108 protein-coding genes and 4 pseudogenes (1 of these 112 cut by a window edge) are annotated in these 112579 nt (G+C 71.0%); 46 read left to right on the forward strand and 66 right to left on the reverse strand.

What is annotated here, in order from left to right; translation table 11 throughout:
* Window positions 1-132: pseudogene (locus IG08_RS56830) on the forward strand (electron transfer flavoprotein subunit alpha/FixB family protein); the annotation flags it as partial.
* A 21-nt stretch (window positions 133-153) separates the two neighbouring features.
* Here IG08_RS56830 and IG08_RS0107570 read toward each other — a convergent pair.
* Entirely contained in the window at window positions 154-1320 is a 1167-nt protein-coding gene (locus IG08_RS0107570; RefSeq protein ID WP_030597887.1) for an acyl-CoA dehydrogenase family protein, read from the reverse strand.
* A gap of 76 nt (window positions 1321-1396) precedes the next feature.
* Between IG08_RS0107570 and IG08_RS0107575 the strand changes: the two genes are divergently transcribed.
* Both IG08_RS0107575 and IG08_RS0107580 read left to right on the forward strand, forming a co-directional pair.
* Window positions 1397-2887: a class I adenylate-forming enzyme family protein gene (locus IG08_RS0107575; RefSeq protein WP_030597888.1), complete on the forward strand. Its 1491-nt coding sequence runs from the start codon at window positions 1397-1399 to the stop codon at window positions 2885-2887.
* Window positions 2888-2892: 5 nt separating this feature from the next.
* Complete coding sequence (locus IG08_RS0107580) at window positions 2893-3657, forward strand: SDR family NAD(P)-dependent oxidoreductase (protein WP_030597891.1); 765 nt, start codon at window positions 2893-2895, stop codon at window positions 3655-3657.
* Between the two features lie 46 nt (window positions 3658-3703).
* On the opposite strand, the gene IG08_RS0107585 is transcribed toward IG08_RS0107580, so the two are convergent.
* From IG08_RS0107585 to IG08_RS0107605, 5 genes are all read right to left on the reverse strand, one after another.
* A complete protein-coding gene (locus tag IG08_RS0107585) occupies window positions 3704-4963 on the reverse strand; it encodes a metal-dependent hydrolase family protein (RefSeq protein WP_030597893.1) in 1260 nt (419 codons plus the stop codon).
* Between the two features lie 19 nt (window positions 4964-4982).
* Window positions 4983-5312 (reverse strand): hypothetical protein, encoded by a 330-nt coding sequence (locus IG08_RS0107590; RefSeq protein WP_030597895.1) that lies wholly within the window; start codon window positions 5310-5312, stop codon window positions 4983-4985.
* A gap of 19 nt (window positions 5313-5331) precedes the next feature.
* On the reverse strand, window positions 5332-6618 hold the full coding sequence (locus IG08_RS0107595; RefSeq protein WP_030597897.1) for an aromatic ring-hydroxylating oxygenase subunit alpha: 1287 nt from the start codon (window positions 6616-6618) through the stop codon (window positions 5332-5334).
* A 105-nt stretch (window positions 6619-6723) separates the two neighbouring features.
* Entirely contained in the window at window positions 6724-7584 is an 861-nt protein-coding gene (locus IG08_RS0107600; protein ID WP_030597898.1) for an NAD(P)-dependent oxidoreductase, read from the reverse strand.
* Window positions 7581-7967, reverse strand: coding sequence for a carboxymuconolactone decarboxylase family protein (locus IG08_RS0107605; RefSeq protein WP_030597900.1), 387 nt, complete (start codon window positions 7965-7967; stop codon window positions 7581-7583). Before IG08_RS0107605 ends, IG08_RS0107600 begins: the two co-directional genes overlap by 4 nt.
* A 140-nt stretch (window positions 7968-8107) precedes the next feature.
* Between IG08_RS0107605 and IG08_RS0107610 the strand changes: the two genes are divergently transcribed.
* The 3 genes from IG08_RS0107610 to IG08_RS0107620 are packed head-to-tail and all read left to right on the forward strand — an operon-like array spanning window position 8108 to window position 9893.
* Entirely contained in the window at window positions 8108-9388 is a 1281-nt protein-coding gene (locus tag IG08_RS0107610; RefSeq protein ID WP_043453543.1) for a cytochrome P450, read from the forward strand.
* Window positions 9385-9573 carry a ferredoxin gene (locus IG08_RS0107615; RefSeq protein WP_030597903.1) on the forward strand — a complete coding sequence of 63 codons (189 nt, stop codon included), beginning with the start codon at window positions 9385-9387 and terminating at the stop codon, window positions 9571-9573. The genes IG08_RS0107610 and IG08_RS0107615 overlap by 4 nt, the downstream gene beginning before the upstream one ends.
* Window positions 9574-9581: 8 nt before the next feature.
* Window positions 9582-9893, forward strand: a complete 312-nt coding sequence (locus tag IG08_RS0107620; protein ID WP_030597905.1) for a DUF1330 domain-containing protein — start codon at window positions 9582-9584, stop codon at window positions 9891-9893.
* Between the two features lie 49 nt (window positions 9894-9942).
* Here the strand turns inward: IG08_RS0107620 and IG08_RS0107625 are convergent, their stop codons facing one another.
* Genes IG08_RS0107625 through IG08_RS0107635 form a run of 3 tightly spaced genes read right to left on the reverse strand, consistent with a single transcriptional unit; the run spans window position 9943 to window position 11905 of the window.
* Window positions 9943-10770, reverse strand: coding sequence for an SDR family oxidoreductase (locus IG08_RS0107625; protein ID WP_030597908.1), 828 nt, complete (start codon window positions 10768-10770; stop codon window positions 9943-9945).
* On the reverse strand, window positions 10767-11222 hold the full coding sequence (locus IG08_RS0107630; RefSeq protein ID WP_030597911.1) for a VOC family protein: 456 nt from the start codon (window positions 11220-11222) through the stop codon (window positions 10767-10769). Before IG08_RS0107630 ends, IG08_RS0107625 begins: the two co-directional genes overlap by 4 nt.
* On the reverse strand, window positions 11219-11905 hold the full coding sequence (locus IG08_RS0107635; protein ID WP_052424523.1) for a TetR/AcrR family transcriptional regulator: 687 nt from the start codon (window positions 11903-11905) through the stop codon (window positions 11219-11221). The genes IG08_RS0107630 and IG08_RS0107635 overlap by 4 nt, the downstream gene beginning before the upstream one ends.
* Window positions 11906-11942: 37 nt before the next feature.
* Here IG08_RS0107635 and IG08_RS0107640 point away from each other — a divergent pair, with 37 nt between their 5' ends.
* Window positions 11943-13244: an acyl-CoA dehydrogenase family protein gene (locus tag IG08_RS0107640; protein WP_030597916.1), complete on the forward strand. Its 1302-nt coding sequence runs from the start codon at window positions 11943-11945 to the stop codon at window positions 13242-13244.
* Window positions 13241-14260 carry a phosphotransferase family protein gene (locus IG08_RS0107645; RefSeq protein WP_030597918.1) on the forward strand — a complete coding sequence of 340 codons (1020 nt, stop codon included), beginning with the start codon at window positions 13241-13243 and terminating at the stop codon, window positions 14258-14260. The genes IG08_RS0107640 and IG08_RS0107645 overlap by 4 nt, the downstream gene beginning before the upstream one ends.
* Window positions 14261-14374: 114 nt before the next feature.
* On the opposite strand, the gene IG08_RS0107650 is transcribed toward IG08_RS0107645, so the two are convergent.
* Genes IG08_RS0107650 through IG08_RS0107705 form a run of 12 tightly spaced genes read right to left on the reverse strand, consistent with a single transcriptional unit; the run spans window position 14375 to window position 26511 of the window.
* Entirely contained in the window at window positions 14375-15523 is a 1149-nt protein-coding gene (locus IG08_RS0107650) for an acyl-CoA dehydrogenase family protein (protein ID WP_030597920.1), read from the reverse strand.
* Between the two features lie 10 nt (window positions 15524-15533).
* Window positions 15534-16667: a thiolase family protein gene (locus tag IG08_RS0107655; RefSeq protein ID WP_030597921.1), complete on the reverse strand. Its 1134-nt coding sequence runs from the start codon at window positions 16665-16667 to the stop codon at window positions 15534-15536.
* Entirely contained in the window at window positions 16652-17464 is an 813-nt protein-coding gene (locus IG08_RS0107660) for an enoyl-CoA hydratase/isomerase family protein (RefSeq protein ID WP_030597924.1), read from the reverse strand. Before IG08_RS0107660 ends, IG08_RS0107655 begins: the two co-directional genes overlap by 16 nt.
* Complete coding sequence (locus IG08_RS58850; protein WP_030597934.1) at window positions 17461-18642, reverse strand: CaiB/BaiF CoA transferase family protein; 1182 nt, start codon at window positions 18640-18642, stop codon at window positions 17461-17463. Before IG08_RS58850 ends, IG08_RS0107660 begins: the two co-directional genes overlap by 4 nt.
* Window positions 18642-19403 carry an SDR family NAD(P)-dependent oxidoreductase gene (locus tag IG08_RS0107670; protein ID WP_030597936.1) on the reverse strand — a complete coding sequence of 254 codons (762 nt, stop codon included), beginning with the start codon at window positions 19401-19403 and terminating at the stop codon, window positions 18642-18644. The genes IG08_RS58850 and IG08_RS0107670 overlap by 1 nt, the downstream gene beginning before the upstream one ends.
* A 14-nt stretch (window positions 19404-19417) precedes the next feature.
* Window positions 19418-19735 carry a hypothetical protein gene (locus IG08_RS0107675; RefSeq protein WP_030597938.1) on the reverse strand — a complete coding sequence of 106 codons (318 nt, stop codon included), beginning with the start codon at window positions 19733-19735 and terminating at the stop codon, window positions 19418-19420.
* Window positions 19701-20111 (reverse strand): hypothetical protein, encoded by a 411-nt coding sequence (locus IG08_RS0107680; RefSeq protein ID WP_052424524.1) that lies wholly within the window; start codon window positions 20109-20111, stop codon window positions 19701-19703. Before IG08_RS0107680 ends, IG08_RS0107675 begins: the two co-directional genes overlap by 35 nt.
* A complete protein-coding gene (locus IG08_RS0107685; protein WP_030597944.1) occupies window positions 20108-20815 on the reverse strand; it encodes an ABC transporter ATP-binding protein in 708 nt (235 codons plus the stop codon). Before IG08_RS0107685 ends, IG08_RS0107680 begins: the two co-directional genes overlap by 4 nt.
* Window positions 20812-21522: an ABC transporter ATP-binding protein gene (locus IG08_RS0107690; protein WP_043453548.1), complete on the reverse strand. Its 711-nt coding sequence runs from the start codon at window positions 21520-21522 to the stop codon at window positions 20812-20814. The genes IG08_RS0107685 and IG08_RS0107690 overlap by 4 nt, the downstream gene beginning before the upstream one ends.
* Window positions 21503-23614 (reverse strand): branched-chain amino acid ABC transporter permease, encoded by a 2112-nt coding sequence (locus tag IG08_RS0107695; protein ID WP_030597950.1) that lies wholly within the window; start codon window positions 23612-23614, stop codon window positions 21503-21505. The genes IG08_RS0107690 and IG08_RS0107695 overlap by 20 nt, the downstream gene beginning before the upstream one ends.
* A gap of 9 nt (window positions 23615-23623) precedes the next feature.
* Window positions 23624-25009 (reverse strand): ABC transporter substrate-binding protein, encoded by a 1386-nt coding sequence (locus tag IG08_RS0107700; protein ID WP_052424525.1) that lies wholly within the window; start codon window positions 25007-25009, stop codon window positions 23624-23626.
* 47 nt (window positions 25010-25056) lie between these two features.
* The gene (locus tag IG08_RS0107705; RefSeq protein ID WP_199820822.1) at window positions 25057-26511 is read right to left on the reverse strand and encodes an aldehyde dehydrogenase family protein; all 1455 of its coding nucleotides are present in this window, start codon (window positions 26509-26511) and stop codon (window positions 25057-25059) included.
* 135 nt (window positions 26512-26646) lie between these two features.
* On the opposite strand from IG08_RS0107705, the gene IG08_RS0107710 reads away from it, so the two are divergent.
* The 5 genes from IG08_RS0107710 (at window position 26647) to IG08_RS0107730 (ending at window position 30060) form a co-directional block, all read left to right on the forward strand.
* Window positions 26647-27102 carry a pyridoxamine 5'-phosphate oxidase family protein gene (locus tag IG08_RS0107710; RefSeq protein WP_030597959.1) on the forward strand — a complete coding sequence of 152 codons (456 nt, stop codon included), beginning with the start codon at window positions 26647-26649 and terminating at the stop codon, window positions 27100-27102.
* A 102-nt stretch (window positions 27103-27204) separates the two neighbouring features.
* Window positions 27205-27750: a carboxymuconolactone decarboxylase family protein gene (locus IG08_RS0107715; RefSeq protein WP_030597962.1), complete on the forward strand. Its 546-nt coding sequence runs from the start codon at window positions 27205-27207 to the stop codon at window positions 27748-27750.
* Window positions 27747-28163, forward strand: coding sequence for a nuclear transport factor 2 family protein (locus tag IG08_RS0107720; protein ID WP_030597964.1), 417 nt, complete (start codon window positions 27747-27749; stop codon window positions 28161-28163). The genes IG08_RS0107715 and IG08_RS0107720 overlap by 4 nt, the downstream gene beginning before the upstream one ends.
* Complete coding sequence (locus tag IG08_RS0107725; RefSeq protein WP_030597967.1) at window positions 28160-29269, forward strand: acyl-CoA dehydrogenase family protein; 1110 nt, start codon at window positions 28160-28162, stop codon at window positions 29267-29269. The genes IG08_RS0107720 and IG08_RS0107725 overlap by 4 nt, the downstream gene beginning before the upstream one ends.
* 2 nt (window positions 29270-29271) lie before the next feature.
* Window positions 29272-30060 carry an acyl-CoA dehydrogenase family protein gene (locus tag IG08_RS0107730; RefSeq protein ID WP_030597969.1) on the forward strand — a complete coding sequence of 263 codons (789 nt, stop codon included), beginning with the start codon at window positions 29272-29274 and terminating at the stop codon, window positions 30058-30060.
* 14 nt (window positions 30061-30074) lie between these two features.
* Here the strand turns inward: IG08_RS0107730 and IG08_RS0107735 are convergent, their stop codons facing one another.
* Entirely contained in the window at window positions 30075-30782 is a 708-nt protein-coding gene (locus IG08_RS0107735; RefSeq protein WP_030597971.1) for an SDR family oxidoreductase, read from the reverse strand.
* 101 nt (window positions 30783-30883) lie between these two features.
* Between IG08_RS0107735 and IG08_RS0107740 the strand changes: the two genes are divergently transcribed.
* Entirely contained in the window at window positions 30884-31723 is an 840-nt protein-coding gene (locus IG08_RS0107740) for a helix-turn-helix transcriptional regulator (protein WP_030597973.1), read from the forward strand.
* A gap of 3 nt (window positions 31724-31726) precedes the next feature.
* Here the strand turns inward: IG08_RS0107740 and IG08_RS0107745 are convergent, their stop codons facing one another.
* Genes IG08_RS0107745 through IG08_RS0107755 form a run of 3 tightly spaced genes read right to left on the reverse strand, consistent with a single transcriptional unit; the run spans window position 31727 to window position 34689 of the window.
* Window positions 31727-32509 (reverse strand): enoyl-CoA hydratase, encoded by a 783-nt coding sequence (locus IG08_RS0107745; protein ID WP_030597975.1) that lies wholly within the window; start codon window positions 32507-32509, stop codon window positions 31727-31729.
* 10 nt (window positions 32510-32519) lie between these two features.
* The gene (locus IG08_RS0107750; protein ID WP_030597977.1) at window positions 32520-33695 is read right to left on the reverse strand and encodes an acyl-CoA dehydrogenase family protein; all 1176 of its coding nucleotides are present in this window, start codon (window positions 33693-33695) and stop codon (window positions 32520-32522) included.
* Window positions 33679-34689, reverse strand: a complete 1011-nt coding sequence (locus IG08_RS0107755; RefSeq protein ID WP_030597980.1) for an acyl-CoA dehydrogenase family protein — start codon at window positions 34687-34689, stop codon at window positions 33679-33681. The genes IG08_RS0107750 and IG08_RS0107755 overlap by 17 nt, the downstream gene beginning before the upstream one ends.
* A 127-nt stretch (window positions 34690-34816) precedes the next feature.
* Between IG08_RS0107755 and IG08_RS0107760 the strand changes: the two genes are divergently transcribed.
* The 3 genes from IG08_RS0107760 (at window position 34817) to IG08_RS0107770 (ending at window position 37414) form a co-directional block, all read left to right on the forward strand.
* The gene (locus IG08_RS0107760; RefSeq protein ID WP_052424526.1) at window positions 34817-35488 is read left to right on the forward strand and encodes a TetR/AcrR family transcriptional regulator; all 672 of its coding nucleotides are present in this window, start codon (window positions 34817-34819) and stop codon (window positions 35486-35488) included.
* A gap of 70 nt (window positions 35489-35558) precedes the next feature.
* The gene (locus IG08_RS0107765) at window positions 35559-36386 is read left to right on the forward strand and encodes an acyl-CoA thioesterase (protein ID WP_030597984.1); all 828 of its coding nucleotides are present in this window, start codon (window positions 35559-35561) and stop codon (window positions 36384-36386) included.
* Window positions 36383-37414, forward strand: coding sequence for an NAD(P)H-dependent amine dehydrogenase family protein (locus IG08_RS0107770; protein ID WP_030597987.1), 1032 nt, complete (start codon window positions 36383-36385; stop codon window positions 37412-37414). Before IG08_RS0107765 ends, IG08_RS0107770 begins: the two co-directional genes overlap by 4 nt.
* Here the strand turns inward: IG08_RS0107770 and IG08_RS0107775 are convergent.
* Complete coding sequence (locus IG08_RS0107775; RefSeq protein WP_030597989.1) at window positions 37407-38567, reverse strand: thiolase family protein; 1161 nt, start codon at window positions 38565-38567, stop codon at window positions 37407-37409. The two genes, IG08_RS0107770 and IG08_RS0107775, sit on opposite strands and share 8 nt — an antisense overlap.
* A gap of 98 nt (window positions 38568-38665) precedes the next feature.
* On the opposite strand from IG08_RS0107775, the gene IG08_RS0107780 reads away from it, so the two are divergent.
* Window positions 38666-39433 carry an SDR family NAD(P)-dependent oxidoreductase gene (locus tag IG08_RS0107780; protein WP_030597991.1) on the forward strand — a complete coding sequence of 256 codons (768 nt, stop codon included), beginning with the start codon at window positions 38666-38668 and terminating at the stop codon, window positions 39431-39433.
* Between the two features lie 74 nt (window positions 39434-39507).
* Here IG08_RS0107780 and IG08_RS0107785 read toward each other — a convergent pair whose 3' ends face one another.
* From IG08_RS0107785 to IG08_RS0107800, 4 genes are read right to left on the reverse strand one after another with little or no spacing between them, the layout of a single operon-like run.
* Complete coding sequence (locus IG08_RS0107785; RefSeq protein ID WP_199820823.1) at window positions 39508-40284, reverse strand: enoyl-CoA hydratase/isomerase family protein; 777 nt, start codon at window positions 40282-40284, stop codon at window positions 39508-39510.
* A 1-nt stretch (window position 40285) separates the two neighbouring features.
* Window positions 40286-41377 carry an acyl-CoA dehydrogenase family protein gene (locus tag IG08_RS0107790; protein ID WP_030597995.1) on the reverse strand — a complete coding sequence of 364 codons (1092 nt, stop codon included), beginning with the start codon at window positions 41375-41377 and terminating at the stop codon, window positions 40286-40288.
* Complete coding sequence (locus tag IG08_RS0107795) at window positions 41364-42269, reverse strand: acyl-CoA dehydrogenase family protein (RefSeq protein WP_030597996.1); 906 nt, start codon at window positions 42267-42269, stop codon at window positions 41364-41366. The genes IG08_RS0107790 and IG08_RS0107795 overlap by 14 nt, the downstream gene beginning before the upstream one ends.
* Window positions 42247-43680, reverse strand: a complete 1434-nt coding sequence (locus tag IG08_RS0107800) for a class I adenylate-forming enzyme family protein (protein ID WP_030598000.1) — start codon at window positions 43678-43680, stop codon at window positions 42247-42249. Before IG08_RS0107800 ends, IG08_RS0107795 begins: the two co-directional genes overlap by 23 nt.
* Window positions 43681-43760: 80 nt before the next feature.
* Between IG08_RS0107800 and IG08_RS0107805 the strand changes: the two genes are divergently transcribed.
* Window positions 43761-44810 (forward strand): ferredoxin--NADP reductase, encoded by a 1050-nt coding sequence (locus IG08_RS0107805; RefSeq protein WP_030598003.1) that lies wholly within the window; start codon window positions 43761-43763, stop codon window positions 44808-44810.
* On the opposite strand, the gene IG08_RS0107810 is transcribed toward IG08_RS0107805, so the two are convergent.
* From IG08_RS0107810 to IG08_RS0107825, 4 genes are read right to left on the reverse strand one after another with little or no spacing between them, the layout of a single operon-like run.
* Entirely contained in the window at window positions 44801-45841 is a 1041-nt protein-coding gene (locus tag IG08_RS0107810) for a CaiB/BaiF CoA transferase family protein (RefSeq protein WP_030598006.1), read from the reverse strand. The genes IG08_RS0107805 and IG08_RS0107810 overlap by 10 nt on opposite strands.
* On the reverse strand, window positions 45838-46794 hold the full coding sequence (locus IG08_RS0107815) for a TIGR03564 family F420-dependent LLM class oxidoreductase (RefSeq protein WP_030598008.1): 957 nt from the start codon (window positions 46792-46794) through the stop codon (window positions 45838-45840). Before IG08_RS0107815 ends, IG08_RS0107810 begins: the two co-directional genes overlap by 4 nt.
* Before the next feature lie 14 nt (window positions 46795-46808).
* Window positions 46809-47198: a cobalamin B12-binding domain-containing protein gene (locus IG08_RS0107820; protein WP_030598011.1), complete on the reverse strand. Its 390-nt coding sequence runs from the start codon at window positions 47196-47198 to the stop codon at window positions 46809-46811.
* A complete protein-coding gene (locus IG08_RS0107825; protein WP_030598014.1) occupies window positions 47198-48778 on the reverse strand; it encodes a methylmalonyl-CoA mutase family protein in 1581 nt (526 codons plus the stop codon). Before IG08_RS0107825 ends, IG08_RS0107820 begins: the two co-directional genes overlap by 1 nt.
* Before the next feature lie 56 nt (window positions 48779-48834).
* Between IG08_RS0107825 and IG08_RS0107830 the strand changes: the two genes are divergently transcribed.
* The gene (locus IG08_RS0107830; RefSeq protein WP_030598017.1) at window positions 48835-49827 is read left to right on the forward strand and encodes an enoyl-CoA hydratase/isomerase family protein; all 993 of its coding nucleotides are present in this window, start codon (window positions 48835-48837) and stop codon (window positions 49825-49827) included.
* Window positions 49817-51205 carry an amidohydrolase family protein gene (locus tag IG08_RS0107835; RefSeq protein ID WP_030598019.1) on the forward strand — a complete coding sequence of 463 codons (1389 nt, stop codon included), beginning with the start codon at window positions 49817-49819 and terminating at the stop codon, window positions 51203-51205. Before IG08_RS0107830 ends, IG08_RS0107835 begins: the two co-directional genes overlap by 11 nt.
* A gap of 2 nt (window positions 51206-51207) precedes the next feature.
* Here IG08_RS0107835 and IG08_RS0107840 read toward each other — a convergent pair whose 3' ends face one another.
* The 8 genes from IG08_RS0107840 to IG08_RS0107875 all read right to left on the reverse strand — a co-directional run bounded on the left by IG08_RS0107840 (window position 51208) and on the right by IG08_RS0107875 (window position 60676).
* The gene (locus tag IG08_RS0107840) at window positions 51208-52515 is read right to left on the reverse strand and encodes a CoA transferase (RefSeq protein WP_052424527.1); all 1308 of its coding nucleotides are present in this window, start codon (window positions 52513-52515) and stop codon (window positions 51208-51210) included.
* The gene (gene mftE, locus IG08_RS0107845; protein WP_052424528.1) at window positions 52512-53204 is read right to left on the reverse strand and encodes a mycofactocin biosynthesis peptidyl-dipeptidase MftE; all 693 of its coding nucleotides are present in this window, start codon (window positions 53202-53204) and stop codon (window positions 52512-52514) included. The genes IG08_RS0107840 and mftE overlap by 4 nt, the downstream gene beginning before the upstream one ends.
* Window positions 53205-53214: 10 nt before the next feature.
* Complete coding sequence (locus tag IG08_RS0107850) at window positions 53215-55287, reverse strand: beta-galactosidase (protein ID WP_030598025.1); 2073 nt, start codon at window positions 55285-55287, stop codon at window positions 53215-53217.
* Window positions 55288-55359: 72 nt separating this feature from the next.
* A complete protein-coding gene (locus IG08_RS0107855; RefSeq protein ID WP_030598026.1) occupies window positions 55360-56178 on the reverse strand; it encodes a carbohydrate ABC transporter permease in 819 nt (272 codons plus the stop codon).
* Window positions 56175-57116, reverse strand: coding sequence for a carbohydrate ABC transporter permease (locus IG08_RS0107860; protein ID WP_030598027.1), 942 nt, complete (start codon window positions 57114-57116; stop codon window positions 56175-56177). The genes IG08_RS0107855 and IG08_RS0107860 overlap by 4 nt, the downstream gene beginning before the upstream one ends.
* Before the next feature lie 10 nt (window positions 57117-57126).
* Complete coding sequence (locus IG08_RS0107865) at window positions 57127-58464, reverse strand: ABC transporter substrate-binding protein (RefSeq protein ID WP_030598028.1); 1338 nt, start codon at window positions 58462-58464, stop codon at window positions 57127-57129.
* An 85-nt stretch (window positions 58465-58549) separates the two neighbouring features.
* Entirely contained in the window at window positions 58550-59635 is a 1086-nt protein-coding gene (locus IG08_RS0107870; RefSeq protein WP_234342825.1) for a LacI family DNA-binding transcriptional regulator, read from the reverse strand.
* A 189-nt stretch (window positions 59636-59824) separates the two neighbouring features.
* On the reverse strand, window positions 59825-60676 hold the full coding sequence (locus IG08_RS0107875) for a hypothetical protein (RefSeq protein ID WP_030598031.1): 852 nt from the start codon (window positions 60674-60676) through the stop codon (window positions 59825-59827).
* A 182-nt stretch (window positions 60677-60858) separates the two neighbouring features.
* Between IG08_RS0107875 and IG08_RS53985 the strand changes: the two genes are divergently transcribed.
* Window positions 60859-61878 (forward strand): protein kinase domain-containing protein, encoded by a 1020-nt coding sequence (locus IG08_RS53985; RefSeq protein ID WP_078655485.1) that lies wholly within the window; start codon window positions 60859-60861, stop codon window positions 61876-61878.
* Between the two features lie 163 nt (window positions 61879-62041).
* Window positions 62042-62764, forward strand: a complete 723-nt coding sequence (locus tag IG08_RS0107885; RefSeq protein ID WP_052424530.1) for a LuxR C-terminal-related transcriptional regulator — start codon at window positions 62042-62044, stop codon at window positions 62762-62764.
* A gap of 632 nt (window positions 62765-63396) precedes the next feature.
* Here IG08_RS0107885 and tatA read toward each other — a convergent pair.
* Entirely contained in the window at window positions 63397-63561 is a 165-nt protein-coding gene (gene tatA / locus IG08_RS0107895) for a Sec-independent protein translocase subunit TatA (RefSeq protein ID WP_030598037.1), read from the reverse strand.
* Between the two features lie 81 nt (window positions 63562-63642).
* Here tatA and IG08_RS0107900 point away from each other — a divergent pair, with 81 nt between their 5' ends.
* Window positions 63643-65154, forward strand: coding sequence for an LCP family protein (locus IG08_RS0107900; protein ID WP_030598038.1), 1512 nt, complete (start codon window positions 63643-63645; stop codon window positions 65152-65154).
* Here IG08_RS0107900 and mgtA read toward each other — a convergent pair.
* Entirely contained in the window at window positions 65151-67739 is a 2589-nt protein-coding gene (gene mgtA, locus IG08_RS0107905) for a magnesium-translocating P-type ATPase (protein ID WP_052424531.1), read from the reverse strand. The genes IG08_RS0107900 and mgtA overlap by 4 nt on opposite strands.
* The gene (locus IG08_RS0107910) at window positions 67732-68094 is read right to left on the reverse strand and encodes an ArsR/SmtB family transcription factor (protein WP_030598042.1); all 363 of its coding nucleotides are present in this window, start codon (window positions 68092-68094) and stop codon (window positions 67732-67734) included. Before IG08_RS0107910 ends, mgtA begins: the two co-directional genes overlap by 8 nt.
* Before the next feature lie 120 nt (window positions 68095-68214).
* Between IG08_RS0107910 and IG08_RS0107915 the strand changes: the two genes are divergently transcribed.
* Window positions 68215-68481 (forward strand): GlsB/YeaQ/YmgE family stress response membrane protein, encoded by a 267-nt coding sequence (locus tag IG08_RS0107915; RefSeq protein WP_030598046.1) that lies wholly within the window; start codon window positions 68215-68217, stop codon window positions 68479-68481.
* Between the two features lie 31 nt (window positions 68482-68512).
* Here IG08_RS0107915 and IG08_RS0107920 read toward each other — a convergent pair whose 3' ends face one another.
* Complete coding sequence (locus IG08_RS0107920; RefSeq protein WP_052424532.1) at window positions 68513-70249, reverse strand: SpoIIE family protein phosphatase; 1737 nt, start codon at window positions 70247-70249, stop codon at window positions 68513-68515.
* 152 nt (window positions 70250-70401) lie between these two features.
* Here IG08_RS0107920 and IG08_RS0107925 point away from each other — a divergent pair, with 152 nt between their 5' ends.
* A complete protein-coding gene (locus tag IG08_RS0107925) occupies window positions 70402-72369 on the forward strand; it encodes a zinc ribbon domain-containing protein (RefSeq protein WP_030598053.1) in 1968 nt (655 codons plus the stop codon).
* A 152-nt stretch (window positions 72370-72521) separates the two neighbouring features.
* On the opposite strand, the gene IG08_RS0107930 is transcribed toward IG08_RS0107925, so the two are convergent.
* The 3 genes from IG08_RS0107930 to IG08_RS0107940 are packed head-to-tail and all read right to left on the reverse strand — an operon-like array spanning window position 72522 to window position 75603.
* Window positions 72522-73502: a TAXI family TRAP transporter solute-binding subunit gene (locus tag IG08_RS0107930; protein ID WP_030598055.1), complete on the reverse strand. Its 981-nt coding sequence runs from the start codon at window positions 73500-73502 to the stop codon at window positions 72522-72524.
* Window positions 73499-74905, reverse strand: coding sequence for a sensor histidine kinase (locus IG08_RS0107935; protein ID WP_030598057.1), 1407 nt, complete (start codon window positions 74903-74905; stop codon window positions 73499-73501). Before IG08_RS0107935 ends, IG08_RS0107930 begins: the two co-directional genes overlap by 4 nt.
* 11 nt (window positions 74906-74916) lie before the next feature.
* Window positions 74917-75603, reverse strand: coding sequence for a response regulator transcription factor (locus IG08_RS0107940; protein ID WP_030598059.1), 687 nt, complete (start codon window positions 75601-75603; stop codon window positions 74917-74919).
* Window positions 75604-75772: 169 nt separating this feature from the next.
* On the opposite strand from IG08_RS0107940, the gene IG08_RS0107945 reads away from it, so the two are divergent.
* The 3 genes from IG08_RS0107945 to IG08_RS0107955 all read left to right on the forward strand — a co-directional run bounded on the left by IG08_RS0107945 (window position 75773) and on the right by IG08_RS0107955 (window position 79141).
* Window positions 75773-76798, forward strand: a complete 1026-nt coding sequence (locus IG08_RS0107945) for an amidohydrolase family protein (RefSeq protein WP_030598061.1) — start codon at window positions 75773-75775, stop codon at window positions 76796-76798.
* A 5-nt stretch (window positions 76799-76803) separates the two neighbouring features.
* Window positions 76804-77718, forward strand: coding sequence for an amidohydrolase family protein (locus tag IG08_RS0107950; protein WP_030598063.1), 915 nt, complete (start codon window positions 76804-76806; stop codon window positions 77716-77718).
* 64 nt (window positions 77719-77782) lie between these two features.
* On the forward strand, window positions 77783-79141 hold the full coding sequence (locus tag IG08_RS0107955; protein WP_030598064.1) for an MFS transporter: 1359 nt from the start codon (window positions 77783-77785) through the stop codon (window positions 79139-79141).
* A gap of 25 nt (window positions 79142-79166) precedes the next feature.
* On the opposite strand, the gene IG08_RS0107960 is transcribed toward IG08_RS0107955, so the two are convergent.
* The gene (locus tag IG08_RS0107960; protein WP_030598066.1) at window positions 79167-80294 is read right to left on the reverse strand and encodes an acyl-CoA dehydrogenase family protein; all 1128 of its coding nucleotides are present in this window, start codon (window positions 80292-80294) and stop codon (window positions 79167-79169) included.
* A gap of 177 nt (window positions 80295-80471) precedes the next feature.
* Between IG08_RS0107960 and IG08_RS0107965 the strand changes: the two genes are divergently transcribed.
* Window positions 80472-81701 carry a PP2C family protein-serine/threonine phosphatase gene (locus IG08_RS0107965; RefSeq protein WP_030598068.1) on the forward strand — a complete coding sequence of 410 codons (1230 nt, stop codon included), beginning with the start codon at window positions 80472-80474 and terminating at the stop codon, window positions 81699-81701.
* Between the two features lie 392 nt (window positions 81702-82093).
* Here the strand turns inward: IG08_RS0107965 and IG08_RS0107975 are convergent, their stop codons facing one another.
* The 9 genes from IG08_RS0107975 to IG08_RS0108015 form a co-directional block, all read right to left on the reverse strand.
* Window positions 82094-83455, reverse strand: coding sequence for a glycine cleavage protein T (locus IG08_RS0107975; protein WP_030598072.1), 1362 nt, complete (start codon window positions 83453-83455; stop codon window positions 82094-82096).
* Between the two features lie 704 nt (window positions 83456-84159).
* A complete protein-coding gene (locus tag IG08_RS0107980; RefSeq protein WP_030598074.1) occupies window positions 84160-85086 on the reverse strand; it encodes a LacI family DNA-binding transcriptional regulator in 927 nt (308 codons plus the stop codon).
* 102 nt (window positions 85087-85188) lie between these two features.
* Complete coding sequence (locus IG08_RS0107985; RefSeq protein ID WP_052424543.1) at window positions 85189-86211, reverse strand: chorismate-binding protein; 1023 nt, start codon at window positions 86209-86211, stop codon at window positions 85189-85191.
* 63 nt (window positions 86212-86274) lie between these two features.
* The gene (locus IG08_RS0107990; protein WP_030598078.1) at window positions 86275-87138 is read right to left on the reverse strand and encodes a bifunctional 5,10-methylenetetrahydrofolate dehydrogenase/5,10-methenyltetrahydrofolate cyclohydrolase; all 864 of its coding nucleotides are present in this window, start codon (window positions 87136-87138) and stop codon (window positions 86275-86277) included.
* Window positions 87139-87193: 55 nt separating this feature from the next.
* Window positions 87194-88099 (reverse strand): formyltetrahydrofolate deformylase, encoded by a 906-nt coding sequence (gene purU / locus IG08_RS0107995; RefSeq protein ID WP_030598080.1) that lies wholly within the window; start codon window positions 88097-88099, stop codon window positions 87194-87196.
* Window positions 88096-88968 (reverse strand): methylenetetrahydrofolate reductase, encoded by an 873-nt coding sequence (locus tag IG08_RS0108000; RefSeq protein ID WP_030598083.1) that lies wholly within the window; start codon window positions 88966-88968, stop codon window positions 88096-88098. Before IG08_RS0108000 ends, purU begins: the two co-directional genes overlap by 4 nt.
* Before the next feature lie 29 nt (window positions 88969-88997).
* Window positions 88998-90341 carry an aminomethyltransferase family protein gene (locus IG08_RS0108005; protein ID WP_030598085.1) on the reverse strand — a complete coding sequence of 448 codons (1344 nt, stop codon included), beginning with the start codon at window positions 90339-90341 and terminating at the stop codon, window positions 88998-89000.
* A 100-nt stretch (window positions 90342-90441) separates the two neighbouring features.
* Window positions 90442-91299 carry a dihydropteroate synthase gene (gene folP, locus IG08_RS0108010; protein ID WP_043453566.1) on the reverse strand — a complete coding sequence of 286 codons (858 nt, stop codon included), beginning with the start codon at window positions 91297-91299 and terminating at the stop codon, window positions 90442-90444.
* 242 nt (window positions 91300-91541) lie between these two features.
* A complete protein-coding gene (locus IG08_RS0108015) occupies window positions 91542-92888 on the reverse strand; it encodes an aminomethyltransferase family protein (protein ID WP_030598090.1) in 1347 nt (448 codons plus the stop codon).
* Window positions 92889-93126: 238 nt separating this feature from the next.
* Between IG08_RS0108015 and IG08_RS55700 the strand changes: the two genes are divergently transcribed.
* From IG08_RS55700 to IG08_RS0108030, 3 genes are all read left to right on the forward strand, one after another.
* Window positions 93127-93735, forward strand: coding sequence for a TetR/AcrR family transcriptional regulator (locus IG08_RS55700; RefSeq protein ID WP_234342830.1), 609 nt, complete (start codon window positions 93127-93129; stop codon window positions 93733-93735).
* 150 nt (window positions 93736-93885) lie between these two features.
* Window positions 93886-94797 (forward strand): LysR family transcriptional regulator, encoded by a 912-nt coding sequence (locus IG08_RS0108025; protein ID WP_030598096.1) that lies wholly within the window; start codon window positions 93886-93888, stop codon window positions 94795-94797.
* A 110-nt stretch (window positions 94798-94907) separates the two neighbouring features.
* Window positions 94908-96071 carry an MBL fold metallo-hydrolase gene (locus tag IG08_RS0108030; RefSeq protein WP_106980893.1) on the forward strand — a complete coding sequence of 388 codons (1164 nt, stop codon included), beginning with the start codon at window positions 94908-94910 and terminating at the stop codon, window positions 96069-96071.
* Window positions 96072-96093: 22 nt separating this feature from the next.
* Here the strand turns inward: IG08_RS0108030 and IG08_RS62965 are convergent.
* From IG08_RS62965 to IG08_RS0108040, 4 genes and pseudogenes are all read right to left on the reverse strand, one after another.
* Window positions 96094-96237: pseudogene (locus IG08_RS62965) on the reverse strand (zinc-binding dehydrogenase); the annotation flags it as partial.
* A gap of 56 nt (window positions 96238-96293) precedes the next feature.
* Window positions 96294-96416: pseudogene (locus IG08_RS56840) on the reverse strand (helix-turn-helix domain-containing protein); the annotation flags it as partial.
* A gap of 178 nt (window positions 96417-96594) precedes the next feature.
* Window positions 96595-96786 (reverse strand): annotated as a pseudogene (locus IG08_RS62775) (DUF2637 domain-containing protein); the annotation flags it as partial.
* A gap of 248 nt (window positions 96787-97034) precedes the next feature.
* Window positions 97035-98414: a glycoside hydrolase family 43 protein gene (locus tag IG08_RS0108040; RefSeq protein WP_030598101.1), complete on the reverse strand. Its 1380-nt coding sequence runs from the start codon at window positions 98412-98414 to the stop codon at window positions 97035-97037.
* 239 nt (window positions 98415-98653) lie between these two features.
* Between IG08_RS0108040 and IG08_RS0108045 the strand changes: the two genes are divergently transcribed.
* From IG08_RS0108045 to IG08_RS0108060, 4 genes are all read left to right on the forward strand, one after another.
* Window positions 98654-100078 (forward strand): amidase, encoded by a 1425-nt coding sequence (locus IG08_RS0108045; RefSeq protein ID WP_030598104.1) that lies wholly within the window; start codon window positions 98654-98656, stop codon window positions 100076-100078.
* A 79-nt stretch (window positions 100079-100157) separates the two neighbouring features.
* The gene (locus IG08_RS0108050) at window positions 100158-100376 is read left to right on the forward strand and encodes a hypothetical protein (RefSeq protein WP_030044637.1); all 219 of its coding nucleotides are present in this window, start codon (window positions 100158-100160) and stop codon (window positions 100374-100376) included.
* 134 nt (window positions 100377-100510) lie between these two features.
* Window positions 100511-101995, forward strand: a complete 1485-nt coding sequence (locus IG08_RS0108055) for a flotillin family protein (RefSeq protein WP_030598107.1) — start codon at window positions 100511-100513, stop codon at window positions 101993-101995.
* A gap of 56 nt (window positions 101996-102051) precedes the next feature.
* Window positions 102052-102498, forward strand: a complete 447-nt coding sequence (locus IG08_RS0108060) for a type II toxin-antitoxin system PemK/MazF family toxin (RefSeq protein ID WP_030598110.1) — start codon at window positions 102052-102054, stop codon at window positions 102496-102498.
* On the opposite strand, the gene IG08_RS0108065 is transcribed toward IG08_RS0108060, so the two are convergent.
* Window positions 102483-103334, reverse strand: coding sequence for a TIGR02452 family protein (locus tag IG08_RS0108065; protein ID WP_030598113.1), 852 nt, complete (start codon window positions 103332-103334; stop codon window positions 102483-102485). The two genes, IG08_RS0108060 and IG08_RS0108065, sit on opposite strands and share 16 nt — an antisense overlap.
* 290 nt (window positions 103335-103624) lie before the next feature.
* Here IG08_RS0108065 and egtA point away from each other — a divergent pair, with 290 nt between their 5' ends.
* The 5 genes from egtA to IG08_RS0108090 all read left to right on the forward strand — a co-directional run bounded on the left by egtA (window position 103625) and on the right by IG08_RS0108090 (window position 108293).
* Window positions 103625-104929: an ergothioneine biosynthesis glutamate--cysteine ligase EgtA gene (gene egtA / locus IG08_RS0108070; protein WP_030598116.1), complete on the forward strand. Its 1305-nt coding sequence runs from the start codon at window positions 103625-103627 to the stop codon at window positions 104927-104929.
* The gene (gene egtB / locus IG08_RS0108075) at window positions 104926-106245 is read left to right on the forward strand and encodes an ergothioneine biosynthesis protein EgtB (protein ID WP_030598119.1); all 1320 of its coding nucleotides are present in this window, start codon (window positions 104926-104928) and stop codon (window positions 106243-106245) included. The genes egtA and egtB overlap by 4 nt, the downstream gene beginning before the upstream one ends.
* The gene (gene egtC, locus IG08_RS0108080; RefSeq protein ID WP_030598122.1) at window positions 106245-107036 is read left to right on the forward strand and encodes an ergothioneine biosynthesis protein EgtC; all 792 of its coding nucleotides are present in this window, start codon (window positions 106245-106247) and stop codon (window positions 107034-107036) included. The genes egtB and egtC overlap by 1 nt, the downstream gene beginning before the upstream one ends.
* A complete protein-coding gene (egtD, locus tag IG08_RS0108085; protein WP_030598126.1) occupies window positions 107033-107995 on the forward strand; it encodes an L-histidine N(alpha)-methyltransferase in 963 nt (320 codons plus the stop codon). The genes egtC and egtD overlap by 4 nt, the downstream gene beginning before the upstream one ends.
* A gap of 82 nt (window positions 107996-108077) precedes the next feature.
* Entirely contained in the window at window positions 108078-108293 is a 216-nt protein-coding gene (locus IG08_RS0108090) for a dodecin (protein WP_030598129.1), read from the forward strand.
* A gap of 15 nt (window positions 108294-108308) precedes the next feature.
* Here IG08_RS0108090 and IG08_RS0108095 read toward each other — a convergent pair whose 3' ends face one another.
* Together IG08_RS0108095 and IG08_RS0108100 are read right to left on the reverse strand one after the other, a co-directional pair.
* Window positions 108309-108800 (reverse strand): phosphatase domain-containing protein, encoded by a 492-nt coding sequence (locus IG08_RS0108095; RefSeq protein WP_030598132.1) that lies wholly within the window; start codon window positions 108798-108800, stop codon window positions 108309-108311.
* A gap of 22 nt (window positions 108801-108822) precedes the next feature.
* Complete coding sequence (locus IG08_RS0108100) at window positions 108823-109656, reverse strand: alpha/beta fold hydrolase (protein ID WP_030598133.1); 834 nt, start codon at window positions 109654-109656, stop codon at window positions 108823-108825.
* Between the two features lie 182 nt (window positions 109657-109838).
* On the opposite strand from IG08_RS0108100, the gene IG08_RS0108105 reads away from it, so the two are divergent.
* From IG08_RS0108105 to IG08_RS0108120, 4 genes are all read left to right on the forward strand, one after another.
* A complete protein-coding gene (locus IG08_RS0108105; RefSeq protein ID WP_030598136.1) occupies window positions 109839-111041 on the forward strand; it encodes a right-handed parallel beta-helix repeat-containing protein in 1203 nt (400 codons plus the stop codon).
* Window positions 111042-111096: 55 nt separating this feature from the next.
* Complete coding sequence (locus IG08_RS0108110) at window positions 111097-111534, forward strand: (2Fe-2S) ferredoxin domain-containing protein (protein ID WP_030598139.1); 438 nt, start codon at window positions 111097-111099, stop codon at window positions 111532-111534.
* A 77-nt stretch (window positions 111535-111611) separates the two neighbouring features.
* A complete protein-coding gene (gene rpmF, locus IG08_RS0108115; protein WP_030598140.1) occupies window positions 111612-111782 on the forward strand; it encodes a 50S ribosomal protein L32 in 171 nt (56 codons plus the stop codon).
* Window positions 111783-111787: 5 nt separating this feature from the next.
* On the forward strand, window positions 111788-112579 hold the 5' portion of the coding sequence (locus tag IG08_RS0108120; RefSeq protein ID WP_030598143.1) for a GTP-binding protein. 387 nt of this gene lie beyond the right edge of the window; 792 of the gene's 1179 nt are visible here — the first part of the coding sequence; it begins with the start codon at window positions 111788-111790; its stop codon lies beyond the right edge, outside the window.

Below are 112579 nucleotides of genomic sequence, written 5' to 3' on the forward strand. Positions count from 1 at the left end.
ACCTCCAAGACCATCGTCGCCATCAACAAGGACGCCGAGGCCCCGATCTTCGACCTCGTCGACTACGGCGTCGTCGGCGACCTCTTCGACGTCGTCCCCGCCCTCACCGAGGACATCAACACCCGCAAGTGACCTTCTCCGGGGCTGTCCGGGTCAGTACGACCTGGGCAGCCCCAGCACATGCTGGGACACGTAGTTGAGGACCATCTCCTGGCTGATCGGGGCGAGTCGCAGCAGCCGTGACTCCCGGAAGTACCGCTCGACGTGGTACTCGCGGGCGTAGCCCATGCCACCGAGTGTCTGCACGGCCCGGTCCGCGGCCTGGAAGCCGGCGTCGGCGCACAGGAACTTGGCCATGTTGGCCTCGCGTCCGCAGTCCAGGCCTCGGTCGTAGCGCCAGGCCGCGTTGCGGGCCATGAGGCGGGCCGCGTCGAGCCGGGTGAGGGCCTCGGCCAGGGGGAAGGCGATTCCCTGGTTCTGGCCGATCGGGCGGCCGAAGACGACTCGGTCGCGGGCGTAGCGGGTCGCCGCGTCGAGGGCGGCCCGGCCGAGGCCCAGGGCTTCGTGGGCGAGGAGGATGCGTTCGGGGTTCAGTCCGTCGAGGAGATAGCGGAAGCCCTCGCCCTCCTCGCCGATCCGTGAACTCGCCGGAACCCGCAGCCCGTCGATGAAGATCTCGTTGGACGCGACGGCGTTGCGGCCCATCTTGGGGATGGGCCGGATGTCCATGGCGGTGCGGTCCACGTCGACCAGGAAGACCGAGATCCCCTTGGTCGGCTTGTCGACCTGATCGCGCGGGGTCGTACGCGCCAGGAGAACCATCTTCTGCGAGTCACCGGCCTTGGTGATCCAGATCTTGCGGCCGTTGATCACGTAGTGGTCGCCGTCGCGGCGGGCGAAGGTGGAGATGCTGGTGGTGTCGGTGCCGGCGTCGGGTTCGGTGACCCCGAAACAGACGTGCAGATCGCCGGAGGCGGCGTGCGGCAGGACCTCGCGGCGCAGTTGCTCGCTGCCGTGCCGGGCCAGGACGTTGAGGCCGAAGATGGTCAGGTGCATAGTGCTGCAGCCGTTCATCCCGGCGCCTGAGGCGGCGACCTCTTCGAGCAGGAGCGAGGCCTCCAGCACGCCGAGTCCCCCGCCGCCGTACTCCTCCGGTACGGCGATGCCCAGCCAGCCGGCCTTGGCGAAGGCGTCGTAGAAGCTCCAGGGGAACTCGGCGCGTTCGTCCTGGTCGGCCCAGTACTCGGGGCCGAAGGAGGCGGCCAGCTCGCGGACGCCCGTGCGGATGTCCTCCTGCTGCTCGGTGAGTTCGAAATCCACGACGCCGCCTCTCTGGAGAATGAGGTTTTCAAGTAAGTAGAATATCGTTCGCACCCGCCGAGAAAGGAAGACCTCCTTGAACATCGCGACGCTGCTCGACATGGCCGTGGCCGGTGATCCCGACCGGGTGGCGTTCGGTCCCCGCGACTCCGGGACAACCTGCGCGCATCTGCGCCGGACGGCCGCAGGCGTGGCCGCGGTCGTCCATGCCGCCGGTGCCCGGGAGTTGGTGTTCGCCGGGGTCAACGGCCCGGCCTTCCCCATGATGTTGTTCGGCGCGGCGCTGGCCGGTGTGCCGCTCGTGCCGGTCAACTACCGGTTGTCCGCCGAGGCGTTGACCGCGCTGCTGGGCCACACCGAGAAGCCTCTGGTGGTCGCCGACGAGGCGTTCGCGGACGTCTTCGCCTCCGCCGGGCTCGACGTCCGCTCCCCCGAGACGCTGCTCAAGGAAGCCTTGTCCATGGAGCCGGCGACCGGTCTGGAGGGCCCGCCGGACGACCCGGCGGTGCTGCTGTTCACCAGCGGGACCACGGCGGCACCAAAGGCGGCCGTCCTGCGCCACCGTCACCTCACCAGCTACATCCTGCAGACCGTCGAGTTCGCCTCCGCCGGGCCGGAGGACGCGGTCCTCACCAGCGTGCCGCCGTATCACGTGGCGGGCGTCGGCTCGGTGCTCAGCAACCTCTACGCCGGGCGCCGCATGGTTCACCTGGGCGCCTTCGACCCCGAGGCCTGGCTGCGGCTGGTCCGTTCCGAGAAGGTCACTTCCGCGATGGTCGTGCCGACCATGCTGGCCCGGATCGTGGAGCACCTGGACGGCCGCCCGGCCGACGTGCCGACGCTGCGCACGCTGGCGTACGGCGGCGCCCGCATGCCGCACACGGTCCTGGAAGTGGCCCTGCGCGCACTCCCCGACACCGGCTTCACCAATGCCTACGGCCTCACCGAGACCAGCTCCACGATCGCCCTGCTCGGCCCGGAGGACCACCGCGCCGCCCTCGCCTCCCCCGACCCCGCGGTACGCGCCCGGCTGCGCTCGGCCGGCCGTATGGTCCCGGGCGTGGAGGCGGAGATCCGGGACGGGACGGGTAGGGCCCAACCTCCCGGCACCACCGGCGAGTTGTGGGTGCGCGGCCCACAGGTGTCCGGGGAGTACAAGGGGGCCGCCGCACTGCTCGACGCAGACGGCTGGTTCCACACGCGCGATCTCGCCCGCTTCGACGACGAGGGCCATCTCTTCGTCGAGGGCCGTGCCGACGACACCATCATCCGGGGCGGGGAGAACATCGCTCCCGCCGAGGTCGAGGACGTCCTGCTGTGGCATGCCGCCGTACGCGAGGTGGCCGTCGTCGGCGTGCCGGACGAGGAGTGGGGCGAGCGCATCGCCGCCTTCGTCGTCGTCCACGACGGGGCGAGCGTCGACGCCGAGGGTCTGCGCACCTGGGTGCGCGCCCGGCTGCGCGGCTCCAAGACGCCCGACCTGGTCGTCTTCCGCGAGGAACTGCCGTACACACCCACGGGAAAGCTGCTGCGCCGCGAGCTGTCGACGACCCTGCGGAAAGGCTGACGTACATGACTTCCTTCACCGAACTCCACGACCTGACGGGCAAGGTGGCGGTGGTCACCGGCGGCTCGCGCGGCATCGGTCGGGCCATCGTGCAGACGCTGGCGGAGGCGGGCGCCGACGTCGTCATCGCCTCGCGCAAGATCGAGGCGTGCCGGGCGGTGGCCGAGGAGGTGCGCGCCTCGACCGGGCGCCGGGCCGTGGGGGTCGCCTGCCACGTCGGCCGCTGGGGCGACTGCGAACGGCTCGTCGCCGAGACGCTGGAGGAGTTCGGCCGGCTCGACGTCCTGGTCAACAACGCGGGTATATCGCCGACTTACGACAGTCTCGACGCCGTGAGTGAGGAGCTGTACGACAAGACGCTCGCCGTGAATCTGAAAGGACCGTTCCGCCTGGCGGTCCTCGCCGCGAAGCACATGGCCGACCACGGCGGCGGCTCCGTCATCAACATCGGTACGGCCGGGTCGCTCCTGGCGAGCGTCCACGAACTGCCGTACGCCTGCGCGAAGGCCGGGCTCAACGCCCTCACCGTCGGCCTCGCGGAGGCATACGCCCCGGAGGTGCGCGTGAACGCGATTCTCCCCGGGCCGGTCCTCACCGACGCCCATCAGGCGTGGGCGGCCGCGGACTTCGACGCCTCGTTCGTACCGCTCGGCCGCATCGGCCGGCCCGACGACGTGGCACCGCTGGCCCTGCACTTCGCCAGTGCGGCGTCGAGTTTCACCACCGGGGCGATCGTCCGGGTGGACGGCGGGATCACCCGCAAGGTGTGAGCGCACACAGCGCGGGAGGCAGGCCGCCTCCCGCGCTTCCGGACCGTCAGCGGCCGGCGTCCTCGTGCCGGTACACCTGCCCGCCCTTCATCACGAACCGCACGTCCTCCGTCACCCCGATGTCCGTCAGCGGATCGCCCGGCACCGCGATGACGTCGGCGAGCAGGCCGGGTTCCAGGCGGCCGCGGTCGTCCACGTCGATGAGTTCGGCGGCGACCGTGGTGGCGGCACGGATGGCGGCCAGCGGGGTCATGCCGCGGTCGACGAGGGCGAGCAGCTCCCGCGCGTTGCGGCCGTGCGGGATGGCCGGCGCGTCCGTGCCGCAGGCGATGCGCACCCCGCGCTCGACGGCCCGGCGGATCGTCGCCTTGGCGCGCGGGAACACGTCGGCTGCCTTGGCCTGCAGTTCGGGCGCCGCCTTGGACACGTCCATGCCGTCCGCGATGTACGTGGTCGCCACCAGGAACGTGCCGCGCTCGATCATTATGTCGAGCGTGTCGTCGCCGGCGAGGAAGCCGTGCTCGATGCAGTCGATGCCCGCGGCCAGCGCGGCCCGGACCGCCGTGTCGCCCATGCAGTGGGCGGCCACCTTCAGCCCCGCCCGGTGCGCCTCGTCGACGATCGCCCGCAGCTCCTCGTCGGAGTACTGCTGGGCGCCGGCCGGGCCGGTGTGCGACATGACGCCGTTCGACGCGCAGACCTTGATGACCCGCGCCCCGTGCTTGATCTGGTAGCGGACGGCCTTGCGCACCTCGTCGACCCCGTTGGCGATGCCCTCCTCGACGGTGAGGGGCATGATGTGCGGCGCGAACGCCTGGAACATCGTGGGGTCCAGGTGTCCGCCGGTGGGGGTGATGGCGTGCCCGGCGGGGACGACCCGCGGCCCCTCGATCCAGCCGAGGTCGATGGCCTTCTGCAGGGCCACGTCGAGGAGCAGCCCGCCGGTCTGCACGAACAGACCGAGGTTGCGTACGGTCGTGAAGCCCGCGCGCAGCGTGCGGCGGGCGTTGGCGACGGCACGCAGGGTGCGGACGGCCGGGTCGTCCTGCACCGGGTTGAGGGGACTGCGGTGGTCCGGCCCGCCGAGCAGCAGGTTGACCTCCATGTCCATCAGCCCGGGCAGCAGGGTGACGTCGCCGAGGTCGATCACGACGGCGTCGGGCGGGACGGAGACGGGTGCGACCGCGGCGATGTGCTCGCCCTCGATCAGCAGGTCCCCGGGTTCGACCAGCTCCCCCTTGGCCACGTCGAGCATGCGGGCGCTGAGGAGGTGGACGGGCGGTTGCGGAGTACGCGGACGCGGCATCGGGCGGCTCCCACGGAGGTCATACGGCGGGTTCGAATACGGCGTCGATGCTCGCGGCGCCGGTGTCGGGGACCCTGGGCTGACGCCAGGCCTCCACCGGGAAGGCGACGGTCACCAGGGCGCAGAACAGCCACAGCAGGTGCTTGTCCTCTTCGGAGATGCCCTCCATGGAGACGTGCTCCAGGTATGCCGTGCCGGACTTGAGCAGCGGGAACGCCACGGCGTAGAAGGCGTCCAACTCGTCCATGGTGGAGGCGATCCGCTTGGCGTAGCGGGCCGTCTCGGTCGGCACCGCCCAGTCGGCGAACGGCTCCAGCGCGGCGAACTCGGGGGGGAAAACGGTACTCATGCTCGGGGTCCTCCTCGGATCAGGACGCGGCCGGGGCGCCGGACGTGCGCTGCTGGTGCTCGCTCACGTACTGGCGGGCGGTGTTGTGCAGGTGCCGTAGGAGAACTTCCTGGTCGTTGAGCGGGAACTCCGTCACCGCGCGCGACTCGAGCATGCTCTGCGTCGCTTCCAGGGTGTTGCCGTCCTGGAGGCCGTACTCCTTGAAGGAGACGACGGCCAGTTCCTGCTGCAGTCGCTGGAAGGCGTTCTCCGGCGGGACGAAGTAGCAGGTCGCCTCGAAGATGTGGGTGTTGTACGAGGTCGGCCAGTAGTGGTAGGTGAGCACCCAGTTCGGCCGCCAGATCAGCAGCATGAAGTTGGGGAAGAAGACGAAGGAGTCCATGCCCCAGCGCTTGTCCCGGGTCGGGTTGACGGCCGGCGGCAGGTTCTCGGTCTCGATGCCGATGTCCGGTGCCTCCCAGGGGCCGAACAGGCCGCTGCGCAGGGCGCCTTCGATGGGCTTGACCATGCTGCGGTCGTGCGGCGGGGCGATGCCTCCCCAGGAGGACACCATGCTGTGCGGTCCGTCGATGTCGTAGTGCAGAGCCTCGTAGCCGTACTTCTGGATCTTGCGGGCCTCGTCGGAGACGTACTGGCCGGCGTGCAGGATCGGCGCGTGGTAGAACTCGGCGAACGCGTCGATGAACAGCTTCCAGTTGGCGCCGATCTCGGCCCGGTACTTGTGGGCCTGGGTCATCTTGTGGAACGGGTAGCCCTCGATTCCCTGGGCGAACTCGCCCAGGAACTCCCGCAGGGGCGTGGTGTTCTCGGGGTCGAGGTTCACGAAGATGAACCCCTCCCAGACGTCCGTGTGGACCTGGTTGAGCCCGTACTTCGACTTGTCGAGGTCGAAGAACTCCTGCTCCTGCTGGACGAAGGCGAGTTTGCCCTCCAGGTCGTACCGCCAGGCGTGGTACTTGCAGGTGAACTGGCGGCAGACCCCGCTGGTCTCCTCGCGCGGGAAGTCGTTCCACACGAGCTTGTTGCCGCGGTGCCGGCACACGTTGTGGAAGGCACGCACCTCGTCGTCCGTGCCCCGCGCCACGATGAGCGACGTGCCCGCCGCGTCCAGCTCCTTGGTGAAGAAGCTGCCGCGCTTGGGGAGTTGCTCGACGCGGCCGACGTTCAGCCAGGTCCGCTTGAAGATGGCGTCCCGCTCCAGCTCGTAGTGCTCGGGCGAGATCGAGTCCTCGTACGAGACCGGCTCCGTGTCGATCTTGAGGTGCTCGGTCCAGCTGCCCTCTTCGGGCTTCTTGAAGTGCGCCATGGGCTCTGGTCCTCCAGTCGGCTGTACGGAGAGAGATGAGGAACTCGAGGAGTGATAATCCCAGTCTCTCCGTATGAGAATGCTATTCTCGCCCCCGATCGGCCGTCAAGAACCCGCCGTGAACGGGAAGATCCGGGTGAAGTCCGCACCGGGTTCGGCCGCGGCGAAGTCCTCCCAGACGGCCGCGGCCACCTGCCCGACCGACACCGGCCCGCCCTGGTCCACGATCGCGTCCAGGTAGAGCCGTACGTCCTTCGCCATCAGGGAGTTGGTGAAGCCTGCGGCGTAACGGCCGGTCAGTACGTGGCGCGGGAACTTGTCGTCCGTCGCGGCACTGCGGCCACTGGATCCGTTCAGTACGTCGAGCATCGTGGCCATGTCGAGGCCGACCGAGAGCCCGAAGGCGACGGCCTCGCTGGTGGCGGCGAGTGCCGTGGCGGCGAGGAAGTTGTTGGCGAGCTTGAGCGCCTGCGCCATGCCGGGGCGCTCCCCCACCCGGCGCCGGCGGTCGCTCAGGCCGGCCAGCACACCCTCCACCCGGGAGCAGGCCTCGTCCGTGCCCGCGTACATCACGGTGAGGGTGCGGGCGCGGGCTCCGGCCACCCCGCCCGAGACGGGGGCGTCGACATGGCCGATCCCCTCCTCGGCCAGCAGATCGGCAATCGACCGGGCGGCGGGTACGCCGACCGTCGAGGTGTCGACGACGTACCGGACCCGGCTCTCATCGGCGGCGAGCAGCTCGCGGGCCACCTTCTCGGAGACGGTGCCGTCGGGGAGGCTGAGCACCACCACCTCGGCGCGCCGGGCGACTTCGGCCACGGAGGGGACGTACACCGAGCCCTCGGGGGACCTCGCGGGGCCCAGGGCGTCGTGGCTGACGAGCGGGTGGCCGGCGTGGACGAGGTTCGCGGCCAGGACGGCGCCCATGTTGCCGAGTCCCACGAAGCCGACGGTCTGCTCACTCATTCCCCCGCCTCCCGGTCCGCCCGTACGGCCTTGACCGCCCGCCGGGCGGCGCTCCCGGCCGGGGCACCGCAGTAGCCGGCGATCTGGAAGAGCAGCTCGTCGACCTCCGCGTCGGTGACACCGGTCTGCGCCGTGCTGCCCGCATGGATGCGGAACTCCTCCATGCGGCCGAGCGCGGCGGTCATCGCCAGCACCAGGAGGCTCCGGTCGCGACGGCTGAGGGCGCCGTCCCTCGCCCAGACGCCCCACGCGGTCGTGGTGAGGTAGTCCTGGAACTCGACGGCGACGGGATCGAGATCGGCGGTCGCGCCGTCGACGTAGGCGTCACCGAGCACCGCCCGGCGCATACCGCGCGCGGCGCGCAGCTCCTCGGTCTCTTTCAAGGGCTCTCCCCGGGTAGGGCATGACTGAGACAGAGAGCGAGAATCACGCTCTCACAAATGCACATCCAAGATTCCACCAATCGGAGAATTGTGCTACCGTCCCACGTCGTCAGGCACTGCCGGAGGGAGCTCAGCAGACCGTGGACGACTTCGAGGCAATCGACTTCTTCCGGGACGAGCAGGTGGTCGCGGACCCCTACCCGTACCTGGACGCCCTGCGCGGACAGTGCCCCGTGCATCGCGAGAGGCACCACGACGTGATGATGGTGACCGGGTACGACGAGGCGGTGCAGGTCTACAACGACACCGACACCTTCTCCTCCTGCATCTCGGTGACCGGCCCCTTCCCCGGCTTCCCGGTCCCGCTGGAGGGCGACGACGTCAGCGAGCTCATCGAGGAGCACCGCGACGGGCTCCCGATGAGCGACCAGCTCCCCACCCTCGACCCGCCGAAGCACACCGATCACCGCGCGCTGCTGATGCGGCTGATCACCCCGAAGCGCCTCAAGGAGAACGAGGCGTCGATGTGGCACCTCGCCGACGGGCTCCTGGACACCTATCTCGCCCCCGGCGAGGGCGAGTTCATCAACGGTTTCGCCGGGCCCTTCACCCTGCTCGTCATCGCCGACCTGCTCGGCGTGCCCGAGGAGGACCGCCAGGAGTTCATGGACAGGCTCCAGCGGCGACCGCAGACGGAGGCCGGCGTCGGGAGCACCGGCGACGACACGCTGCACCACTCACCACTGGAATTCCTCTACGGCCGTTTCGCGACGTACATCGAGGAGCGCCGGCAAGCACCCCGCGAGGACGTGCTCACCGGCCTGGCCACCGCGACCTTCCCGGACGGCTCGACGCCCGAGGTCGCCGATGTCGTCCGGGTCGCCGCCAACCTCTTCGCGGCGGGCCAGGAGACCACCGTCCGGCTGCTCGGCGCCGCGCTCCGGCTCATCGCCGAACAGCCGGAACTCCAGAGGCTGTTGCGCGCCGAGCGCCACCGCATCCCGCACTTCATCGAGGAGACGCTGCGGACGGAGAGCCCGGTCAAGGGCGACTTCCGGCTGTCGAAGGTGCCGACCACGGTGGGCGGGGTCGACGTTCCCGCCGGCACCACGCTGATGGTGCTGAACAGTGCCGCCAACCGCGATCCGCGCCAGTTCGAGGACCCGGCGGCGTTCGACGTCGGCCGGGCGAACGTCCGCCGCCATCTCTCGTTCGGCCGCGGCGTCCACAGCTGCCCGGGGGCACCGCTCGCCCGCGCCGAGGCCCGGGTGACCCTGGAGCGGCTCCTCGACCGTACGACGGACATCCGGATCGCGGAGTCCGTGCACGGCCCCGCGGACGCCCGTCGCTACCAGTACGTCCCGACCTTCATCCTGCGCGGCCTCACCCATCTCAACCTGGAGTGGGGCGAGGCCCGGTGAAGGTCACCGTCGACGACGACAGCTGCCGGGGCCACGGGGTCTGCTGCACCCTGTGCCCCGAGGTGTTCGACCTGAGCGACGACGGCTACGCCGTGGTCGAAACCCCCGACGTCCCGGCCGAGTTCGAGGATGCCGTCCGTTCCGCCGCCGGCATGTGCCCCGAACACGCGATCACAGTGAGCTGAGGAGCACCATGCCGAAGGCGTACGTCATCTTCACCGAGGCCATCAAGGACCCGGCAGGCATGGCCGCTTACGGCAAGGCCGCCGGGCCCACGTTGGCCGAGGGCGACGCCCGGGTCCTGGCGGCCGATCCCCGGCCCGAGGTCCTGGAGGGCGAGTGGCACGGCAACCAGACCGTCGTCCTGGAGTTCGCGTCGATGGAGGCGGCCCGGGCCTGGTACGAGTCGGCCGCGTACGCGAAGGCGAAGCCCCTGCGGCAGGCGGCGGCCGACACCAACGCCGTGATCGTGTCCGGGTTCGTCATGCCGTCGGCGGGTGAGTGAGCTCCGTCCAGCTGTCCTGCAGGCGTTCGCCACCGCGCACCGACGGCGCTCATGAACGTGCCGCCAGTGCCGCGCACACCCCGCCGTCGACCAGGATGTCGACGCCGGTGAGGAACGAGGCCTCGTCCGAGAGCAGGAAGGCGACGACGGCGGCGAGTTCGTCGGGGCGGCCCTCACGGCCGAGCGCCGACTGCTCCACGAGTACCTTCATCGACGGGTGCTTCTCCGCCTCCTGCCTGCCTTGAGGCGTCGCGACGATGCCGGGCGACACGGAGCAGACCCGGGCCCCGAGCCGCCCCAGCCGCACCGCCTCCCGCTGTACGAAGCGGTGGACGCCGCGTTTGGCCCAGGTGTAGGCCGTGCCCGGGTCCTCGAGGTCCGGGCCGACGGCGTCCCGGAGGCGGTCGAGGAACCGCGCGTCGAGCGGGTCGGCCAGGACCGACTCCGCGGCGGGGTTCGGCCCCTTGTCGCCGAACTGTGCCGCCATCGAGGCGAAGCACACCAGCGTCGTGCCCTCGGTGGCCAGCGGCCGGAGTGCCTCGGCCAGCAGCGCCGTACCGACGAGGTCGACCAGGAGGATGCGGCGCCAGTCGGCCATGGTCGGCGAGATGCCGGCGGCGTGGGCGACGGCTCTCAGCGTGCCGAGCTCGCGGGCGCGGGCGGCGAGCCGGGGCAGCCCGTCCCGGTCGGTGATGTCGAGGACGAAGGGCTCAACCACCGCACCGTGCCCATGGGCTGACAGATCGTCAGCAGCTGCCCGGACGGTCGCCTCGTCCCGGTCGACCAGCAGCAGCCGGTCCACCGTGGCGGTCAGGCGTCGCGCGCACTCCAGTCCCATGCCCCGGCCGGCACCGGTGGCGATCCCCACGGTTGTCATCCGTTCCTCCTGCCGGTCGCCCAGAACCGCTCCAGCGCCGGCTGCAGCGTGCGGGTCACGAGTTCGATGCGCGGGCCGGTGGCGCCGCGGTGGAACGCCCAGTACGGGGTGCCGTCGGGGCGTGTGCCGACGGCCTCGACCGTGTGGCCGCGCCGCGCGAGTTCGACGGAGTCGGCCGCCACGTCGTCCGACCAGTACCCGAGGTGATGGACGCCCGAGTCGGCGGGCTGCCAGAGGGTCCCGGGGATGCTCTGGACGAGTTCCACCCGGGGTGTGGACATCGAATACACCGACTTGAGGTCGAGCACGGTGTCACCGCCGGGCAGGCGCACCGTGGCGGGCACTTCGATCTCCTCGCACCACTGGTGTCCGAACACCTCCGAGAGTTCGGCCGCGGCCGCGGCCATGTCGTCGACGACGATCCCGACGTGGAACTGATCGCTGGGTTTCACTCGCAGGCTCCCTGGTGTGTGACCGTGCGCAGGCAGAACCGGGTGATGTGGTCGACGTCGGCGCCGGTGGGCCGCCTCCGTTGCCACAGGTGGTCCGCAAGCCTGCCCACGGTCGCGTGGGCGGCGAGGGACGCGTCCAAGTCGGGGTTCTCACTGCCGAGTTCGGCATACGGCGCACGCAGCGGCACGGCCAGCAGCCCGGCGGCCGACGGCGGGCCCGCGAGGAACCCCTCCCCCACGCTCTGCGCGTTCCACATGACGGCCAGCGTCGCCGCCGCCGTCTCCTCGTCCATCGCCTGGGAGAGCACGCCCTCGACCCAGCGGCGTACCTTCCCCTCCGGCGTGGGCTCCTTGGCCATCTGGTGGGTGATGTAGCCGCACAGGCGCTCGGCGCCGTCCTCCATGATCGCGGCGACCAGCGCGTCCTTCGAGCGGAAGTGCCGGTAGAAGGCCTCGTTCGACAGTCCGGCCGCCGTCACGATCTCGGCGACACGCGGCCGCGAGGCGGTGCCGCAGCGCCGCATGACCTCCAGCGCCGCGTCGAGCAGCGCGCGCACCTCGGACGCGTAGTGGGCGCCGCGCCTGGCCAGCGCTCGCCGTGCGATGCGGTCGGCCACGTCACCGGTGTCACCGGGGCCTTCCGCAACGCCGTTCCGCGTCGGGGGAATTGTGTTCTCTTTCATGAGAACGCTATTCTGGCACTCGCCGGAAGGAGACACAATGTCGTGGGACTTCGAAACAGACCCGGACTACCAGGCGCAGCTGGACTGGGCGGCCCAGTTCGTGCGGGAGGAGGTCGAACCGCTCGATCTCCTGTGGGACGGGCTGCAGTTCACCCCGCCCGACGAGAACCTCCGCCGCGTCCTCGACCCGCTGAAGAAGGAGGTGCGGGCCCACGGACTCTGGGCGACACACCTCGGCCCCGACCTGGGCGGCGAGGGCCACGGGCAGGTCAAGCTCTGCCTGCTCAACGAGATCCTGGGCCGCTCCTCCTGGGCCCCGATCGTCTTCGGCTGCCAGGCCCCGGACACGGGCAACGCCGAGATCCTCGCCCACTACGGCACGCCGGGGCAGAAGGACCGCTATCTGCGTCCGCTCCTCGACGGCGAGATCTTCTCCTGCTACTCGATGACCGAGCCTCAGGCGGGCTCCGACCCGAAGGAGTTCACCACGCGGGCGGTGCGGGACGGGAACGAGTGGGTCGTCAGCGGCTGGAAGTACTTCTCCTCCAACGCGAAGACCGCTGCCTTCTTCATCGTCATGGCCGTGACGGACCCGGACGGCGACCCGTACAAGAGCATGTCGATGTTCCTGGTCCCGGCCGACACCCCGGGGATCGTCATCGAGCGGAATGTCGCTCTCGCCGGTGAACCGGAGGAGCGTGGCTCGCACGCGCTCGTGCACTACGACGACGTACGGGTGCCGGCGGACGCACTGCTCGGCGGTGAGGGCCAGGCCTTCGTGATCGCCCAGACGCGGCTCGGCGGCGGGCGGATCCACCACGCGATGCGGACGATCGGGCTGGCGGGCAAGGCCTTCGACATGATGTGCGAGCGGGCGCTGAGCCGGCAGACGCAGGGCACTGCCCTCGCCGACAAGCAGTTCGTGCAGGGGCACATAGCCGACTCGTACGCGCAGCTCACGCAGTTCCGGCTCGCCGTGCTGCACACGGCATGGAAGATCGACAAGTACAACGACTACCGCAAGGTCCGCAAGGACATCGCCATGGTCAAGACCCAGCTTCCCACCGTGCTGCACGACGTCGCGCACCGCGCGATCCAGGTCCACGGCGCGCTCGGGGTGAGCGGTGACATGCCCTTGTTCCGGATGCTGCTGGGCGCCAGCGTCCTCGGTATCGCCGACGGTCCGACCGAGGTGCACAAGGTCACGGTCGCCCGGCAGGTACTGCGCGACCACAAGCCGAGCGCCGACCTGTGGCCGAGCGCGTATCTGCCGAAACGGGTCGCGGCGGCCCGCGCGAAGTACGCCGAGTTCCTTCAGGACGAGGCGGGCGGCCGATGATCGACGTCGAGCGGCTGGCCGGCTGGCTGGACGAGTCCGGGCTCCCCGGCAAGGGCGAGCCGATCGAGCATCACTACGTCTCCGGTGGTGCGCAGAACGAGATCTACGAGATCCGCCGCGGCGAACTCCACTGCGCGCTGCGCATCCCGCCGGCCACCGCCCCGGCCGCCCGGGACGAGGGCATCCTGCGGGAGTGGCGGATCACCGAGGCGCTCAACGGCACGGACGTACCGCACACCGAGGCCGTCGCCGTCTGCACGGACTCCACCGTCCTGGGCCGTACGTTCTATCTGATGGAGTTCGTCGACGGCTGGTCACCCATGGGCGTACGCGGCTGGGCGGCGCCGTTCGACACGGATCTCGCTGCGCGAGCTGGGTTGGGACACCAGCTCGCCGAGGGGATCGCGCTGCTGTCCAAGGTGGACTGGCGGGCGAAGGGACTGCAGGACCTGGGCCGCCCCGACGGCTTCCACGAACGCCAGGTCGACCGCTGGACCCGCTACTTGGACCGGATCAAGGGCCGCGAACTGCCCGGCTTCGACGTCGCCGCCGCGTGGCTGCGCGCACACAAGCCACTCGACTACGTCCCCGGCCTGATGCACGGCGACTACCAGTTCGCCAACGTGATGTTCCGGCACGGCGCACCGGCCCGGCTCGCCGCGATCGTCGACTGGGAGATGGGCACGGTCGGCGACCCCAAGCTCGACCTCGCCTGGATGCTCCGCGGCTGGCCCGAGGACACCAGCACACCCGAGGCGGCGACCGCCCTGTACGTCGACTTGACGGGCATGCCGTCCCGCACCGAGCTCATCCAGCACTACGCCTCGGTCTCGGGCCGCCAGGTCGACGACATGGACTACTACGACGTCCTCGCCCAGTGGAAGCTGGCCGTCGTCCTCGAACAGGGCTACCAACGCGCCGGGGACAACGAGAAGTTGCAGGCCTTCGGCCCGATGGTGCTGGACCTCATGAGGAGCGCGGCAGAGTTGGCCGAGACGACCAGGTACGGGTCGTAGACCGCCCGCCCGGAGGAACCACTCCGGATCGCGTTGCGGTAGGGGGTGCGGAGGAATGCCTCCGCACCCCCTACCGCAACGTCGGCAGACCAGCCTCGGCTCGGCTCTGCCGCCTCACAGCCCCAGCGACTTGGCGATGATGACCTTCATGACCTCGCTCGTGCCGGCGTAGATGCGGGTGATGCGCGCGTCGGTGTAGAGCCGGGCGATGGGGTACTCCGCCATGTAGCCGTAGCCGCCGAAGAGTTGGAGGCAGCGGTCGACGGCGCGGGCCTGCATCTCGGTGCAGAAGAGTTTCACCTTGGCGGCGTCGGCGCCGGACAGTTCGCCGTCGACCAGGTCGAGCACCGCGCGGTCGAGCATCGTCTGCGCGGCCTCGATCTCGGCGGCGACCGCGGCGAGTTCGAACTTGGTGTTCTGGAAGGACGCCACCGTCTTCCCGAAGACCTCGCGCTCCTTGACGTACGCGATGGTCGCCTCCAGGGCGGCCCGCGCCTGGGCGACCGAGCCGACCGCGACGGTCATCCGTTCCTGCGGCAGGTTGTGGCCGAGGTAGCGGAAGGCGGCGCCCTCCTCCCCCAGCCGGTTCGCCACGGGCACGCGTACGTCGTCGAAGGCCAGCTCGACCGTGTCCTGGACCTTGATGCCCATCTTCTCGAGGACGCGTCCGCGGGTGAACCCGGGCATGCCGTCCTCGACGACCAGCAGGGTCAGGCCCGCACGCCGGTTCTCGGGGTCGGTCGAGGTGCGGGCGACCACGATCACCAGGTCGGCGAGCAGGCCGCCGGTGATGAACGTCTTGGCCCCGTTGAGGACGTACGCGTCACCGTCGCGTACGGCTGTCGACCGGATGCCCGCCAGGTCGGACCCCGTACCCGGCTCGGTCATGGCGATCGCGGTCAGCAGCTTCCCGGAGGCCAGACCGGGGAACCAGCGCTGCCGCTGCGCCTCGTCGGCGTAGGCGAGGAAGTAGGGCAGGACGACGTCGAGTTGGGTGCGCACGGTGCCGAGGGTGACGAGGGCGCGGGCGGCCTCCTCCTGGAGGACGACGTTGTAGCGGTAGTCGTCGAGGCCTGCTCCGCCGTACTCCTCGGGCACGGCCATGCCCAACAGGCCGAGGGAGCCGAGCTGTTCGAAGACCGAGCGTGGCAGGCGGCCGGCCTTCTCCCAGGAGGGGTAGTTCGGCACGACCTCCTTGGCCACGAACTCCCTTACCAGTTTGCGGAATTCCTCATGGTCGGCGTGGAAGACCTCTCGGCGCACGATGCCTCCGTCAGGAGAGAAGTTCGACGAGCGTGGCGTTGGCCGTGCCGCCGCCCTCGCACATGGTCTGCAGGCCGTAGCGGATCCCGTGGTCGCGCATGTGGTGGATCATGCGGGTCATCAGGACCGCCCCGGACGCCCCGAGCGGATGGCCGAGCGCGATGGCACCGCCGAGGGGGTTGAGCAGCACCGGGTCGGCGCCCGTTTCCGCCAGCCAGGCGAGCGGCACCGGCGCGAAGGCCTCGTTCACCTCGAACACGCCTACCTCGCCGAGGCCCACCCCGGCCTTGCGCAGCACCCTCGACGTCGCCGGGATCGGGCCGGTGAGCATGAGCACCGGATCGACGCCGACGACCGCGCCCGCGCGGTACCGGACGATCGGAGTCAGCCCCAACTCCCTTGCCCGCTCGGGAGTCGTCACCAGCAGCGCCGCCGCGCCGTCGGAGATCTGGGAGGCGTTGCCCGCGTGGATCACTCCGTCGTCGAGGAAGGCGGGTTTCAGAGAGGCGAGCTTCTCGACGGTGCTTCCCCGCCGTACTCCCTCGTCGGCCGTCACGGCGCCCACCGGCACGATCTGTGTGTCGAAGGCGCCCGCGTCCTGGGCTGCGGCGGCACGCTCATGCGAGAGCACGGCGAACTCGTCCAGCAGGGTGCGCGTGAAGCCCCACTTCTGCGCGATCTTCTCGGCGGACACCCCCTGGTTGAAGGAGAATCCCTCGTAACGGGCGAGGACTTGGGGTCCGTACGGCATTCCGGTCGCCCGCGCCGAGCCGAGCGGCACCCGGCTCATGACCTCGACGCCGCCCGCCACGACGACGTCCTGCTGGCCGGACATGACGGCCTGCGCGGCGAAGTCGAGGGCCTGCTGGCTCGACCCGCAGGCCCGGTTGACCGTCGTGCCGGGGATGGTCTCGGGCCAGCCGGCGGCGAGGACCGCGTACCGGCCGATGTTGCTGGACTGGTCGCCGACCTGGGAGACGCAGCCCCAGACGACGTCGTCCACGACGGCAGGGTCGACGCCGGTGCGCCGGGCGAGCTCGGTCAGGACCACGGCGGAGAGGTCGGCGGCGTGCATGCCGGACAGGCCGCCGTTCCGCTTGCCGACGGGGGTGCGGACCGCCTCGACGATCACTGCTTCGCGCATGTCGTGTCCTCCGGAGGGGGCTGTCGGTACCAGCGGCCGGTGAAGTGCGGCTCGCGCTTCTCGGCGAAGGCCGCGTAGGCCTCCGGTACGTCCGCTGTCGCGAAGTTGACCGCCTGGGCGCGGGCCTCTGCGGCGAGCGCTTCACGGAGAGTGCCGCTCTCGTGGAGAAGTGCCTTGGTCTGCGCGAGGGCGACGGGCGGGCCGGATGCCAGCCGCTCTCCCAACTCCGCGACGAAGCCGTCGATCTGCTCGGCGGGCACCACCCAGGTCACGAGGTTCAGGGTCCGCGCCTCCTCGGCGTCGATCATTTCGGCCAGCAGCGCGAGCCGTTTCGCTTGTTGCAGGCCGACGAGTCTCGGCAGCAGCCAGGAGCCGCCACAGTCGGGGGACAGCCCGCGGCGCGTGAAGATCTGCGAGAACCGGGATTCCGGTGTGGCCACGACCAGATCGCAGCCGAGGGCCAGGTTCCAGCCCGCGCCGACGGCCACGCCGGTCACCTTGGCCACGGTGGGAAGGGGGAGTTCGTGCAGCAGGACCGCTACCTCGTTCAGGTCGCGCACCTTGTCCAGGGGGTGTCGGGTGTCGGCGGTGCCGGCCTTGAGGTCCGCGCCGGAGGAGAATGCTCCTCCCGCGCCGGTGAGGACAAGTGACCGCACGGTGGGGTCCTCGGCGGCTCCGACAAGGGCTCCCCGCAGTGCCTTCCACAGTTCCGGGTCGATCGCGTTCTTGCGGTGCGGGCGGTTGAGGGTCAGGGTCCGGACGCCGCCGGTGTCGCTCGACAGCAGCACGTCGGTCACCCGTGCCTCCCGGTCAGCTCGGCGATCTCCTCGTCGGTGAGGCCCAGTTCGGCGAGCACCCGGTCCGTGTGCTCGCCGAGCGCCGGCACGGCGCCCATCGGTGGGTCGTAGCCGGAGATGACGGGCGGTGGCAGCAGTGCCGGTACCGGTCCGGCAGGCGTGTCGATGCTGCGCCAGCGGTCGCGGGCCGCCAGGTGGGGGTGGGCGAGCACGTCGCTGGGGGTGTTGTAGCGGGAGTTGCCGATGCCCGCGTCGTCCGCGCGCCCCTGGACGTACGCCAGCTCGTGCCGAGCGCACCACGCGGCGATCTCCTCGTCCAGCAGGTCGCGGTGCACGACCCGGCCGGGGTTGGTGCGGAAGCGTTCGTCGTCCGCCAGGTCGGGCCGTCCGAGCAACTCGCGTGCCAGGCGCTGCCATTCGCCGTCGTGGGTGGTGCCGAGGACGACGGTCTGGTCGTCGGCCGTGCGGTAGGCGCCGTACGGTGCCACGGCCGGGGAGCCCATGCCGCGCGGCTGTTGGTCCACGCCCGAGTGCCGGGTGTAGGTGAGCGTGTATCCCATCAGCTCGGTCATGGTGTCGAAGAGGCTCAGGGCGATGGCGCGCCGCTCCCCCGCGTACAGCAGCGCCACGATCGACAGCGCGGCGTACAGCCCGGTGCTCGCGTCCGCCATGGGCGGGCCGGGTTTGGCCGGGGCCCCGGGCGTTCCGGTGATCGCGCAGGCTCCTGACTCGGCCTGGACGAGAAGGTCGTAGGCCCGTTTGTGGGAGAGCGGTCCTCCCGGGCCATAACCGTCGATCTCGACCGCGATCAGGTCGGGGTGGCGGGTCGCGAGGTCCTCGGGGGCGATGCCGAGTTTGGCGGTGGTGCCGGGGGTGAGGTTGGAGACGAGGACGTCGGCGCGGTCGAGCAGGCGGTGCAGGGCCCGCATCCCGGCCTCGGACTTGAGGTCGAGCGTCACCGACTCCTTGCCCCGGTTGACCCAGACGAAGTGGGCGGCCAGGCCGTTCACCACGTCGTCGATGTGCCGGGCGGAGTCGCCGCCGTCCGGGTTCTCCACCTTGATGACCCGGGCTCCGAGATCGCTCAGGGCCCGGGTGCACATCGGGGCGGAGACGGCCTGTTCCAGAGCGACGACGGTGACGCCGGCCAAGGGACCCCTGTGGTGCGAAGGAGGCATCAGATCACCAGGCCGCCGTCCACCGGCAGCACCTGCCCGGTGACGAAGGAGGCCGCGTCCGAGGCGAGGAACACGAAGGCACCGGCGACCTCTTCGGGCTCCGCCCAGCGGCCCAGCGGGATGCGGGCGAGCATCGTGGCCGCGAACTTCTCGTTCGTGCGGATGGTCTTCGTCATCGGGGTGGCCGCCAGGGGTGCCAGCGCGTTGACCTTGATCTGCTGACGGGCCAGCTCTCTCGCCAGTGACTTGGTCATGCCGATGATCGCGGCCTTGGCGGCGGAGTAGTTGACCTGGCCGAGGGTGCCGGTGAGGCCTGCCGACGAGGTGACGTTGATGATGCGTCCGGTGCCGTCGGTGGGCAGGAAGGGGAGCGCGGCCTGGGAGCAGGTGAACGTGCCCAGGACGTGGATGTCGAGGAGTCGGCGGAAGGCCTCCTCCGCCAGGTCCGGGAACATGGCCGGTGCGGTGATGCCCGCGTTGTTCACCAGGACGTGCAGCGTCCCGTCGGCCAGTGCGGCCGCTTTCGTCACGGCGGCGTCCGCGGCCGCCCGGTCCCGTACGTCCAGCTCCGCACTGTCCGCCGTACCGCCCGCGGCCGTGATCTTCCCGGCGACGACCGCGGCGGCCGCCCCGTCGACGTCGGTGACGAGGACGGCCGCACCGGCCCGGGCGAGGGCGTCGGCGACCGCCGCGCCGATGCCGCCCGCGGCTCCGGTGACCAGCGCCGAGCGGCCGGTCAGGTCGAACAGCCCGTTGGTCATGTCGTCCTTCGTGGTCAGTCGGAGGCCGGCAGCGGCTTGGCGGCCTTGAGGGTCATGGGGATGCCGTCGCAGGCGAGTTCGCCGGCTCCGGCGCTGGTGCAGAGGAGCTCGAACGTGCCGTCGGCGTCGACGTAGCGCTTGCCGAGGAGGGTCACCGGAGCGGCGCTCGTCGTGGGCGCGGGCGGGGCTCCTGTGGCGGGGACCATCGGGTTGCCACCGCAGGTGAGAACGGGGTTTCCGTCGGCGCGGGCCCGGACGACGACCACGCGGGTGGCGCACGCCGTGCTGGCGAGCTGGTCACCGGGGCGCAGGGTCGGTGCTGGTGAGGTCACGGGCGAGGTCCCTTTCACTCAGACGGTCGGCGAGCACGGCCAGGTCGTAGGACTGGCGGGCCATCCAGAACCGCAGGAAGCCGGTGAGCGAGTAGCGCAGGAACAGGGCCGCGCCCACGACGCTCCCGGCGATCCCGCCGAGGCCGAGGGCGAGGCCGTCGCGCTGGTCGAGGGGGTTCTGGGTGTTGTGGGAGACGAAGTAGGCCGACACGGCGAGGACCAGGCCGAGCACCATCAACGTGGCGCCGAGACGCAGCCAGAGGGCCGCCCGGGCGGCGGCCGGGTCGGGGATCTTCAGCTCGGCCAGTTCACGGACGAAGCGGTCGGCCCGCGACTCACCGGATGCCAGGTCCGGGCGGGGTTCGGTGGATGTCATGCGGAACTCCCCAGGTAGAGGGCGGACAGTTCGTCGCGCAGCCCGCCGTCGGGGCTGCCCTGCAGTTCGACCCGGCCGCGCACGAGGACGGCCGCGTGGTCGGCGATGCCGAGGACGGCGGCCGCGAACTGCTCGACGATCAGCACCGCCACCCCCTGCCGGGCGATCTCGGCGACCTGTTCGTAGAGCTTGGTCACGATCAGGGGGGCCAGGCCCATGGACAGTTCGTCGAGGAGCAGGACGGCGGGGTCCGTGGCCAGGCCTCGGGCGAGGGCGAGCATCTGCTGCTCGCCTCCGGAGAGGGTGCCTGCCGTCTGCGAGGCGCGGCTCGCCAGGACGGGGAAGCGGGTGTAGGCGATCTCCTCGATCTCCGCGCGGGTGCGGCCCGTGAAGGTCATCATCTGCAGGTTGTCGCGGACGGACAGGTTCGGGAACACCCCGCGTCCCTCGGGGATCAGGCAGACGCCCGCGCGGGCGAGATCGCGGGCGTCCACGCCGGTCACGTCCCGTCCGCCCAGCAGGAGTTGGCCCGACTGGGCGGGGTGGATTCCGGCGGCGAGTCGCAGGGTGGTCGTCTTGCCGGCGCCGTTCGGGCCGAGCAGTGCCACGACCTGGCCTGCGGCGACGCTCAGGTCCACGCCGTGCAGGACGGTGATCCCGTCGTGGGCGGCCCGTACGTCGCGCAGTTCGAGAAGTGCGTTCACGCGTCCCCCAGGTAGGCGGCCAGAACCGTCTCGTCGGCGCGGATCACCGCGGGCGGGCCGACGGCGATGACCTTGCCGAGGTCGAGCACGTACACCTCGTCGCACACCGCCATGACCAGGCCCATGTCGTGTTCGACGAGGACGACGGCCGTCCCGTCGTCGGCGAGCGAGCGCAGCAGGGCGGCGAACCGTTCGGTCTCCTCGCCGTCCTGGCCCGCCGCGGGTTCGTCGAGGAGCAGCAGCCCGGGCCGTACGGCGAGGGCGCGGCCGACCTCGACCAGGCGGGCCACTCCGGTGGGCAGGGTGTCGGCGCTCGCGTCGGCGATGCCGGTGAGGCCGAGCTGTTCGAGGATGCCGTCGACGGTCGGGGAGGCCCGCCGCCGCTCGGGCCCGAGTTCCGCGGCGACGAGCAGGTTGTCGCGGACGCTCAACCGGCCGAAGAGTTCCAGGCGTTGGAAGGTCCGGGCCAGCCCGTGCCGGGAGCGGCGCGCGGGGCCGAACCGTGTGACGTCCCGGCCGTCGAGGAGCACCCGTCCGGCCGAGGGCCTCCGCAGCCCGGACACGACGTCGAACAGGGTGCTCTTTCCGGCCCCGTTGGGCCCGATCAGGCCGGTGACCCGGCCGCGTTCGGCGTTCAGTCCGACGCCGTCGAGCGCGCGGTTGCCGCCGAAGGCGACCGTCACGCCGCTAACTTCCAGCAGTGCCACGGGCCAGCACCTCCCCGTCCTGCGGACGCCAGGGACGGCGTACGCCCCACCACTCGACGGGTACGTCCGGCTCAGCTTGAGGGGCCTGCCGCGCGGACGCGTACCCCCGCAGTGCGTACGCCAGGACCAGTGAACCGAGCAGCAGCGTCCAGCCGTTGATCACGTCGGTCAGGCGCAGGACCCACCCCAGCGTCAGCGCCCCGAGCAGGGCGGGCAGGGCGATCCGGTCGCGGCCGAGGGGCTCCCACTCGCGGCGGAACCTGGAGATGATGCCCTCGGGGCTGTGGCCCAGGCCCATGCCGGCCAGAGCGGGCAGCAGGCTGATGATGTTCTGTGTCCAGGACGCGAGGCCGATCAGGATGTTCGGGCCGACGAAGGCCGTCCCGGCGAACAGCCCGTTGCCGACCGCGCCGAGGCCGCCGATCACCGCGACCAGGAAGATCGGGAGTCCGGCGATGAGGTTGAACTGCTCGGCGGTGATGGACCGTTGCTGCATCCCCCACAGCGCGCCGCCGAGCCCGGCGATCCCGGCCGACAGCGCGAACACCAGCACCTTGGCCACCAGGAGGTTGCCGCCTAGTGTCGCGTACGCCGCCTCGCTGTCCCTGAGTGCGATCAGCCGCCGCCCGAATCCGCTGCGTCGCAACCAGGCGACGCCGAGCGAGGCCAGGCCCAGGAAGACGGCGGCCAGCACCGTCAACTCGGCCGCGGAGTCCAGTCGTAGGCCGAAGAGGTTCGGTGCGGCCATCTCCACCGAACCCTGGTCGAACAGCGCGATGCGCACGCCGAGCACCTCGAACGACGGGAGGGTGAAGATCCACCGGTCGAGGACGACCGCGAACGCCGCCGTCCCGAGCGCCAGATACACGCCCGAGAAGCGCAGAGCGGGGACCGCGATCAGTGCCCCGGCGGCGGCCGATACGGCGATCGCGGCGGCCAGTGCCCACAGCCCGCCGTGCGAGCCCAGGTGTCCCCAGACGACCGCGCCGATCCCGGCCATGCTCAGCTGGCACAGCGAGATCTGGCCGGCGTACCCGGCGAGCGGGATGTACGACAGGGCGACGATGCCGAGCGGGAAGATCGTCCCGTAGGTGACGAGGTCGGCCTCGCCGAGGACCGTGGCCAGCACCACCGCGAACGCGACGGTCGACGCGGCGAACACGAGGGTGCCACGGAGGGGCGGTGCCGGGACCTGGACCAGCCGGCGGTCGCGGCCGCGCAGCCGGGGGTGGCGGAAGAGCAGCAGGGCCAGGAAGAGCAGGAGGGCGGGGGCGGCGAGGCGCAGGCCGGGGAGGTAGTCGTTCTGGGGGAGGTAGCCGGTGAGGTAGCTCTCCAGGCAGCCGACGACGACCGCGCCGAGGAAGGTGAGCGGCAGGCTGCGCAGCCTGCCGAAGACGGCGGCGGTGTAGGCGCTGACGATCAGGAGGGAGAGCTGGGAGGCGTCCAGGGCGACGGTCGGGGCGATGAGGATGCCGCCGACGGCGGCGAGTTGGGTGCCGAGGATCCAGGCGACCCGGCCGGCCCGGAGCGGGTCGGCGCCGGTGAGGCGGGCGAGGGAGCGGTCGTCGACGGTGGCCCGCATCTCGGTGCCGGTGCGGGTCCGGTTCAGCAGGAACCACAGGCCCGCGGCGACCGCCACGGCGACGGTCATGGTGAGGGCCTGGTGCCAGGTGACGGTGGCCGGGCCGATGTGGAAGGGCTCCCGGTCGGCGAAGAACACCCGGAGCGGACGGGGGACGTTGGGGTCCCAGATCCAGCGGGCGCCGGCGATGGCGCCGCTGAGCAGCGCCACCGTCATCACCAGCCGTTCGGCCTCGCCGAGATGCTGCACGGGCCGCATCAGGACCCGTTCGACAGCGAGGCCGAAGCCCGGGGCGAGGACCAGGAGCACCACCGCCAGGGCCACCGGGACGGGCCAGCCCCAGCCGACGGTGAACTGCCAGTAGCAGAACGCCGCCAGCATGCCCGCCGCCCCGTGCGCGAAGTTGAACACGCCCGTGGTGACGTAGGTGAGCACCAACCCGCTGCCGATCACCGCGTAGATGGCTGCGGTGCTCAGGCCGACGATCCCGAAGGTGAGGAACTGCTCCATCAGATCACGTCACTTCACGTCGCTCATGCTCTTGCCGACGTCGGCAAGGGTGAGCGGCTTCCCGTAGTTCCCCTTGAACTTGTAGGCGGGCGCATCGCAGCGGTAGGCGCCCTGGTTCGGCGCGAAGTCGGCCGGTTCCCAGCCCTTGGACGTGACCTTCTCGATGTTGAAGCAGCTCGGCGGGGCGTCCGTCTTGGTGAGGTCGACCGGGGCCAGCAGGCCGCCGCCCGTCCACGCGCTCTCCTTGCGGGCGGCCTCGTAGACGCAGGTGCGGGTGAGGTCGTCGCCACAGCTCGCCGCCGACTTGGCGAACAGCAGCCAGGCCGCGAAGCCGCGCACCGCGGGCAAGGTGACCTGCGCCTTCGGGGCGTACTTCTTGAAGAGGTCGACGAGTTGCTGGGTCGCGGGGTTGTCGGCGGCCTTCTCCAGCGGGTACACCCCGCCGAGGTCGGCCAGGTTGTTCTGGAAGTCGAGGGACTTGCCCGCGAGCTGGATGAAGGCGGGGCCGTAGGCGTTGCTGTTGGCGTCGATCCAGTCGAGCTTGTAGCCGATGTCGGTCAGGACCTGCTCGAGCTTGGACAGGCTGACGTAGTCCCCGTTGAAGATGAGGCCCTTGACGCCCTTGCTCTTGATGGACTGGGCGTACGGCGTCCAGTCGGAGACGCCCTGCGCCGGGTAGAGGTCCTTGTAGATGATCTTCGCGCCGGCGGCCTGGAGGCCTTCCTGTGCCTGGGCGTTGATGACCTTGGTGACGGGGGCGTCGCCGCCGATGGTGCCGATGGCGCTCGCGGACTTCGGATAGGCCGTCTTCAGCAGCCAGTCGTAGTAGCCCGCGTACCCGTTGTAGGACGAGCCGCCCGTCGCCTCGACCTGGAGGTCGGAGCCGTTGTTCTGGATCTGGCTCACCTGGCCGGGGAAGTCCGGCAGCAGGCAGTCGAGCCGGTCCTTGACGCCGAGTGCGTCGAGCGCCGCGCCGCCGCCGACGAGCGCGAAGTCCTCCTTGCAGGCTTCGAGCATCCGCTGGCGCACTTCCATCAGCTTGGAGTCGCGGGTGGTGGCGGCGAGTTCGCGGCCGTTGATGCCGCCGGCCGCGTTGCACCAGGAGGTGAACACCTTTGCCGCGTCCACGAATTCGGACTTCTTGGTGAAGCCGACGTCGGAGAAGACCCCGAGCTCGATCGAGTCGGCGGTGACGCCCTGGGCGGACGCGGTCTTGGCGTCGCCGGGGCCGCACACCTTCTTCAGATCGCCGAAGTCGGCCGTGGCGGCCTGTTGTGCGGCCTTGGTGGGTGCCCCGTCGTCGCCGGACTCGCCGGCACTGTCGTGGCCGCCGCATCCGGCGACGGCGAGCAGTGCGGCCGCCAGCAGGGCGGCGGGGATTGCCTTGACTCTCACGGGGGTGCCTCCTCGGTGCTGTCCCCTGACGGCCGCGCGGATGCCCGTCACTTCTCCGCCACGCCGAAGGTCTTGAGCTCGAGGAACTCCTCCAGCCCTGCCACGCCCATCTCCCGGCCGATGCCGGACTGCTTGAAGCCGCCGAACGGCGCGTCGGGGCCGAAGAACATGCCCCCGTTGATGCTGAAGGTGCCGCTGCGGATCCGCCGGGCCACCGCGATCGCCCGCTCGTCGTCGGCGCCGAGCACCGCGCCGGACAGGCCGTAGACCGAGTCGTTGGCGATGCGTACGGCGTCGTCCTCGTCGTCGTACGGGATGACGGCCAGGACCGGTCCGAAGACCTCTTCCTGGGCGATCTCGGAGCCCGGGTCGACATCGCACAGCAGGGTCGGTTCGTAGAAGAAGCCCTCGCGGTCGGCGGGGCGGCCGCCGGTCACCAGCCGGGCGCCTGCGGCGACGGCCCGTTCGACCAGGCCGTGCACCTTGGCGCGCTGGCGTTCGCTGATGAGGGGGCCCATGTGGGTGGCCGGGTCGGCGGGATCGCCGTAGGAGACCCGGCCGAGCATGGCGGTGACGAGGCCGACGATCTCGTCGTGCCGCTCGCGCGGGACCAGGAGCCGTGAGGTGATCCCGCAGCCCTGCCCGGCGTGGGTGCAGACGGTGAAGGCGGCGAACATCGCGGCCTGGGCGAGGTCGGCGTCGTCCAGCACGACCATCGCGGACTTGCCGCCGAGCTCCAGGAACACCCGCTTCAGCGTGCCGGAGGCGGCGGCCATGATCGCCCTGCCGACCGGGGTCGAGCCGGTGAAAGTCACCATGTCGACGTCGGGGTGGGTGGTGAGCAGTTGGCCGGTCTCCGGGCCCGACGAGGTGAGCACGCCCACGACACCCGCGGGGATGTCGGTGTGCTCGGCGATGATCCGGCCGAGGGCGAGCGTCGTCCACGGGGTGTCGGCGGCTCCCTTGAGGACCACCGTGCAGCCGGCGGCCAGTGAGGGGGCGAGCTTGGCGAGGGCCAGCTGGTTGGGGAAGTTGTACGGCAGGATCGCGGCGACGACGCCGGCCGCCTCCTTCTCCACCCAGCGCCGGTGCCGTCGGCCCCGGCTCTCCAGGACGGGGAGCTCCTCGCGGAACTCGTAGCGCTCCAGCAGGTCGGCGTACCACTTGACCAGTTCGATCGGCTCGTCGAGCTGAGAGCCGTGGGTCAGCGAGCGGGGCGCGCCGACCTCGGCGATAGTGAGCTCCCGCAGCTCCTCGCGGTGCTCCAGCAGCGCGTCGTACAACTGGCGCAGGCAGCGCAGCCGCAGGTCGCGGTCGCGCATCCAGTCCGTCGCGTCGAAGGCCCGGCGGGCGGCGGCGACGGCGGCCTCGACATGCTCGGCCTGCGCGTCGGACGCCGTGCCCAGCACCTTCCCGGTGGACGGATCGAGGGTCTCGAAGCTGCGCCCGGCGGGCACGAGTTCTCCGTCGATCAACAGCCGGTCCTCATGGAAAAGACTCACGGCTCCCCATCTCTTGTGGGTTCACAGGGTCCTGCTTGCCACGGTCCTGCCTGCGGTGGAAAGTAGCTTCTCGTGAAATGAGAAGCAACCTGTCGTGCAGGAGAATTAGGCATTCACACAACAGTGGGAGGAATCATGCCCGGTCAACGCAGGGGTACCGCGATCGCCATGTCCGAGGAGGAGCGGGACACCTTCCTTCGCACCCAGCCGGTCTGCCGGGTCGCCACCGTCGGCCGCGGCGGCCATCCGCACAACGGCGCGCTCTGGTTCGTCTGGGACGGGACCGCGCTGTGGCTCAACTCGCTGACGCGCAGCCAGCGCTGGACCGACGTCACACGTGACCCACGGGTCAGCGTGCTCGTCGACGACGGCGGTCTCGACTTCCTGCGGCTGCGGGGCGTGGAGCTGCTGGGAAGCGCCCAAGTGGTGGGCGAGGTGCCCCGCAAGGGCGAGTCGGTCGACGAACTCGCCCCACCCGAGCGCCTCTTCGCGGAGAAGTACGGCGCCTTCCGCTACGACGGCCGGCACGCATGGCTCCGTCTCCGGCCGGAGAAGATCGTGAGCTGGGACTTCAGCAAGCTGCGTACCTGATGGTTGACGCCCGCGACACGCACATGGAAACCTTCAGCTCGGATGCAGAGAATGGCATTCTCGTCATCTCGTCTTCTCGCCTTCGCCGCAAGGGAGTCCCACATGCCCCCGCGCCTGTCTCCGCTGCCGGACGACCAATGGGACGAGCGGACCCGCGAGGCACTGTCCTCCCTGCTCCCCCGCAGGCTGCGCAACGAGCGCGGCGCCGGCCCCGCGATGGCCACGCTCGCCCGTCACCCCGAACTCGCCGAGATCTTCCTCCCCTTCAGCACATACGTGCTGTTCCACTCGACCCTCCCACCCCGGCTGCGCGAACTGGCGACGCTGCGGGTGGCCCGTCGCCGGGACTGCGCGTACGAGTGGACCAGCCACCTGGTGCTCGCACGACAAGCCGGTCTGACGGAGGCCGAGATCGAGGCGGCGGGCCGGGGCAAGGCGGCCGACCCGCTGGACAGCCTCGTCCTCGCCGCGGTCGACGAGCTGGAGGACGACTCCACCGTGTCGGACCGCACCTGGGACGCGCTCGGCGAGCACCTCGACGAACGGCAGCGGATGGACCTGGTGTTCACGGTCGGGACGTACGCCCTGCTGGCGATGGCCTTCAACACGTTCGGCGTGCTGCCCGACCAGGAAGAGGAACGGTCATGACCACGGACGACCTCGTGGAGATCCAGCAACTCCTCGCGCGTTACGCGGTGACCATCACCCGGGGCGACATCGACGGCCTGCTCGCGGTCTTCACCCCCGACGGCACCTACAGCGCATTCGGCGACACCTATCCCCTCGCGGAGTTCCCCGCACTGGTCGCAGCCGCTCCCAAGGGGCTGTTCCTGACCGGAACACCGGTCGTCGAGCCCTCCGACGAGAACTCCGCCACCGGCACCCAGCCCCTGTGCTTCGTCGACCACGCCACGCACGACCTGCGGATCGGCTACTATAACGACACCTATGTGCGCACGGCGGACGGCTGGCGACTACGGACCCGGGCCATGACGTTCATCCGCCGCAGCGGGACGCACGACTCGGGACGCCCGCACGCGTTCGACCGCCCCACGGTATGAACGCCTTCACGACCGTCGCGGAGTTCCGCTCCGCGCTCCGGACCTGGCTCGACGATCACGACCTCTCCCCCGGCCCCGACCACTCGCTCGACGCCCAGGTCGCACAACTCGGGCGGGTGCGCCGGGAGCTCTACGACGCCGGGTGGATGCGCTACGGCTGGCCCGCCGAGGTGGGGGGACTCGCCGGGCCGGCCGTGTTCCGGGCGGTGCTCGGCGAGGAGGTCGCCACGCGGGGCCTCGCCGAGCCCGGCATCTACTCGATGGTCGAGGTCCTCACCCCGACGATGATCTCGTACGCCCGTCCCGAACTGGCCGCCGAAATGGTCCCGTTGCTGCTCGGCGGCCGGGAGCAGTGGTGCCAGGGCTTCTCCGAACCCGGTTCCGGCAGCGACCTCGCGTCCCTCACCACCCGGGCGGTCCCGCACGGCGACACCTGGGAGATCAGCGGCCAGAAGGTCTGGACGAGCCTCGCCCAGTACGCGACACGCTGCGTCCTGCTCACCCGTACCGCGCCCGGCCATGACGGGATCACCGCGTTCTTCGTCGACATGGACACCCCGGGGATCACCGTCCGGCCGCTGCGCACGATGCACGGCGTCGACGAGTTCGCCGAGGTCTTCTTCGACGACGTCGTCGTCCCCGCCGACCGGATGCTGGGCCGCCCCGGGGACGGCTGGCGCCTGGCGATGGACCTGCTCCCGCACGAGCGCTCCACCTGCTTCTGGCACCGGATCGCCCACCTCTACACGCGGCTCGACCGGCTCCTCGACGAGACGGACGAGAGGAACGAGACGGACGACGCGGCCCTCGGCGCCGCCTACCTCGCCCTGCACACCGTCCGCTGCCGCTCCCACGCGACCCAGCGGCGGCTGGCGGAAGGGGCCCGGCTCGGCCCGGAGACCTCGGTGGACAAGGTGCTCCTGGCCACCGCCGAACAGCAACTCTTCGACACCGTACGGGACTTGCTGCCCGGGGTGCTGGAGCTGACCGACACCCCGTGGCGGTCGGAGTACCTGTACGCGAAGGCGGCCACCATCTACGGCGGCACCGCCGAGATCCAGCGCAACATCATCGCGCGCCGGCTGCTCGACCTGGGGAGGGAGTGAGCGTGGACCCGGCCGAGGTGGAGCTGCTCGCCGAGACGCTCCGCAAGACGATGACGGCGGCCTCGGGCCCGGCGCTGGACGCGGCGCTGGCCGAGCTGGGCTGGCCGGAGCTGTTGGCCGAGTATCCCGAGGTGGCGATCCCGACCGTGTTCCGGCTGCTGGGGGAGACCGGGGCCCACGCCCCGCTGCTCAACGACGTGGTGCTGCACGCGGCCGGGCGGCCCCAAGGCGGGGCGCCGGAGTTGCCGTATGCGGGCGGCAGGTGGGTCGTGTGGGAACGCGGCGCCGACGGTGGTCCGGGCGGGGTGCTGGACGACGAGCTGCCCCTGCGGACCGTCCCGACCGGGAACCCTGTGCCGCTCGCTGCCGGTCGCCGCGCGCTCGGCTGGTGGCTGGCCGGGACCGGGCGGGCCATGCTGTCGCTGGCCCGGACGCATGTCCTGGACCGGGTCCAGTTCGGGCGTCCGCTCGCCTCCTTCCAGGCGGTGCGGCACCGGCTGGCCGAGACCCTGGTGGCCCTCGATGGGGCCGAGGCCGCTCTCGTGGCCGCCGACGATCCCTTCGGCTCGCTGCTGGCCAAGGCGGCGGCCGGGCAGGCGGCCCTGACGGCGGCCCGGCACTGCCAGCAGGTGCTCGGCGGGGTCGGGTTCACCGCCGAGCATTCGCTGAACCGGCATGTCCGGCGGGCCCTGGTTCTGGATGGACTGCTGGGCAGTTCAAGGGAGTTGACGCGCGAGGCCGGGGCGCGGCTGCGGGCGGAGGGTTCCGCGCCCCGGCTCGTGCAGCTCTGACCTCACCGAGGACCTCACCAGGGCAGCGGCCCCTCTGCGTCGAAGTAGCCGCCGGTCGGCCCGTCGGCGCCCACCTGCGCCATGCGCACGATGATCTCGACGCCCTCCTCGACGGTCTGCGTGCCCGTGCGCCCGTTCAGGTCGGTCGCGGTGAAGCCGGGCTCGACGGCGTTGATCCGCATGTCCGGGAACGCTTTCGCGTACTGCACGGTGATCGCGTTGACCGCGGTCTTCGACGCCGGGTAGGCGACGCCCGGGTAGAAGTGCCCGGGATGGTCCGGGTCGGAGAGATGGGTCAGCGAGCCCAGGCCGCTGCTGACGTTGACCACGACCGGCGCGGCCGAGCGCCGCAGCAGCGGCAGGAAGGCGTGGGTCACACGGACCACGCCGAAGACGTTCGTGTCGAACACCGTCCGGATCTGGTCGGCGGTGAGGTCCGCGGCGCCGGGCACGCTGTTGCCCTCGCCCCTTGTCTCGATTCCGGCGTTGTTGACCAGGACGTCCAGACCGCCGTCGGCCTCGACGGTCTTCGCCGCGGCCTCGACGGAGGTGTCGTCGGTGACGTCGAGCTGGACGAACCGTGCGCCGACCTGCTCGGCGGCGCGTCGGCCGCGCTCGGCGTCCCGGGCGCCGACGTAAACGGTGTGACCTGCTGCGACGAGCCGACGGGCGGTCTCGAAACCGAGACCCTTGTTCGCTCCGGTGATCAGTGTCGTTGTCATGCCTCCACGCTCCTGCGCGGCCGGTCGGACAGCCAGGAGACCCTTCTTCCTGGGACTCCCAGTACCAGGCACATCTCCGGCCGACGGGGTTCACTGGGGGCATGACGGCGACAGAACTCGGGCAGGCGCTGCGGCGCTGGCGCGACCGGGTGCCCCCGCAGACGGCAGGACTGCCTGCCGGCGGGCACCGGCGCGCGGCCGGTCTGCGCCGCGAGGAGCTGGCCCTGCTGGCCGGGATCTCCGTCGACTACGTCACCCGCCTCGAACAGGGCCGGGCGGCCAACCCGTCCGGGCAGGTCGTCGAGGCGCTGGCCCGGGCACTGCGGCTGTCGGGGGACGAGCGGGCGCACCTGTTCCGCCTAGCGGGGCTGGCGCCGCCCGGTCCCGAGACCGTGCCCGGCTACCTCACACCCAGTGTCCAGCGCATGCTCGACCGGTTGGTGGACACTCCCGTCGGGGTCACCGACGCGGCCATGACGCTGCTCGTGGCCAACCCGATGTACGCGGCGCTGATGGGCGACCCGTCCGGCCGGCGCGGCTTCGAACGCAACGGCGTGTGGCGCAATTTCATGGGCGCACCCACCCGGGTCCGGCACACACCGCAGGAGACGCGCGCCTTCGAGGCCGGCATGGTCTCCGAACTGCGCACGACCGCCGCCCGGTACCCCGCCGACCGGCAACTGCGGCGCCTGATCGCGGAGTTGCGGGCGGGCAGCGCGCGGTTCGCCGAGCTGTGGGATGCGGGCGTCGTCGGCCGCCTGGAGGCCTCGCGCAAGACGATCGAGCATCCGCAGGTGGGCCTGCTGACCCTGGACTGCGACCTGCTCCGGGTGGAGGGCAACGACCTGCACATCCTGGTCTACTCGGTCGAGCCGGGCACCGAGGCGGCCGAGAAGCTGGAGCTGATCTCCGTGCTCGGCACCCAGGCCCTGGTGGAGTAGCGGCTAGCGGAGCTTCTCCTTCATCTCGTCGAGCTTGGCCAGGATCGGGTAGCCGCTGACGCTCAGCGCGTTGCCGTGCCCGGTCTGGTGGATGTCGAACACCGACTGGATCGCGGCGTAGAAGCCCTGCACGTCCCGGGTCTGGTTGACGGCCCGTTTGGCCTGGCGGAGCCCGAACCCCGGCATCTTCGCGATCTGTTCGGCGAGTTCGCGCGTCTCGGCGTCCAACTGGTCACGGGACACGACCCGGTTGACCATCCCGACCCGCTCGGCCTCCTCCGCGGTGAGCGGACGGCCGGTGAACAGGATCTCCTTGGCCTTGCGCGGGCCCAACTCCCAGGTGTGGCCGTGGTATTCGACACCGCCGATACCCATCTGGACAACCGGGTCGGAGAACAGCGCGTCCTCGGCGGCCACGATCAGGTCGCACGGCCAGCACAGCATCAACCCGCCCGCGATACAGCGCCCTTGGACGGCGGCGATCGACGGCTTCGGTACGTTGCGCCAGCGCAGGGTGTACTCCAGATAGCGTCGGCTCTCGGCGCTGTAGATCCACTCCAGGGTGATCTCGTTCGGCGCCGGCCAGCGGTCCTTGAGATCGTGCCCGGCGGAGAAGTGCTTCCCTTCGGCCCGCAGCACGATCACCTTCACCTCCTCGTCCTCGGCGGCCCGTGTCCAGGCGGCGTCGAGTTCGTCGAGAAGGGCCATGTTCTGGGCGTTGGCGACCTCGGGGCGGTTCAGGGTGAGCGTGGCGATGCGGTCCTTCACCTCGTACAGGATGTGCACGAACGTCTCCTCAGCGTCGGGGCAGACCGAGCACGCGCTCGGCGATGATCGTGCGCTGGATCTCGGACGTACCGCCGGCGATGGTGCCGCCGAAACTGCGCGCGAAGCGGTTGAACCAGCTGGCGGAGTCGTCGTCGAAACTCATGTGGTGGTACGGCGCCGTCGCCGCCGGATGGACGAGGCCGTCCGGCCCGGACGCCTCCAGAGCCCGCTCCAGCGCACGTTGCGCGGCCTCCGAACCGAACACCTTCAGCACGGACAGTGCGGGTACGTCCTGCTCGCCCCGGGCGGCGCGGGCCAGCGCGGCCGAGCCGAGCAGCCGTAGCGCCTGCAGGTCCATGACGAGGGTGGCGTACCAGTCCTTGTCGAGGGCGGTGGCAGGCGTGAAGTCCCGCATCACGGCGTCCAGCCGCTCGGCCTCGCCCAGCCACATCAGGGTGCGCTCGTGCCCGAGCGAGCCGTTCGCCACCCGCCAGCCCTCGTTGAGCGGGCCGACGAGGTTCCCGGCGGGGACACGGACGTTCTCGAAGAAGACCTCGTTGAAGTCCTTGTCCTCGGGGCCGGTGTACGACGCGAAGGGGCGCCGGGTCACCCCGGGGCCGTCGGTGGGGATCAACAGCACACTGATCCCCCGGTGTTTGGGGGCGTCGGGGTCGGTGCGGACGAAGGTGAGCAGGACATCGGCGTCGTGGGCACCGGAGGTCCACACCTTCTGGCCGTTGACGAGGAAGTGATCGCCCTTGGGTTCGGCGCGGGTGCGCAGGGAGGCGAGGTCGGACCCGGCGCCGGGTTCGCTCATGCCGAGAGCCGCGGTGATCTCGGCGCGCAGGATCGGCACGGCCCAGCGGAGCTTCTGCTCCTCGGTGCCGAAGGAGAGGAGGGAGGCGGCGATGATGCCGACGCCCTGCGGGTTGTAACTGCGGCAGATGCGGCGCCGGGACAGTTCCTCCACGTGGACGTACTGCTGGAGGACGGTGGCGTTCCGGCCGCCGTACTCGGGCGGGTTGCCCGGCAGCAGCCAGCCCGCGTCGAACTGGCTGCGCTGCCAGCGCCTGGCCCACCCGGGAACGTGTCCGGTCGAGCGGGAGCGCTCGGCGGCTTCCGCCTCCTCGGGGAGATTGGCCTCCAGGAACGCCGCGAACTCGGCGCGGAAGGCCTCGACGTCGGCGTCAAACGTGAGTCGCACGGCTCTCCTCGGCTGTCAGATCCGCTATCAGCGCACGGTGCTCGGCGGCGCCCCCCAGCATCAGCTCGCCCGCCTTGGCCCGCTTGATCGCGAACTGCAGGTCGTTCTCCCAGGTGTGGCCCATCGCCCCGAACAGCTGCACGGCGTTGCGGAACACCAGGGCCTGGCACTCACCCGCCGCAGCCTTGGCCATGGCGGCGGCCAGTCGGCGCCGCGGGTCGTCGGCGGCGATGGTGAGCGCCGCGTAGTAGGCGAGGGCGCGTGCGCGTTCCACCGCCACGTGCATGTCGGCCGCCTTGTGCTGCACGGCCTGGAACGAGCCGATGGGGGCGCCGAACTGATGCCGCGTCCGGACGTGGTCGAGGACCAGGTCGAGCGCGCGGCGACAGGCGCCGACCATCGTCAGGGCGAGGCCCATGAGGGCGATGTCGCGGGCGCGTTCCGGGTCGGCGGCGCTGCGGTCCCGGTCGGTGACCCGTACCTGGTCGAAGCTCACCTCCGCGACATGCAGGACGGGGTCGAAGACAGGGGTGCGTACGACGGTCACGTCGGCGGCGGACACGACGAACACGCCCTCCTCCGTCACGACGGCCAGCCGGTCGGCCCGGTCGCCGTCCAGGACGTGGGGGGCGGTGCCCTCCAACACCCAGCCGCCGTCGGCCTGTTGGGCGGTTATGCCGGAGAAGACGGCCGTACCGGACCCTCCGGGTTCGCCGAGCCCCTCCGCGAGGGGAGCGAACTGGGTCAGCGTCGCCAGATAGGGCGTCGGATCGGTGGCCCGGCCCAGCTCCTCCAGCACGATCGACAGCTCGACAGCGTCCGCGGGGTCGGTCAGCTCGGTCCAGCCCAGGTCGCCGTAGACCCGCCACAGCGGAGCCGGGTCGGTGCCGGCGTCGACGACGGCCCGCACCAGAGTCGGCGGGCACTCCTTGGCCACGGCCTTCTGCACGGTGTCCTGCCACAGGCGCTGCTCCGCGTCGAACTCAAACAGCATCGCGGCTCCTCAGGTCCCACTGAGAATATGATTCTCTCTATTGGAAATCATCAGTCTCCTCCATGTCCTCCGAGGTGTCCAGGCTGGTGGCGTGAGCTTGCCGCTAGACTGCAGTAATGTTCTCCCCATGGCACAGAAGGCGGACCAGCCCGTGAGCGCCCCGAGCGAGGAACCGGCCTGGAAGCAGCGCGCGGTGGAGCGTTCGACCCAGGCGGCGAAACGTCGGGCCGAGCAACGGGTCGAGCGGTTCCTCGACGCGGCGCAGACGATCATGGCGGAGAAGGGCACCACGGATTTCACCGTCCAGGAGGTCGTCGACCGCTCCCGCCAGTCGCTGCGCAGCTTCTACCAGCACTTCGACGGCAAGCACGAGCTGCTGTTGGCGCTGTTCGAGGACGCCATGAGCAAGTCCGCCGACGAGTTGCGCGCCGCCGCGGCCGAGAAGTCCAACCCGCTGGACCGGCTCCGGGTCGTCGTCGAGGAGCTGTTCGAGAGCTCGCGGCCCGACCTGACGGGCAGTCAGCGCCCGCTCTTCACGGACTTCGCCCTGCGCCTGCTGGTCTCGCACCCGGCCGAGATGAGGGTGGCGAACGCACCGCTCCTCGCCCTGTTCACGGACCTGATGCAGGAGCTCGAGGACGCCAATCTGCTGCGCTCGGGCTTCAAGGCGCGGCGCGCGGCCGCGCTGACCATGCAGACCGTCATGTTCAACGCGCAGTCCAGCGGCCAGGAGGGCGCGCACCCGCTCACCGCGGACGAGATCTGGGACTTCTGCGCGAACGGGTTCACGCTGAGTTAGCCCCGGCGGGCTTCACGAGAAGCTGAGAACTCCATTCTCACTGGCGGCGAATTCCCTTACGCTCATGGGCATGCCGCTTGCCTCAAGTGACCTCTGGGACGATCTGCTCGCCTGCCTCGACCTGCGCACGCACCCTTCGGGAGCGCCCTTCGTCTACGAAGGGCGCAACCAACGACTGGGCTATCACCGGCTGTTCGGTGGGCAGCTGCTCGCCCAGTTCGCCACCGCGGCGCACCTCTCCTGCCCGGACAAGACCGTGAAGTCCCTGCACACAGTCTTCGCGCGTGCGGGCCGGACCGAGGAACCCGTCCGCTACGAGGTGGAGCGCCACCACGACGGGGGCTCGTTCGCCGCGCTGACGATCGTGGCCCGGCAGGCCAAGGGTGTGGTCGCCACCGCCTCGGTCTCGTTGCACGCCCCGGAGGACGGCCCGGCGCACCAGGCGGTCACCTCCGTCCCCGCGCTGCCGGGCCCCGAGCACCGCACGGACCTGCATCCGCTCCCCTGGGAGACCCGGACCGTCACCGACCTGGACTCCCCCGGTTCCGAGCCCCCCGAGTTCGATCTGTGGATGCGCACCCCGACGTCCACGGCAGAGCTCGCCCCGGCTCTCACGGCGTACGCCACCGACCTCACCCTCATCGGCACCGCCCTGCGCCCGCTCACCGGTCTCACCCAGCACGACTCCGGGAAGGCGTTCACGTCCGCCGTCACCACCCACACGGTGTGGTTCCACCGGCCGTTCGACGCCGGCGGCTGGCTGCTGCTGCGCCAGCACAGCCCGATCCTCGCCCACGGCCGTTGCTTCGGCCGGGGAGACGTGTTCACCGAAGACGGCTCACTGGTCGCGTCCTACGGCCAGGAGGCGCTGCTGCGCTTCACGCAGGAGACGGCATGACGGCGTACCGGGTCGTCCAGTGGGCCACCGGCACCATCGGCGTCCGCTCGCTGCGCGCCGTCGTCGAACACCCCGGGCTGACCCTGGCCGGCGTGTACGTCCACACGCCGGGCAAGGCCGGACGGGACGCGGGGGAGCTGTGCGGGCTCGGCCCGACCGGGGTGACGGCCACTCAGGACATCGAGGAGATCGTCGGGTCGGGCGCGGACTGCGTGCTGTACATGCCCCTGGTGTGCGATCTGGACGAGGTGTGCCGGCTGCTGGAGTCGGGCGCGAACATCGTGACCACGCGGGGTGAGTTCCATCATCCGCCGAGCATGGATCCCGACGTGCGGAAGCGGGTCGAGGCCGCGTGCGAGCGCGGCTGCACGTCGATCCACAGCACCGGCAGCAGCCCCGGCTTCATCACGGAGGCGGTGCCCCTCGTCCTGACGTCGATCGCACGGCGGCTGGATTCGCTGACCATCGACGAGTTCGCCAACCTCTCCAGGCGCCCTTCGCCGGAGCTGCTGTTCGACGTGATGGGCTTCGGTGCGGCGCCCGCCGAGTTCGGCGAGGAGCGGCTCACGCATGCGCGGACCAGCTTCGGTCCGTCGCTGCGGCTGGTCGCCGACGCCCTGTCACTGCCGCTCGACTCCCTGGAGGCGGACGGTGAGGTGGCGACCGCCCGGCACCGGATCCGTATCGCCGCGGGCGAGTTGGCACCGGGGACGGTCGCGGCGCAGCGCCTCACGGTCACCGGAAGGCACGCGGGCCGTCCCCTGCTCCGCTTCCGCGCCACCTGGTACTGCACCACCGACCTCGACCCGGCCTGGGATCTGCACGACACCGGCTGGCACATCTCGGTCGAGAGCGATGCCCCGCTCGAGGTCGGCATCCGGTTCCCGGTGCCGCTGGACCGGATGGCGGCGGTGTCGCCGTCGTACACGGCGAACCGTGCCGTCAACGCGGTGCCGTTCGTGTGTGCTGCGGCGCCCGGGATCCGTACGACCCCGGACCTGCCGCAGATCACGGCGACGCTCAGCTGAGGGGCGCGGGCACCTCGACCACCATCGCCGACCCCATCCCGCCGCCCGCGCACATCGAGGCGACGCCGATGCCGCCACCACGCCGGCGCAGTTCGTGAACCAGGGTGACCAGCATGCGGGCGCCGGTGGCGGCGACGGGGTGGCCGAGGGAGCAGCCGCTGCCGTTGACGTTGACCCCGTCCGGGTCGAGGCCGAGGAGGCGTACCGCTGCGACGGCCACGGAGGCGAACGCCTCGTTGATCTCGAACAGGTCGACGTCTGCGGTGCCGAGACCGGCGCGGGCGAGGGCCTTGGGAACCGCCTTCACCGGGGACAGACCGGTCTCGGCGGGGTCGACGCCGACGTTCGCCCAGGACCGCACGACGGCCAGGACGGGCAGGCCCTCGGCGGCGGCCGTGCTCTCGCTCGCCACCACCAGGGCGGCCGCTCCGTCGTTGCCGCCACAGGCGTTGCCCGCGGTGATGGTGAACCCCTCGATCTCCGGGTGCAGCGGTTTGAGCGCGGCCAGCTTCTCCAACGACGTGTCCCGGCGCGGGTGTTCGTCGACGGAGAACAGCCCGTGAGGGGTCTCGACCGGGACGACCTCGGCATCGAAGCGGCCCTCGTCGATGGCGCGGACGGCGTTGCGGTGCGAGCGCAGCGCCCAGGCGTCCATCTCCTCCCGGCTGACGCCCGCCCGCTGGGCGACGTTCCAGCCAATGGTGATCGACATGTCCGTGTTGGGGGCGTCCGGGCGGTCGGGGTGGGTGGGCGGCATCCAGGGCTCGACCCACTCTCCGTCGATGCGGAAGCGCGATTTCGGTGCCGTGGAGGCCGAGTTGACGCCCCCGGCGATGACGAGGTCGTCCATCCCGGCCCGGATCGTCGCGGCCGCGCCCGCGACGGCGGTCAGTCCGGCGGCGCAGTGCCGGTTGACGGCCTGTCCGGGGATCGAGGTGAGCCCGGCGGTCAGCGCCGCGTGCCGGGCCAGGACACCGCCGCCGTAGAGGCCCTCGCCGAGGATCACGTCGTCGATCCTCTCCGGGTCGAGGCCCCGGGCCACGGCGCCGACGACGTGTTCGGCCAGATCGAAGGCCGTGGTGTCACGCAAGGTCCCCTTGCCGGCGGTGCCGACGGGGGTGCGCAGGGCGGACACGATGACTGCCTCGGGCATGGATGTCTCCAACCAACTCGGCGGGCCGGACGGGCTCACAGCACCTTGCGAGAATGCTACTCTCGCAAAATAAGAACATGACTCGCAAGGGGGCTGTCATGCAGATAGCGGGGTCGTCCGCGATCGTGGTCGGTGGGGCCGGAGGCCTGGGTGAGGCGACGGTTCGCCGACTCCACGCGGCGGGTGCGGCCGTGGTCGTCGCCGACCTCGCCGACGACAAGGGAAAGGCCCTGGAGGAGGAGCTGGGCGTCCGGTACGTAAGGACGGACGCCACCGACGAGGACGAGGTGCGCGCGGCCGTCGCCGCCGCCGAGACCCTCGGTCCGCTGCGGATCTCGGTGGACGCGCACGGCGGTCCGGCGAGCGGGGGGCGGCTGATCGGCCGGGACGGTGAGCCGCTGGACCTCGCCGGGTTCCGGCAGACGATCGACATCTATCTGACCGGCGTCTTCAACGTGATGCGCCTGGCCGCGGCCGCGATGGCCCGCCAGGAGCCGTTGGACGACGACCAGGGGCGGGGCGTCGTCGTCAACACCGCGTCCATCGCGGCGTACGAGGGCCAGATCGGCCAGCTGCCCTACGCCGCGGCCAAGGGCGGAGTCGTCGGCATGACCCTCGTCGCCGCCCGCGACCTGTCCCCCCTCGGCATCCGCGTCGTCACCATCGCGCCCGGCACGTTCCTGACACCCGCGTACGGCAAGGCCGGCGACCAGCTGGAGGCGTACTGGGGGCCGCAGGTCCCGCACCCCCGGCGCATGGGCCGCTCCCCCGAGTACGCCGCGCTCGTCCAGCACATCTGCGAGAACGACTACCTCAACGGCGAGGTGATCCGGCTGGACGGAGCTTTGAGGTTCCCGCCGAAGTAACCGCAACCGGGGGGGGCGGAGAAGGAGTTGCGGGTCCGGCCCCCGACCCGGCGGTTCACGCAGGGCGGCAGGGGTCAGTGACCGCCGGTCAGCCGTGCGAGGGTGGTGCGGAAGTCGTCCGTCGTGAAGGACTGTTCCTCGGCGGTCGTGGCGAAGTCGAGGGTGGCCAGGACCGCCCGTTCCAGGTGCATGTTCAGGAGCCGTTTGGTGCTCTCCACCGCCTGCCTGGGCAGGCCGGCGATCCGTTTCGCACAGGCCGTCGCCTCGGCCAGCGGGTCGGCCGCCACGTGGTTGGCCAGGCCCATGGCCACGGCCTTCTCGGCCGGGATGCGGGCGCCGGTCAGGGCGTATTCCTTGGCCAGCAGCAGGCTGGTGTGCAGGGGCCAGGTCAGCGGGCCGCCGTCGGCGGCGACGAGGCCGACCTGGACGTGCGGGTCGGCCAGGTACGCGGACTCGGCGATGTAGACCGTGTCGCTGAGGGCGACGAGGCTGCACCCCAGGCCCACGGCCGGGCCGTTGACAGCCGCGACGACGGGGACGCGGCAGCGCACCATGCCGAGGACGATGTCCCGGCCGTGGGCGATGGTCCGGGCCCGCAGATCGGCATCACGCCGGAGTTCGTCGAGGTAGGCGAAGTCACCGCCCGCCGAGAACGCCTTTCCCGCACCGGTCAGCACGGCCGCGCGGGCATCCCGGTCCTCGGCGAGCCGGGGCCACAGCCGGGCGAGACCGGTGTGGAGGGGATCGTTGACGGCGTTGAGCGCGTCGGGCCGGTTGAGGGTGATGATCCTGAGGTGACCGTCGGCCTCGACCCGGATCTCCTCCGGCATGCCGTACAGGTTCTCCGTCACGTCAGTCTCCCAGTCCGAGGATGCGCGAGGCGATGATGTTCTTCTGGATCTGCGAGGTGCCGCCCATGACGCTCTGCGCGCGGCTGTAGAGGTAGGCGTTCAGCAGCTCGGGGTCCTCCGTGCCACCGACGGCGAGGGCCGCGTGCCCGACCGCCTGTTCCGCCCAGGTCATGAGCAGCTTGTCCAGGGAGCCCTCGGGGCCGTGCGAGACACCGTCGAGCTGCTCGGACAGCCGACGCCGTACGTGCAGCCGCAGCATCTCGGCTTCCACGGCGGCCCAGGCGAGTTCCGGCGGTGGTGCGGATCCCTTTGTACGGGCGGCCAGTTGGCGGACGAGTTTGCCGTACCGGGCCGAGAAGCCCAGTGTCGCCGGCTCACGTTCGTGTCCGACGACCGTCATCGCGAGCGCCCAGCCCTCCCCCGGCGCCCCCACCATCTGGTCGGCGGGGACCCGGGCGCCATCGAAGAGGACCTGACCGAACTCCTTGGTCACCCCGCTCATCATCTTCAACGGGCGCTGTTCTATGCCGGGTTGGTGCATGGAGACCACGAACGCCGAGATCCCCTTGTGGCGGGGTACGTCCGGGTCCGTGCGCGCGAGGAGCAGGCACCAGTCGGCCACGTCCGAGTAGCTGGTCCAGATCTTGTGGCCTTGTACGACGTACGCGTCCCCGTCACGCGTGGCCGTGGTGGTGAGCGACGCGAGGTCGGAGCCGGCTCCGGGTTCGCTGAAGCCCTGGCACCAGCGTTCGGTGCCGTCGATCATGCCGGGGAGGAAGCGGCGGCACAGTTCCTCGCCGCCGTGGCGGCCGAGGCCCTGGACCAGATAGCCGAGGCTGGGGCGGGGCGGGGTACCCGCTCGGGCCAGTTCCTCGTCGAGGATGACGTCGTAGACGGGCGGCAGTTCGTGCCCGCCGTACCGCTCGGGCCAGGACAGGCCGAAGAAGCCGGCCGCGTGCAGTGCCCGGTGCCATTCGCCCTGGCGGGCCCAGTACTCGTCGCCCGAGGTCGGGAACGTCCCCGCCCGCTCGGCCAGCCAGTCCCGCAACCGGTCCCGGAACGCGGCCTCTTCGGGCGAGTCACGAAAGTCCACAGTCGATCTCCTCCAGGCGCACGGGGAACAGTTCGGTGGACACCAGGGCCCGGCGCAGATGGACGTGGGCGAGGCACTCCCAGGTGTTGCCGATGCCGCCGTGCACTTGCACGGCCGTCTCGCAGACGGTGCGTGCGGCGCGGGCGCAGTAGAGCTTGGCGATGCGGGCGGCCCTGAGTGCTTCGGCGGGCGTGAGTTCGTCGACGGCCCAGGCGGCGTGCCGCAGGACGCTCACCGAGCCCTCGATCAGGGCCAGCCCTTCGGCCAGGAGGTGGGCCACGGCCTGGTAGGAGCCGATGGTCCTGCCGTACTGCTCGCGAATCTTGGCGTGGTCACGGGCGAGCGTGTGCGCGCCGCGGGCCGTTCCGACGAGGTCCGCGCAGGTGGCGACCAGGGCCAACACCCGCCAGCGTTCGGCGAGTTCGGGGGGCAGGGTACCGATTGGCTCGGACGCGTCGCGCAGTGCGGCGTTGTGCCGGGTCAGGTCGGCGCCGGGGGCGCGTGGGCCGACCTCGGTCGACAGGACACGGTCGCCGTCGAGGGTGAGGGCGTGGCGCATGCCGTGCGCGTCCCGCGCCGAGGAGCCGACCGCGATGGTCGCCGCGGGGACCGTGGAGCCCACCTGCCTTCGCAGGTCGTCGGCGAGTACGGGTCCGAGGAACGGGACGTCGACGAGCCCGCGTCCGAACTCCTCGACGACCAGGGCCACTTCGACCCCGGACGCCCCGTCCGAGCGCAGGTTCCGCCAGCCGGTCGCCTCGACCGCCTTCTCCAGCCGTGCGATCCGGTGCCGGTCGTCGAGGTCGAGGACCGATCCGGGGCCGAGGTCGCTGGCCAACCGGGCGGCCGCGTCCCGGAGTTGGCGCTGTTCAGCTGTCAGACGTACGTCCATCGCGCTCCTTGAGGAAACGGTCCTTGAGGACTCGCCGCAGCACCTTTCCCGACGGCAGGCGGGGGATGTCGGCCACGAACTCCACACGGCTCGGCCGTTTGTAGGAGGCCAGCGTGTCGCCGACCAGGGCGACGAGCTCGGCGGCCTGGACCGGGCGCGCGGCCCGGACGGCGGCGACGACCGCCTCCCCGTCGGCCGCGTCGGGGATGCCGAACACCGCACAGTCGGCGACCGCGGGATGGCCGTACAGCACGGCCTCGATCTCGGCGGGCGCGACCTGGAAGGCCCGCACCTTGATCATCTCCTTGGACCGGTCCGTGAGGTGCAGCCAGCCCTCCGCGTCGAGACTGCCGACGTCGCCGGTCCGGTACCAGCCGTCGTGGAACGCCTCCGCCGTCGCCTCGGCCGGCAGGTAGCCGGCCATGAGGGAGTCCGCTCGTACCTCGATCTCCCCGGTCTCGCCCGGCCCGACCGGCTTCCCGGTCTCCAGGGACACCACGCGCGCGCTCACCCCGGGCACGGGTCGCCCCGGGGTGTCCAGCCGGGCCCCGTCGAGCGGGTTGCAGGCGATGACCGGCAGTTCGCTCGCGCCGTAGGCGGGCACCCAGCCGACCCCCGTGCGCCGGGTCACGGTCTCGGCGACGCTCGGCGTCACCGGCGTGGCGCCCCACATGATGAAGCGCAGGGACGAGAGGTCGTACGACTCCAGCTTCGGGTGGGAGGCGAGGGCGAGGGCGATGGGTGCGACCGCCATCTCCACGGTGATGCGGTCGAGTTCGATGTGGTGCAGGAGCCGGTCGAGGTCGAAGCGGCGGTGCAGGCGCACTCGGGCGCCGACCTCCAGGGCCGTCACGATGTTCAGCAGGCCGAGGATGTGCGAGGGCGGGGTGGCGATCTGGATTCGGTCGTCCGAGGTGAGCCGGAGCGCCTCGCGCCAGTGGCCCACGGCGGCGGCGAGCGAGGCATAGGTGTGCCGGACGGCCTTGGGCAGGCCGGTCGTGCCCGAGCTGAACACCAGGACGGCATCGGATTCCGGATCGGGTGACGGGAAGAGCCCACTCCCCGGCTCGACCGGCTCGACCCGCTCGTCCAGGTGCAGCATCGACATCAGGTCGGCGAGCACGGGGTGGTCGCCGACGGCGTGGGTCGGCTTCGTGATCTCCAGGGCGTGCTCGACCTCGCCGCGTTTCCACGCGGGGCTGAGCAGGACGACCGCCGCACCGAGCCGCCACACGGCCTGTACGGCGATCACGAACTCCGGCCGGTTGGACGACATGAGGGCCACCCGTGTCCCCACCCCGACGCCCCGCCGGGCCAGCGTCCCGGCCAGCCCGTCGGCCAGGGCTGCCAACTCGCCCTGGCTGTACAGCCGGTCCTCGAAGACCAGCACGGCTTTCTCATCCCCACCCATGGAGAGGGTCCCATCTGCTTGGTGAGAATAGTATTCTCGCAGTGACAGAACCTTGATACCAGAGGTAGAGGAGGGCGTCCATGGCGATCCCCGCCCCGTTCCGGCGCGCGACCGTCGTCAAAATCGTCCAGGAGACCGAGGACGCCCGGACCTTCGTGCTCGAACCTCATGAGGGCCCGTTCTCCTATGAAGCGGGCCAGTTCTGCGTCTTCCGGGTCCGCGTGGACGACAAGGACCTGCTCCGGTCCTACTCGATGTCGAGCGCCCCGGAGACCGAAGCCGAGCTGATGACGACCGTCAAGCGCGTACCGGGCGGCAGGGTCTCCAACTGGCTGCACGACCATGTGGCCGAGGGCGACGAGCTCGAACTCACCCTGCCCAGGGGGCGCTTCTGCCTGCGCCCGGCCGGGGCCCCGCTGCTCGGCTTCAGCGGCGGCAGCGGGATCACCCCGATCCTCTCGCTGGCCAAGAGCGCCCTGGCGACGACCGACCGCCGCGTCCGGCTGCTGTGCGCCGACCGCGACCGGCCGTCAGCGATCTTCGAGTCGGCCCTCACCGAACTGTCCGAGCACTACCCCGGCCGCCTGTCGGTCGTACGGCACCTCGACGTCGAGCGGGGCTTCGTCGACGCGGCAGCCGTGCGGGAGTTCGTCGGGGCGGACGGTGACGCGGACGCGTATGTGTGCGGACCGGAGCCCTTCATGGAGCTCGTGGAGTCCGCGCTGCCGGGGCCAGGACGGGTGTTCAGCGAGCGGTTCGGCGGGACACCGGTCGACCCGGCGCCCGTCGCCGAGCAGGCCGACAAACCGACCGACAAGCGGACCGACGACAAACCTGCCGTCGAACCGCCCGAGGACAAGGGCACCGTCACCATCGTGCTCGGCAACCGCCGTGCCTCGGTACCCAAGCACCCGGGCGAGACCCTGCTGCAGAGTGCCCGACGAGCCGGTCTCAACCCGCCGTTCTCCTGCGAGGCCGGCAACTGCGCCACCTGCATGGCGAAGGTGACGGAGGGCAGCGCGACCATGCGTGAGAACGACGCTCTCACCGACGAGGAAGTGGCCGAGGGGTACGTCCTCACCTGCCAGGGTGTGCCGGACGACGGATCAGTGACCGTCCACTACGAGTGACCGTGCTCGCCGAGCCCGGGCGGGGGCCGATGCTCGGGCTCGTAGCCGGCGACCCGGACCGGGCTCCCGACCAGCCGGTAGTCACCGGCCCGCACGATCATCTCCGGGGCAGCGTCCAGCGCCTCCGGCAGCGTACGGACCGCCGCCGCCGGCACACCGAGCGGCCGCAGCCGCGCCTCCCAGCCCCGGGCCGTGTCGGCGGCCAGGGCACGCGTCACGACGGCGAGGACCTCCTCGCGGCGCGCCGCCCGCTCGGCCATCGTCGGGAAGCCGTCGATCCCTGCCTCCGTGGCGAAGGTCTTCCAGAAGCCGTCGTGCGTGACGAACAGCGCCAAGTGCCCCTCGGACGTGGGGAACAGCTGAGCCGGCACATAGTAGGAGTGTGCCCCGTACGGCAGGCGGCGCGGCTCGGCTCCCTCGTTGAGGTAGGCCGACGCCCGGTAGTTGAGCTGGGCCAGCATCACGTCCCGCAGCGCCACTTCCACTTGGCCACCTCGCCCGGAGACGATCTGCGCGAGAAGGCCCAACGCGGCTGTCAGGGCGGCCGAGTTGTCGACCGAGGAGTAGCCGGGCAGGGTGGGCGGCCCGTCGGGGTCGCCGGTGAGCGCGGCGACGCCGGTCGCGGCCTGGATGACGTAGTCGAAGGCCGGGTCGTCGCCGGCGTCGAGCCCGTATCCGGTGACGGCGACGCAGACGAGCCGCTCGTTGACGCCGCACAACGCGTCGTACGTCAGCCCGAGCCGCCGTATCACCGACGGCTTGAGGTTCACCAGCAACGCGTGTGCGTCCGCGACCAGTTCGGCCAGCCGCCCCTGTCCCTCCTCCGTGGTGAGGTCGAGGCAGATGCTGCGCTTGTTCCGGTTGAGACTGGCGAAGTAGGCGTCGCTCACCTGCCGCGAGAGGTCCCCTCCCGGTGGCTCTATCTTGGTCACCTCGGCGCCGAGATCGGCGAGCAGCATGGTGGCGAAGGGGCCCGCGAGGATGTGGCCGACCTCGAGGATCCGGATGCCGGCGAGCGGTCCGGGGGTCACCGGAACTCCGCCGCGAGGGAGGCGATCATTTCCCTGGTACGGCGCTTGGAGGCGACCAGCTCGTCCCGGCCCTCCCCGATGGGCAGCAGTCGTACGGACAGGTCGGTCACCCCGGCGTCGGCGAACCGCTTGAACCGGGCCGCGATGGCCGCCTCGTCGCCCGCTGCGCACAGATCGCCGATGTCCCTGGCATCGCCGTAGTCCAGCAGCCGCTGGTAGTTGGGCGAGATCTCCGCCTCCCCGAGAATGCGGTTCGCGCGCTCGCGGGCCGCGTCGGTCTCCGCGGGGCGGCACAGGCAGACGGGGATGCCGGCGACGATCCGCGGCGCGGGACGTCCGGCGGCCTCGGCGGCCTTGGTGATACGGGGTACGACGTGGTCGGCAACGGCCCTCTCGTCGGCCATCCACAGGACGGTTCCGTCGGCCCGCTCCCCCGCGATGGCCAGCATGACCGGGCCGAGGGCGGCGAGGAGGATCGGCAGCGGGGCGACGGGAGCGAGGTCGAGGGGGTTGTGCACGGTGTAGGTGCGGTTCTCGACGTCGATCGGGCCGGGTCCGCGCCGGGCCGCGTCCAGGACGTCGAGGTAGTCGCGGGTGAGGCCGGCCGGTCGCTCGTAGGGCAGACCGAGCATGTCCTGGATGATCCAGTGGTGCGAGGGGCCGACGCCCAGCGCCAGCCGTCCGCCCGTGGCCGCCTGCGTGGACAGCGCCTGGCGGGCGAGCGCGATGGGGTGCTGGGCCTGGAGCGGTACGACGGCGGTGCCGAGCTCGATCCGCGACGTCCGCGCGCCCATCAGCGCGACGGCGGTCAACGCGTCGAAATCCGTGGGTATTTGGGGAATCCAGGCAGTGTCCATTCCCGCCGACTCGGCCCACTCCACGTCCGCGAGCATCCGCGAGACCTTCCGCGCGGAGTCCCCCCGTTCGGGCCCGATCATCACGCCGATCCGCACGTGTCCTCCAGGTGTCAGGGTGAGGTGAGGGCGCGCACGTCCGCGACCACGACGTCAAGGGGTGTTCCGGTGGGGAACACGGCGGCGGCGCCCGCGGCCTTCAGTCGGGGTACGTCGGCCGGGGGGATGGTGCCGCCGACGACAACCGTGATGTCGCCCGCGTCGGCGGCCCTGAGACCCTCGACGGTCCGGGCCGTCAGCGCCAGATGCGCCCCGGACAGCATGCTCAGGCCGACCAGCGCGACGTCCTCCTGGACGGCGGTCGCCACGATGTCCTCGATCCGCTGCCGGATGCCGGTGAAGACGACCTCGAAGCCCGCGTCGCGCAGCGCCCGCGCGACGATCTTGGCGCCCCGGTCGTGGCCGTCGAGCCCTGGCTTGGCGATGAGAATCCGGGTCCCCATCAGAACACCACCGGCTGCTGGAACTCGCCCCACACGTCCTTGAGGGCGGCGACCATCTCGCCGACCGTGCAGTAGGCGTTGGCGCAGTCGATCAGCGGCCCCATGAGGTTGTCGTCGCCCTCCGCCGCACGGGACAGGTCGGCGAGACCCGCCCGGACGGCTGCCGGATCCCGCTCGGCCTTCACCCGGGCGAGCCGTTTCAGCTGCACCTCGCGGCCCTTGGCGTCCAGCTCGTACGTGGCGACGTCCGGCGCCGGTTCGTCCTCGTCGACGAAGCGGTTGACGCCGATGACCGGGCGCGTGCCCGCCTCGACGTCCTGGTGGATCCGGTAGGCCTCGTCCGCGATGAGCCCCTGCAGATGGCCGTCCTCGATGGCGCGGACCATGCCCCCGTGCCGCTCCAGGTCGTCCATGATCTCGACGATGCGGGCCTCGGTGGCGTCGGTGAGCGCCTCGACGAAGTACGAGCCGCCGAGCGGGTCGGCCACGCGGGCCACGCCCGTCTCGTGGGCGAGGATCTGCTGGGTGCGCAGGGCGAGCGTCGCCGACTCCTCGCTGGGCAGGGCGAAGGGCTCGTCCCAGGCGGCCGTGAACATCGACTGGACGCCGCCGAGCACGGAGGCCAGTGCCTCGTAGGCGACCCGGACGGTGTTGTTGCGCGCCTGCGGGGCGTACAGGGAAGCACCTCCGGCCACACAGCCGAAGCGGAACATCGCGGCCTTGTCCGAGCTCGCGCCGTAGCGCTCCCGGACGATGGTCGCCCAACGCCTGCGTCCCGCCCGGTACTTGGCGATTTCCTCGAAGAAGTCGCCGTGCGTGTAGAAGAAGAAGGAGACCTGCGGGGCGAACTGGTCGATCGTCATACGGCCGCGTGCCAGCACGGTGTCGCAGTAGGTGACCCCGTCGGCGAGTGTGAACGCCATTTCCTGTACGGCGTTGGCGCCCGCGTCACGGAAGTGCGCGCCGGCCACCGAGATCGCGTTGAACCTCGGCACCTCGGCCGCGCAGAACTCGATGGTGTCGGCGATCAGCCGCAGGGACGGTTCGGGCGGCCAGATCCAGGTCCCGCGGGAGGCGTACTCCTTGAGAATGTCGTTCTGGATCGTGCCGGTGAGCTTCTCCCGCGGAACACCGCGCTTCTCGGCGGCGGCCACATAGAAGGCGAGCAGGATCGCCGCCGTGCCGTTGATGGTGAAGCTGGTGCTGATCCGGTCCAGGGGGATGTCCTCGAACAGGACCTCCGCGTCGGCGAGGGTGTCGACGGCGACGCCCACCCGGCCGACCTCCTCGCCCACCTCCGGGTCGTCGGAGTCGTAGCCGCACTGCGTGGGCAGGTCGAGGGCCACCGAGAGTCCGGTGCCGCCCTGTTCCAGCAGGTAGCGGTAGCGGCGGTTGGACTCCTCGGCGGTGCCGAATCCCGAGTACTGCCGCAGCGTCCACAGGCGCCCCCGGTAACCGGTGGCATAGTTGCCGCGCGTGAAGGGGAAGGTGCCCGGGTCGGGCGGCTCGGCAGCGCGGTCCGCCGGTCCGTAGACCGGCTTGAGCGGGATGCCGGACGAGGTGTGGGCGAAGTCATTCATCAACTGGATACGCTACTTGCAGTAAATGAGAATGCCAATACCGCAGAGGAGGGTGGATGTTCTCCCGTGAGGTGAGATGCCTGGATCTCGACGACTGGCACGCCGCCGATCCGGTCCGGGTGACGACCACCGCGGCCCAGGTGGCCGACTCCTTGCCGCTCGCCATCGGGGTCGCGACCCGGCAGCCGCCGGACCGGCTGCGACCACTGATGGAGGCACTGACGCTGACGCTGGCGGGTCCGGACGTCGACGCGGACGCACGGGAGCGGGTGTCCGTGGCGGATCCGAAGAAGGCGTACGACGAGCTGGCTCTCACCGTCGAGCGGCATCCCCAGGCGGCCCTGGCACTGGGCCAGTTGCTGCGTCAGACACCGTCCTTGGGCACGCTCCCGGGGCTGGCGGCCGAGGCGGCGGCGTACTCGATGCTGCTCGGCGGAAGCGAGTTCGCCGCCTGGCTGGCCGGGCGGGGCGCGACCCGTTCCCCGGAGCCGGACCGGCCATTGGTGCGTGTCGAGCGGGACGGCGGCAGGCTGTCGGTCCAGCTGGACCGTCCCGAGCGGCGCAACGCCTTCAGTTTCCGGATGCGGGAGGAACTGTTCGAGGCACTGGAGATCGCCGCTCTCGACGCCACGATCGACGAGGTCGAACTGACCGGCGCCGGGCCGGTGTTCAGCAGCGGTGGCGATCTCGCCGAGTTCGGGACCGCGAAGGACCTCGTGGCGGCGTACCTGGTGCGGCTGGAACGGGCACCCTGGCGGCTGGTCGACCGGATGCGGGAGCGGGTGACGGTCCGCGTGCACGGGGCGGCAGTGGGCGCGGGAATCGAGATGGCCGCCTTCGCGGGCCGTGTGGTGGCCTCGCCGGACACGTTCTTCCTGCTGCCCGAGATGGCGATGGGCCTGGTGCCCGGCGCCGGCGGAACGGTGAGCGTGCCGCGACGGGTCGGGCGGTGGCGGGCGGCGTGGATGATGCTGAGCGGGGCCAGGGTCGACGCCGGCACCGCGCTGCGGTGGGGGCTGGTGGACGAGATCGGCGACCATGACGGGTGACCTGCTCCTGCGCGGCGTGGAGATCCGGGGCCGTCTGGTCGACTGCCGGATCCGCGGGGGCGTCGTGGCGGAGATCGGACCTCACCTGCGCGTGGGCGCCGATGAGTTGGTCGTACGAGGCGATGGCGGCGCCCTGCTTCCCGGCCTGGCCGATCACCATCTGCACCTCACGGCCATGGCGGCTCGTGACGCCTCGCTCGACGTGTCCGCCGTACCCCGTGCGGACTTGGCCTCCGTGATCTCGCGGGCCGCGGTCGACGGGGACGGGTGGGTGCGCGTGGTCGGCCATGACGACGTGGTGCACGGCGATCTCGACCTCGACGCGTGGAGCCCGGCTGTTCCGGTACGGGTGCAGCACCGGTCCGGCGCCCTGTGGCTGGTCAACTCCGCCGGGCTGGAACGGCTCGGGGCGGCGGCTGCCGCGCACGAAGGCGTCGAGCGCGACGGCTCCGGCCGGCCGACGGGGCGGCTGTGGCGGGCCGACGCCTGGCTACGGGAGGCGCTCGGCGGGCGGCCGCCCTCGCTACGGGCGGTGGGCGCACGGCTGGCCGCCCTCGGCGTCACGCACGTCGCCGACGCCACGCCGGACCCGGGCGCCGCCGAGGTCCTCGCGGACGCGGTACGGCGGGACGAACTGCCCCAGCACGTCATGGTGATGGCCCCCGACCCCGCCCCCTCGACTCGGTCGACGCGAGCCCATCCGCGGCTGAGTATCGGCCCGGTCAAGCTGGTCGTCGCCGATCACGAGCTCCCGCCCCTCGACGACCTGGCCGATCGCATACGGCGGGCCCATACCGACGGCCGTCCCGTCGCCGTGCACTGCGTGTCGCGTACGGCCCTGGCCCTGACGCTGGCCGCGTTCGACCTGGCGGGCGGGAGGGAAGGGGACCGCGTCGAGCACTGTGCCGTCGCCGACCCGGCCGCGGCGAAGGAACTGGCCCTACGGGGAATCCTGGTGGTCACCCAGCCGACGCTCGTGGCCCTGCGCGGCGACGACTACTGGGCGCGGGTCGAGCCGGAGGACCGGCCGGACCTGTGGCGGTACGCCGGACTGCTGAGGGCGGGCGTACAGGTGGCCCCCAGCAGCGACGCTCCCTACGGGAACCCCGATCCCTGGGCCTGTCTGCGTGCGGCGACGGAGCGGAGGACACCGTCCGGGCGGGTGCTCGGCCCGGACGAGCGGGTCCCCGCCGAGACGGTACTGAGAGGACTGCTCTCCCCGCTGGAGAATCCCGCGGGACCAGCACGGCGGATCACGGTGGGCCACTCGGCCGACCTCGTCCTGCTGGACCGGCCGCTGACGGACGCGCTGCGCGCACCCGACGCCGGGCTGGTCCGGGCCACCATCATCGGCGGGAGGATCGTGTACGGCGCCTGACCTCACCGGGCCCGTAGTCCCGCCAGTACGCCCTCCGTGTCGGCGCCCGACTCGACCGCCGTACCGTCCGGCACCGGAGCGTGCGGAGGAAGAACCGCCCGCGTCCGGCCGAGCAGCCGACACCCCACCACCCATCCGGGACCATCCGCCCGTACCTCGTGCGGCCCCTCGCAGGAAGAGGGCGTCCCGGCGAACGCCGCCGCCACGTCCCTCATCGATACGTCGATCAGATGCCCGCCTCCGCCGGCCAGGGAGCCGAGCGCACCCAGCGCGGCGACCAGGCCCGTCAGCGGATCCGCGATCGCGTCGGCGCAGAACACCGGCCCGCCGTCCGAGCGGCCCACGAGTCCTCCGGCGACCGCCGCGTCGTCACCGAAGGCGACCCGGTCGGGCCGGCCCCGGCCGTACCCCGTGATGCCGATCCACACCTTGCCCGCGCGATGACCGAGGCGTTCCGGGGCCAGCCCCAGCTGGGCGAGCGCACGCGGCCGGGACGCCTCGATCACGACGTCGGCGGCCTCGATCAGTTCGGCGAGCACCGCACGCCCCGCCGTCGAGGTGAAGTCCACGGCGACACTCTCGTGCCCGGCGTGGAGCCAGTCGTAGAACCGCCGGTCGCCGGCCCGCGCGCCGTCGGGCCGCAGCGTGCTCTCCACCTTGACCACCCGGGCGCCGGCCCGGCCGAGCAAGTGGGCGCACAGGGGGCCGGCCCACAGCGAGGAGAGGTCGACGACGAGGGGGCGGTCGGTCTTGTGGGGCGCGGCGATCGAGGTGGCCTTCCAGGGCGTGTCGATCGCTGTTGGGCCGGCCGGCAGGGCGGCGGCGGGGACGCCGAAGAGACGGATGTGCGCGGCGAACTCCCGCGCCGGGGCCCCGCGTACGGCCGTGGCGAGGTCGTCCCAGGGATCGGCCACATCGGCTCGGCCCAGCATCGCCGGTACGAGCTCGAAGTCGTCCGGGCGGCTCAACGTCACCGCCAGCCAGCCGTCCGCCGCGGGCAGCAGTCTGCTCGCGCCGCCCGCGGACGTACGGCCCTGCCGGGTCAGGTTCATGGCGCCTGCCCGGCCGCCGAGCAGAAGGGCCGGGTCGAGGTCGGCGCCCAGTGCCGACAGGGCGCCGCCGACCGCACCGATCAGGGACAGCATCGGTCCCGGCGACAGGACGGGCGGACCGCCCGCCTCACCCGTCAGCGCCATGCCGCCGGAGGCCGCCCAGCCCAGGTACGGGCACTCGACGGCGACCGGAGGTGGTGCGAAGTCGCCGAGGGACCCCAGCCACCGCCGTACGGTCTCGACGGCGGCCCCGGTCACGAGGGGGCTCCGTCTCTCAGCGCTCCCCCGACGAGCCCCAGGACATGGCCGACCAGCTCGTCGAAGAGGCGTGCGCCTTCCTCCGCCGTCGCGGTCGTCGGGTCGCCGAGCACACCGGAGGGCGACACGGCGCCGACACCTCCGGCGAGCATCGCGGGCATCAACTCCCGCAGAGGAGCCGTGTTTCCGGTCGCCGCGCGCGTCATGTCCACGCGTTCCGGGGCGAGATGGAGCATGAGCGAGGTCTCGGTGTGACCGGCGTGCGCGTCGCCCCCCGCCGGGAAGCAGGGAATCCAGGCGACGTCCCGACCCTCCTCCTCCACCAGTTGCGACACGGCCCCGGACAGGCAACGCACGTTCCCGCCATGGCCGTTGACGAACACGACCGGGCCGGACCAGAGGGTGAGCGAGCGCACGAGCTCCACGAGCAGGAACCGCAGTGCCTCGTTGCCGATGGAGACGGTCCCGGCGAAGGACTGGTGCTCCCCGCTGGCCGCGTAGACGACCGGCGGCGCCACCAGCACCCTCTCCCCCAGCCGCCGCGCCACTTCGTGCGCGACGGCGTCGGCGATCCGCGTGTCGGTGTCCAGGGGCAGATGCGGACCGTGCTGCTCGAAGGAGCCGAGCGGCACCAGGACGAGCGGCCGGTCCGGTACGGCCGTCCAGGCGAGGTCCGACAACTGCGTCATCCGGGGCTCCCTAAGCCGGTTCCTCAGACCGTTCCTCGGTGAGGATCTTCACGTCCCAGGGTCCCAGGGGAACGGCATCCGGGTACACCTCGTCCGACAACACGTCTCGCACGGCCCCGGGAACCGGCACCGACACCGGCTCCCACGACCAGTTGTGCAGGAAGCGGACCCGGCGGCCGTCCCGTGCGGTGGCCGACGTCGCGGTGACGCTCGGCTGGGACGGGCGCCAGGCGTCGGCCGGGGCCGCCCACTCGAACAGGGCCCGGGCGAAGGCGGGGTCGGGGACCGTGCCGACGTAGGTGATCCGTCCGGCGCCGTGACGCTGGGTGGTGGCCGCGGGCCAGCGTCCGAAGTGGGGATGCTCGTACGACGCCAGCTCCTCGGCTCCTTGTGGCCGGAGGCCGTCTGTCCAGTGCAGGGCGCGGGCCTCGGGCGGGAGGGGCAGGGTGGCGGTGCCGGTCACGGGCAGCGGGGCGACCAGGTTGCTGAACTCGTCGTACGTCACTCCGGCCGCCCCGGCCAGACGTGCGGGCTGCACGTCGGTACGCGCCCTCGCCTCGGTGTCGCCGTAACCGGTGCGGGGGCCCAGCACGAGGTGGCCGCCCGCTTCGGCGTAGGCCACCAGCCGGTCGAGGATCTCGTCGTCGGCCGCGTAGTAGGCGGGCACGACCAGAACGGGAGGCAGCTCGCCGGCCTGGAGCTGGCCGGGGTGGAGGATGCGCGTCTGCAGTCCGGCGTCGAAGGCGCCCCGGTAGAAGGCGTCGAAGACCGTCTCGTACGACCGCTCGTTCGCGCTGCCGTCAGGGGCGGCCAGGGGCGGCTGGGCCTGGAGCGCCCACTTGCTGGGGCCGTCGTGGACGAAGGCGACCTCGGCGTCCGGGGTGAGCGCCGCCACCAGGTCGCCCGCCTTCTCCAACTCCTCACCCAGCACGGCGAGTTCCCGGTACACGCGCCCGGGGCGGCCGTTGTGCGGGAGGATGCCGCCCCAGTAGGTCTCGGTGCCGAAGTGCAGGGTGTGCCAGTGCCAGTACTCGATCATCGAGGCGCCGCGGGAGACGAGGGCCCAGGCCGCTTGGCGCCACTGGCCGTCGTAGGCGGGGCGGTTGTTCCAGGGATAGCTGATGGCCTGGGCGTTGGTCTCGGTCACCAGGAAGGGTTCCTGGCGGGAGGAGTACATACGGTCGGCGCTGCGGTAGAGCGCCCAGGTGCCGTTGGTCGTCCAGTCCTGGCCGGATCCGCCCGTGTCCGGCAGTTCCAGGGCGTCCTGCATCGTGTAGTACGGGTTGCCCGCGGTGACGTCGAGCCGCTCGGTGAGCTTGTCGTCCTCGACGCCCGGGCGGTCGTAGGAGATGCAGGTGGTGACGAACTGGCCGGGGCGGGCGTACTCGCGGACGATGTCCGCCTGCCAGGTGATGAACTCGGTGACGAGCCGGGCCTGGAAGCGCCGCCAGGCCAGGTCGTACTGCGGCTGGGCGTTGCCGTCCGGGGTCCACAGGTCGGCCCAGGTGGACAGCCGGTGCGACCAGTAGACCAGGCCCCACTCGCGGTTGAGGGTCTCCACGTCGCCGTACTGGGCGCGGAGTTCGTCGGTGAAGCGCTGGAACACCCCACGGTTGTGGAGGAGATGGAGGCCCGGTTCGTTGTCGACCTGGAAGCCGATGACTGCCGGGTGGTCGGCGTACCGGGCGACGATCTTCCGGATGACCCGCTCGGCGTGGAAGCGGAACGCCGGGTGGGTCAGGTCGACCTCCTGGCGGCCGCCCCAGCCGATGCGCTCTCCCGTGCGCCGCTCCCCCGCGATCTCCGGGTAGTGGCGAGCGAGCCACGGCGGCACGGCGTACGTCGGTGTCCCGAGGATCACCGCGATGCCGCGCTCGTGGGCGCCGTCCAGCACCGGCCGCAGCCAGTCCAGGTCGAAGCGGCCGTTCTCCGGCTCCCAGGTGGACCACACGGACTCGCCGACCCGGATCACGGTGAAGCGGGCCTCGGCCATCAGGTCGAGGTCGTCCTTGAGACGCTCGTACGGCTGGTACTCGTGGTAGTAGGCGGCGCCGAAGAGAACCCGGCGAGGAAGCTCGAACATCCTTCTCCCATACGGTGATTGAGTGGTTGTCAGCCCTTGTCCGTCAGCCCTTGTCCGTCAGGCCTTGGTCCGTCAGCCCTTGACCGCGCCCGTGGACAGGCCTTCCAGGAGCTGTTTGCGGAGGACGACGAAGAGGGCGACCGCGGGTACGACGGCGAGGACGGCTCCGGCGAGCACGAGGTCGTACTGCCGTTGTTCCGAGACGAACAGGGTCTGCAGGCCCAGCGGCAGGGTGTACTGGGAGCTGTCGGAGACCAGGACCAGCGGCCACAGGAAGCTGTTGTAGCTCTGCAGGAACTGCCACACGGCGAGCGCGCCGAGCGAGGGCCGCAGCAGGGGCAGCACGATGGTCCGGAAGATGCCGAACTCGCTGGCCCCGTCGATCCGGGCCGCCTCCAGCACCGAGTCCGGGATGGACTGCACGATGTACTGCTGCATCATGAAGATCCCGAACGCGGGCGCCACCCACGGCACGATCAGCGCGAACCACGGGCTGCCCAGGCCGGTCTTGACGAGGATCACGAACAACGGCACGAGGATCACCGCGAACGGGATGGACAGCGAGCTGAACATCACGCCGAACAGCAGCCGTTTGCCCGTGAAGCGGAACTTGGCGAAGCCGTAGCCGGCCAGTGCGCAGACGAAGACGGACACGGCGGTGGCGACGAGGGCGACGACCGTGCTCATCAGGAACCAGCGCCAGAACGGCTGCTCGGAGAAGAGGCGTTGGTAGTTGTCGAGGGTGAACGGGTCGGGGAACAGCCGCGGCGGATAGCCGAAGATGTCGCCGCGCGGCTTGAACGATCCGCTCAACGCCCACAGCAGCGGGGCGAAGAAGGCCAGGAGCAGCAGGACCAGTGCGCCGTAGAGCGGCACGCGCGTGCGCGTCATGAGGTGGCCCTCCCGATGCCGAGGAGACGGTTGAAGAGCTGGCTGAGGCCGAAGACGAGGACGAACAGGACGACGGCCGCCGCGGCGGCGTACCCGAACTGCTGGCGCTGGAAGGCGGCCCGGTAGATGAACATCGTCACCGAGAGGGTCGACTCGGCCGGTCCGCCGCCGGTCAGCAGGTACGGCTCCTCGAAGATCTGGGCGGCACCGATGAAGGAGGTGACGACGACGAAGGCCGTCACCGGCTTCAGCGCCGGCAGGGTGACGGTGGTGAAGGTGCGCAGGCGTCCGGCGCCGTCGATCGCGGCGGCCTCGTACAACTCCCTTGGTACCGCCTGGAGTCCGGCGAGGAAGAAGACGGTGAGATAGCCGGTCCAGCGCCACACCATGACCAGGGCGATGCTCACCTTGGCCAGGCTCGGGTCGCCGAGCCAGTCGACGCCGCCGGTGCCGAACAGGGCGCGCAGCACCGAGTTGACGAGCCCGAACTGCCGGTCGAAGAGCAGGCCGAAGATGAGCGCGACGAGGATCGGTGAGACGACGATCGGCACGAAGTAGGCGGTGCGCCACAGGTCGCGGGCGCGCAGGCCACGGGTGTTGAGGGCCTGGGCGATGAGCAGGGCGAGCGGGACGACGACGCAGACCGCGACGAGCACGAAGACGGCCGTGTTGCCGAGGGCGCGGTGGAAGCTGATGTCGGTGGCGAGGAGACGGTAGTTGCGCAGCCCCACCCAGTGCGGGGTGCCGAGGCCGACCCATTCGGTCAGGCTCAGCCACAGCGAGACCGCGACGGGGACCAGCATGAACAGGACGTAGAGGAGATAGAAGGGCGAGATGAAGAGGTACGGCGCCCAGGACCTGCGCGGGCGGTGAGCGGTGCCGTGCGTGCCCGAGCGCTCTTCGGCGGTACGGGCCCGGCCCGCTATGGCGGTGGTCATGGCGGTCCTCCTAACGTCCGGCCTGGTCGCGGTAGTCGGCTGCGGTCTGCTTCAGTGCCTGGCGCGGGGTGACGTCGCCGCGGTAGGCGCGCAGGAGGTTGCCGGCGAGGACGTCGAAGAGGATCGACTGGTCCGGGCTCTGGTAGAAGGCCGGCACGTCCGGCAGCAACGAGCGGTAGAGGCTGAAGAGGCGCTGCCCGCCGCAGAAGTCGTCCTGCGCGGCATTGAGTCGGGGATCCTCGTACACCGAGCGGCGGGTCGGCAGATAGCCGGTCTCGGTGAAGCGGCGCACCTGGCCCTCGTGGGTGAGCCACGTGTTGAGGAGGAAGTCGGTGGCCGCCTCGGTGTTGGCCTTGTCCTTGACGACACCGAAGCCGGTGCCGCCGAGCGCGGCGGTGACCCCGCCGCCCTTCGTGAACCGGGGCAGGGCCCGCACCCGCCACTTCCCTTTCTGTTCCGGCACGTTGGAGACCAGGCCGTAGCTCTTGTACCAGATGGCCATGGGCAGCCCGACGACCCTGTTCGTCTTGAGGGCGGTCTGCATCGCCGCCCCGTAGTAGTCGGAGATGTCGATGACGAAGCCGGTGCGCAGCCCCTCGCAGAGGAAGCGGAGCACCTCCTCGGCCTCCGGGGAGTCGAGCACCAGGTTCTGGTCGGCGTCGAAGAAGGCTCCGCCGCGCTGGTAGAGCAGCATCTGGAAGGACTGCACGACCTGGCCGGTGTCGCTGCCCACGGTGGAGACGACGCACAGCGAGGCGCCGTGGTCCTTGTGCACCCGGGCGCCGACCTCGGCGAACTCCTCCCAAGTGGGGGTGTCCGTGGGGAGGTTCCACTCCGTGAACAGGTCGTCGCGGTAGTAGTAGACGACCATCGGGGTGTCCGAGTCGAGGGCGTAGACCTTGCCGTCCCTGCTGTAGGGGGCGATGCGGGCGGGCAGCAGGTCGTCCTTCAGACCGGGGACGGCGGCGATGTCGGGGGTCAGGTCGTGCAGCAGGCGCGGGGCGATGTCGCCGCGCAGCATGCGGGGGAAGCTGCCGATCTCGAAGCCGATCGTGTCGGGGGTGCCGCGGCCTGCCACGGCTTGGGCGAGCAGCTTGGTGACGAGGTCGGCGGGTCCGGCGCGGGTGACGTCGAGGTGGTAGCGGAAGTCGGTGAGCCGGTCGGCCTCGGGTATGCCCTTGCGGAAGAAGGCCTCGTATCCGGGGTCGTGGGTCCAGAGGGAAAGCGTCACGTCGCCGGAGGTGCGGGCCGTGGTGCTCTCGCCTCCGCAGGCGGCCAGTGCGGCGGCCGTGCCGAGGCCGAGGCCGGCGCGCAACAGGGCGCGGCGGGATGGGGGTGCTGTGTACACACGTGACTCCTCACGCGGTGCGGCTACGGGGAGTGCGTGCGCGGCCGTCCCGGGCGGCGCACGCGGGCAGGGGTGGCGGCGGGGATCAGTCGGTGGTCGTCCGACTGCGCACCGGCCCGCTGGAGGCCCGTACGGCCAACTCGACGGGGATACCGTCGTGTTGGGCCGGACGGGGGCGGCCCTCGATCATCGCGATCAGCACGTCCACGGCATGGTTCGCGAGCGCCGTCGTGTCGTGCCGGACGGTGGTCAGGGGCGGTGAGAGGTGGGCGGCGGCGGGGATGTCGTCGTAGCCGACGACGCTCACGTCGCCGGGGACGGACAGTCCGGCCTCGGCGAACGCGCGCAGGGCGCCGAGGGCCATGTCGTCGTTGGCGGCGAACACCGCGGTGACGTCGGAGAGTTGGGCGAGCTGTCGGCCGGCGGCGTACCCGGACGCCGGGCTCCAGTCGCCCGGGGTGGGCAGCGTTGGTTCGGGGGCGCCGGCGGCCGCGAGCGCCTCGCGCCAGCCGCGCAGACGGTCGCGAGCGGCCCACCAGTCCTGGGGGCCGGGGATGTGCCAGACGGTGCGATGTCCCAGGGAGAGCAGGTGCTCGGTGGCGAGCCGGGCGGCCGCGACCCCGTCGGCACCGACCACCGCGCCCACCCCGTCGGTGAGTTCGACGCCCTCCGCGAGGCTGACGACCGGTACCTCCGCGCTGAGCCGGAGCGGGGTGCCGTCGTCGATCGGCTCGGACAGGACGATGCCGTCCACGCCCTGCTCCAGGAGTGCCTCCACGGCGACGGGCACCCTCCCCCAGACTCCGTCCGGGGGGACCCCCATCTCGCTTCGCTCGCCCTCCAGGGTGCTGGCGAGCGCGAACGAGTAACCCGCCCGCTGCATCGACCGTTCCAGAGCGATGAGCAGCGTCGAGGGGCCGTACAGCGCCGTGCCCAGCGAGACGACACCGATCCGCCGGTAGCGGCCGAGGAGCAGGGCGCGCGCCGCGTTGTTCGGGCGGTAGTCCAGCTCCCGGATGACCCGGAGCACGCGGTCGCGCACCTCCGGGCTGACGTGCGGCTCGCTGTTGACGACCCGTGAGACCGTCTTCTGCGAGACGCCGGCGGCCCGCGCGACCTCGGTCATCCCGGGCCCGCGCCGCCGACGCCCGGCGGCTCCGGTCGTCGTCATGTGCCCTCCCCACGGTGTGGACTACGTAGTCAAGGCCGCCCAACCGAACGCCGAAAGCGCGGCATGACTACGTAGTCAGGACAATGGCAGGCAGCTTCGGACGACGTCAATGGTCCGTACGGCATCCATCCGAATGGTGCTTCGGCCGCGCCGTCGGCCGAAGCACCGCTCGCCAAGGCGTCGGTTACGTCAGTAGCCGTACCGGCTCTTCAGATGGCGCCAGAAGTCACGGAGCATCCACTTGTCGAACTCCGTGATCTGGACGGCGCTGCCCGCGTTCATGAGGAAGCAGCACTGGCCGGTCGGGGTCCAGTCGTAGAAGTCGTCGAGCCCGAAGGTGTGCCCGACCTCGTGCAGGTAGATATGGATGTTCTCCTGCGCCAGCGCGCCGGTGAAGTACTCCTGGCCGACCCGCTGGCCCCAGTCCCCGCCGGCGCCGCCCTGGAAGCCCTTCGTCAGCCACAGCGACTGGTCGTAGTGGCGGGCCGCGCCGCCCGGGCACTTCGAGTAGTCGCCGTCCTGGTGGAAGAAGCGGCCGCAGTCCGGCGCGCACTGCGGGGCACCGCCGCCATCGAGGTTTCCGGCGTAGATGTCCACGGAGTTGTCGGTCCACTGGAGGGTCGAGCGGTCCTTCACAGCCCAGCCGACGATGTTGACCGGCACGGTGGTGTAGGGCCAGGCGTTGGTGCCCGTGCCGTTGTCCAGCATGGCGGCCATCCACTTGGCGAACTGCTTCTTCAGTGCGGCGTGGATGCTGTCGCGCAGGGTGGTGCTGACCGGGGCGTCGGACTCCCAGCGGACGCAGTAGTTGACGCTTCCCTTGTTGGCCATGACCTGGTCCCAGCCGTAGTTGCGGAAGCCGTAGAGGTCCGGGTAGGTCGTCTCGACGTGGTTCCAGACCTCGCCCAGCGGCTGGACCAGGTTCGCGGGCGGGTTCCACTCGTCGGCGGCCTGCGCCGGGGCCGCGGCCAGGCCCGGTGCGGCGAACAGTGCGGCCAGGGCGGTGAGGACGGTGAGTAGACGCGCGATGCGGGTGCGCACGGTGAACTCCCTTCATGGCGGACGGGACTTCGTGCGGAACAGGACTTCGTGCGGAACGGGATGCACCCTCAGGTCGCCGCCACTCGCATGCAGGTTGCCCACTCATGCCCCAGCGGCCGCTCACCCCTGCCCCGTACGGGGCGAACCGTGTTGTCATGGAAGGGGCTGGGAGGAGAACACATATGCGGATAGGGGGCCGCTACCGCCTTACGGAGAGCGTCGGACAGGGCGGCATGGGGCGGGTGTGGCGGGCCCGCGACGAAGTGCTCGAACGGCCGGTCGCGGTCAAGGAGCTGAGCGTCGACGGCCCGGGCACGGACGAGGACCTGCGCACCCGTCGGGAGCGCGCGCTGCGCGAGGCACGGGCCGGGGCACGCATCGACCACCCGGGCGTCGTCCGGGTCTACGACGTGGCCGAGGAGGACGACCGGCTCTGGATCGTCATGGAGCTGATCGACGCACCCTCGCTGGAGCGGACGGTCACCGAGCACGGACCCCTGAGCGTGCGCGAGACGGCACGCATCGGCCTCGCCCTCGCCCAGGCCCTGCGCCGTGTGCACGCCGCCGGGGTGCTGCACCGTGACGTCAAGCCCGGCAACGTCCTGCTCGGTCCCGGCCACCGGGTCGTCCTGACCGACTTCGGGATCGCCGCCCTGCAGGACATGCAGGCCCTGACCCAGGAAGGCATGCTGGTCGGTTCCCCGGAGTACATGCCCCCGGAGCGCGCCACCGGCGGCGACCCGGGTCCCGCGTCCGACTGGTGGTCACTCGGCGCCACGCTCTGCACGGCCCTGACCGGCCGTTCGCCGTTCGCCCGCCCGTCGATGCCGGCGACGCTACTGGCGGTGGTGTACGAGGAGCCCGAACTGCCGGGCGAGGACTGCCCGTTGACACCGCTGCTGCGCAGGCTCCTCACCAAGGATCCGGCACTGCGGCCGGGCGCGGACGAGGTCACGGCGTGGCTCGCCCCGCTGACCGCGGCACCCGAGCCCAAGCCCGAGGACACGCCGACGCGCGACATACGCTCCCGCGTTCTCACGGTGCTGGTACTGCTCGCGGCGGCCGCCGTGGCCGCCGTCATGATCATCACCGCGATTCCGCCGGGCGGCGAGACGCACCTGCCCGACACCACTCCGACGCCCACCGTCGCGGGCACCTCGCGCCCGCCTTCCTCGCCTGGCGCGACACCGACTCCGCGGTGAGATCCGCGCGAGGTCCACGGGAAGGCCGGCGCTAACCGGAATGTGACCCACCCCACAAAAGAAACGATCCCGTTTCGATGACCCCAGGGCTACTCTGATTCCAAGGTGAACGAAACCGTTTCGTTTAGCAGGTGACGCCTGCTCAACGAGGATGGAGCCCAGGATGACGGCCGTACTCATCGCCAACGAGCAGGCACTCCAGCGCGTCGGCCTCCGCATGCTCCTGGCCGCCCAGCCCGACCTGACCGTCGTCGGCACAGCGGCGAACGCGGCCGAGGCGGTCCGCCTGAGCGCCGAACTCCGGCCCGACGTCGTCCTGTTGGACAGCCGCGTCGGCGGCGCGGCCGGCCTGGACGCCATCCGCCGCATCGCACGACCCGACGACTTCGCCCGGGAGCAGGACGCGCACACCCCGCGCGTCCTGCTCCTGACCACCACCGCCCTCGACGAGTACCCCTACGGCGCCCTGCACGCCGGAGCCTCCGGATTCCTCCCCGAGGACGCCACCCCCGACGAACTGGCCACGGCCATCCATGTCGTGGCCGCCGGCGACGTCGTCATCTCGTCCGGACTGACCCGCGTACTCATCGATGCCGTCCGCACCCGGCGCCCCGCCGAGCGCCCCGGGCGCAGAGACCGGCTGAGCACCCTCACCGAGCGCGAACGCGACGTACTCACCGCCATCGCCGCCGGCCGGTCCAACGCCGAGATCGCCGAAGGGCTGTGCATCGCCCCGACCACCGTCAAGTCCCACGTCAGCAGCATCCTCACCAAGATCGGTGCCCGCGGCCGCGTCCACGCGGTGGTCTTCGCCTACGAGTCCGGCCTGGTCCGACCGCCACACCACCCGACCGGCGTCGCCGTCCCCACGGCGGCGGCCGCCTGATCAACGGTTGGACACGGTCGCATCACCCGGGTGGAACCCGCGCGGGCCGCGATGTGAGGGTGAGGCGGCGGCCCCACGCACTGGTGGATCACCGACGGCACGAGCTCCCGGGACCGGACGGCCTTCACGACGACGGGTTTCACATCGGACGGATCCTGATGATTTGCCGGTTCAATTCCTTGACATGAGGATCATCGCCGTGAGCCCGGCGGCGTTCTTCAACGTGTTCGTGCTCCTCCACCACCTCACGCATCCCCCGCCCCCCGAGTTCCTGATGCTCCGCAGGTGCAGAGTCGCCATCCGCGCCCACGCCGTCGGCGGCTCGGTCGAGCTGATCGCGGGCATCGTCGCCTGCTTCGCCCCGGGCCCCACGGCGCCGGCGACGGTCACGGCGGTGTCGGCAGGGGACGCGGGGCGAGATCTCGTTCGGCACCTTCTGCCAGCGCTTCTACCGCGTCCACGGCATGCGCGAGCCCCTCGACCCCGGGCCGAACGGGAACGCCTCGTCCCCCGAGCATGCGGCCCGCGCCGTGTTCGACCGCCTCGACATCGACGGCAGCGGCACCGTCGACGCTTTCGAGCTGCGTCTGTTCCTGCTGGGGTGGGGGCTTACCCCGTGTAGCGCGCGGCGCTCAGCCGGCGTCGTCGTCCTTCATCGCCTTGGCCTCGCTCTTGAGGATGCGCATGGACCTGCCCAGCGCCCGAGCGGTGTCCGGGAGCTTCTTCGAGCCGAACAGCACGATGATGACGATCGCCACGATCAGCAGGTGCCAGGGTTCCAGTCCGTTGCGGAGCATCCTGTCCGTCCCTCTCTTTCCAACGGTTGCTACATTGCGCAACTGTACAACCAATGGGCGGGATCGGATGAGGGCGCACGCATGACCATCAGCCACAAGGCACCCCCTTCGCGTCATCGGCGCAGGGAGGCCCGCAGGCGCCGTAAGCGCAGCCCGCTGCGGACGGCGCTGACCGTGGCGGTGGCCGTCGTGGTGCTCGGCACCGCGGGCCTGGGCTGGATCTACTTCAGGCTGAGCGGCAGCATCCACACCTTCGACGCGGGCGGCCTCTCCAAGGACCGCCCGGACGCCGCCAGTTCGAAGGGCGAGAACGTCCTGGTCATCGGCTCCGACTCACGGGCCGGCGGCAACAGCGCGCTGGGCGCGGGCGACAAGGGCGACATCGGCCGCTCGGACACCGCGTTCCTGCTGCACATATACGCCGACCACCGGCACGCCATAGCGGTCTCCGTCCCCCGCGACACCCTGGTCACCATCCCGCCCTGCAAGCTCCCGGACGGCTCGTGGACCAGGACCCAGCCGAACACGATGTTCAACGCGGCCTACTCCGTCGGCGAGACCGCGAAGGGCAACCCCGCCTGTACCCAGAACACGGTCGAGAAGCTCACCGGACTGCGCGTCGATCACACCGTGGTCGTCGACTTCGAGGGCTTCGCGAGCCTGACCGAGGTGGTCGGCGGCGTGAAGGTGTGTCTGCCGCAGGACATCTACCAGGGGGACCTCGACCCCCACCGCACCACGAAGGGCGAGCTGCTCTTCAGGAAGGGCGAACAGACCGTCTCCGGACAGAAGGCCCTGGACTACGTCCGTCTGCGGCACGGCATCGGCGACGGCTCCGACATAGGCCGCATCAAGCGCCAACAGGCCTTCGTGGCCGGCCTGATCAAGAAGGTCAGGAGCGACGGGCTCACCCCGACCAGACTCCTGCCGCTGGCCGAGGCCGCCACCAAGTCGATGACCGTCGACCCCGGCCTCGGCACGGCCAACAAGCTGATGTCCTTCGCGATGTCGCTGAAGGACATCGACCTGCACAACACCAAGTTCGTCACCGTCCCTTGGCGCTACGACGGCTCCCGCGTCGCCGTCGTCGAACCGGACGCCTCCGCTCTCTGGGCCGCCCTCAAGGCCGACCGCACCATCGACGGCAAGGACGCCAGCGGCAGGAAGAGCACGGCCATCGCCGCCGCGTCGCCGAGCGCCGACGAGCCGGTCTCCGGCGACGGCATCGAGGTCGCCGTCTACAACGGCACCACCACCGGCGGCCTCGCCTCCACCGCCGCGGCCGCCCTCACCGCGCACGGCTTCACCGTCACCGGAACGGCGAACGCCACCAGCCAGGACCACACCATCACGCTCATCGAGTACGGCACGGGCCTCAAGTCCCGGGCCGAGAAGGTCGCCGAGCTCTTCCCCGGCGCCGAGCTGCAGCCCATCGACGGCGCGGCCGTCAACGTGGTCGTGGGCGAGTCCTACACCACGGACGGCGCCTCCGCCTCGACGGCACCGACCGCCGTCCCCACCTCGGTGGCGGACGACGCCCGCTCGGCGGACGAAAACCCGTGCTCCGACCTCACCTACGGATCGGGCGGCTAGCGGACCGATTCCCCCTCACGTGCCCTGACGGCCATCAACCCGCCCGCGTAGAGCGCCAGGACGGCGGCCAACAGCAGGTAGTAGAGCGGCGGCAGCGGCGTCAGGCCAAGGAGCGCGCCGAGGGGAGACAGCGGGAGCAGCAGTCCTACGGCGGTCAGCGCGGCCGCCGCCCAGCCGACCGGGCCCGGGACCCGCCCCTCGGCACGCCGGCGTCCGGCGCGCAGCAGGAACATCACCAGGGCCTGGGTGAGCAGGTTCTCGGTGAACCAGCCGGAGTGGAACACCGCCTGATCGTCCAGGGCGTCGGGCCCGTGCAGGGCGAGCGCGAGCACGCCGAAGGTGGCCAGGTCGGCCACCGCGTTGAGCAGACCGAAACCGGTGATGAAACGCAGCAGGTCACGGGGGCGCAGCAGGGTGGGGCGCCGAAGCGTCCGCGGGGGCTGCCGGTCGTAGGCGAAGGCGAGTTGGGCGGCGTCGAAGCACAGGTTCTGCGCCAGCACCTGGGCCGGGAGCATCGGCAGGAACGGCAGGAGCAGCCCGGCGGCGAGCATCGCGATCACGTTGCCCAGGTTGGAGGACAAAGTGACGCGCAGATACGTCGCGATGTTGCCGCCGGAGTGCCGGCCGGCCGTGACGGCGTGGTCGATCGCGGTGAGGTCCTTCTCGGCCAGCACCACATCCGCTCGCTCCCGTACGACGGCCACCGCGTCGCGCGGGGCGATGCCGACGTCGGCGACGCGCAGGGCGGGCAGGTCGTTGACGCCGTCGCCGAGGAAGCCGACGGTGTGCCCGCCGGCGCGCAGGGCGGCGGCGATCCGGGCCTTGTGCTCGGGGGCGCACCGGGCGAAGACCGTGGTGCGGGCGGCGGCTTCGGCGAGTTCGGTGTCGTCGAGTCGGTCGATGCGGCCGGCGGTGAGCACGCCGTTCCGGGGCACGGCGATGTCCAGGTCGTGGCAGACACGGACCGCGGTACCCGGGTGGTCGCCGGTGAGGACCTTGACGGTGACGCCTTGGCCGGCGAGGGCCTTGAGGGCATCGGCGGCCGTGGGCGCGAGGGCGTCCGTGAAGGTGACGAAGCCCCGGAAGGTCAGGCCGTGTTCGTCGGCCGGTGTGTAGTCGCGCAGGCGGGCGGGGCATTCGGCGACGGCGACCGCCAGTACACGCAGGCCGTCGTCCGCCTGTTCGGCGGCGCGGGCCAGCAGGCGTGCGCGCTCCTCTCCCGCGAGTGCGCACCGCTCCAGAACCGTCTCGGCGGCTCCCTTGACGACCAGGGTGTGCGAGCCCAGCCGGCCTGGCGTGCGGACGACGGCGGTGGCGAGACGCCGTACCGGGTCGAAGGGAAGGGCCGCCACACCGTCGTACGACATGAGCTCGTCCTCGTCGGCCGCGTCCAGGAGCGCCTCGTCGAGGGCGTCCGGCGCGGGCAGGTCGGCGAGTTGGAGGCTCCACCAGGCGTGTGCCGCGGCCCAGCGCAGCACCTCCGGGTCCTCCCGGCCGTCCGGGCCGAGGGCGCGGTCGAGGACCGGCCGGTCCTGGGTGAGCGTGCCGGTCTTGTCCAGGCAGAGCACGTCGACGGCGCCGAGGTCGTGCAGCGCGGGCAGCCGTCTGACGATCACCCCGTGGGTGCGGGCCAGCTGCACCGCGCCGCGCGCCAGGCAGGTGGTGACGATGACCGGCAGCATCTCGGGGGTGAGCCCGACGGCCACCGCGACGGCGAACGGCAGCGTCTCCAGGCCGCGGTCGCGCAGGGCGGCGTTGGCCATGAGGACCAGCGGCGGGGTCAGCAGCATGAACCGGATGAGGATCCAGGAGACGCCGTGCACCGACCGGTCGAAGGCGCTCGCCTCCCGCCGGGCGTCCGACCGGCCGTGGGCGGCGGCGAACCGGGTGCGCGCACCGGTCGCGACGACCACGGCGGTGGCGCTCCCGGAGGCGACACCGCTGCCCTGGAAACAGAGTTGGGGCGGGTCGAAGCCTCCTGCCCGGGCTGTGGCCGCCGCCTCCTTCGCCACGGGGGCCGACTCGCCGGTGAGCGCGGCCTGCTGCACGGTCAGCCCACGTGCCCGCAGCAGCCGTACATCTGCCGGAACCAGGTCGCCCGGTCCCAGGCGGATCACGTCGCCGGGCACCAGGTCGTCCACGGGGATCTCGCGGGCCTGCGGCGGCGCGTCCCGCTCGGTGCGGCGCAGGACCGTGGCGGTGCCGGCGACCAGGCCGCGCAGGCCGGCCATGGACCGGTCGGCCCGGTGCTCCCCCGAGGCCCGCAGCGCACAACTCACCGCGACCAGCAGGAGGATCACGCAGGCGGTTCCCCAGGAGGCCACGGCGGCCGACACCAGCCCGAGACACAGCAGTACGGCGGTGAACGGATCGCGCAGACCGCGTACGACCAGTCGTGGCCAGGAGACTTCGCGGTGCGCCGGAAGGGTGTTCACGCCGAAGCGGGCCAGGCGCTCGTCCGCCTCGTCCTCGGTCAGACCGCGCGGGCCGCTGTCGAGCCGCCGCAGGGTCTGCAGCACCGTCGGGACAGTTGGATCGGCAGCTGCCGGGAGGGCGGTCACCGAGTCCTCGGCAGTGTCAGACACCGGTCCCGCGCAGTCGGCGCACCGGTGCGGACGTCTCCTCGGCGCGGGCGGCCAGCTGGCCGAGCATCACGCGCACCACGGTCACGATGTCGGGGTCGTCGACGAAGTACACCTGGCGTCGCCCCTCCCGGCGGGCGCGGACGAGGCCGGCGAGCTTCAGTTTCGTCAGGTGCTGGCTGACCGCGGGCAGGGCCCCGCCCACCCGCTCCGCGAGATGGGTGACGTCGCTCTCGCCCTGGGCCAACGCCCACATGATGTGCAGCCGCGCGGACGAGGCCAGCAGTCCGAAGGCCGCGGCGGCATCCGCCAGCACCTCGGCGGACGGGTCCTCGAAGCCACCGATGTCCGCTGCCACAGCCCTCTCCCGCTTCCGCCCTGCTCCTTCACACCGCCCGCCAGTCTAGGCGCCTGCCCTCACCATAAGCGGTTATAGAGTTGCGCAATCGAGCAATCAACATCTCTGGAGGACAACACCGTGGGCATCATCGGCTGGATCATCCTCGGCCTGCTCGCCGGAGTCATAGCCAAGACCCTGCTTCCCGGACGCGACCCGGGCGGCTTCCTCGGCACCACCCTGATCGGCGTCGCGGGCGCCTTCCTCGGCGGCTGGATCTCCGCCCGCTTCCTCGACCGCCCGGTGGAGAAGCACTTCTTCGATCTCTACACCTGGGGCGCGGCGATCGGCGGCTCCCTCGTCCTCCTCGTCGCCTACCGCCTGCTGTTCGGGAACTCCCGCAAGTGAACCGGGTGTCCGGGGAAGCCGGGGTCGCGAGTCAGCGGGGGCGGGCTGCCAGCAAGGCGATGTCGTCCTCGGCCGGGCCGATGTCGAGTTGGGCCAGGATGCCGTCGAGGAGTGTGTCGAGGGTGTCCCGGGGATCGAGGCTGAGCCGGGTCAGTCGTGCGAGTGAGGCGTCGATGTCCTCGCCCCGGCGCTCGACGAGACCGTCGGTGTAGAGCAGCAGGACGGCGCCCGGCAGGCCGGGGCGGGTGAGGGCGGCGCACTGGCCGAGGCCGGTGCCGAGGGGTGGTCCGGCGGGGACGGGGATGATCTCGACGCGGCCCTGCGGGGTCAGCCGGGCCGGCGGCAGGTGTCCGGCGTTCGCGTAGGTGACGGTGCCGGTGTCCGGGTCGCCGAGGGCGAGCAGGCAGGTCGTCACCCGGTCGAAGCCGGACTCGGCGACCATCCGGTCGGCATAGGTGAGCATCTCGGCCGGCGTGATGTCCGATGCGGCCAGGGCACGCAGCATCGAGCGGTAGTGGCTCATCGCCACCGCGGCCTCCACTCCGTGTCCCATGACGTCGCCGATGACCAGCAGGTTGCGGCCCCCGGCCAGGGCGAAGGAGTCGAACCAGTCGCCGCCGACCAGGGTGCGGTCGTTCGCGGGGAGATAGCGTGAGGCGGTCTCCAGGTCGGGGTGCGGGATGGACGGCTCGCTCAGCAGGGCCAGTTGCAGTTCCAGGGCCATGGTGTGCTCGCGGCCGTAGTGGAGGGCGCGCTCGATGGCGCGGGCCGCGCGGGCCGCGAGCTCCAGCGCGACCGTGACGTCCTCGCGGGTGAAGGCGGGCGACGGGCCGCAGCGGACCAGCGAGAGGGTGCCCAGCGGCCCGGACCCGGTTGTCAGGGGCACCACGAGGGTGGAGTGGATTCCGGCGGCGCGGCAGAGAGCGGCTCGCCCGGCGGACGTCGCCGCGCCGAGCACCTGGTCCTCCGTGCCCGCCTGCCACAGCCAGGGACGGCCCCCGTCCAGGAGCCGACGCAGCCGGGAGTCGGGGTCGCCCACCTCCGCAGCGGCCGGATCGGCCAGGTCGCGCAGGTGGCCCGCCAGGCTTGCCGGTCCGCGGCAGGCGGCCCTGCGCGGGCGTGTTCCGGTGGACAGCCGACGTCGGCGGCGGTCCAGGGGCTCCGCCGCCACCAGGTCCACGCAGGCGGCGTCGGCGAGCCCCGGCACCGTGAAGTCGGCGAGTTCCGCGCAGGTGGTGCCGATGTCGAGGGTCGTGCCGATCCTGGAGGTGGCGGTGTCGAGCAGGGCCACGCGATGGTGCGCGCGCTCCAGCTCGTACAGGTACTGGCGCGGCTCGGTGATCTCCAGCCCGATGCCGACCACGCCGACCGGCTCGCCGTGTTCGTCCGTCAGGCGGTGGTAGGTGATCTGCCACTCCCTGCGCACGTACGGGGACCTGGCCGGGGTGCTGCCGGTGACGAGGAGTTCGCGGGGGCGTCCGTCGCGCAGTACCTGACGCAGGACCTCGTCGGGGCGGTCGATGCCGGGCAGGACCTCCGCGATCGTGCGCCCCGGGTACGCCTCGGCGGACAGGCCGTCCGTGCGGGCCATGTGCGGATTGACGTACACGTACCGCAATGCGGTGTCGAGGACCGCCACCCCGGCAGCGGTGCCGTCCAGGATCCGGCGCAGCAGCCGGTACTCCCGGCCGAGTGGGGACGAGGCGACGGCCGCGCCCGCCGCCGCGAGGAGCACCTCGGCGTCCACGGAGATCGAAGGCTCCCGCATTTCCTTAGGTATCCGTGGTGATTCGTCATCCATCGGCGTCATGGCGTGTGCTTGGTGTCGGTGTCGTATGTGAGTACGTGGATCGAATGTGTGACCTTCCGCGGGGAGTGTCGTTGATCGGATGACAGCATCGCGGACGGGAGGGGGTATCGGTGAGCCGGAAACTGCCGCTTGCCGGGGGTGAGATCGCTCGTACCGCTTGTGCCCGTGGCCTGCTGCGGGCGGGTGTGGAGGAGAAGACGGGTGACCTCCTGTCGGCCTCGGCGCTGGCGGGGAGGGTGGGCTGGGCTGCTGATCTGGTGTCGGGCATGGTCGCCGCGCTGCTGGCCGAGCACTGGAACGCCGCCGATGTGGACGTCCTGGCCGCAGGTGAGGACGCCGGGGGCCGCGGGCTGCCGTCGCATGCCTGGATGGCCCTGCGCCGCCTGGGCTGGAGTGTCGGCCCGGCCGGGGGCATGCGCGTCAATGACCGCATCGTGCGCATCGCCCAGGAGGCGGCCGGGCGCACGCTGCGTGCGGCGAAGTGGCGCGCCGACCTCACCACCGCGGTCATCGCGACCTGGCCCGCCGACCCGGCCAAGCGCAGCCCGCAGGAGTGGGACCATGTGCGTGCGGCGGTGCCCGGCGGGGAGTATCTGCCCTCCAGCGTCATCACGGGCCGTACCCGGCAGATTGCCGGGTTCGTCAAGCAGCACGGCCGGATGCCGGTGAACGTGTTCGAGTTGGAGGCCGCGCCCCGGATCGCGCGCATGCTGTTGCTGTCCGCCTGTGACGGGCAGCAGGCCACCCTCGAACGCGCCGACGAGCCGGGCCGGGCGCTGCTGCGGCTGCAACTGCCCACCCGCCCTGATCCGCGGTCCTACAAGGACTGGACGTGGGTGGCCTGTCCGGTCAGCCTGCCACCGACGGTCCCGGCGGGCGCGGTGCTGCACCTGCCCACCCTGCGCATCCACCAGGGCACCGTGCGGGCCGATCTCGCCTACACCCACGCCGTCCCGAAGGCACAGCGGAGCGGGCATGTGATCGCGCTGGGCGTGGACTGGGGCCTGAACACCCTGCTGTCCGCCGGGGCTGCCCGGCTGCACAGCGACGCAACGATCGCGGCCCTCGGTGCCGGGGGCATGTTCCGTGCGGCCGGTGTTCTTGCCAAGCAGCACCGGCTGCGCCGTCTGTCCGAGCACCTGCACGCCAAGGCCGATCACTACCAGCGGCTCATCGCCGAAAATGAACAGCATGCCCTGACGGCCAGGCACCAGGTTCTCGCCGACGAGCTCCGGCACGTGTCCGGGCGCCGGTCGAACCTCAACGATGCCCTGGCCCGGGCTGCCGCACGGTGGGCTGTCGATCAGGCTCTTGCCGCCTCGGCGACAGTGATCTATGTCGAAGACCTCCGTTCGATGGAGGCCAGGGGCATGGGCCGCACGATGAACACCCGGCTCTCCCAAGCCGTGCGCGGGCAGATCGTGGACCGGATGCGGCACATGGCCGCCGAGGCCGGTATCGCCGTGGTCACCGTCCCGGCGCGGGGCACCTCCAGGCACTGCCCGCAGTGCCTGGAGGTGTTGCGGCACCGCAGGGCCCCCGACCGGCCCGCCATACCCGGCTGGAAGTGGGCCGTCTGTGCCTCCTGCGGCTGGCAGGGCGACCGCGACCAGGGCGCCTGGCGGCGCATCGCCGCCCGCGGCCTCACCCACCAGGCCAAGACCGTCATCGACCGCACCAGCGGGGCCATGGCCATCCGCACCGTGATCGACAAGCTCGAAGCGGGCGCCGTCATCACCCCCGCGCCGAAGACCCGCCGGACGGACCGGTCCAAGACCGGACCCACCCGGCGACACCCAGCACGTCCGACGCCCAGGCGACGCCGGACGCCCTCCCCCGCCGGACCCTCGTGTCCGGCGGGCCAGCGTCCGGAGGGACACGCTCACACGGACCAAGGACGGCTGCCCCGCGCAGCCCACCGGCACCAGGGCGTGACGACGATCAGCACACCCATCAGCCGACACCGGCCACGAGGAACAGCACTGGGCGCGGGCTTCCACCTGCACGCCCACACCACCCCTCCACGATGGGCAGCACCCGAGCCAGACACTACGTCTGACATGAGATCGCTAAGCTGATCAGAGACGCTGCGGCACCGAGGCGTCCACGCCCCACCTCCTCGCATCCGCCGCCAGGGCCGACGCACGCCGTGGCGCACGCCACGATCCATGATCCGGCAGGGCCCGGCCGGACGCATTCTGCAGTGGAGCCGGACCTGGCCGTGGACCGCTCAGCCGTGCAGCGAGCGGTATGCCGCGGCCGCCCCGGGGTGCAGGGCGATACCGCCGGTGCCGATCAGGCTGCGGACGTCGAGGAACTGGGTGCCGACCGCGTTGCCGGGAACGAGAGCGGTCGCGCGGAGGACCAGCAGGCGGGTGAGCGCGTCGGCGGTGCTCAGGGCGAGGTCCGGGCGGCACACCAGCAGATTGGACACACCGATGGTGGCGACGCCGCCCGCACTCCGGTAGGCACCCTGGGGCAAGGACACCTCTTCCAGGCCCGAGCCCGCCAGACCGTCACGGCCACCGAGCTCGGGCAGCAGGCCGGCCAGCGGCAGGAACCGCAGGCCGAGCCGGTCGTCGAGGTCGGACAGCACGGGCAGCGGCACACCGCCCGCGACCAGCAGGGCCTCGACCGAGCCCGCCCGCATCGCGGCGGCCGCGGCGGCCAACGGCAGGTGACGTACCGGGACGTCGGTGCCGGGCGAGAGGCCCGCCGCGTGCAGGATCCGTTCACCGAGTACGGCCGCGCCCGATCCGGTCGCGCCGAGCGAGACGGTGTGCCCGGCCAGGTCGGACACGGCACGCACCGGCGAGTCGGCGCGGACGACGAACTGGAGGTAGGTCTCGTACACCCTGCCGATCGCACGCAGGGGCACCGGCCGGGGAAAGAGGGTGCTGCCCTGGGCGGCCCGCGCGGTGTCGGTGAGGACGAGCGCGAGGTCCGCGCGGCGGTCACGCAGCAGCTCGATGTTGGTGACGCTGCCCGGGGTCGTGCGGACGCTGCAGCTCAGGCGGGGATACGCCGCTTCGAGTTCGGCGGCGAGAAGGCGGCCGAAGGCGGCGTAGAACGCCGTGGGCTCACCGGTCGCGAAGCGCAGGGCACCACTCGGCCCGGGGCGCTGGCGGGAGACGTCGGCCGTGAGCGCGCCACCGAGAACGGCGACGGCAGCCGTGCCGAGGGCCGCGTGGAGGACGGTGCGGCGATTCACCGCGCACCCCCGTCGCCCGGCGCGCGCGGCACGACCGCCCTGGCCCTCAGCCCGTGCGGTGACGACGGCACCAGCTCGAGTCGGCCGCCCCGCCCCGCGAGCAGTTGTTCGGCGATGGCCAGCCCCAGCCCCGTGCCCTTGGTCCCGTCCTCCCGGACCGCACGCCAGAACCTCGTCGTGGCCAGGGCCAGTTCCTCCGTGTCCAGGCCTGGTCCGTCGTCCGTCACCGTGAGGACCGCGAACCGGCCCTCGGAGGTGCAGCGCAGTGAGATCTCGGCCCCCCGACCCGCGTACTTGATGGCGTTGTCCAGCAGGACGTCCGTGATCTGGGCGAGTTCGCGCTCCGTGCAGGCGGCCGTGACCTCGGCCGTGGGGGTCCGGACGGTGAGGCCGGCTCCGGCCTTGCGGGCGACCGGCTCCCACAGCCGGTGCCGGCCGGTCGCCACCGCCGTGGCGTCGCAGATCGCGTCCGAGCCGTCGGTCACCGCCAGTTCCCCGGCCCGGTGTTCCGCGGCGGCGAGGGCCAGCAGGTCGTCGAGGAGGGTCTCCAGCCGGTCGAGCTCGGTGGTGACCCCCGTGTACGTGCGGTTGGCCGACGCGGGCAGGTGGGTGTGCAGGGCGTCGACGCGCAGCCGGAGCGCCGCCATGGGGTTGCGCATCTGGTGCGAGGTGTCGGCGACGAGCCGGCGTTGCTGTTCCAGTGCCGCCGTGACCGTACGTGCCATGCGGTTGAAGCCGGTCGCGAGCTGGCGCAGTTCCGGCGGACCGCCGGCCCGGGTCTGTTCCGGCGGGAGGCCCGCCGCGAGTTGCCCGACCGCGCGGTCGAGGCGGCGCAGCGGGCTGACCACCCAGCCCGTCGCGGCCCGGGCGAGGACGGTACAGGCGACAGCGACCAGAGCCGTTCCGGCGAGGACGAGAGCCCAGCGCCGGGTGATGTCGTCCGCCGCGGTGCCGACCGAGGCGCGCAGTACGACGGCCCCGGAGACCCGGGTTCCGGTGCCCGCGGGCTCGGCGAACATGCGGTACCCCCGTGACCAGGGGCGCAGTGAGCCGCCGGGATGCTCTGTCTGGTTGCGCAGTGCCGCGTCGAGCAGCCGGGCCACGGCGGGCTCGGCGGCCCGCATGCCGCCGGTCTGGACGACCGGCCTGCGGCGCGTGTCGGTGACGACGAGCGGTTCGCCGTACAACTGTGTGTAGCGTCGCGCCTCGGCGGTGAGAGCCGAGGCGTCGCCGGTCGCGGCGGCCTGGTCCATGAGGGACGCGAAGCGGTCGAGGTCGGCGCTGCGGGCGAGGACCAGCTGCTGGGTGCGGTCGGACGCCGTGAACAGCAGCAGCGGTACGGCGAACGCGGCCACCGCGATCACGACGAACAGCAGGAGTGCGGCCTGGACCCGGGTGCGCATGCGTCGGCTCCTCAGGCTCCGGAATCCCGAAGGTCTCCGAGGTCCCCGAACCGGTAGCCGAAGCCCCGGATCGTCGTGAGCAGCTCGGGGCGGCGCAGCTTGGCGCGCAGTTGCGTGAGGTGGACGTCCAGGGAGCGGGACACGGCCTGGTAGGCGTCGCCCCACACCTCGTCCAGGAGCTGCTCGCGGCTGACCGCGGTGCCCGCCCGCCCGGCCAGCACGGCGAGGATGTCGAACTCCTTGGTGGTCAGCTCGACCTCCGTCCCGCCGACCCGCACCCGGCGTGCGTCGAGGTCCACCTCTACGTCACCGGCACGGACCGTCCGTACCGCGGGGGCGCCCTTGGCCGCGCTCCGCCGGGTGACGGCGTCGATGCGCGCGAGCAGTTCGGCGAGCCGGACCGGCTTGACGAGATAGTCGTCGGCCCCGAGCCGCAGGCCGCGCACGACCGAACGCTCGTCGCCGCGTGCGGTGAGCACCACCACCGACATGTCGCTCACCGCCCGCAGGGCGCGCAACACATCCAGACCGTCGGTGTCGGGCAGCCCCAGGTCGAGAAGCAGCAGGTCGGAGCTTCGGTGGTAGGTCAGCACGTCCCTGCCGTACCGGACCCGCCTGGTGACGTGACCATGGTCGTACAGGACCTCCACGAGCGCCGCGGCCACGCCGTCGTCGTCCTCGGCCAGCAGTATCTGCACCCTGCCCACCTCCCTCCTTCTGCCGTCCCGGCGTCCGAATGTAAACCACATCGGCCGTGCACCCGCCGGAGTGTTAAGGGGAGGTTAGTTCTGTGTTCGGCCCTCTCGTCGGCGGGTGCGGGGCGGAGCCAGGCTGCACGGCACCCAGCAGCCTGAGAAGGACGCCGTAATGATCATTGACTGTCACGGTCACTACACGACCGCCCCGCCGGCCCTGGAGGCATGGCGGGGTCGGCAGATCGCCTCCCTCACCGACCCGTCGGCCGCCCCCGCCCGCGCGGACCTGCGCATCAGTGACGACGAGCTGCGCGAGAGCATCGAGTCGAACCAGTTGCGCCTGATGGACGAACGCGGCATCGACGTGACCGTCTTCTCGCCCCGCGCGTCGTTCATGGCGCACCACATCGGGGACTTCGCCACCTCCGCCGCCTGGGCCGCGATCTGCAACGAACTCTGCCACCGCGTCAGCCAGTTGTATCCGGAACGCTTCGTGCCCGCCGCGATGCTTCCGCAGTCGCCCGGCGTCGACCCCGCCACCTGCCTACCCGAACTCACCCGCTGCGTGGAGGAGTTCGGGGCCGTCGCGCTGAACCTGAACCCCGACCCGTCGGGCGGTCACTGGACCGCCCCGCCGCTGACCGACCGTTCGTGGTACCCCGTCTACGAGAAGATGGCGGAGTACGACATCCCGGCGATGGTCCACGTCAGTACGAGCGTCAACCCCGCCTTCCACACCACCGGCGCGCACTACCTCAACGCCGACACCACGGCGTTCATGCAGCTGGTCCAGGGTGACCTGTTCGCCGACTTCCCGACCCTGCGCCTGATCATCCCGCACGGTGGCGGTGCGGTCCCCTACCACTGGGGCCGCTTCCGGGGCCTGGCGATGGCACTCGGGAAGCCTCCGCTGGAGGAACACGTCCTGGGCAACGTCTACTTCGACACCTGCGTCTACCACCAGCCCGGCTCGGACCTCCTCTACGACGTCATCCCGGCCCGCAACATCCTCTTCGCCTCGGAGATGATCGGCGCCGTCCGCGACATCGACCCGTGCACCGGCCACCACTTCGACGACACCCGTCGCTACGCGGAGGCGGCCAAGCTGCCCGCGGACGACCTGGCGGCAGTCCAGGAGCACAACGCCCGCGCGGTGTACCCCCGCCTGGACGCGCTGCTGAAGCGCCAGGGGCGGTGAGGCACATGAGCTCGCTCAAGACTGCAGGCTGGCTGGACTGGTACCAGAACCCGTCCAGGCCGACCTTCCGGCTGCCGCCCGGGACCGTCGACGCCCACTGCCATGTCTTCGGCCCGCAGGCCGAGTTCCCCTTCGCGCCGGAACGGAAGTACACCCCCTGCGACGGCGGCAAGGACGAACTCTTCGCGCTCCGCGACCACTTGGGCGTCGCCCGCAACGTCATCGTGCAGGCCACCTGCCACGGCGCGGACAACACCGCCATGGTCGACGCCGTCCGGGCGGCGAGCGGCAGGGCGCGCGGCATCGCGACCGTCCGTCCGGACATCGGCGAGCACGAGCTGCTCGAACTCGACGCGGCCGGCGTGCGCGGGGTGCGTTTCAACTTCGTACGGCGCCTGGTCGACACCTCACCCAAGGAGGACCTGAGCACCATCGCGAAGAAGGTCGCCCCGCTGGGCTGGCACGTCGTCCTGTACTTCGAGAGCGCCGACCTGCCCGAACTGGAGGGTTTCTTCGGCTCGTTGCCCACGCCGCTGGTCGTGGACCACATGGGGCGGCCGGACGTGACCCAGCCGGTGGGCGGGCCGCAGTTCATCCGGTTCCTGCGCTTCGTCGACGCGAACGACGTCTGGGTGAAGGTGAGTTGTCCCGAGCGCCTCAGCGTGACCGGACCCGCCGCCCTGAACGGCGAGCGGCACGCCTACACCGACGTCGTCCCCTTCGGCCGCCGCGTCGTGGCGGAGTTCCCCGACCGGGTGCTGTGGGGCACCGACTGGCCCCACCCCAACCTCACCGACCACATGCCGGACGACGGGCTCCTGGTCGACCACGTCCCACAGGTCGCGGTCACCGCCGAGCAGCAGCGGAAGCTGCTCGTCGACAACCCGATGAGCCTGTACTGGCCCGGCGAGGACGTCTGAGACACCCGGGCCGACCGACTCCCCAACTCCCCGTCCCCCTCCCCGACTTCGACAAGGGCCTCTCATGCAGACCGCAAACGCGCTCAATCGGCTGGACCGGCTTCCGGTCTCCCGGTTCCACAAAACCACGATGCTCGCCGTCGCCTTCGCCTACTTCTTCGAGTTCGCGGACATCAACAGCTTCGCCACCACCGCGCCGAAACTGATCGACCTGTGGGGCATCACGGTCGACCAGGTCGCCTACGTCACCTCGCTCTCGTTCGTCGGCATGTTCATCGGGGCGATCGTCGCCGGGGCCATCGGCGACCGGTGGGGCCGCAAACGGGCGCTGCTGTGGACGACGCTGTTCTTCGGCCTCTCCTCGTTCGCGGCGGTGTTCTCCTGGGACCTCGTGTCCCTGGGCGCGTTCCGCGTCCTGACCTCGGCGGGCCTGTCCGCGATGACCGTCGTGGGCGTCGTGTACATCAACGAGATGTACCCGTCGGCGATCCGCGGCAAGTACCAGGCGTACGCCATCGTCATCGGCATCTGCGGCACGCCCGTCACCAACCTCATCGCCAGCGCTGTCGTGCCGCTCAGCGACTGGTCGTGGCGGCTGGTCTACCTGTGGGGCTCCCTGGGCGTCCTGCTCGTCCTGTTCACCCGACACCTCAAGGAATCACCCCGCTGGCTCGAGAGCAGGGGCGAGCACGCCAAGGCGGACGCGGTCCTGCGGGAGATAGAGGCAAGCGTCGCCGCGGAGAAGGGCCCCCTGCCCGAGCCGGCTCCTCCCGTCGACGAAACGCCGTCGACCAGGGCTCCGCTGCGCCTGCTGCTGCAGAAGAAGTACCTGTACCCGACACTGCTGCTCACGGTGCTGTGGATGACCCAGACCATCGGCTTCTTCGGCTACTCGAGCTGGGCGCCCACCCTGCTGGCCAAGGAGGGCTTCAGCGTCGAGAAGTCCGTCTTCTACGTGGCGCTGACCACGGTCGGCGCACCGCTCGGCTGCTATCTCGCGTCCCTGGTCACCGACCGCTTCGAACGCAAGTGGTGCCTGGTCGCCTTCGGTACGGTGATCGCGGTGTGCGGTCTGTTCTACGGGCTGACCTTCGACCCCGTCTTCATCATCGTGTTCGGCTTCCTGGTGAACCTCTTCGAGCGCGGCTACACGGCCCTGGCCTACGCCTACTCCCCCGAGCTCTTCGACACGCGGGGCCGCTCCCTGGGAACGAGCGTCTCCTACGGCCTCGGCCGGCTGTCCAACGCCGCCGGCCCGCTGATCGTCGCGGCGCTCTACAACGGGCACGGCTACCAGAGCGTCTTCTTCTTCATCGCCGGCACCTGGATGGTCGGCGCGATCGTCCTGGCCGTCCTCGGCCCCCGGACCCGCGTGGCACGCCTGGCCGCGGCGGAGCGGCAGCGTGCGGACGTCCCGGTGTGAGGCCGGCACCGCGACGCAGGTCGGCTTACGGGTAGCCGGGAAAGGGCTGCACTCCGGTCAGAACCGCGCCCGCGCCGTCGTAGACGCCCTCCTGGAGAAAAGCGTGCTGCGGGACCACGGAGGCATCCCGCAGACAGCGCTGCAGCGGGCTGCTCTCCGCGATGGCGGGGATGCCGGCGAGCTGGTAGGCGGCCCGGGCGACCTCGAAGGAGGTCTTGGCGAGGTGGGCGGAGGCGAGCCGGAGCAGACTGGCCTGGTGCGCGGTGGCGGCATCTCCGCTCGCGACCGTCGCCCATACCTCCTCCGTGGCCTCGTAGAAGAAGGCGCGTACGGAGCGGAGTTGGGCCTCCGCCCGGCCGATGCCGATACGGAAGGTGGCGCGGTCGGCCGCCTTCGGCCCGCCGGTGAAGCCGGCGCTGCCGCCCTGGGCGATGACGTGGTCGAGGGCGGCGCGGGCCACTCCGAGGCCGACGACCGCCAGTACCTGTGCGGCATAGGCGACGGCGGGATAGCGGTACAGCGGCTCGTCGACGGTGGGCTCGCCACCCCGGACGAAGGTCCATTCCTCCGGTACGACGATGCCGTCGACGAGCAGGTCGTGGCTGCCGGTGCCGCGCAGGCCCACGACGTCCCAGTTCTCGACGATCTCCACCTGCTCGGGCCGCAGTACGGCGGTCAGCGGTCGCCCCGCCCTGTCCTCGCCGACCTTGATGCCGACGCCGAGGACGTCCGCGCCCTTGCAGCCGCTGGCGAACCTCCAGCGGCCGGAGATCCGGTAGCCGTTCCCGACCCGCTCGGCGGGCTGGACGGGGAACAGCCCGCCGGCGAAGGCGACATCGGGTCCGTCCGCGTACAGCCGCGCCTGTGTTTCGAGCGGCAGCGCGGCCAGATAGATCAGGGACGAGCCGAAGCTGGCGACCCAGCCCGCGGAACCGTCAACCTCGGAGATCCGCTCGACCCGCCGGAGGAATTCGGCCGGCGCCAGTGGTTCACCCCCGAAGCATCGCGGCGCACTCGCCCGGTAGAGGCCCACCTTCTTGAACGCGGCGATGACATCGCGCGGCACATGGCGCAGCTTGTCGAATTCGTCCCGCCGGTCGGCGACCAGGGCCAATACCCACTCGAAGGCGTCGCCATCTGCCGTCTGGGTCATAAGAGTGTCCTCGTCACAAGAGTCTCCTCTGGCATGGGCCGGGCGGTCCGTTCTCTCCGTCTCGCGACACGCTAGGCGCTCGCCGCCGGGCCCGGAGGGAGCAATGTCGAGCCGTGTGGCCTGATCGCTCCTATCGTGGAACGGCACAGAGTCGCTCGGCGCCGAGGCAGGCAACACATGTGGGAACCGCAGGTCGACTATGGGGCGGTCTTCCGGGCCCTGCCCGGCATGGTGGCTCTGCTCACCCCGGACCTGGTGTACGTCGACGCCAACGAGGACTTCGAACGCATGTCCGGGCGCACCCGCGAACAACTGGTGGGCCGCTACATCTTCGACGTCTTCCCCGAGAACCCCAACGATTCGGCGGCCGCGGGCATGCGCGAGACCCGGGAGTCCATGCTGCGCGTGGTGGCCACGGGCGAGCGCGACACCATGGCACTGCTCCGCTACGACATCGAGGATCCCCAGCGGCCCGGCCAATGGGACCAGCACTTCTGGAGCCCGGTCAACGCACCGGTCCGTGGCCCGGACGGGCGGGTGGTGCTGATCGTGCACCGGGTCGAGGAGGTCACGGAGTTCATCAGCGCCTTCGGCGGCTCGGGCGGCGACAGACGGGCCCGGGTGCTGGAGGCCGAGCTCTACACCCGCGCCCGTGAGCTGCAGGAGGTCAACGAACGCCTGCGAAAGGCGCACGCCCATGAACGCGAGGTCGCCCTGGCCCTGCAGGCGGCGATGCTGCCCGCCCCCCAGCCTGTCGGGCACCACAAGGCCGCCGTACGCTACCAGCCCGCCATCGACGCCCTGAACGTGTGCGGTGACTGGTACGACCTGGTGGACCTGCCCGACGGCGCCATGGCGGTCGCCGTCGGCGACGTCGTCGGCCACGGGCTGGCCGCCGCCTGCGCCATGGGACAGCTGCGCAGCGCGCTGAGCGCTGCCTGCCGGGTCGCCGACGGCCCGGCCGAGGCCCTGGAGGCCCTCGGCCTGTACGCGCGCTTCGTCGAAGGCGCCGAGTCGACCACCGCCGTGACGACCTTCATCGACTGGGACGACCACACCATCACCTACAGCTGCGCGGGCCACCCTCCCCCGGCCCTGCTGCACCCCGACGGCAGCGTGGCGTTTCTCGACCGGGCCACCGACCCGCCGCTCGGCGCCCGGCCCGAACACGTCGCACGCCCACAGGCCCGCACCCCCTTCGTCGAAGGCGCCACGCTGGTCCTGTACACGGACGGGCTGATCGAACGCCGTGACGAGGACATCGACGCCGGTCTGGCCCGTCTCTCCGGCTCGCTCACCCGCCACCGTGGCTCCGCCCCGGAGGCCCTGGCCGACGCCCTCCTCGCCGATCTCCTCCCGTCCACCGGCAACACGGACGACACCGCCCTGATCGTCCTGCGCCTCTGACCCGGGGCGGCTCCCCGCCCGCAGACGTGACCTCACGCCCCGGGCCGTCACCGGAGTGAACGAACTGTCCTGCAAGGGGATGTCACCTTCCTCAAGTGACCCGCTCCTGACCTGCGCAGCAACTCGGTCCGGCGTTGCCTGTTCCATCTCGCCTGCACGAACGGGGTCTCGGGCAGCGGGAGGAGGGCCCCGGCCTCCACCGCCGCGAACACCGACAACGGCTTCGCGCCGCCCAGCTGCAGGCACTGCCGCCGGCCTGCGACATTCATCGCCCAGAGCAGGGCCTCGGCCTGCATGTGCTCGACGACGGCGGTCTCGCACAACCACCACGCCGCCCGTCCGGCCATCCGCTGACCGAGTGCCTGCAACCACTGGCCCTCGGAATCAACCGCCTAGAGCGCAGAGACCTCAGTTCGACGCCTGTCCGGCTTGAAGGGCAGCGCGGTCACCGTCGCCCTGATCTCCCGCTGCGCGGTTCCCGGCCTGCCCCACAGGACCACCACGTCCGTCCCGGGCGCCGCGTGAACCTGGTCCAGCACGCCGAGGGAGATGGTCGCTCGCAGGTTCACGCTGACCGTCCGGCCCGTCGCGACGCCCACCCGGTGTCCGCCGACGAGGACCTGGTCGAAGGCCGGACCGCGGCCGCGGGGCAGTTCCATCGCATCGGGCAGGTCACCGTCACCGAACGGCGCGGCGAGGATGTACGCGACGTCGGAGGCGTTCCAGCGCAGGCCCGCGAGCATCCTGGCCGGCTCCCCCTTGTCGGCGTCGGCGGCCAGCGCGTCGCGGCCCAGGAAGTCACGGTCGGGGACGCCCTTGCGGAAGCCCCAGCCCAGTTCTCCGGGCTTGCGGAAGTAGTCCGTGATGCCGTTCTCCGGTACGAAGCTGCCTCCGGGTGTTCCCCTCCTGAACTGCCTGGGCGCACCGGGGGTGAGGATGGAGGCGGGGAGGTAGTCGAGGCCGTTGGTGGCGATGCCCGCCTCGATGTGCTGCACCGGCTGGGACCGCAGGCCCAGCTCACGGATGCCGAACTGCCGGCCGCTCTCGACGGCGGCCGACCAGATCTCGTTGGCGTGCCCGGCGGGACCGTGCAGTTCGTAGCCGAGCTCGCCCGAGATGCCCGTACGGAGAACCCGCACCGGGACGCCGGCCACGCGGGACATCCGGCTCCGGCTGAAGGCGATGTCGCGCAGGTTCTCCCCGGTCAGCTTCTCCACGGTGTCCAGGGCCGCCGGACCCTGGATGCCGAAGATGAACCGCTCGGGGCTGACATCCTCGACCTCGGCGTCCCAACTCCCCTGGCTCAGCTGCCAGATCAGCCAGTCCCCGCTTCCGGCCGTGTACAGGAACTCCTCCTCGGCCAGGCGGCACACGATCCCCTCCGATGCCACCCAGCCGTTCCCGTCGAGCTGGACGTGGTGCTTGATCTGCCCCGTCTCGAAGCGGGACAGGTCCCTCATACCGAGCCAGGCGAGGAAGTCCAGCGCCTGCCTCCCCCGGACGACGACCTTGTGCAGGGACGACCAGTCACCGATGTAGCAGGAGGTGACGTGCGCGCCGCATTCCTCGACCCAGCCGGTGTACTCGAGAGGCAACAGGGTCTGGGCGAAGTGGCCGTAGGCGCCCAGGGTGTTGCTCTCGTCCTGGGCCGCGGCGGCCGGACTGAACAGCGCCGGGCGCTGTGCGACGAAGGGGGCGTCCTTCAGCCGTAGAACCGCTTCGTAGGTGCTGCGCTGAACCTCGGCAATGTCCACGGGAGATCCTCCTGCTCGTGGGGGCTCTTTCGACTGCTCCGGCGTTCCGGCCATGCCACGGGGTCGGCCACGGAAGCACCCGACAGCAGACGCCACGCGGATCCGTGTGGGCGGGCCGGGGTGCGGAGCAGTGCAAACCATCTGAAATAGCAGACACGCTTCTTCGCTCACGCGGTCACGAAGAAGTAACTAGATCGGTTAAGTGCGACCGTAGCAGACGATGCCAACGACGGCGACGGACAGGACAGAGACCGTTTCGACAGGGCCCGGAGCGCAAGAGACAGCCGTGTGTGACCCTCGATGCGGCCCGCTGCAGCCACTCAAGGCAGCACCGGAGGGGGCCTGTCGGCGGACGCGAACTCCCTTCCCCCGGATCACCCGGGCAACGGGCAGCGACAGCGTGGCGCTGAATGGGGGTCAGCCGTTCCGGCGACAGCTCGACCAGGGCTGGCGCACCCGTGTTCCAGTACCCCGGAACGGTGGCCCCTCGGACGCTGGACCACCTGGTCATCTCCGCGAACCAGGCGCACATGGTGCGATCGTTCGACGAGGGCGTTCAAGTCCGGCCTGCGGCGGACTCCGGCCGAAGAAGACAGCGCTCGGGCCTGCCGACATGGCCTTGTGCTGCCTCTGCCAAGCGCTCACAGCCCGCCCCTGAAGGAGCAGCAGTGACGGCGCGTCAACTCCTGACGGTCCTGTGGCGGTCACACGGACGCGCGCACCACGATACGGCCGGGCACGGGCGACAGAGCCCCGGTGTCGATGCCCAGGGCGTTGCGGGCGGCGATCCGTCCGAGGATTTCGGCGTCGATGTGGACGGTGGTGAGCGCGGGGGTGGTCAGGGAGCCGTGCTCGGTCTCGTCGAAGCCGATCACGGCCACGTCCTCGGGCACCCGGAGCCCCAGGTCGCGCAGCGCCGTGAGGCTGCGCAGCGCGATGTCGTCGTCGAAGGCGGCCAGGGCGGTCACGTCCCCGTGGGCCGCCAGGAACGTCTCGACCGCGGCTGCGCCGGCCTCCCGGGGCCTCGGCACGACGAAGCGCTCCAGGGGTCCAAGTCCCAGGCGCCGGGCGGCTTCCTGGGCGAATCCGAGCCGGGCCCCGGTCAGCGGAAAGTCATGGTCCGGCATCGCCATCGCGATCCCGGTGTGCCCGCGTTCGGCGAGATACCCGATCTGCAGCGCGGCGTTGGCGGCGAACCCGTTCTCCCAGTCGTCCTCGCTCGGCTCGCGTCCCTGCATGTAGACCTCGCCGAGCCGCAGCACCGCCCGCGGCGCGATGGTGTCGAGGACCTTCTGCGTGGCCTCCGGGATCGCGTGCCCGTGCCGGACCAGAAGGATGTGGTCGTGCTCGGCCAACTCCTCGTCCAGGCCCCGGACATAGCTCCGGGAGAAGTTGCCCTCCATGCCCCAGTCGACGTTGAGCACGACGATGCGCGAGGAGCCCTCGCGCAGGGCGCGGGCGATCCCGTGCGGGACGTATCCCAGGTCCTGGGCCGCCCCCATCACCCGTTCCCGGGTGGCCTCGGAGATCGTCTGCCGTGGGTCGTCGTTCAGTACGAAACTCACCGTCGCCCGCGACACGCCGGACGCCTTGGCCACGTCGCTCAACGTGATCCGGCCCGAACGGCCCATGTCGGCACACTCCCTCCGTCAGACCTGCGCACGCCCCGCCCTGCGAGCGCGTACCACCGACGTGCGTAGCTTCCCGGCTCTAGAACGATTAAGCATGTGCCGTCAGTCTACGCGACTAGATCGTTTCAGCATCCCGCTCGCTATGGCCAGCAGCCGGCCTGCCTTCAGTTCGGTCTCCTGCCACTCCCTCTCGGGCTCCGAGCCCCAGGTGATGCCCGCTCCCGTACCGAACTTCAGGAGCCCTACGGCACGGTCGATCCAGAAGGTGCGGATGCCGACCGCCAGTTCGCCGCATCCGCGGTCGGCGTCGACCCAGCCGATTCCGCCGCAGTAGGGACCGCGAGGTGAGGCCTCCAACGCCGCGATGATCCGCAGGGCGCTCTCCTTGGGCGCCCCGGTGACCGAACCGGGCGGGAACGTCGACGCCAGCAGCCCGGGCCAGCCCACGCCGTCGCGCAGTCGCCCCCGCACCGTGGACACGAGATGGACGAGCCCCGGATGCTTCTCCACGGCACACAGGTCGGGCACGGTCACGGAACCCGGAACGCAGACGCGGCCGAGGTCGTTGCGGACCAGATCCACGATCATCACGTTCTCCGCGTGGTCCTTCTCCAGCAGATCCGCCTCAGTGCGGCCGGTCCCCTTGATCGGACCCGATGTCACGTCCCTCCCGTCGCGCCGCAGGAAGAGTTCCGGCGAGGCGGTGGCCACCTCCACCCCGTGCCGCGGGAGGCGGACGACACCCGCGTACGGTGCGGGGTTGTGCCGCGCCAGCAGCCCGGCGAGCGCCATGACATCGGCGGCCGGCCCGACGGGAGCGGACAGCACCCGGCAGAGATTGGCCTGGTAGACGTCGCCGGCGGCGATGTGCTCGCGGATGCGTGTCACTCCGTCGGTGTAGGCGAGGCGATCGAGCGAGGTCGTCCACTCGTCGGGGCGCGGGCCGCGCCATGACGTCGTAGCGACGCGACGGTCATCGATCTGTCGTACGTCGCGGAAGCGGGCGCACGTCAGGTGTCCCTCGAAGTCCGCCGCCACGGCCCAGAAGCCCTCGGAGTCCAGCGCCGAGGGGTCGCTGGTGACGTCCACGAGACCGGTGGCGAGATGTCCGCCGAGCCATGCCATGGGAGGGAACTCGTCCACTGCGAACCTCCGTTGCCACTGCCGAGCCCATGTCCTGCCGGGCCCTCAGGCCGCTACGACGTCGGGTTCGGCACTCCATTGGGCCGCCCGCAGCGTGTTGACCAGGAGCATGGCGATGGTCATGGGGCCCACGCCTCCCGGAACGGGGGTGATGCGACCGGCGATACCGTCGAGCTCGCCGGTACGGACGTCGCCGGCCAGGCCCGAGGGCGTCCGGTGGATGCCGACGTCGATGACGACGGCGCCGGGCCTGACGTGTTCGGGGCCGATGAGCCCGCGGACACCGGTGGCGACCACGACGATGTCGGCGGGCCGGGTGACCGCGCCGAGATCGGTGGTGAACTCGTGGGCCACCGACACGGTCGCCCCGCGCCGCAGCAACAGGTGGGTCAGGGGCTTGCCGACGAGCTCGCCCCAACCGACCACCGCGACGTTCGCGCCCTTGAGCGGAATGCCCTCGGCGTCGAGGAGTTCGATGACACCGCTGGGCGTGCAGGGGCGCAGGCCCCGCTCCCCGCGGGCGAGGAGGCCGAGGCTGGCGGTGGTGAGGCCGTCGACGTCCTTGGTGACGGGGATACGGTCGATCAGCGTGGCCGCGTCCAGGTGCCGGGGCAACGGGAGTTGGAGCAGGATGCCGGAGACGGCCGGGGCTGCGGCCAGTTCGTCGATCATGGCGGCCACGTCGTCGTGGGGCGCGTGCTGAGGCAGGTGGCGGTGGAAGTCGCGCATGCCGGCCTCCTTGATCGCGCGCCGTTTCGCGGCGACGTACACGGCGCTGGCCGGGTCGTCGCCGACGAGGACGGTCGCGAGCCCGGGAACCCGTCCCGAAGCTGCGACCGCGGCGACCTCCTCGGCGACCTGCGAACGGATCCGCCGGGCGATCCCGGTGCCGTCGATCCTGGTTGTCATGGTGGCGAACCGCTTTCTTGTCCCTGTCGGTGGGAGCCGATGAGCTGTCCCGCCGTCATGCGAAGACGATGGTGTGGTTGCCGTTCCGGATGACCCGGTCCTCGGCGTGCCACAGCACGGCCCGGGAGAGCACCGCGCGTTCCACGTCGGCGCCGCGCCGGGCGAGATCGGTGGCGGTGTGGGCGTGGGTGACGCGGACGACGTCCTGCTCGATGATCGGGCCCTCGTCGAGGTCCTCGGTGACGTAGTGGGCGGTGGCGCCCACCAGCTTCACGCCCCGCCCCCTGGCCTTGGCGTAGGGGCCCGCGCCGATGAAGGCCGGCAGGAAGGAGTGGTGGATGTTGATGATCGGGACGCCGACCTGAGCGATGAAGTCCCCCGACAGGATCTGCATGTAGCGGGCCAGGACCACGAAGTCGACGTTGCCCTTCAGCAGCCGCAGATGCTCCGCCTCCGCGGCGGACTTGTCCGCGCCCTGGCAGGGGACGTGGAAGAAGGGGATGCCGAAGCTCCGTACCTCCTCGGCCACGTCGGGGTGGTTGGAAATCACCATCGCCATGGTGACGGGGAGTTGGCCCTGCCGGTGGCGCCACAGCAGGTCGAGCAGGCAGTGGTCGGACTTCGAGGCGAAGATCGCCACCCGCTTGGGCACCGACAGGTCGCGCAGCGTGTAGCGCAGCCCGAACCCGGCCACCAACTGCTTGTCCAGGTCGGCCCGCAGCGCGGGCAGCGCGGCCTGGAGACCGTCGAGACCGAAGACGGTGCGCTGGAAGAAGGCGCCGCCCTGCGGGTTGTCGGAGTACTGGTCGAGGGAGACGATGTTCGCGCCGTGGCTGCTGAGGGCGGACGTCACGGCGGCGACGATGCCCGTGGCATCGGCGCCCTGCACGATGAGCGAGGCCTGGGGGCCGGCCGGCCTGCCGGTGGCGGTACGGGCCGGGGCGTCTTGCGTGAGGGTCATGCCAGGCTCTCCTTGCGGAATCGGGCGGCCCAGTCGGAGGTGGCCTTGAGCCCGCCGAACGTATAGAAGTGGATCTTCAAGTCGCCGTGGCGGGCCGGGTCATGGGCCGCGGCGAGGTCCCGCAGGAACCGGTCCGGTCCCGTGGTGCCCATCAGGTTCGTCAGCGAGAACCCGTATTTCTTGACGACGGAGGCGCTGGTGCCGACCCCGAAGCGGGCGGCGTACGCCATGAGCCGGCGCACTCCCGCGGGCCCGGGCACCCCGATCCTGATCGGGAGTCCGATGCCTTGGCGCCGCACCTCCTCCACCCACGCGAGCACCGGGTCGACGTCGAACCCGAACTGCGTGATGATGCCGCCCTCCAGGGGCTGGGCGGCGAGCGCCGTGTGCTTGTCCCGCAGCGCGGACCAGAGCGCGGTGCCGTCGATCGCGGGGTGGCCCTCCGGGTACCCGCTGATGCCGACGTGGCGGACGCCGAACTCCTGCAGCAGTCCTGTGTCGATGAGGGACAGGGAGTCGGCGTAGGGGCCCTCGGGATGTGGCGGATCCCCGCCGACGACGAACACGTTCTCGGACGTGCCGTCGGCGTGCAGGCCGGCGAGGAACCGCTCGAAGTCGCCGCGCGATCCGAGGCGGCGGGCGGATATGTGCGGTACGGGAACGAAGCCGAGCCGCTTGACCGCCCGGGCCGCGTCCAGCCGCATCCGCAGGTCCTCGTTGCCCAGGAAGGTGACGTTGATGCGGGTGCCTTGGGGGATGGCGTCGCGGGCTTCCTCCAGCTTGAGGACGTCCTTCCCCGTCATCTCCAGGGAGAAGTCCTCAAGTAGTGCGGTACCGACCGCTGTTCGTGCCGTGCTCGCGGGGTTCATCGTCGTTCGTCTCGCTTTCCGGGCCGGCGTCAGCGGTTGCGGCGGTAGAGCGTGCGCGCGTGCTGGTTGAACGGCGCAGGCTGAACGGTGGCGCGGATGCGCGGGAAGCCGAGGTCCGCCTCCGGGTCGGTACCGGCACCGGGGTGCTCGCCCCACACCACCCAGACCTCGGTGCCGGGCTCCGCGTGCTCCTGGTCGATCAACGTCAGCGCCAGGACCGTTCCGACGGGGTCGATGGACGCCGTCTGCATGGTCACGCCGACCATGCCGGTCACGTTCTCCACCCGGTGACGGGCATAGCTGAGGACAAAGCCGGGGTCCGCGCCCTGTCCGACCACGGTGCGGACGTCGTCCGGGTCGAGGACGAGGGTGACCTTCGTGCGCAGCGGCGAGTCCTTGGCCTTCCGCAGGGCGTCCCGGCCCACGAAGTCATGGCCGAAGTGGATCAGCTTCCCGTAGCCGAGCTCGTACGGAGAGACGTAGTAGTCCTCGATGTCCTCGGAGAAGTAGCTGCCGTTCAGCGGGCGCTTGCCCTCGATGCCGAACAGGGGCAGGTACGTGCGGTATTCCGCCAGGTCCGGGTCGGTGTAGATGCCGGGCACCGGCGAGGGGATCCAGCCACTCTCCACACTCGGCGTGGCGTAGGCGAAGGCGCCGACCTGGACCAGGCCGAGCGGCTCGCCGGCCTTCAGGAACGCCTCGTGGACGTACACCGCGTGCTCCCACGGACCGATGAACTCGAAACCGGCCTGGCCGGCCATGCCGTGGCGCAGAGCGCGGAAGGCGCGGCCGCCGAGGGACACGACGGCGGAGTGGAAGAACTTCGTCTCCGGCAGCGGCCCGCCGAAGACCCGCTCGACGAGTTCCGTCGCCAGCGGGCCCTGGATCTGGTAGCGGAACAGCTTCGGATCGCCGCCGCCCGGGCGGAAGGCGGAGGACGGGTCGGTGACGAAGCCGACGTCGTAGCCGCCCTTCTCCGCGTGGTACTGCACCCAGTGCTGGGCGGCCGGGATCCCGCTGAGCAGGTACTTGTTCTCGCCCTCGCGAGCGAGGATCCCATCGGTGACGATGTGGCCGTCACGGGTGACCGGCACGTACTGCTTGGCCTGGCCGATCGCGAACTTCTCGAAGTTGTTGACGCCGTGCTCCGCCAACGCCCTTGTGGCGTCCGGGCCTTCGATCCACATGTCGTACATGTGGTGCGAGAGGTTGAGCAGGGCCACACCCTCGTGCCAGGCCGCCTGCTCCTGACGCCAGCCCGCGTACTCGTGGTCGACGACCTCCGGAATCCACGGTTCGGCGTTCGGCCGCCACAGCAGCTCGATCGGCGATCCGGCCTTGTCGATGCCGTCCTGGAGGGAGGGGGTTGCCATTGCGGCTCCTTGTTCGTAGTGATCCAGTGTGAGCTAAATCGATCTAGTAGACCGCGAGTGAAGCGACCTCACCCGAGGTGAGTGCCGAGTTGCGGACTACTTACAGACCCGGGTCACGGTCCCGGTCGACGTGTTCGAGATACGCCGCCGCCATGCGCACCGCATCGAGGCCGGCGCGGACATCATGGACGCGCACGCAGAACGCACCCGCCCCGGCGGCGAGCGCCGAGACGGCGGCCGTCGCCATGTCCCGCCCGCCGGGCGGCACTTCACCGGCGCCCCCGACCGCGAGGGCGGCGCCGATGAACCGCTTCCTCGACGCGCCGACGAGCAGGGGGTACCCCAACTGCCGAAGCGCCCCCAGGCCGGCCAGAAGCGCCCAGTCGTGCTCGGGCCGCTTGGCGAAGCCGAGCCCGGGATCGAGGACGACACGGGACGGGTCCACACCCTGCTCCGCCAACTGCCACAAGCGACAGCCGAGTTCGGCGACGACATCGGCCACGACATCGTCGTAGTCCGCGTGCCGGTCCATCTCGTGACTCGGTGCGCGCCAGTGCATGGCGACGTACGGAACACCGGCCAGAGCAACGGTCCGTGCCATGGCCCGGTCGGCCAGGCCGCCGCTGACGTCGTTGACCAGACGCGCCCCCGCCTCGACGTTGGCCCGGGCCACGGGCGCGTGCATGGTGTCGATGCTCGTGCACACGCCGGCGCGGGCCAGTTCACGCACCACCGGCACGGTCCGGGCCAGCTCCTCGTCCAAGCCCACGGGCCGCGCCCCGGGCCGGGTGGACTCGCCGCCCACGTCCACGATGTCCGCGCCCTGAGCGGCGAGTTCCAGGCCCCGGTCGATCGCACACCGGATGTCCATGTACAGGCCGCCGTCGGAGAAGGAGTCCGGCGTGACGTTGAGGATCCCCATGACCAGACATCGGCCCGGTCGGGGGAGCCCCTCCATTTCCACAGGCGGTCCCGGTCTCCCGGCGGTGGCAACGCTTTGCATGGTTGACATCGGCGGCAACCTCCTCGATCCCGCGCCCCGCGGCGGGAAACGAATGCTAAATCGATTAGGTCGTCATGTTACAGAAGGATACTTAATCGTTCTAGCGCCGAGACGGCGCACTCCCGTTCGTCGAGCGAAAGCTGAGGTTGCACGCTGAACGGGGGTGCCACCGCCCAGGAGCCGGTGAGGCCGACGCGTCAGCGCTTGTCACTCGCGAAAGGTCGGCGGGAGATGGTCGCGCGGATGGTGGTCTGCGCGTGACGCTCGACGGTCGGGTTGGCGGATCCGCCGTTCGGTTCGCCCCAGACCAGGTCGACCTCGCGTCCGTAGCCCAGTTCGTCCGCGTCGATCATGCAGACGGAGATCCAGCTGCGGACGTTGGACGAGTAGCTGCAGAGCGTCGACAACCCGATGAGCCGGCCGTCGCACTCGATGCGGTCGAACTGGGAGGCCGAGTAGAACGCGGCGGGCGTCTCGATGTACTTGAAGCGCCGGTCGCCCTGCTCGTACATGCCGGCGTACACGCGGGCGACGTCGTCACGGTGCCAGGACAGCCAGGCCTTCTTGCGGTGCTTCCGTCCGCGCATCCGCTCCAGAGCCCCACGGCCGATGAAGTCGTGGTCGAACTTGAGGATGTGGCCGTAGCCCAGGTCGTAGGGGGTGACGTAGTAGTCGTCGATCTGGTCGGGGACGAAGCTGCCGCCGGTCGAGAGGTTCGCCTCGAAGCTCCGCGCGCCCAGCCACTCGCGGTACGGCTTCATGTTCTCGCCCGAGTAGACGGCCGGCACGGTGGAGGCGATCCAGCCCGACTCCGTGGCCACCGAGGCGTAGGCGCGGCCTCCGATCTGGCGGATCCCGTACGACTCGCCCGCTTCCAGGAGCGTGTCGCGGATGCCGTCGAGGTCGGCGTAGGGGCCGAAGAACTCCAGGCCGGGGAAGCCGGACATGCGGTGGTTGAGAGCGGTGACCTCGTACTTGCCGACGTGGAAGCGACCCATGGTGAAGAAGGGGATGTCCGGCATCGGGCCGCCGTTGACCTCCTCGAAGATGCGGGCCGCGTACGGGCCCTGCAACTGCAGTCGGAAGAACTCGCGGCCGTTCGGGTTCTGCGCGGTGCGCTCGTCGCGACGGACGGTGACGTCGTAGCCGCCGGTCTCGGCGTGGAACTGGACCCAGTTGAGGGCCGGCGGGCGTCCGACGATCCGGACCAGGTTGTCGGCGAGGCAGAAGAGGATGCAGTCGCCGATCATGTAGCCGTCGTGGTTGACCGCGATGAACTGCTTGGCCTGCATGGGACCGAAGCCCTCGAAGCTGTTCGCGCCGAGCTCCGACAGCAGGCGGTAGCAGTCCGGGCCCTCCACCGTGAGGTCGGTCATGTGGTGGGAGAGGTCCATCAGAGCGGCAGTGGTGCGCCAACTCTCCTGCTCGTCACGCCAGTTGGTGAACTCGGCCCGGATCGGGAAGGGATACGCCCCCGACCGGCCGCCGCGCAGGAGCGCCAGCGGCCCGCCGGCCTCGCGTATCTGGTCCTCAAGGTGTGCCATTGCTTCCTCCATGTGTTGCCGATGCGGCTGCGGTGACGCTTCAACAGCGGGTGGGAAGGGTGCCGACGCGGCGAAAAAAGGGGGCGGGAAGTCCGTCCGGTGGACGTCGGCGGCTCGACGTAACCGTGCTGGTGCCGACGGAGGCAGGCTCCGACCAGCAGCGGTACTGTACCGTACAGTACTGTCGTGTTCCATGGATGAGCAAGAGGCGGCTTATACGATGTCGGCCGTGCAGAGGATGAAGGCCGCGGACCGCCGAAAGCTGATCCTGCGTGCGGCGGGCGAGCTGTTCCTCGACAGGGGCTACTCCGGCGTCACGATGGAGGATGTGCTGACGGAGGTCGGCGGCTCCAAGGCGACGCTCTACCGGCACTTCGCGGACAAGGCCGAGCTCTTCCAGGCCGCGGTGGAGGCCCTGTGCGACGAGTGGTCCAAGCCGGTGCACTCCTTCACACCCCCCAGCGCCGACCTCACCGAGACACTCACGGCCCTGGGCGGACACTTCGCCGCCCTGGTACTCACCCCTCAGGCCATCGCCCTGCACCGGCTGGTCACCGCGGAGGCGGAACGCATGCCGGAGGTGGGCCGGGCCTTCTTCGAGCACGGCCCCGCGGCCGGCCAGGGCGTGCTGGCCAAGTGCCTGCAACAGGCCCACGATGCCGGTGAGATCGAGGTCGCCCACCCCGTACGGGCGGCGGCACAGCTCTACCAGGCGATGCTGGGCGACGCCCAGATGCGACTGCTGACCAACTCCCCGCACAAACCCGACGACGCGGAGATCGAGGAGAGCATCTCCCTGGCGGTCCGGGTGTTCCTGCACGGTACGACCCCTGGCATTCGACGGTAGGGACACCGCCCGTCCGACCCTCGCGAGGAGCGGGCACCTCTGTTAGCGTGCAACTAGAACGTTTAAGTTCAGAGATCGTCGCACCATCTCGCAACGCATGTCCGCCCTGGCCGGAGGGACGCCCGAGCCATGGGAGGCTGGAGGAGTTCCATGGACCGCATGCTCTTGATGCGCAGCTTCGTCACCGTCGCGCAGATCGGCAGTTTCAGTGGAGCCGCCCGGACACTGGGCTCGTCGGGCTCCCTCGTCTCCCGTCATGTCGCGGAGCTGGAGCGGCAGATCGGTGTCCGGCTGGTCAACCGCACGTCCCGCTCGGTCAGCCTCACCGAACCCGGTCTGCGCTACTCCGAGTTCGCCGCCCGCATCCTCGCCGAGGTCGAGGCGGAAGAGGCCGAGATCTCGCAGCAGCACGACCGGGCGGAAGGTCAACTGAGCGTCGTCTGCCCCAAGTGGATCGGGAGTCTCGACGTCGGGGACGCGATCGCCGCGTTCGCCGCCGCGCATCCGAAGATCGCCGTGCGGTTCGAGCTGGGCGGACTGTCTGAACGCACCTACGACTTCCTGGACAGTGGATTCGACGTCGCCCTGCACACCCGGGACCTACGGGACTCCAGGGTGCACCTCAAGAAGATCGCCTCTCTCCCCTTCGCTCTGTGCGCGTCGGAGGAGTACGTCGAACGGCACGGTTCCCTCCACCGCCCCAACGACCTGGCCGCACACGACTGCCTGGTGCACGTGAACGAACCCGTGTGGCGCCTCGGACACGGCTCCACCTCGACGCTGCACAAGATCCGTAACGTGGTCTTCTCCTCGAACTCCTACATCGCCCTGCAGAAGGCCGCCGTCCAGGGCCGCGGCATCGCCCTGCTCCCCCAGCGCTCGGCCTACGAGGATCTCGTGTCCGGCGCGCTGCGGGTCCAACTCCCTCAAGTCCCCGTGCCCGACCGGCCGTTGTACGCGATCTACGGGCCGTGCCGGACGGTGCCGCGGAAGATCGTCGCCCTGCTCGAGTTCCTGACGCGCTGGTTCAAGGAGCATCCGATTCCGGTGATCGGAACCTGAAGTTCCGAAAACGTCACCTTAGTGTGCGTGACGTGGTCTCCCCTCTCGTGCGCGGCGGCGGGCAGCATTCCGGCCCTCGTCACATCCCGTTCGCGAGGAGCCGCCCCGTCATGTGCCCCACCACAGAGAACGATCCGTCGGTCCGAGACCTGGCGGCCACCTCGCCGCGGGGAGAGGCGCAGGGCACGTCCCGCAGAGCGGTCCTGGGTGCCTTCGCCGCCTCCGCCGTGGTGGCCACGCCGCTGTTGGCGACGACACAGGCTTCTGCGGCGGCGGAGACTTCCAGCTCGGCCCTGTCCCTCGTTCTCCTGGGCACCAACGGCGGTCCACCGCCGTTGGCGAACCGGTACGGCATCTCCTCCGCCCTCGTCGTCAACGGCAGGACCTATGTCGTCGACTGCGGTCGCGGAGCGGTGACCCAGTACCTGCGCGCAGGACTGTCGATGCCTTCGCTGGCCGGCATCTTCCTGACCCATCTGCACGCCGACCACGTGGTCGACTACTACTCGTTCCCCCTGCTGGCCGCCGGGGCATCCGGGGACCAGGGTTTCCAGGAACCGGTGGCCGTGTACGGTCCCGGCCCCGCGGGCATCCCCTCCACCGTGGCAGGCGCCCCCGGTGCCGTGCCGGGCACCGTCGCGATGACGAAGCTGGCCGGGCAGACCTACGCCGCCTCCCCCACCTTCTTCATGACCGAACACGCCGGCATCGACCCGGCCACACTGCTGGACGTTCACGACGTACTGCCACCGGCCGCGACCGCCGCCTCCGCGACGAACACCGCGCCCGCCATGCGGCCGTTCACCGTCATGGAGAACGACGACGTCAAGGTCACTGCCGTCCTCGTCCCGCACGGCGCCGTGTTCCCCGCCTACGCCTACCGCTTCGACACCGACCACGGCAGCGTCGTCTTCTCCGGAGACACGGCGCCCTCCCCCAACGTCATCACGCTGGCCCGGAACGCGGACGTACTGGTGCACGAGGCCCTCTATCCCGAAGGGCTGGCCGGCCTGGGCCTGCCGCAGTCCCTCATCGACCACATCCTGGCCACGCACACCGACGTGGCGGAACTCGGCAGGATCGCAGCCGAGGCCGACGTCGGAGCGCTGGTCGCCACCCACCTCGGGCCGGGAGACCCGGCCGCCGTCTCCGACGCGACGTGGCGCCGCCTGCTGCGCGACAGCGCACACCGCGTTGACTACGGGGGTCGCATGCTTCTGGGCACGGACCTGATGCACCTCCCCATGCACCGGAACCCGACCCGCCGGGGATGAGACAGCAGGCCGGGCTTCGGGCTCAGCGGAAGGTCTGCACGAGCTTGCCTCGGACATGCCGGCCGGCCAACTCACTCAGGGCCGCCGGGACCTCGGTAAGCGTGACGGTCCTGGACAGCATCGGGTCCAGGTGGCCGTCCGCGACCAGCGTCAGCAGCTCGCCGAGCTTGTGGACAGGTCGGCGTGGGCGCGCGCGTCGCCGTGACCATGGGCGGCCCCGAGAGCAAAGCGGGCGTCCTCGCGGGCGCGCACGGCGTCATTGAAGACGGCGCGGGCGCACCCGAACGCCCTGGCCGGCGCGAGGCGTTGGCCCGGATCCGGGTACAGCCTGAAGGCGTACCGAATCCCCGCTCACCAGCATCGCGCTCCGCATAACGGCGTGCGCAGGGCCGCGATGGACGTTCTGCTCGTCGGTAGGCGCAAGCCCATCGTTCAGGGACACCCATGCCGGTGCGGCCGCGATGTTTGCAGCCAGGGAGACAGCGATTCTCAGCAAGAAGGCCAACCAGATGGCCCATCGGGCCCGGCGTGTGGCAAGCCCCGATGGCTTCAGGAGGCCGATCGTGGCCAGGAGCAGCAGGCCGTCCACCGAAAGGGGCCACAACGAAGCGCTCACTGGGTCCGCTCCGCCTTGCCGCGCCAACTCCCGCTGATGCACGTATGAGCGTAGGCCGCGACCCCTGCGACGACGAGCGCACACAGGGGTCGCAGCCACACTTCGAGATCCACTACGCGGCGGCCGGCAGGGAGTTCCGCTTCTCCGAGCCGCCTCATCCGGCCCTCACCGGTGGCACTCCGCCCCTAGCCAGCCCGGCAGTCCCACGCTCACTGCCAGCTGAGCGACACACCCCAGCCAGCAAGGTCATTGCACATCTATTGCGCATTTGGCCGGGAATTCCAGGGAAATGGAGGGAAGTATTCCACGGCCTTCAGCGCAACCGCCCAGGTCAGCACATGTGCAGCTCAGGCCCAGGCCGTCACCGGCACGAACGAACTGTCCTGCCGGAACAGCGCCGTCCCGTCCGACCGCGCCACCTGCAGTTGGTAGTTGTAGTGCCGCAGGTAGTACCCGGGGTAGTTGTACGACTCGAAGCGGATCGAGCCCGAAGTCGTGCCCGTGCGGGCGATGAACGTCGCGTCCTTGGCGAACGTCGTCGTGCCGTCGTTCGCGTCGAAGCGGGCCCGGAAGTCCCAGTGGCGCAGGTAGTTGCCGGAGGAGTCACGGAAGGAGTAGCCGTTGGAGTCGGCGAGGCCCGCGACCACGGTGAAAGTGGACGCCGTCTTCTCGGCGGTGGTGCTGGAGCCGGTCACCACCGGCAGGTTGAGCAGGGAGGACTGCGCCTGCCAGTAGCGGGTGGAGTAGTTGGCCGACTGGAAGGAGCGGGTGACGTTCTTCGACAGGGTCGGGCCGCCCGACACCGTCTCCTTGATCACCGTGAAGTGGCGGGCCGTCCCGGAGATGACGGGCAGGGCGGTCGGCGCGGACCACGTCGCGAAGGTGTCGTAGCTGTCGCTGTAGTAGTAGGTGCCGTCGCCGTAGCCGTCGAAGAAGATCCGCCAGCCGCCGTTGTCGAGCTGCACCAGCGCCGGGCCCTCGCGGTAGCTGCCCCAGCCGGCCCAGTCGCCCGTCCTGCTGATCGTGTAGGGGCCGGTGAGGCTGGTGGCCGTCGCGTACTCGATGTACTTCGCCGTCTCGTTCTTCGTGAAGGCGTGGTAGGTCGAGCCGATCTTCACGATGTAGGTGTCGATGTGGTTGCTGCCGATGCCGGACAGGGCGACGGGTGAACTCCAGGCCGTGAGCGCGGAGTTCGTCGCCTTCAGCAGGTACGGCGTGAAGATCCACTCGTCGCTCGTGAGCGAGCAGGACACGATGACGTTCACGCTGCCGTCGCTGTCGACGAACCACTCCGGCGCCCAGGCGCGGGACAGGTTCGTGATCGGCACCGTGTAGTCGTACAGGAAAGTCCAGTTGACCCGGTCGGAGCTGCGGGCGAAGCCGATGGTCGTGCTGACGTCCTGCCAGGTGTGGGTGGTGTAGGTGATGTAGTAGTAGCCGTTGGTGTGCTTGAAGACGCTCGCGTCGCGGATTCTGTTGCTCGGCGGCGTGTAGGCCGAGGACTGGACCAGGCGGAAGTCGATGGCGTCGTCCGACTGGTAGACGTTCACCGTGCCGTCGTTGCTGTTGAGGAACGGCACGATCGTGTAGCGGGTGGCGGAGCCGCTCGGCGGAGCGGCGGCCAGGGCCGTGCCGGGCAGCTCGCCCAGCAGTACCACCGAGGCGGGCAGCGCAGCCATGGCGCGCAGCAGAGTACGGCGGGACGGCGTGGGGGGTCGTGTGGTCACGGGCGGCTCTCCCTCGGACAAAAACACGGCTCTGACGTGCGAAATACCGAACGAGGTTCGGGAAGTCGATCAGAAGGTAGAGCTGAGGCTGAAGCTCGTCAATGGTTTGCGCACGACCTGGTGAGCACTGTGGGAATGCTGTGGCGCGCCCGGAACCGCCGCTCCGGCCAGGGACGTTCCGTCGCACGCCCTTCGGACGTTACCGTTCGGTAGGCAACGTCCTCCCGGAGGTGTCCCGCATGATGCCCGACCGTTCCGCAGGCCTGGTGGAGTCCGCCCGTGCGCTGGCTGCCGGGGAGGTGACGTCCCGGGCGCTCGTGGAGCAGGCCCTGGCACGGATCGACGCCACGCAGGGTTCCCTGAACGCCTTCCGGATCGTACGGGCGGAGGCGGCGCTCGCCGAGGCGGAGGCCGCCGACAAGGAACTCGCCGCCGGGACACGGAAACCGCTGCTCGGCGTGCCCGTGGCCGTGAAGGACGACATGGACGTGGCGGGCGAGCCGACCGCCTTCGGGTGCCGCGGGGAGTACCCGCCGGTCGCCGAGGACGGGGAAGCCGTACGGCGGCTGCGAGCGGCCGGGGCCGTGATCGTCGGCAAGACCAACACCTGCGAGTTCGGGCAGTGGCCGTTCACCGAGGGGCCCGCCTTCGGCGCGACCCGCAATCCGTGGAGCGCGGAGCACACGCCGGGCGGCTCGTCGGGCGGTTCGGCGGCCGCCGTCGCCGCCGGTCTGGTGCCGGCCGCGCTCGGTTCGGACGGCGCCGGTTCGGTACGGATCCCGGCCTCCTGGACCCACCTGATCGGCATCAAACCGCAGCGCGGCCGCATCTCCACCTGGCCGCGCGGCGAGTCCTTCCAGGGCATCACGGTCAACGGCACGCTGGCCCGTACGGTCGCCGACGCGGCCCTGCTGCTCGACGCGGCGAGCGGCAACCACGAGCGTGACCCGCACCGTCCGCCGGCCGTCGACGCCTCGGAGGCGGTGGGCCGCGACCCCGGACGGCTGCGCATCGCGCTCTCCCTGAAGCCCCCGTTCACCGCCCTGCCCGCACGCCTTCAACCTGAGGTCCAAAAGCAGGTGCTCCAACTCGCCGAGAAACTCAGCGCGTTGGGGCACTTTGTCGAGGAGGCCGACCCGCCGTACGGCCAGATCGGGCTCACCTTCATCCCCCGCGCCACCGTCGGCCTCGCCGAGCGCGTCCGCGAGGCGCCCTTCCCCGCGCTCCTCGATCGCCGCACCCGTGACGCCGCCCGCCTGGGCGGCCTGTTGGGCGGGGCCCCGCTGCGGGCGGCGCGGCGGGCGGAGGCGGTCCTGCACCGCCGTATCGGCGGGTTCTTCACGTCGTACGACGTCGTCCTCGCGCCGACAACGGCCGCTCCCCCGCCGCGCATCGGCTCCATGCTCGGGCTGAGCGGGCTGGCCACCGACCGGGCCATGATCGCGGCCTGCCCCTACGCCTGGCCGTGGAACGTGCTGGGCTGGCCCGGCGTCAACGTGCCCGCCGGTTTCGTCGACGGCGGACTGCCCGTCGGCGCCCAGCTGCTCGGGCCGGCGAACAGCGAGCCCCTGCTGCTGTCGCTCGCCGCGCAGCTGGAGGCGGAGCTGCGCTGGCACGAGGCCTGGCCGGCGCAGGCGGTCGCCTCGGATTCCCCGGCCGCGTAAGACCGTTCGGAGGCACAGGACATTCGGCTGCAGGAGACGGTTCGGCTGCATGAGACCGTTCGGCCCGTACCCTGTGACCATGGACGATGCGTCGATGGTCGGGCTCATGGGGCGGGTCACGGGGACGATCGGGCCGGGGCTCGTCGGCGAGGTGATCGTCCGGGTGCGCGGTGGCGCCGAGCACTTCCTCGCCTACCCCGCCTCCGGCACGGACCGCATCGAGCGGGGCACGGTGGTGATGGTGGTGGAGTACCTGCCGCCGAGAACGGTCTACGTCCAGGCGGCATACGACAGTTGAGCTCGCTCCGGCGCAGGTGAGAGCCGTATGCGTCAAGGTTTCGACAAGGTTGCGCAAGCGTCTGTACCCCGGCCCCGCACAGGCGCACACTCCCTTTCGTTCGGTGCCGAAAGGGCACCATGCAAAGGGGGCGTATGCCGATGGTTGTCGGCGTCGTTGCGGGGGTGGCAGTCGCTGCCGTCCTCGTTCTCATCGGTCTGTTCAAGTTGATGTGGCGGGTCGCGGAACCCAACGAGGCGCTCATCATCTCCGGTTCCAAGCACAAGACGGAGGGCCTCGGCGAGGGCATGGGTTTCCGCATCGTCACGGGGCGCGGCACGCTTGTGCTGCCCGGTGTGCAGGCGGTACGCAAGCTCTCGCTGGACCTGAACGAGACCGAGTTGCTGGTGGAGTGTGTGACCACCCAGGGCATTCCGCTGAAGGTGCGGGGCGTGGTCATCTTCAAGGTGGGCGACGACTTCGTGTCGATCGCCAACGCGGGGCGTCGCTTTCTGGACCAGCAGAAGATGATGTCGGAGCGCGTGCACAACGTGTTCGCCGGTCATCTGCGGTCCATCGTCGGCGGGTTGACGGTCGAGGACATGATCCGCGACCGGGAGAAGCTCACCGGGCAGACCCGGGCCGCGTGCGGCACGGAGATGGAGAAGCTCGGCCTGATCGTCGACTCGCTGCAGATCCACGAGATCGAGGACCCGACCGGGTACATCAAGAACCTCGCCATGCCGCACGCCGCCGCCGTCCAGCGGGACGCGCGGATCGCGCAGGCCGAGTCCAACCGGCTGGCCACGGAGGCCGAGCAGCAGTCGTTCGCGCGGATGGCGCAGGCCACCCGGGACAGCGAGATCCTCCAGGCCGGCTACCAGGCCGAGCGCGACAAGGCCGGTGCCTCGGCCCGGCAGGCGGGACCGCTCGCCGACGCCGCGGCCCGGCAGGAGGTCGTCGTCCAGGAGACCCGGGTCGCCGAACTCGAGGCGCACCGGCGGGAGCAGCAGCTCCAGGCGGACGTCCGCAAGCCCGCGGACGCCAAGGCCTACGAGAAGCGCACGCTCGCCGAGGCAGAACGCGATGTCCGCATCTCGGCGGCGCAGGCCAAGGCGAAGGAGACCGAGCTCGCGGCCGCGGCCGAGGCGACCCGGGTCAAGACGGCCGCGGGGGCCGAGGCCGAGGCGACCAAGACGCGGGGTGCCGCCGCCGCCACGGCGACCAGGGCGACGGGTGAGGCCGAGGCCGCCGCCGCGCAGGCCAAGGGTCTGGCGGAGGCTGAGGCCACCAAGGCCCAGGGGCTCGCGGAGGCGGAGGCCATCAAGGCCCGGGCCGCCGCCCTGGCCGAGAACCAGGAGGCCGTCGTCGCCCAGCAACTCGCCGAGAACTGGCCGGAGATCGTCAAGGCCGGTGCGTCCGCGTTCGGCAGCGTCGACAACATGGTGGTGCTCAACGGGGCCGACGGCATGGCGGAGATGCTGGCCAAGGCGCTCACCATGGGCGGCACCGGACTGGGTCTGGCGCGTCAGCTGCTGTCGTCCATGAACCAGAACGGCCAGACCCCGAACGGGACTTCGCCGCTCAACGGGATCGCGACGCCGCCGCAGCAGCAGAAGGTGCCGGTGGACGACAAGTAGGGCCTGCTCACAGGCCGGTGATCCACACTCACGGGGGCAGCCTCTAAGGTGCCCCCGTGACTGCGTTTACCGATGAGAACGTCCCGGGCCGGTTCGGCCCCACCGCGACCACCGAGGCCGACCCCCGCGAGGTCGGCCGCGTGCGCACCGAGTACTCGCCCGCGCACGACGGCGACCCCGATCCCGGCGAGATCGTGTGGACCTGGGTGCCCTTCGAGGAGAACGACGGCCGGGGCAAGGACCGCCCGGTGCTCGTCGTCGCCCGCGAGCCTCGCGGCACCTTCCTCGCCGTGCAGCTGTCGAGCAAGCGACACGACGCCGACCGGGAGTGGGTCGCGATCGGCAGCGGGCCGTGGGACAAGACCGGGCGGGACTCCTGGGTGGACGTCGACCGCATCCTGCGGTTGCACGAGGACGGCATGCGCCGCGAGGCGTGCGCCCTGGACCGAGGCAGGTTCAACCTGGTCAGGCAGCGCCTCCACGAGCGCTACGGCTGGACCTGAGCCGCCTTCTGGACCTGAAACGCCGTCTCGAAGGCACCCCGCACCACCGCACCCCGCGTACGGTCCAGCACCCCGAACACCACCTGCTCGAAGGCCCCGGCGAACCGTCCGCCGGGCCCGAGCAGCACCCGGAACGCCCCCGCGACCTGCGCCGGATCGTTCTGGAACACCCCGCAGCCCCAGGCGCCCAGCACCAGCCGCCGGTACCCGTGGGCCGCGGCCGTCTCCAGCACCCGCTCCGCGCGTACCGCGAGGGCCCGCGGCAGCTCGCCCGCGCGCTCCGGCGCCGTACGCAGCACCACTCCGGCGTTCGGCGCGGCGGAGGTCAGGAATCCGGCGGTGTACGGCTCGTCCAGGAGTCTGCCGCGGTCGTCGCGGAAGACGGGCACGGCCGGTGAGTGGATGACACGGTCCGTGTAGAACGGGTCGCGGTGGGCGCGGTGATGGTCGTAGAACGCGCGGGCCGTGAGCAGGCACGTGTACAGCGCGGAGGCGCGGCACAGGGCCTCCTCCTGCGCCTGGGCGCCGTTGAGGTAGCCGCCGCCCGGGTTGCGGGCCGAGGAGAAGTTCAGGACGGCGACGGGCCCGGCGAGCCGGCGTGCAGCTTCCAGGCTGCTCTCGCCCGTGACCTCGAAGGACGTCTCCACCAGCGAGACCGGAGAGACCGACGGGACCGACGGGACCTCGACCGGCCCCGGCCCGTACATCCGCGTGCCGTCCCGCGCTGCTTCGATCGCCGCCACGAGCGGCACCTCGCGCCCGTCCGGCGCACGGTAGAACCCCGCCGCGACGATCCGCTCCGTCTCCTGCGCGACACCGCGTAGACGCGCGCTCACGGCGACACCCCCGTGGACGCCGTCCGCGCGCGTCGCGCGGCCTCCCCCGTCGTGCTCATGCACGCATCGTGAGCGATGCTGGTGATGCGGTGCAACAGAGTTTCCCGGCGCCCCGCACCTTCGGAAAACGCCTCGAAAACAACCGGGAAACGGAGATCCACGGCCCCTAATGCGGCGATGTGCCCCCTTGTGCGGAACGGCACGAGGGTCTTGGGTGGGACGAGCGTTGCCTGTCCGGCCCACCCAAGACCCGGGCCGGTGGCATGGTGGAATCTCAGGAGGATCCCGACATGTCCGATTCGGTAAGTGGCTGTACGGAGCCCCGCACCGGAATCCCCGAGGCCGAGCTTGAGGCTCTGGTCCGGGGCATCTGTTTCAAGACCGGTCCACCCCGCCGACTCGGCGTCGAGGTGGAATGGCTCGTCCACGAGCTGCGCACACCGCAGCTCCCCGTGACACCCGAACGACTGGCGGCGGCCTACGCCGCACTGCGGACCGTGCCCCTGGACTCGGCGCTCACCGTCGAACCCGGCGGCCAGCTGGAGCTGAGCTCGCAGCCCGCCGACTCCCTGATGGAGTGCATCGGCACCGTCTCCGCCGACCTCGCCGCCGTCCGCGCGGCCCTCGCCGAGCACGGTCTCGGCCTCGCCGGCATCGGCCAGGATCCCTGGCACCCGCCCCGCCGGTTCCTGCACGAGCGGCGCTACGACGCCATGGAGACCTGCCTCGACCGCACCGGCCCGGCCGGCCGCGCCATGATGTGCACCTCGGCCTCCGTCCAGGTCTGCCTGGACGCCGGGTACGAGGAGCCCGGCCCGCTCGGACTCGGGCGGCGCTGGTGGCTGGCGCACCAGCTGGGCGCGGTCCTGGTGGCCGCCTTCGCCAACTCCCCGATGGCCGGCAACGAGCCCACGGGCTGGCTCTCCACCCGGCAACTGCTGTGGGTGGAGATCGGCACCGGCCGGGCGGGCGGACCCGCGCTGGACACCGACCCGCGCGAGGCCTGGACGCGGCACGTCCTGGACGCACCGGTGATGTGCATACGGCAGGACAGCGGGCCCTGGGACGTCCCGGAGGGGCTCACCTTCCGGGAGTGGGTCAGATCGGGAGTGCCCAGGCAGCCGACCCGGGAGGATCTCGACTACCACGTCTCGACGCTGTTCCCGCCGGTCAGACCGCGTGGCCATCTCGAACTGCGCATGATCGACGCCCAGCCCGGCGACGACGGCTGGATCGTGCCGCTCGCCGTGACGACGGCGCTCTTCGAGGACCCGGGGGCCGCCGAGACCGCCTACCGGGCGGTGAAGCCGCTGGCCGAGCGCGCCCTGTCGCTGCCCGCGCCGCACAACCCGCTGTGGATCGACGCGGCCCGGCACGGGCTGGCCGACCCCGAGCTGCACGAGGCGGCGATCGCCTGCTTCGCGGCCGCCCTGGAGGCCCTGCCCCGCCTCGGCGCCGCCACCGAGGTCACGGACGCCGTCTCGGCGTACCAGGACCGCTATGTGATCCGGGGCCGCTGCCCCGCCGACGACCTGCTGGACCGGGTGCACGGCACGGACCGTCGCCACCCGCACGGGAAGGACATCCGCACATGACCGACCCCGACCTCGATGTCGAGGCGTTCCGGAAACGGGCGCTGACCACCCTCGTCACCGCCCGGGACCGCACGACGCTCCTCACCTCCTGTGTGGAGGAGCCCGACCTCACCGCCCAGCACTCACCGCTCATGTCGCCGCTCGTGTGGGACCTCGCGCACATCGGCAACCAGGAGGAGCAGTGGCTGCTGCGGACCGTCGCAGGGCAGGAGGCGATACGGCCCGAGATCGACGGCATCTACGACGCCTTCGAGCACCCGCGCGCCGAACGCCCCTCCCTGCCCCTGCTGCCGCCCGCCGAGGCCCGCCGGTACGCGGCGGATGTGCGGGGCCGGGCCCTGGACGTGCTGGAGAGCACCGCGTTCCACGGGACGCGGCTCACGGAGGCCGGGTTCGCCTTCGGGATGATCGCGCAGCACGAACAGCAGCACGACGAGACGATGCTGATCACCCATCAGCTCCGCAGGGGCCCCCAGGCCCTGACCGCCCCGGACCCGGAGCCCGCACCCCTGTTCACGGGTCCGGCCGAAGTCCTCGTCCCCGGCGGCCCGTTCACGATGGGCACCTCGTCCGAGCCGTGGGCCCTGGACAACGAAGGCCCGGCGCACCGACGCGAGGTGGCGCCCTTCCACATCGACACGACTCCGGTCACGAACGGCGCGTACAAGGCGTTCATCGAGGACGGCGGCTACGACGACGAGCGCTGGTGGACGCCTGCGGGCTGGGCACACATCCGCCAACACTCCATCCACGCACCGCTGTTCTGGCGCCGCGACGGCAAGCACTGGCTGCGGCGCCGCTTCGGCGTCACCGAGGTCGTGCCGGCCGACGAGCCGGTGGTGCACGTGTGCTGGTACGAGGCCGACGCCTACGCCCGCTGGGCCGGGCGCAGGCTGCCCACGGAGGCCGAGTGGGAGAAGGCGGCCCGCCACGACCCCGCCGGTGACCGCTCGATGCGCTACCCGTGGGGCGACGCCGACCCGGCGCCCGAGCACGCGAACCTCGGCCAGCGGCATCTGCGCCCGGCCCCGGCAGGAAGCTACCCGGAGGGTGAATCGCCGCTGGGTGTACGGCAGTTGATCGGTGACGTGTGGGAGTGGACGGCGAGCGACTTCCTGCCGTACCCGGGATTCAAGGCGTTCCCGTACAAGGAGTACTCGGAGGTCTTCTTCGGCCCCGACCACAAGGTGCTGCGCGGCGGTTCGTTCGCCGTGGACGCGGTGGCCTGCCGGGGCACGTTCCGCAACTGGGACTACCCGATCCGGCGGCAGATCTTCTCCGGGTTCCGCACGGCCCGTTCCGCGGGAGCCGTCTGATGTGCCGTCATCTGGCGTACCTGGGACCCGAGGAGCCGCTCGGCCGGCTCCTCGTGGAACCCCCGCACAGCCTGTACCGGCAGTCGTGGGCACCTCGACGCCAGCGGTACGGCACCGTCAACGCGGATGGTTTCGGGGTCGGTTGGTACGCCGAGGGCGATCCCGTGCCGGCTCGCTACCGCCGGGCCGGTCCCATCTGGGCGGACCTGTCGTTCGCGGACCTGGCCCGGGTCGTCCGCTCGGGGGCCGCGCTGGCCGCCGTACGGGACGCGACCCTGGCGGGTGCCGACGCGGAGGCCGCGGCGGCGCCGTACGCCACGGGCCCGTGGCTGTTCAGCCACAACGGTGCCGTGGCGGGCTGGCCCCGCTCGCTGGCCGGCCTCACCCAGACCCTGCCCCCGGCGGACCTGCTGTCGATGGAGGCCCGCAATGACTCCGCGTTCGTGTGGGCGCTGGTCCTGAACCGGCTGCGCGGCGGCGACGAGGAGGGACAGGCGCTGGCCGAGACGGTCCTGGAGGTCGCCGCGGCGGCCCCCGCCTCCCGGCTCAACCTGCTCCTGACCAACGGCGAGTCCATCGCCGCGACCGCCTGGGGCGACACCCTCTGGTACCTGTCGCGCCCGGGCCACAGCACGGTCGTGGCCTCCGAGCCCTACGACGACGATCCGCACTGGCAGGAGGTGCCCGACCGCACCCTGCTCGCGGCGAGCCGCACCGACGTACTCCTCACCCCGCTCAAGGAACCGAGCGACGCCCTGGCCCCCGCACCATCGAAGGAGCCCAGCACGTGAGTCCGTTCCTTCTCACCCGCACCCTGCCCGAGGACGCCACCGAGGCCGCGCTGCGCGCCGACGTCCTCAAGGGCCTGACCCACACGCCCAAGACGCTGCCGCCGAAGTGGTTCTACGACGCGCACGGCAGCGAACTCTTCGAGCAGATCACCGAGTTGCCCGAGTACTACCCCACCCGTGCCGAACGGGAGATCCTCGTCGACCGCTCCGGCGAGATCGCGGCGGCCACACAGGCCCGCACCCTCGTCGAGCTGGGCTCGGGGTCCTCGGAGAAGACCCGCCACCTGATCGCCGCGCTCACGGACCTGGAGATGTACGTCCCGGTCGACGTCAGCGAGAGCGCGCTCACCCAGGCCGGGCACGCACTCATCGCCGAGCGGCGCGGTCTGGACGTGCACGCGCTGATCGCCGACTTCACGGCGCGGCTGGAGCTGCCGGAGACCCCGGGTCCCCGGCTGCTGGCGTTCCTCGGCGGCACGATCGGCAACCTGCTGCCGGTCGAGCGCGCCGCGTTCCTGGCCTCCGTCCGGTCCCTGCTCTCCCCCGGCGACGCGCTGCTGCTCGGCACGGACCTGGTCAAGGACGAGAAGGTCCTGGTCAGGGCGTACGACGACGCGGCCGGAGTGACGGCCGCGTTCAACAAGAACGTCCTGGTCGTCGTCAACCGCGAGCTGGGCGCCGACTTCGATCCCGACGCCTTCGACCACGTGGCGCTGTGGGACACCGAGCACGAGTGGATCGAGATGCGGCTGCGTTCCCGTACGGAACAGACCGTGAAGATCCCGGCGCTCGATCTCGCCGTGGACTTCGCGGCGGGCGAGGAATTGCACACCGAGGTGTCGGCGAAGTTCCGGAAGGAGGGCGTCCGTGCCGAACTGTCCGCCGCGGGGCTGGAGTTGGCCCACTGGTGGACGGACGGCGAGGGCCGTTTCGCGCTGTCACTGAGCAGGGTGCGGTGACAGACGGCTCGCGCTCCACGGCAGCCTGAGGCACGGTGGAGTGACGCGTGACACAGCCGTCACCGCGGAGAGGAGCACCCGCATGTCGAACCACACGTACCGGGTCACGGAGATCGTCGGCACCTCGCCCGACAGCGTCGACCAGGCCGTGCGCAACGGGATCACCCGTGCCTCGCAGACCCTGCGCAACCTGGACTGGTTCGAGGTGACCCAGGTGCGGGGCCAGATCGAGGACGGGCAGATCCAGCACTGGCAGGTGGGCCTGAAGGTCGGCTTCCGACTGGAGGAGTCCGACTGACGTTCCACAAGACGCTCAGGTCCGCCCCTCCCGCTCCTGCGCGCTCTCCAGCGCGGCGGAAGGGGCGGTCCAGCGCGCCCGTACGACGGTGAATCCCGCCCGTTCGGCGTCCTCGCAGACCAGCTCGTCGTCGTCCACCAGCACGCGCATCTCTCGGGTACGGGCGAGCCGCTTGAGGATCTCCAGCTTGGTGCGCCGGGCGGGCCGCCGGTCGTCATTGCGCCGCATGAACACCCGCCCCTCGGGCAGCCCCTGCGCGGCGAGCCACTCCAGCGTGTCCCGACGGCAGCGCTCGGGCCGGCCGGTGAGGTAGACGACCTCGCACTCCTCGGCGCACTCCAGCACCAGCGCGATGCCCTCCGGGATCGGCGGGTCCTCGGGCGCGGCGGCGAAGAAGGCGTCCCAGTCACGCGGCTTGCGCTCCAGGAAGCGTTGCCGGTGGGACGTGTCCGCGAGGGTGTTGTCCAGGTCGAACACGGCGAGGGGACTCTTGCTGCTGTCGGTCACCCGTCCACCCTAGACAGGGGCGCTACCGCTGGTCCTGGAGGAAGGCGATGAGGGCGGCGGTGAGTTCGGCGGGGGCGTCCTCCTGGACGAGATGGCCGGCGCCGGCAATCGGTTCCAGTCGCGCACCCGGGATGCGGGCGACGAGCTCGTGTCCCTTCGCCGGGGGGATCCAGGTGTCGTCCTGGCCCCAGCACACCAGGACGGGGATGCCGATCTCGCCGTAGCGGTCCTGCACTTCGTCGGTGTGAAGCTGGTCGGCCTGGGCGATCTGCCGGTAGAAGGCCGCCTGACCCAAGTCGTCGAGCCAGGGCCTGACGAGCTGGTCCAGGACGGCGGGATGCAGGCCGGGGCTGCTGGCCGAGCCGACGTACTCGCGCACCAGAGCGCGGTGCAGTGCGGGCGGCAGTTGCTCGAAGACGTCGGAGTGCTCGCCGACGAGCCGGAAGAACGGGGAGCCCCACGGGGCCAGCGCGACCGGATCGACCAGGGCGAGTGCACGGTAGCGGGCCCCGTGCAGCAGTTGGGCCCGCAAGGAGACGGCGCCGCCGAAGTCGTGGGCCACCACCAGCGGTTGGGCGAGGCCCCAGTGGGCCAGGAGCTCGGTGAAAACTCTGCCCTGGGCCGCCAGGGAGACGTCCTGGCCCGCGAACATCTGCGACGCACCGTAGCCGGGCATGTCCCACACGAACACCTGGTACCGGTGGGCGAGCGAGCGGGCGACGGCACGCCAGACGTACGAGGAGAAGGGCGTGCCATGGAGGAGGACGACCGGATCCCGGCCGGGCTCTCCGAGGCTGTCCCAGCGGACGTCGCCGGAGGTGCTGCGGAACGTCTCGGTCAGCGGCCAATCACTCACGGGGCTGCTCCTCGGCGTAGAACGGCCCCGGCGTGCGGGTCCGGTCCGGCGGTGACCGGACCGACGGGCCCGAAACGTGACGTGGCCACGCTAGCGAACCACCAGCTCCGGGCGGGCAACCTTCGCGCCGCCGGCGGCCACTCCTGGGCGACAGAACAGTCGGTTCGAGGGCGGGAGACCCCATGCGCAACACGGCGATCTGGACGGCGGCACTGGTGGGCGCCGTGCTGGTGACGGCATTACCGGCGAGCCAGGCGTCCGCGGCGCCGACGACCCTGATCGTGGCCACGAACGGTGACGACTCCGCCCCCGGAACGCTCGCCCAGCCCCTCAGGACCATCCAGAAGGCCGTGGACCTGGCCGCCCCCGGCGACACCATCGCCGTACGCGCGGGCACCTACGCCCTCACCGACAACATCACCATCGCCACCTCGGGCACCGCGTCGCAGCCCATCTCCCTCGGTGCCTACCAGGGCGAGCGGGTCGTGATCGACGGCGAGCAGCTGGCCGCGAGCCACACCCCGGTCGGCGGCAGCATCCCCCGGGCCGAGCGCGGGGCGATCCACCAGGAGGCGTCGTACTGGCGGATCTCGGATCTGGAGATCGTGAACGGCCCCTACGGGGTGTACTGCGACGGCTGCAACGGCAGTGTCTTCGCGCGTCTGAAGACCCACGACAACTACGAGTCCGGCTTCCAGCTCCAGGGCGCCTCCAGCGACAACCAGATCCTCAACCTGGACAGTCACTCCAACCGCGACCCGCGCAAGAACGGCGAGAGCGCGGACGGTCTCGCCATCAAGGAGGGCAGCGGCACGGGCAACGTGGTGCGGGGCGCCCGTCTGTGGAACAACGTCGACGACGGCTTCGACGACTGGAAGTTCACCTCGCCCGTCCTGATCGAGAACACGGTCGCGTACGGCAACGGCTTCAACCGCTGGGACTTCCCCGACTTCGCGGGCGACGGCAACGGCTTCAAGCTCGGTGGCGGCAGCCCGGCGCCGGCGGTCGCGCACACCCTGCGGAACAGCGTCGCCTTCAAGAACGCGGCGCACGGCATCACGGACAACGGCAACACGGGCGCCCTCGCCCTGACCCGCAACACGACGTGGGCCAACGGCGGCACCGGTTTCGACGTCGACGTCTCGGGCGGTACCGCCACGCTCACGGCCAACCTGTCGGTCGCCGACACGAAAGCCGCCGCCCTCGGTTCGGCGACCGTGTCCAGCGGCAACTCATGGGATCTGGGCGGTACTTGGAACGCGTCATCGGTGCTGAGCACGGACCCGGCACCCCTCACGGCGGCACGCAAGGCCGACGGGTCCCTGCCGTCCGCGCCGTCGTTCCTCGTGCCGCGCAACGGGGCGAGCATCGGGGCGAGGTTCTGACCGGTGGAGGACCCCGCCGTGACCGGGTGATCGCCGGACACCGCATGCTTCTCCCATGCCTTCCACCCTGATCGGCGCCGCCCGGCAGCGCCCCTGCACCCTCGTCGTGTGCCGGGGCTGCTGCTGTGGCGACCCGCGCAAGCTCCCCCAGTCTCGGCTTCGCTCGACCGGGGGGACCCCCATCGGCACCGACCACGCCTGGCAGCTGGAGCGGCTGCGCGCGGCGGCGGCCGAGCACGGTTTCCAGGTGCGGACGACGGACTGCCTCGGCCCCTGCGACCAGGCCAACGTCATCGTCGTCCAGCCCTCGGCCGCGGGACGCCGGGCCGGCGGACGGGCCACCTGGGTCGGCTTCGCGATGGACGACGACTGCACGGAGGAGATCCTGCAGTGGGCGGCCGCGGGCGGGCCGGGGGTCGCCGAGCCGCCCGTCACGCTGGAGTTGCAGTTCATCCAGCCGCCGCGGGACGCGCGCGTACGGTCCCGCCGCTGACGCCCGACGGCTAATTGCTAATGGGATCCATTTTCATGTAGCGTCCTCGGTGCCCACCTACCGAGGAAGGTCCCGTCATGGCTGTTCCCAAGCGGAAGATGTCCCGCAGCAACACCCGCCACCGCCGCGCGCAGTGGAAGGCCGCCACGCCGCACCTCGTGCCGGTCACGATCGACGGCGTCGCGCACCTCGTCCCGCAGAACCTCGTCAAGGCGTACGAGCGCGGGCTGCTGCGCCCCGAGGGCTGACCGGGATGTCGTACGACCGCCTGCCCGTCACCGTCCTGTCCGGCTTCCTCGGCGCGGGCAAGACCACGCTCCTCAACCATGTCCTCGCCAACCGCGAGGGGTTGCGGGTCGCCGTCATCGTCAACGACATGAGCGAGGTCAACATCGACGCGGCACTGGTGCGCGGCGGCGAGGCCGCGCTCTCGCGGACCGAGGAACGCCTGGTCGAGATGACCAACGGCTGCATCTGCTGCACCCTGCGGGACGACCTGCTGGAGGAGGTGGACCGGCTGGCCCGCGAGGGCCGCTTCGACCACCTGCTCATCGAGTCCTCCGGCATCTCCGAACCCATGCCCGTGGCGGCCACCTTCGCCTTCGCCCGTGACGACGGCGCCACGCTCGGGGACGTGGCCCGGCTGGACACCATGGTCACCGTCGTCGACGCGGCCAACTTCCTGCCCGAGCTGGACGGTGGCGACGAACTCGCCGAGCGCGGCCTCGCCCCGTTCGAGGACGACGAACGCACCGTCAGCGATCTGCTCGTCGACCAGGTCGAGTTCGCCGACGTCATCGTGCTCAACAAACTCGACCTGGTCGACGCGGAGCCCGCGACGCGGCTGCGGGCGGCACTCACACGTCTCAACCCGGTCGCCCGGATCGTCGAGGCCACGCACGGCAAGGTGGCGCTCCAAGAGGTGCTGGGCACCCGCCTGTTCGACCTGGAGCGCGCCCAACAGGCTCCAGGCTGGGTGCAGGAGCTCAACGGCGACCACGTACCGGAGACCGAGGAGTACGGCGTCTCCTCGACCGTCTTCCAC

This window comes from Streptomyces fulvoviolaceus, assembly GCF_000718165.1.
GTDB classification, from domain to species: Bacteria; Actinomycetota; Actinomycetes; order Streptomycetales; family Streptomycetaceae; genus Streptomyces; species Streptomyces fulvoviolaceus.

Coding starts and splice junctions, on each gene's coding strand:
- IG08_RS0107580 (WP_030597891.1), top strand. CDS start 2,893: ATGACTTCCTTCACCGAACTCCACGACCTGACGGGCAAGGTGGCGGTG.
- IG08_RS0107585 (WP_030597893.1), bottom strand. CDS start 4,963: ATGCCGCGTCCGCGTACTCCGCAACCGCCCGTCCACCTCCTCAGCGCC.
- IG08_RS0107590 (WP_030597895.1), bottom strand. CDS start 5,312: ATGAGTACCGTTTTCCCCCCCGAGTTCGCCGCGCTGGAGCCGTTCGCC.
- IG08_RS0107595 (WP_030597897.1), bottom strand. CDS start 6,618: ATGGCGCACTTCAAGAAGCCCGAAGAGGGCAGCTGGACCGAGCACCTC.
- IG08_RS0107600 (WP_030597898.1), bottom strand. CDS start 7,584: ATGAGTGAGCAGACCGTCGGCTTCGTGGGACTCGGCAACATGGGCGCC.
- IG08_RS0107620 (WP_030597905.1), top strand. CDS start 9,582: ATGCCGAAGGCGTACGTCATCTTCACCGAGGCCATCAAGGACCCGGCA.
- IG08_RS0107625 (WP_030597908.1), bottom strand. CDS start 10,770: ATGACAACCGTGGGGATCGCCACCGGTGCCGGCCGGGGCATGGGACTG.
- IG08_RS0107635 (WP_052424523.1), bottom strand. CDS start 11,905: ATGAAAGAGAACACAATTCCCCCGACGCGGAACGGCGTTGCGGAAGGC.
- IG08_RS0107640 (WP_030597916.1), top strand. CDS start 11,943: ATGTCGTGGGACTTCGAAACAGACCCGGACTACCAGGCGCAGCTGGAC.
- IG08_RS0107645 (WP_030597918.1), top strand. CDS start 13,241: ATGATCGACGTCGAGCGGCTGGCCGGCTGGCTGGACGAGTCCGGGCTC.
- IG08_RS0107655 (WP_030597921.1), bottom strand. CDS start 16,667: ATGCGCGAAGCAGTGATCGTCGAGGCGGTCCGCACCCCCGTCGGCAAG.
- IG08_RS58850 (WP_030597934.1), bottom strand. CDS start 18,642: ATGCCTCCTTCGCACCACAGGGGTCCCTTGGCCGGCGTCACCGTCGTC.
- IG08_RS0107670 (WP_030597936.1), bottom strand. CDS start 19,403: ATGACCAACGGGCTGTTCGACCTGACCGGCCGCTCGGCGCTGGTCACC.
- IG08_RS0107680 (WP_052424524.1), bottom strand. CDS start 20,111: ATGACATCCACCGAACCCCGCCCGGACCTGGCATCCGGTGAGTCGCGG.
- IG08_RS0107695 (WP_030597950.1), bottom strand. CDS start 23,614: ATGGAGCAGTTCCTCACCTTCGGGATCGTCGGCCTGAGCACCGCAGCC.
- IG08_RS0107710 (WP_030597959.1), top strand. CDS start 26,647: ATGCCCGGTCAACGCAGGGGTACCGCGATCGCCATGTCCGAGGAGGAG.
- IG08_RS0107715 (WP_030597962.1), top strand. CDS start 27,205: ATGCCCCCGCGCCTGTCTCCGCTGCCGGACGACCAATGGGACGAGCGG.
- IG08_RS0107720 (WP_030597964.1), top strand. CDS start 27,747: ATGACCACGGACGACCTCGTGGAGATCCAGCAACTCCTCGCGCGTTAC.
- IG08_RS0107725 (WP_030597967.1), top strand. CDS start 28,160: ATGAACGCCTTCACGACCGTCGCGGAGTTCCGCTCCGCGCTCCGGACC.
- IG08_RS0107735 (WP_030597971.1), bottom strand. CDS start 30,782: ATGACAACGACACTGATCACCGGAGCGAACAAGGGTCTCGGTTTCGAG.
- IG08_RS0107740 (WP_030597973.1), top strand. CDS start 30,884: ATGACGGCGACAGAACTCGGGCAGGCGCTGCGGCGCTGGCGCGACCGG.
- IG08_RS0107755 (WP_030597980.1), bottom strand. CDS start 34,689: ATGCTGTTTGAGTTCGACGCGGAGCAGCGCCTGTGGCAGGACACCGTG.
- IG08_RS0107760 (WP_052424526.1), top strand. CDS start 34,817: ATGGCACAGAAGGCGGACCAGCCCGTGAGCGCCCCGAGCGAGGAACCG.
- IG08_RS0107765 (WP_030597984.1), top strand. CDS start 35,559: ATGCCGCTTGCCTCAAGTGACCTCTGGGACGATCTGCTCGCCTGCCTC.
- IG08_RS0107770 (WP_030597987.1), top strand. CDS start 36,383: ATGACGGCGTACCGGGTCGTCCAGTGGGCCACCGGCACCATCGGCGTC.
- IG08_RS0107775 (WP_030597989.1), bottom strand. CDS start 38,567: ATGCCCGAGGCAGTCATCGTGTCCGCCCTGCGCACCCCCGTCGGCACC.
- IG08_RS0107780 (WP_030597991.1), top strand. CDS start 38,666: ATGCAGATAGCGGGGTCGTCCGCGATCGTGGTCGGTGGGGCCGGAGGC.
- IG08_RS0107795 (WP_030597996.1), bottom strand. CDS start 42,269: ATGGACGTACGTCTGACAGCTGAACAGCGCCAACTCCGGGACGCGGCC.
- IG08_RS0107800 (WP_030598000.1), bottom strand. CDS start 43,680: ATGGGTGGGGATGAGAAAGCCGTGCTGGTCTTCGAGGACCGGCTGTAC.
- IG08_RS0107805 (WP_030598003.1), top strand. CDS start 43,761: ATGGCGATCCCCGCCCCGTTCCGGCGCGCGACCGTCGTCAAAATCGTC.
- IG08_RS0107820 (WP_030598011.1), bottom strand. CDS start 47,198: ATGGGGACCCGGATTCTCATCGCCAAGCCAGGGCTCGACGGCCACGAC.
- IG08_RS0107825 (WP_030598014.1), bottom strand. CDS start 48,778: ATGAATGACTTCGCCCACACCTCGTCCGGCATCCCGCTCAAGCCGGTC.
- IG08_RS0107830 (WP_030598017.1), top strand. CDS start 48,835: ATGTTCTCCCGTGAGGTGAGATGCCTGGATCTCGACGACTGGCACGCC.
- IG08_RS0107835 (WP_030598019.1), top strand. CDS start 49,817: ATGACGGGTGACCTGCTCCTGCGCGGCGTGGAGATCCGGGGCCGTCTG.
- mftE (WP_052424528.1), bottom strand. CDS start 53,204: ATGACGCAGTTGTCGGACCTCGCCTGGACGGCCGTACCGGACCGGCCG.
- IG08_RS0107850 (WP_030598025.1), bottom strand. CDS start 55,287: ATGTTCGAGCTTCCTCGCCGGGTTCTCTTCGGCGCCGCCTACTACCAC.
- IG08_RS0107855 (WP_030598026.1), bottom strand. CDS start 56,178: ATGACGCGCACGCGCGTGCCGCTCTACGGCGCACTGGTCCTGCTGCTC.
- IG08_RS0107860 (WP_030598027.1), bottom strand. CDS start 57,116: ATGACCACCGCCATAGCGGGCCGGGCCCGTACCGCCGAAGAGCGCTCG.
- IG08_RS0107870 (WP_234342825.1), bottom strand. CDS start 59,635: ATGACGACGACCGGAGCCGCCGGGCGTCGGCGGCGCGGGCCCGGGATG.
- IG08_RS53985 (WP_078655485.1), top strand. CDS start 60,859: ATGCGGATAGGGGGCCGCTACCGCCTTACGGAGAGCGTCGGACAGGGC.
- IG08_RS0107885 (WP_052424530.1), top strand. CDS start 62,042: ATGACGGCCGTACTCATCGCCAACGAGCAGGCACTCCAGCGCGTCGGC.
- tatA (WP_030598037.1), bottom strand. CDS start 63,561: ATGCTCCGCAACGGACTGGAACCCTGGCACCTGCTGATCGTGGCGATC.
- IG08_RS0107900 (WP_030598038.1), top strand. CDS start 63,643: ATGACCATCAGCCACAAGGCACCCCCTTCGCGTCATCGGCGCAGGGAG.
- IG08_RS0107920 (WP_052424532.1), bottom strand. CDS start 70,249: ATGCGGGAGCCTTCGATCTCCGTGGACGCCGAGGTGCTCCTCGCGGCG.
- IG08_RS0107935 (WP_030598057.1), bottom strand. CDS start 74,905: ATGCGCACCCGGGTCCAGGCCGCACTCCTGCTGTTCGTCGTGATCGCG.
- IG08_RS0107945 (WP_030598061.1), top strand. CDS start 75,773: ATGATCATTGACTGTCACGGTCACTACACGACCGCCCCGCCGGCCCTG.
- IG08_RS0107950 (WP_030598063.1), top strand. CDS start 76,804: ATGAGCTCGCTCAAGACTGCAGGCTGGCTGGACTGGTACCAGAACCCG.
- IG08_RS0107955 (WP_030598064.1), top strand. CDS start 77,783: ATGCAGACCGCAAACGCGCTCAATCGGCTGGACCGGCTTCCGGTCTCC.
- IG08_RS0107960 (WP_030598066.1), bottom strand. CDS start 80,294: ATGACCCAGACGGCAGATGGCGACGCCTTCGAGTGGGTATTGGCCCTG.
- IG08_RS0107965 (WP_030598068.1), top strand. CDS start 80,472: ATGTGGGAACCGCAGGTCGACTATGGGGCGGTCTTCCGGGCCCTGCCC.
- IG08_RS0107980 (WP_030598074.1), bottom strand. CDS start 85,086: ATGGGCCGTTCGGGCCGGATCACGTTGAGCGACGTGGCCAAGGCGTCC.
- IG08_RS0107985 (WP_052424543.1), bottom strand. CDS start 86,211: ATGGCATGGCTCGGCGGACATCTCGCCACCGGTCTCGTGGACGTCACC.
- IG08_RS0107990 (WP_030598078.1), bottom strand. CDS start 87,138: ATGACAACCAGGATCGACGGCACCGGGATCGCCCGGCGGATCCGTTCG.
- purU (WP_030598080.1), bottom strand. CDS start 88,099: ATGACCCTCACGCAAGACGCCCCGGCCCGTACCGCCACCGGCAGGCCG.
- IG08_RS0108000 (WP_030598083.1), bottom strand. CDS start 88,968: ATGAACCCCGCGAGCACGGCACGAACAGCGGTCGGTACCGCACTACTT.
- IG08_RS0108005 (WP_030598085.1), bottom strand. CDS start 90,341: ATGGCAACCCCCTCCCTCCAGGACGGCATCGACAAGGCCGGATCGCCG.
- folP (WP_043453566.1), bottom strand. CDS start 91,299: ATGGAGGGGCTCCCCCGACCGGGCCGATGTCTGGTCATGGGGATCCTC.
- IG08_RS0108015 (WP_030598090.1), bottom strand. CDS start 92,888: ATGGCACACCTTGAGGACCAGATACGCGAGGCCGGCGGGCCGCTGGCG.
- IG08_RS55700 (WP_234342830.1), top strand. CDS start 93,127: ATGAAGGCCGCGGACCGCCGAAAGCTGATCCTGCGTGCGGCGGGCGAG.
- IG08_RS0108025 (WP_030598096.1), top strand. CDS start 93,886: ATGGACCGCATGCTCTTGATGCGCAGCTTCGTCACCGTCGCGCAGATC.
- IG08_RS0108030 (WP_106980893.1), top strand. CDS start 94,908: ATGTGCCCCACCACAGAGAACGATCCGTCGGTCCGAGACCTGGCGGCC.
- IG08_RS0108045 (WP_030598104.1), top strand. CDS start 98,654: ATGATGCCCGACCGTTCCGCAGGCCTGGTGGAGTCCGCCCGTGCGCTG.
- IG08_RS0108050 (WP_030044637.1), top strand. CDS start 100,158: ATGGACGATGCGTCGATGGTCGGGCTCATGGGGCGGGTCACGGGGACG.
- IG08_RS0108055 (WP_030598107.1), top strand. CDS start 100,511: ATGCCGATGGTTGTCGGCGTCGTTGCGGGGGTGGCAGTCGCTGCCGTC.
- egtA (WP_030598116.1), top strand. CDS start 103,625: ATGTCCGATTCGGTAAGTGGCTGTACGGAGCCCCGCACCGGAATCCCC.
- egtB (WP_030598119.1), top strand. CDS start 104,926: ATGACCGACCCCGACCTCGATGTCGAGGCGTTCCGGAAACGGGCGCTG.
- egtC (WP_030598122.1), top strand. CDS start 106,245: ATGTGCCGTCATCTGGCGTACCTGGGACCCGAGGAGCCGCTCGGCCGG.
- IG08_RS0108090 (WP_030598129.1), top strand. CDS start 108,078: ATGTCGAACCACACGTACCGGGTCACGGAGATCGTCGGCACCTCGCCC.
- IG08_RS0108105 (WP_030598136.1), top strand. CDS start 109,839: ATGCGCAACACGGCGATCTGGACGGCGGCACTGGTGGGCGCCGTGCTG.
- IG08_RS0108110 (WP_030598139.1), top strand. CDS start 111,097: ATGCCTTCCACCCTGATCGGCGCCGCCCGGCAGCGCCCCTGCACCCTC.
- rpmF (WP_030598140.1), top strand. CDS start 111,612: ATGGCTGTTCCCAAGCGGAAGATGTCCCGCAGCAACACCCGCCACCGC.